This window comes from Pollutimonas bauzanensis, assembly GCF_900129885.1.
Classification (GTDB): domain Bacteria; phylum Pseudomonadota; class Gammaproteobacteria; order Burkholderiales; family Burkholderiaceae_B; genus Pollutimonas; species Pollutimonas bauzanensis.
This window is the reverse complement of sequence record NZ_FQXE01000005.1, coordinates 147959-261869: the sequence shown is the minus strand read 5'-3', so window position 1 is coordinate 261869 and position 113911 is coordinate 147959. Positions and strand designations below refer to the sequence as shown.

The following is a 113911-nucleotide window of genomic DNA, read 5'->3' as shown; positions in this document are numbered from 1 at the left end:
TCCCTTCGCCGCCGCCGAAAGTCATGGTTCCAAGGCAGAGCTCCGAAACGAATAGGCCGGTACGTCCGAATTTTTTATAACGCATGCTATTGACTCCTGTTGTTGCGCTTCTGTGCGCCTGTTGCAGTATGCGATTCCCTGGCCGATTCCCGATGCTCGATCCTGTCTTTCTGTTGCCCGATCCTGCAAAAGTGGGCGCAAGCGGCGGGCGTGCCGGCGGCGCGCGCCGGGCATGCGCCCGGGCATTTCCGGCCATGGCGCTTGACTTTCCAGCCATGGGAAGGTCTATATTCCGTCTCGCTGCCCCGCGGGCCACGGCGGCGGCTGGGCATAATTCTCGACTCAAAGGAAATATCATGGCGAAGACAATCTGGTTTGGCGCTGCGCTTCTGGCGGCGGCGACCGCCACGCAGGCGGCCGCGGCATCGATCACGGTCTATCAGGACCCCGACTGCGGCTGTTGCTCCGGCTGGGTTCAGCATATGCAAGCATCCGGCTTTACCGTGGCCGCTGTCAAGACCCGCGATATGGCGGCGGTCAAGGCCAGGCTGGGCGTGCCCGGCGAACTGGCATCCTGCCACACCGCCATCGTCGACGCTTCGGGGCAGGTCATCGAAGGCCATGTGCCCGCCGCGGCGGTCAACAAGCTGATCGCCGATCCGTCGATAAAAGGGGCGGCCGCGCCGGGCATGCCGGCGAATTCGCCTGGCATGGGGCAAATGGACGGCAAGCTGGTCACGGTGGATTTCAACGGCAAGCCGCTGTCGCGCGACTGATCCGCCGGAGCGCTGGCAGCGCATCCCGGGCGCGGGAACAATAATTGCCGCCACGGCCGGCAGGGCGCAGAGCAGCGCCCCGATGTCCAAGCCAAGGAGGCCGATATGATAGAACCGCGCACGGGGCAGGCGCCCGAGCCGCTGGACCGCGACCAATTCCATCGGGCCTTTTCCCGTTCGTTCGTCGATCCGGCGTTCGACAGCGCCAGGGACGCCGTGGCGCAAGTGGAAGAGATTGCATGGTCCAACTATGTCAATGGGCATAAATCGCCCCTGACTCAAAAGGCCGGACCCGAATTTGCCGATCCCGACTACGATTTGTCCGTGGAGTGGAAGGCCACCCGCGACAGGCTGATCAAAGCCCGGGCGGCGCAGCAAGACGCGGCCACCCGGTCGCGCGTCCTGCTGATTTGCGGCGCCGCCCGCAACGACGGCAGTTGTCCGGGCGAAATCTCGAAAACCTTCCGCTTGACCCAATTGGCCAGGGAAGTCCTGCTTGCCGACGGCATGGACGTGGACCTCCTCGACCTGAGCCTGCTCACCTCCGGCTACGATAAGCATATCCATCCGTGCAAGGCCTGTGTCTCCACGGCGATGCCTTTATGCCACTGGCCATGCAGCTGCTATCCCAACCATGGCCAGCGCCAGACCAGCGACTGGATGGCGGAGATCTACGAAAAATGGACCGCGGCGCACGCCGTCATCATCCTGACCCCGGTGTATTGGTATCAGGCGCCCAGCGTGCTGAAACTGATGATAGACCGCCTGGTCTGCGCCGATGGCGGCAACCCCGACCTGACGACCACATCCGGCAAGGACGCCGCCAAGGCGAAGGCAATCGAAATGGCCGGCTGGGATTATCCCAAGCATCTGGCGGGGCGCGCGTATGGGCTTGTGGTCCACGGCGATGTGGCCGGCACGGAAAGCCTGCGCCGCGGGCTGAGCGACTGGCTGGACTGGATGGGATTGCTCGACGCGGGTTCGATGGCGCGCCTGGATCGCTATATTGGATACTATGATACCTATGCGCAGAGCCACGAAGCGCTGGACCGCGACACAGGCGTGCAGGAGGAAGTGCGCAATGTGGCGCGGGCGGTGGCACGCGCCGTCAGGCTGCTGCGGGCGAACCGCTTGCCGGCGCCCGATGCCAAGCTCAAAAGCCCCAGGCCGAAATAACCCTGGTCCGTCAACACTCATCTATCATTGCCTATGTCTTTCTCCCGATGGAATCATGCGATCGCACTTGTTTTATTGACTGTGTTCCTGGCGCTGTCGGCGGCGCAGGGCGCACATGCCGCCGAACCGGCGGCCGCCCCGGCCGGCGACCGATCCGCCCTGACGCCGGAGCAAGCCAGGCATACACTGGCCATCCTGCGGGATGACGCCAAGCGGGCCGAGCTCGAACAAACGCTCAGCGCCATCGCCCAGGCGACGGAAAGCAGCGCAGCCGCCGAGCCCGCGGCCGCGGCGCAGGAGGAAGAAGCGCCCATCGCATTGACCGAGGACGGCCTGCTGGCCCAGTTGCTCAAGGTGACAGGCCAGCGGCTGGAGGCGGTCGCGGACTGGCTGCGCCTGAGCGGGCGCACCGTGATCGGATTGGGCTCGACGGCGCAATGGTGGCAAACCCATATGGGCGCCGCGGAGCAGCGCAGCGCCGCGCTGCTTGCCTTGTTCAAAGTGATGGCCATACTTGCCGGCGCGCTGCTGGCCGAGTGGCTGCTGCGCCGGCTGCTGGGGCGCGCCCGCGGGCTGCTGCACCGTGGCGCGCCCGCGCAGGCGGCCGCCGCCGAGCCCTCGCCGCGCGCCGCCGACCGCTACCTGAGCCTGTTGCGCCGCTTTCCGTTCGCCCTGGCGCGCGGCGTGCTGGAACTGCTGCCCCTGCTGGCGTTTCTGGCGGTGGCCAGCCTGCTGGCAAGCGCGCTCAGCGGGCGCGGCGGCGCCCTTTACAACGCGACGCTGATCATCATCGAAGCATACGCCACGGCGCGCATCTCGCTTGCCGTATTGCGCCTGATCATCTCGCCGGACCGGCAAAGCCTGCGCCTGCTGCACATTGGAGACGCGGCCGCCATGTATCTATACCGCTGGCTGTCATGGATAATGATCATCGCCGTCTCGGGCACGGCCGCGGCGAATGTGCTGCTTGAAGCGGGGGCAGGCGCGGACACCCATGAGGCGCTTTCCAAGCTGGTTGGACTGCTGGTGCATATCCTGTTGCTGGCCATGGTCTGGCGCAGCCGCAAAGCGACGGCGGCGGCCATCCGGGGCGCTGCGGATCACCGCCTGTCCGGCATAAGAAGGGTCCTGGCCGACATCTGGCCCTACCTGGCCACGGTTTTCATCATTGCCGTGTGGCTGTTGTGGTCGGCCGGAACACAGAACGGCTTTCAGCGCCTGGTCCACTTCTTTGGCTGGTCGGCGGCGGTCCTGATAGGCGCGAGCCTGGTTTCGATTTTCGCATTGGGCGCCATCGACCGCGCATTCATCCGCGACGAGGAAGCTTCGGCGGGGCAGGAGGCGGCGGCGGGCACGCGCAACGCCTATCAATTGCTCATGCACCGCGTCATCTATATCGTGATCGCGCTGCTCACCGCCCTGGCGCTGCTGCAGGTCTGGGGGGTCGATACGCGGGCCTGGTTCCTGGAAGGATCAGTGGGCCGGCGCCTGGCCTCCGCGGCCGGCACCATAGGCGTGACCTGCGTCCTGGCCGTGGCCGCGTGGGAAGCCCTGAATATCATGATAGGCCGCCGCCTCGACCGGTGGCGGCTGGCAGGCGACATGGCGCGGGCCGCGCGCCTGCGCACGCTGGTGCCCATGGTGCGCACCACCCTGTTCGTCATCATTGCCATGATCGTATTATTCACCGCGCTGAGCCAGCTGGGGATCAATATCGCGCCGCTGCTGGCGGGCGCCAGCATCATTGGCGTCGCCCTGGGCTTCGGCTCGCAGAAGCTGGTCCAGGACTTCATCACAGGGATATTCCTGCTGATGGAAAACGCCATGCAGGTCGGCGACTGGGTCACTGTCGCCGGCCTGTCGGGCAGCGTCGAATACCTGTCGATACGCACCGTCCGCCTGCGCGCCGGCGACGGTTCCCTCCATGTCGTGCCATTCAGTTCCGTGTCGACCGTCACGAACACCAATCGCGGCATAGGCAACGCCGCCGTCAAGGTCAGCGTCACGGCGGACTCCAACGTCGACGAAGTGTTCAGCGCCATCAAAAGCGTAGGCGACGGCATGCGCGCCGATCCGAAATTCAAGGATCTCATTCTGGCCGACATCGAAGTGTGGGGAGTGGACCAGGTCGACGGTTCCATGATCACCGTCGCCGGCCAGATACGAACGCTGGACAAAGGCCGCTGGCCTGTGCAGCGCGAATTCAACCGGCGCATCCTGCAATGCTTTCGAGACCGCCAGATCCAGTTCGTCAACCCCAAGGAAACCTGGGTCATTAGCGCCGGCTAGCGCGCTTTCCCTTGCGTGGCAGGAAAGCAATGACCAGCAGGCCGCTGGCGCCGGTACATGCAAAGGCGTAATCATAGCGGCCGCTGACCGCCACGAAGGCGGCGAAGAGGGCGGGCGCCAGCATATTGACCAAGTTGACCAGGATGCTGGATCCCGCCGCGGTCTCCGAAATCAGCTTCGGCGGCGACAGCCGCGCCACCTCCGCGATCTGCACGCCATTCCAGCTCGCCACCGAACAGCCCGCGACAAACGCCAGGACGACAATAATCCACAAGGGCCATGTCGGATCGCTCAGCCCCAGCAGCACCGTCGTCCCTGCCGAGATGAGGGCGGCCACCGACAGCGTGGCGGTAGCCGAATGCATGCGATCGGCGAGCCAGCCCAGCCCGACGCGGCCGATGACGCCGCCAGTCTGCATCACGGCGAACACCGCGCCGGCCAGCCCGAGGGAATAGCCCAGGCCGTCGATCAGGTAGATGACCAGAAAGGTGAACCAGCAGCTTTGCGCGACGGCAAAGAGGCTGCCGACTATGGACATCTTCAGGAGTCCGGTGCCCTGCGTCAGTGAGCGCAAGGGCACGATGAGCGCGCGCAGCGAACTGAGCCGCGGCAGCGGCAAGAACCGCCTGCGGGATACCCCCGGTTCGTCTATGCCGGCGCTCATGCGCCACGTCAATACGGTGGGAAGCACGACCAGGCAGGCCCCGGCGAACAGCGCCCAGCGCCATCCGGCCAGGAGCACGATGGCGGGAATGGCCAGCCCCGCTATCACACCGCCCAGCGGCACTCCCGCCTGCTTGATGGAAAAAATCAGATTGCGCATTTCCGGCGGCGAGAACCGCTGCAGGACTTCGCTGCCGGCGGGGTTGGCCGCGCCATTGCTCAAGCCCATTACAAAACAGGCTATCAGCGCGACGCTAAGGCTGGAATGCAGAAGGAACGCCATGCTGGCGGCCCCGATCAGCAAGGTCAGCTGCAATGCGCGGATCCCTCCCATCAGCCTGAACAGGCCGGAACCCACCATGAGTATGGCCAGGCCGCCCAGCGAGTTGGCCGCCGTCAAATAGCCTATCGAGCTGCCGTCCCAGCCGAATTCGCTGGACAGCGCGGGTGAAATGATGGGGATGAATCGGCTCAGGAATGCCGCCGTGGTCTGGAGAATGAAAATCGCCGCTACGGGTATAAGCCAGCTGGGCGCGGCCTTTGTCATTGGGTATCTCTTATGTCTTTTTTTGCTGGAAGTGCAAAAGCGATTCTACCCTACTGTAAATGTTGTAATCTCTGGAATCGATACTTGCCCGTTCGCCAGCGGTACGCGGCGCGCCGGCGAGAACGCCTCTTTTTCAACCCCTGCCGGAAAACAATATGCTTGAAGCCTTGATTGTAGAGTTCAAAATCAAACCGGAGTTTGTCGAGGATTTCGCCCTGGCCATCCAGAAAAACGCCGCGTCGGCGCTGGAACACGAAGCGGGCTGCCGCTACTTCGACATATGCCGCGACCCCGCCGACGCGTCGCTGTTTTTTCTATATGAGCTCTACGAAAACGAGGACGCGATAGAGGCGCACCGGAACTCCAAGCACTATCAGGAATTCGCCGCGCTGAGCACTGACTGGGTAGCTGGCAAAAGCGTGCGCAAAATGCGGCGCATCGGCGCATCCACACTGGGCTGAGCCCTTGCGCGGCGACGCCTGCCGCCGGGGCCGACTACCTCTTATGAACGCTTTGCTGATTCTTGCCATCATCGTGGCCGCGATAGTGCTGGCGGAATGGATACCGAAGCTGCGCCTGAAGCGCGCCGTCCAGGCGCGCTTTCCCGAGCACTTCGTCGCGATCCTGGAAAAGAATGTTCCCGTGTATCCACGGCTGCCCGCGGAACTGCGCGGGCAATTGCATGGGCTGATCAAGCAGTTTCTCCATCAGAAGAATTTCCACGGCTGCGGCGGGCTGGAGATCACCGACGAGATGAGGGTGACGATAGCCGGCCAGGCCTGTCTGCTGCTGTTGAATCGCAGGACGCGGGTCTATCCGGGTCTGTGGTCGGTGCTGGTCTATCCTGGCGCGTTTATCGCTCCGCGCACGGAACTGGCCCCCGGCGGGGTGGTCATAGACGGCGAGGAGGACCTCTTGGGAGAGTCCTGGGGCGACGGCCGGGTGGTGCTGGCGTGGGATCATGTGCGGCAGGGCGCCGGAGACTTCACGGACGGGCATAATGTGGTGCTGCACGAGTTCGCGCATCAACTGGACGACGAATCCGGCGCCGCCGACGGCGCGCCCATTCTGGGCAGCCAGGCGAATTACCGCGACTGGGCGGCGGTGCTGTCGCGCGAGTTCGCGGCCCTGCGGTCGGACGTCCTGCATCAGGACGAAACCGTGCTCGACGAATACGGCGCGACGGATCCGGCGGAATTCTTCGCGGTGGCGACGGAGACCTTTTTCGAGAAACCAGTGGAACTTGCCGAGCATCATCCGGAATTGTTTGAAGAACTGAAGAAATACTATCGGGTCGACCCGCGGGAGTGGCTACATGGCAGATCCCTATAAACTGCAGCGTTTCATGGATGCGCAAGACCCCGTCTTCGAGCAGGTTCGCGCGGAACTGCGCGCCGGCCGGAAACGCAGCCATTGGATGTGGTTCATCTTCCCGCAAATCGAAGGCCTGGGCCGCAGCGCCATGGCGCGGGAATTCGCGATCGCCTCGCGCCAGGAAGCGGTCGCGTATTCAAGCCATCCGCTGCTCGGCGCGAGGCTGATGGAATGCACCCGACTGGTCAATGCCGTCGAGGGACTGCCGATAACGCAGATCTTCGGCCATACCGACGCCATGAAATTCCGCTCGTGCATGACTTTGTTTGCCAGCGCCTCGCCCGACCGGCAGGTTTTCGACTATGCCCTGCAAAAATACTTCGACGGCCAGCCCGATGCAGCCACGCTCGAACGCCTGGGCGAGCGGGGCGGTTGAACGGCCATGCAGCGCTTTTCCTTTTTTCTTCGCCTTCCCGTCATTCTGGCGCTGAGCCACACCTATGTGGCGATGCGCCTGGCCGCGGCCGCGCCGGCGGGGCCGGGCCGCTGGCTTGCGGCCTCGACGTTGCTGCTGACCTATGTATTGATACTGGGCGGCTTCTTTTCGCGCCGTTCCGTCGGGCGGCCCGCCGGCGACGCGATGGCCTGGATCGGCTTCCTGTTCCTGGGCCTGTTTTCCTGGCTGTTCGTCCTGACCCTGCTGCGCGACATGCTCCTATTGGCGGCGGCTGCCGTCAATGCCGCAGGCGGCGGGCTGACAGGCGCGCCGGCTTACGCCGCGCTGCATTCGGCCAGCGCCATCGCGGTGCCTGTCCTGGGCCTGGCCGCGGTCTTGCTGGGCCTGGTGAACGCCAGGCGGAGGGCGAGGGTGGTCGACATCGAGGTACGGATCGATGATCTGCCCTTGGCCCTGCAGGGCTTGACCATCGTGCAGATCTCCGACCTGCATGTCGGGCCGACGATCAAGCGCGCTTACGTCGCCGCGATCGTCGACGCCGTCAACCGGCTCTCGCCTGACGTCATCGCCCTTACCGGCGACCTGGTCGACGGCAGCGTGGCCCGGCTTGGCGAGCACACCCAGCCGCTGGCAAGGCTACAGGCGCGCCACGGCGTATATGCCGTCACGGGCAACCATGAATACTACTCGGGCGCGGAACAGTGGGTCGCCGAGTTCCGCCGCCTGGGATTGCGGGTGCTCATGAACGAGCATCAGGTGCTGGCGCGGCAGGGCGTCGAATTCGTCGTGGCCGGCGTCACGGATTTCGGCGCGGGAGGGTTCAGCGCCGCGCAGGCGAGCGACCCCGCGCAGGCGTTGAGCGGCGCGCCGGCCAGCGCCGCGGTCAGGATCCTGCTGGCCCATCAGCCCAGGAGCGCGCCGGCCGGCGCCGCCGCGGGTTTCGATCTGCAGTTGTCGGGCCATACCCACGGCGGCCAGTTCTGGCCCTGGCAGTACTTCGTGCCGCTGCAGCAGCCCTTCGTCGCGGGCCTGCACCGGCAGGGCCGCATGCAGGTATATGTCAGCCGCGGCGCGGGCTACTGGGGGCCGCCCATGCGCATCGGCGCGCGCTCGGAAATCAGCCGGATCCGGCTGACAGGCGCGGGCCCGGCCTAGTGTCCTGTCAGACACAAGGCGCAAACCGCGGCGATAGGACACTAGACCACCATGGGTGTCGCGGCGCCGTCCATGGACAGGATCGCGCCCGAGATATAGCCCGCCTGCGGCGATGACAGGAACAGCACCGCGTTGGCGATGTCTTCGGGCGAGGCTATGCGGCCCAGAGGCATCTTGGCCTGCGCCTGCTGCAGCGCGAGTTCGGTGGAGATATTGCGCGCCCGCGCCTCGGCCTCCAGTCCCTGCGCCATGCGGTCGGTCAGCGTGATCGATGGGTTGACCGCGTTGACCCGCACGCCCAGCGGGCCATAGGCGGCGGCCAGGCCGGCGCTGGCCAGCATCAACGCCGCGTTCGCGGCCCCGCCCGAGATATGGGTGGTGCTGGCGACCTTGCCGCCCATGCCCACGATGTTCACGATGGCTCCGCTGCCGCGCTCGCCCATGCGTTTGATCAGGGGGTCGATCACGTTTATGTAGCTGAAGAATTTTGCCTGCATCGAGTTTTGCCAGACCCCGGGCGTGAGTTCGCCAAATGGCGTGCGGCGCGCGGCGCCGGCGGAATTGACCAGGATGTCGATTGCGCCGCCGGCGGCCTGCGCGGCGTCCAGCATGGCAGCGGCGGCGGCCGCGTCGACCAGGTCGGCGCTGTAGCCGACAGCGTCGAAACCCTGGCCGCGCAATTGGGCGATGGCCGAGTCCAGATGCTCCTGGCTGCGTCCAACCAGACTGAGCTTGGCGCCTTCGCGCGCGAAGCCAAGCGCGCACGCCAGGCCGATGCCGCGGCTGCCGCCTGTGATGAGAACGTGTTTGCCAGTTAATTGCAGGTCCATGGGGTGCTTCCTTTCGGTTGGAGGGAGGAGGGTGGCGTCATACAGCGCCGTAGTTTGTCCCGCCGGAGGCGGCGGCGTCAAGCAAGATTGTCGCAGCGGCGCATCCGGGGAGGCCGAACCGCCTTTCATTCATCTTTTATTAACTCCGATTTTGGCACTTGCGAAATCCACCCGGCCGGAGATCGGGCATCATGGCTTGTCGCCTGCCGCGGCAGGCCGTGACCCCATAGCCAGGAGGTGGTGACCATGTTCGTCCTATCCCGCGCACACCTGCAAATCGCCCTGATGATATTGGCACTGGCGGCGCTCGGCCCCCGCGGGGCGGCGGCCAGCGATCCCGCCCTGGTGGCGGCCGCGGAAAAGGAGGGCAGCCTGGTGGTCTATGGCTGCGATCCTCCGCAGACGCCGGTCTATATCGAGGCTTTCAAGAAGCGCTATCCCAAGATCCAGGTTTCCTCGTATCTGGCCGGCTGCTGGCAGATATACAACCGCCACGTGACGGAGCGCAAGGCCAGGAAACAGGCCGCCGACGTTTTTTTCTCGCTGGAAGACGTATTGACCAAGATGCAGGATGAAAAACTGCTTCAGGCATACAGATCTCCCGAGCTCGGCAACTTCCCGCCCGACGCGGCCCCGGCGGACAAGGACTATCTGCGCGTGAAGACACTCATCCTGGGCATAGGAGCCAACAAGTCCTACCTGAACGGCATGCAGCCGCCGCGTGACTGGTTCGACTTCGCCGACCCCAGAAAGGAGTGGCAAGGTCAAATCACCTTCTTCGATCCCCGCACGTCTTCGGCGGCGTTCTCGCTATTGGCCGCGCTCTACCAGAACTTCGGCGAGCAGAAGGCTGTCTCGATCTATCAGGGGCTGGTCAAGTCGGGGGCCGAACTTACGCCGACTACGCCGGCGGGCCTCTCGAAGATGCTGTCCGGCGAGAAGCCGCTGATGTTCTACGTCGTCAACAACCACTACAGCGGGGCCGTCGCCAAAGGGGCGCCGCTGGAATTCATTCCGCCCGCGTCGGGCACGATATCCACGCCGTTCTCCATCGCGGTGCTCGAGGGCGCGCCCCATCCGCAGGCGGCGCGGCTGTTCGTCGATTTCATGATGAGCGATGTCCAGGACATCATTCACAAGGCCAACGAGTACGCCCTGCGCAAGGGCATTCCCGCGCCCGCGGGCATGCCGGATCTGGCCACGGTGAAAGTGCTGCCGCTGGATATCGCCGCGGCGCTCAGGGACCAGCCCAAACTGATCGAAATGTGGCAGCGCGCGACTGGCATCAGGTGAGCCTATCCATGTCGATAGCCGTCGAGCAGCTCAGAAAATCTTTCGGGTCGCAGCAGGTGCTGGATTCCATAAGCGAGAGCTTCGCACAGGGATGCATTTCGGTTTTGCTGGGCGCCAGCGGCTGCGGCAAGACGACTACGCTGCGTTGCATAGCCGGCCTGGAAAGGCCGACAGGAGGGCGCATTGTGATCGACGAATGCACGGTCTACCAGGAGTCGCCGCCGGTGTGGGTGCCGCCCGAACGCCGCCGTGTCGCAATGGTGTTCCAGTCATATGCGATATGGCCGCACATGACGGTGTTCGAGAACGTGGCGCTGCCCTTGGTGGCGGCGGGCATGGGCAAGCCGGCGATCAAGCAGGCCGTGCTCGAAACACTGCATATGGTGGGCCTTGACAGCTATGCCGGGCGCAGCGTCACCGAGCTTTCCGGCGGCCAGCAGCAGCGGGTCGCCCTGTCGCGCTGCATTGTCTCGGAATCCCCCGTCATTCTGATGGATGAGCCTCTGTCCAACCTGGACGCCAGGCTGCGCATCGCCATGCGCGGCGAAGTCCGCGAACTCCAGCGGCGGCTCAAGCGCACCATCCTGTTTGTGACGCACGATCAGGAAGAGGCCATGTCGATCGCCGACACGGTCTACCTTTATCACGATGGCCGGGTCATCCAGAAAGGCGCGCCCAAGGACATCTATGACAATCCGGCCAGCCGGTACGCCGCCGAATTCCTGGGGCGCGCCAATATACTGTCCAACTACGAGTGGACCGAGGGGCCGCGCGGCGCCGCCTACAGGCTCGCCGGCGGCGCCTGCCTGCCCGCGGCGCCGGGCGGGCCGCCAGCGCAGGGCGCCATGCTGTGCATACGGCCGGAAAAATGGCGCCTCGTCAATCCCGAGCGCGCCGCCATCGCCGGGCGCATCGCCAGCACCAGTTTCATCGGCGACCGCACTGAATACTGGATCGATACCGCCTTCGGCCAGATCGCCGCCGTGGAACTCAATGCGGCCGTGCGGCGGCCAGGCGAGGCCGTGGGCCTGGAAGTCGCGGCCCACGACATCCGGATAATCGGAGAATAGGCGTATGTCCGCGCAGCCCGGGCCCGAAGCGTTCAAGCGCAGGCTGCCGATGATGGCCGGCCTTGCCCTGCTGGCTTTCCTCAGCCTCGCGCTGATCGTTGCGCCATTGGCGGCGATCCTGTATCGCGCCGTGGTGAATGTGGACCAGGGCACCTGGCGCTTGAGCGGCCAGTATCTCGCCGAGGTCCTCACCAGGAGCATCTACTGGGAGGCCCTGCTCAATACGCTGCTGGTGTCCGCGGGCGCGGCGCTGGTCGCCACGTCGGCCGGCTCCGTATTCGCGTGGATATTCGCCCGCAGCGACGCCATGGGCCGCGGCGCGCTGGAATGGATCAGCCAATTGCCGATCTTCATTCCGCCCTTTGTCGGGGCCATCGCCTGGTCGCTGCTGGCCGCGCCGCGCAGCGGCATCATCAACCGCCTGCTGGACGGCGCGGGCCTGCCGGGCCAGCTGGATGTCTACACCCGCCTCGGCATGCTGCTGGTCATCGGGCTTTACCTGGCGCCGTATGTGATGATGATAGTCGCCGCCGCCATGCGCAGTATCGATCCGAGCCTGGAAGAGGCCGCGCAGGTTTGCGGCTTGACACAGATGCAGACCGCCCGCCGCATCACGGTGCCCTTGCTCGCGCCCGCCATCCTGTCAGGAGGCGCGCTGGCGTTCACCATCGCCATAGGCCTGTTCGGCACGCCCATCGTGCTTGGCTGGTCGCGCCAGATTCTCATGCTGACCTCGCGCATTTGGATCAGCTCCCAGGAAGTGCCCCCCGGCTACGGCATCATGGCAGTGCTGTCCATCTACTTGCTGCTGCTCTCCAGCCTATCGACCTGGCTGCAGCGCAGCATGCAGAGAGGGCGCCATTACACGACCATCACCGGCAAGGGGTTCCGGCCGCGGCAGGTCGAACTGGGGGCATGGCGCTGGGCGGCCACCGCACTGGCGGTGCTGTATGTGGGGGCCACCATTCTAGGGCCCATCGCGGTGCTGATAGCCGCGGCGCTGGCCAAGTACACCTGGTCGGGCCAGTACGCCCTGGCCAACCTCATCGGATACCTTGCGACCGACGACGTCTGGTTCACGTTGCAGAACAGTCTGCTCATTTCGGTGGCGGCGGCCTCCATCGCGACCGCGGCCGGCATCCTGGTGGCATGGATCATCGTCAGGTCGCGGCTGCGCGGCCGCGGCATCCTGGAATACGTGGTCCTGCTGCCGATATCGGTGCCCGGCATCGCATTCGGGGTGGGCCTGATGCTGGTCTGGGTCAATTTGCCGGTAGCGGTCTACGGCACCATGCTGATCATCATTTTGGCGTTCGTCGGGCGCTTCACCGCCTACGCCGTGCGTTCCGTGTCGGCCAGCCTGATACAGGTCCATCCCGAACTCGAGGAAAGCGCGCGCGTATGCGGCTATGGCCCTTTGCGCACCTTCCGCCGCATTACCTTGCCGTTGATCCTGCCCAGCATCGTCGCGGCGTGGCTCTTGCTCTTCAGTTTCTTCATGACCGAATTATCGATGGTCGTGATCCTCTATACGGCGCAGAGCCGCACGTTTTCGGTGCTGGCATTCGAAGCCTGGAATGTGGGAGATTTTTCCCGGCTGGCCAGCTATTCGTTATTGCAGATGGCCATCGGCTTTCTGTTCATGGCGCTGCTCAAGACCTTGTTCCGCCGCCGGGCCGCGCCCAGGTCGTTGCAGCCGATAGCCACCAATTGAAGAAGTAAAGCAGCGCCATCCGGCCTGCTTCGCCGCCCGTCATCACGAGCACTGTTTAGGAGAGCAGTTATGAAGCCCAAGAACCACCTCATGGATACGATGCGGTCCGGACGCACAGCGCTGGGCGTGTGGGCCAATGACCCCGAGACCGCCGAGTTATGCGCGCACCTCGGCCTGGACTGGATCATGATAGACATGATGTTCACCGGCATGGATTTCCACGATGTCCAGAATATGATCCGCAGCTGCGAAGCGGCCGGCATCACGCCGGTGGTGCGCATGCAGACCAATCCCTGGCACGGCTACGATGCGCGTATCGGCGTGGACTTGTCGCGCCTGCAGGGAATAGGGGCCGAGTATGTGCTGATTTCGCATTCCGGCTTGCAGGAAATCGACGAGGCCCTGGAAATCGCCCGGGACTGGCACCGCCGCGCCCTGTGGATCCATCCTTTCGCGAACCGCGAATGGGAGGCGCGCACCACCGAGATGGCCGAAGGCACCTATATTATTCCGCATATGGAAAGCCAGGGCGCCATCGATGACTTCGACGCCATTCTGGACCATCCGGACCTGAAGATGTTCTTCTTCGCGATGACCGACTTGAGCAAGGTGCTGGGCGGAAACTCGAAGAAACCCGATTTCGACAGCCCGCAGCTATGGCAAATGGTCGACAAGGCGGTCAAGAAGGCGCGCGAGCGCGGCATCATGATAGGCGCCAATACCAGCTATGCCTATACGCTGGAGGAAATGCGCCAGCGCGTGCAACGTTTGCATGACGCCGGCATGAACTTTATCATGGTGCAAGGAGCTCAATTCCTGTTCCAGGTCGCAATGATGGATTTCCTGCCCAAGGTCCGCAAGGATCTCGGGCTGATATAGCGCAATCGCCATGCGGCAGCCTCCCGCGCGGAGCCTGGCAGGGGCGCCGCTGCGGGGGGCATATATACCATGACGATACATTTCGATCTGACCGACATGCAGATGATGATCAATATCGGCGATTCGTTCAGCCTGACCCGGGCCGCCGAGAAATCCAACCTGTCGGTGCCCGCCGTCAGCACGCGGGTCAAGAACCTCGAAGACGATTTCCGCACCCGCCTGTTGTACCGCACCAATCAAGGGGTGACGCTCACGCCTTCGGGCGAGGCGCTGGTGCGCCACGCGCGCGCCCTGATGGCGCAGGTGGAAAAGCTGCAGGGCAATATGCGGGAGTTCGCCAACGGCGTGCGCGGGCGGCTGCGCATCATGGGCAACACCACGGCCATGGCCGAGGCCATGCCTTCGATACTGGGGCGTTTCATGGCATCGCATCCCGATATCGGCATGGAAATACGGGAGGATCTCAGCTATCAGATCGTCAAGGCGGTCGCCGATGACAGCGCCGATATCGGCATCGTGGGAGGGCGCCCGCCGGCCGACGGGCTGCAGTTCCTGCCTTATCGAGAAGACAACCTGGTACTGATCGTGCCCAGCGGCCATGCGCTGGCCGGACAGGCTCCCATAGGCTTCGCCGATACCCTGGAATACGACTACATAGGCTTGTCCGAGTGGAGCGCGATCCATTCTTTCCTGGTGCAGACCGCGTCCGCGCTGGGGCGGCCATTCAAGTTCCGCGCGCAGGTGGGCAACTTCGAAGTGGTGTGCCGCATGATAGAAGCGAACCTTGGCATCGGCGTGGTGCCCAAGTCGCTGGCGCAGCGCTATGCGCGCACCATGGACATCGGCATCATTGGCCTCAAGGACGGCTGGTCGCGGCGCCGCCTGCATATTTGCCTGCGCGACCTGGACGCATTGCCGCTGTTCGCCCGCGACCTGGTCGGCATGTTCCTGGCCGATGCCGCGCTCAATGAGCAGGGCGGCGATTTTCATTGACTGGCTGCGCATCATTGAAAAATCCTGCTTTTCGCCGCGGGGCGTCCTCCGGAGCGGCCGGGGACTGGGTTGGCCGCCACCATAGATACTGACATTCTAGACTTTACATAATACACATTATGCGTATATCCCCATGGATGATGCGCTGGTGCGGCAAGGAACGGCGCTTGCTGGAATTATCGCTCTTAGACCTGGCGATCGGCGGCAAAGCGCCCCACCGCGCACTGACATAAAGGCAATCATGGAAAAACGTCCTGTCCGGATCGGTATCTCCGGCTCTTACGGCGGTCTGAACCTCGGCGATGAAGCCATTCTCGAAAGCATCGTGGCGCAACTGCTTGCGGACACGCCGGCGGAGATCACCGTCTTTTCGCGCAACGCGAAAGATACGGAGAGACGGCATCGCATCCACCGGGCCGTGCCGGTGCGCGAGATTTCCCGAAATGAAGCGACGCAAGAGGTGGCCCGGCTGGATTTGTTGATTCTGGGCGGCGGTGGAATCCTGTTTGACGCGGAAATCGACATCTATCTGCGCGAAGTCCTGCTTGCCAATGAGCTGGGAGTTCCGGTGATGGTATACGGCGTCAGCGCGGGCCCTCTTGTAAGGCAGTCCAGCCGCGAACTGGTGCGCTCGGCGCTGACGCCCGCCGCATTGATTACCGTGCGCGATCGTCAAGGCCATCGGCTTCTGGAGGAAGTGGGCTTGCAGCGCGAGATTCACGTGACTGCCGATCCGGCATTGCTGATGAAGGCGCAACCCCTGCCCGATGATGCCCTGATGCGCGAGGGACTGGACATTCCTCGCCGCCGTATCGGCTTTTCAGTGCGGGAGCCGGGACCGGCCGCGCCGGGAATGAGCGCCGACCATTATCATCATCTGCTGGCCAACGCGGCCGATTTCATGGTGCAGCGCCTCGATGCCGATGTGGTCTTCATACCTCTGGAGCGCGACCATCTGGATTTGCAGCACAGCCACGCCGTGGTGGCGCAAATGCAGTGCGCTCAGCGCGCAACCGTGCTCAAGGGCGAGTACAGCCCGGGCCAGGTGATGACCATCATTGGCGGTTTCGAGTTTTGCGTAGGAATGCGCCTGCATTTCCTTATCTTTTCGGCCTTGCAAGGCGTGCCCTTCGTGGCCCTGCCCTATGCCGCCAAAGTGGCCGGCCTCCTGCAGGATCTGGGCATGGACACGCCGCCCATGGACAATGTCAATTCCGGCAAGCTGCTGGCCATGATAGACCATTGCTGGGACTTTCGCGCCAACATTCAGACTCTTATCCGGGAGCGTCTGCCGGCCCTGCAAGAACGGGCGCGCGAGAACAATCGGCTGCTCGTGTCTTTGCTTGGCCAGTTGCGATCCGGGACCGCCGCGGATGGAAGGAGCTGAAATGCCCATACTGAAGAGGCCTGAACCTATCACCGAGCTGATTCTTCCTCCTCGAACGGCCAAACTGGCCGCCGAGACCGATGTCTTGGTGGTCGGCGGCGGCCCTGCTGGAATCGGCGCCGCGCTTGGAGCGGTCCGCGCCGGCGCCCGCGTGATCCTGGTGGAGCGTTATGGCTTTCTGGGCGGCAATGCGACCGCGGCCCTGGTCATGCCGCTCATGTCCTTTCACACCCAGCGCCCGACTTTCGAGAAGCTGGGCGTGAGCAATCTGCTGCCCAACGATCATGGACCAGGCCATCCGGTAATTGCCGGCGCGCTCAAGGAATTGCTGGAACACCTGGTACAAAGCGGCGGCGCCGTGCCGCCCTCGCTGGAAACAGGCTATGTGGTTCCGTTCGACCCGGAAGTATTCAAATGGGTGGCGCTGGATCTGCTGGACCGGGCGGGTGTGCATATGCTGTTCCATGCTTTCGCAAGCAATGTATTCGGCGACGGCGAGGTCGAAGGCGTCGTATTCGAGACCAAGAGCGGCCCGCTGGTCATCAAGGCAAAGAACGTGGTGGACTGCACCGGTGACGGCGATATTGCGGCCCTTGCCGGCGCCGGTTATGAGGTGGGGCGCGAATCGGACGGGCTGGTGCAACCCATGACGCTGATGTTCCGCATGGCTGATTTTGAACAGGCCGCGTTCCAGGCTTATGTGAAGCAGAACCCGGATCAATGGCGCGGGGTCCACGGCTTATGGGACCTCGTGCAGAAGGCCTCGGCCGATGGCGAGCTCGAGCTGGCGCGGGAAGATGTGCTGTTCTTTGCAACGCCGCACCCGCGCGAAGTAAGCGTAAACTCCACGCGCGTGACGCGCGTGCTCGGCATAGACGTCTGGGATTGGAGCCTGGCGGAATGGGAAAGCCGGCGGCAGTTGAATCAACTGCTGCGCTTCCTGCGCAAGTATGTGCCCGGCTTCGAGAAAAGCTACGCTGTGCAGAGCGGCGTTCATGCGGGCGTGCGGGAGACGAGGCGCATTATCGGGGAATACCGGCTCACCGCGGAAGACCTGCTGAGCGCGCGCAAGTTTCCCGACGTAATCGCACGTGGATCTTATCCCGTCGATATTCACAATCCCGCCGGCAAGGGTACTGTCCTGAAGCGCATCCCGGCCGACGAGGCTTACGACATCCCGCTGCGCGCGCTGATTCCTCAGCGCGTAGAACGGGTCATTGTCGCCGGACGCTGCATCTCGGGGACGCACGAGGCGCATTCCTCGTACCGGGTGATGCCGATAGCCATGGCAACCGGCCAGGCGGCCGGCATCTGCGCAGCTCTCGCTTCCCGCGCCAATATCGTGCCCCGCGACGTGGCCCCGCGCGACGTCCAGCAAGAGCTGGTTCGGCAAGGTGGGGATCTGGGCGATGGTTGGGCGCAATGAACCCGGCTGCCCTCTTTCGGGCTGCCCTCTTTCATTCAGATAATCTATCCGCTGCAAATTTACTTTTGCCATACTTAGTCCTATAATTAGATCATTATGACTAAACAGCTCCTGGACCTCGCTCATCGCTCATCTGCGCCCTTGTACGGGCAAGTGGCAAGCCTGATGCGCACGCGTATCGAACATGGCGAGTGGGCGGTCGGCGCCCAGATGCCCACTGTGGACGACCTTGCCCGCGAGTACGGGGTGGCAAGAATCACCATACGGCAGGCGCTGGACGATCTCGCCGGCCAAAGCCTGATTTCGCGCGGTCGTGGGCGCGGGACCTTCGTCGCCAGAAGTCTCGCCGACGAACGCTGGTACCGGCTGCCCGCGACCTGGAATGATTTGCTGCGCACCGGCGAGGGCCTGACGCGTAAATTGCTCGACTCCGAATCAGCCTCGGGCGCCGGCTTGATCGAGCCCGAGGATGGGCTCATGGCTGAAAGCTACCAGCGCATACGGCGCGTGCACTCGCGCGACGATGTCCCGTATTGCCTGATCGACATATACCTGGCAAGCGATATATTTGAACAGGCGCCACAAGAATTCGAAACGCATCTGATACTCCCCATGCTCGCCGAGCGCTTCAATGAACATCTTGCGTCGGCTTCCCAATCATTGGTCGTCGCTTCCGCCGATATGCGCGCCGCGCTGCACCTCGACATTCCAGTGGGCAGCGCCATTGCCCGGGTACGCCGGGTAGTGCTGGACCATGGCGGACGGGTCATCCATCTGGCGCATATCAGCTATCCATCGCGTTTCGTCCGCCTGGAAATGGATTTGGGCATTAACAACAAACAAGAAGGAGGAGCACTCAATGAGCACACGAAATAAGCCGCCGGCCCGCCTGGCGGCGCCGCGGATATCGCCGCCCGGGCCCTGGCCACGCAGCTAGGCAAAGGCCTGGGCAGTCAGTCGTCGTCAGCAATCGGGGCGGCGCTGCCGGCATGTTAGGCGCGCGCAACCGCGGCCGGCAAATCCGCCGGGACGTCTGCGCAGCGGAGCCATAAGCATTCTTTAGAAGCCATTCACGGCCGCAAGCTCGTCGATACATCTTGCCCGTTCGAACCCGCGGGCCGGGGAAGTGCCGCCGGCGGCGCGGCCAATACACTTGACCAGGATAGACTCATGTCCAAACCACTGAGCGTCGCAGCAGTAGAAACGCTTCTTTTTCGATACCCGGTGCCCGTGCCGGTAAGCAGCGCGATCGGCACAATGACCAGTCGGCCCATGCTGCTCGTGCGCATCGAAGATACGGAAGGCGCGCAGGGCTGGGGAGAAATCTGGTGCAATTTTCCCATCGTGGGCGCGGAACACCGCGCGCATCTGGTCAAAAGCGTGTTCGAGCCCCTGCTTGTCGGGCAAGCGCTGGACGCGCCGGCCAAGCACTTTGAGCGCCTGACGCGCCTGACGCGGCAGCAGATCGTCCAGACGGGAGAGCCGGGCCCATTCGCGCAATGCATTGCCGGCATAGACCAGGCGCTTACCGACTTGGCGGCGCGCCGCCGCCACCAGCCGCTCTGGCGCTTTCTGGGAGGGAAAAGCGCGACGCTGCAAGCCTATGCCAGCGCTCTCGGCCCGGAAGATCCCGGGCCTTCCGCCCAGGAGCACTGGGAGCGCGGGTTCAGGCATTTCAAGCTGAAAGTCGGGCTCGGGCGCGAGCGCGACTTGCGCAATCTCGCCGAACTGCGGGCGGCTCTGCCCGCGCAAGCCGGAATCATGCTCGATGCCAATCAGGCATGGCTGGCGCCGGAAGCGGTCGAAATGATTCATGCCCTGGCTGCGTTCAAGCTCACATGGGTCGAAGAACCCATTTCCGCTGAAGCCCCCTTATCGGAATGGTCCGCCGTCGCAGCGCAATGCGCTGTTCCGCTCGCCGCAGGCGAAAACCTCCGCGGCCGGGACCGTTACGACGAAGCCATCCACAGCAAGGCCTTCGGCTTCATACAGCCCGATATCGGCAAATGGGGCGGCTTCACCGGCGGCCTCGAGGTCGGGAGAAATGCGGTCGCCGCTGGCCTGGCGTTTTGTCCGCATTGGCTCGGCGGCGGCATAGGGCTGCTGGCATCGATGCATCTGCTGGCGGCGGCCGGCGGAAATGGATACGCCGAGATCGATGCCAATCCGAACCCATTGCGAGAGGCTGCCAGCCTGCCGCCCATGGTCAACGGCTGTTGCGCCTTGCCGGAGACACCGGGGCTCGGCCTGGATCCCGCCGACACCCTGGTGCCCTCTCTCGACGAGTACCGGATCCGATGACAGCCGATTCCTTATTTCACTTCGTCTCCATACCCGTTACACCCTCCAAAGGAGCAATCATGCGGTCCTTCAAACAGCAGCATCCCGTCAAGCCCCTCGCCCCGGCAACCAGCCGGTTCATCCAGTTGGCAGCGCTCTGCTTCATGGCGGCGCTGCCCGTTTTCACCAGCGCGGCGGCGCCGAAGTGGCCGGATCGTCCCATCAGGATCATCGTCTCGCAATCGCCGGGCGGAGCGTCCGACATGCAAGCCCGCATGATATCGCAGCCACTCGCCGAAGCGCTGGGCCAACCCGTCGTGATTGAAAACAAGGCCGGCGCGTCCGGCCTGATCGGCGCCGAGCTGGCGGCCAAGGCGGCCCCGGACGGCTACACGATCCTGTTATTCCAGGACGTGAATACCATTTTCCCTTCGATAATAGGCAAATTGCGCCACGATCCCGCGACCAGTTTCGATCCCATCACGCTGGTGGGAACCGGACCGGCCGTGCTTCTGGCGAATTCTTCGTCGCCGATCAACAGCGTCCAGGAACTGGTCGACTATTCGCGGAAGAACCCGGGCAGCCTGTCGTACGCCATCGCCGGCGTAGGCACCACACAGCATCTTGCGCTTGAAGTGTTTCAACAACGCACCGGCACCAAGATGACGGCGATTCCTTACAAAGGCGGCGGCCAGGCGATCGTCGACGTCGTCAGCGGACAGGTTCCATTGGCGGCGCTCGGGGTGCCTCCGATCCTGACTCATGTCAAGGCGGGAACGCTCAAGGTCTTGGCCGTCTCCGGACGCGCGCGCTCGCCCTTCCTGCCCGATGCGCCCACATTCCTGGAGCTCGGCGTCCCCGGCCTGGACGACATCAACCAATGGAACGGCTTTGTGGTGCCCGCCGGCACGCCGCCGGCGATCATCACCCGCCTGCATGATGAAATAGTCCGTATCATGGGCACGCCCGAAATACTCGAGAAAATGAAAACCATAGGCATGGTGCCCACGACTAGCCCCAGTCCCGAAGACTTCAAGAACCTCATCGCGCGCGAGCTCGAGCGTTGGCCAGCCGTGGTAAAGGCGGCTGGAATCCAGCCTCAATAAAGCCTTGCCACCCCCATGGCAAAACGGCGCCGACATGGCGCGCCAATTCATAAAAGGTCAACCATGCATACAGAAAAGTTGCGCGTGGGCGTGAGCAGGGATTTCCTGAACTCCGACGGCAGCCGCAGTTTTGACGAAGAAGCCTGGAACAGGCTGCAGGCCTCCCCCGATGTCGAACTACAGTTCCTCGACCAGGCGGCAAGCATGCCTGTCACCCGGGGGGACGTACAGCAATTCGATGCGCTGCTGATCAAGCGCAATCCGGTCGCTTCCGCCCTCTTCCACGGCGAGGCCGGCGCGCGCTTGCGTCTGATCGCAAGAAATGGCGCGGGCTACGACCACATCGATGTCGACGCCTGCACCCGCGCCGGCGTCATGGTCAGCGTGACCCGCGAGGCAGTCGCTCATTCGGTCGCATCATCCATCTTGGCGCTGATGCTCGCATTTTCCCACCGCATTCCCGCGCGGGACCGGATGACGCGCGCCGGACAATGGAACCAGCGCTGGGCAACGCAAGGAACTGCGCTGAGAGGACGAACGCTCGGCGTCATCGGGCTGGGCAACATTGGGCTGGAAGTCTTTCGCCTCGCCGCGGCTTGGGGAATGCATCATCTGGGCTATACCCCCCGTCCAGATCCCGCAAAATACGAGGGCCTCAATATCCAATTGACCGGGCTCGCAACATTGCTGCAGCGCTCTGATTTCATCGCCTTGTGTTGCCCCCTGACCGACAGCACGCATCACCTCATCGATGCCGCGTCCTTCGGACACATGCGCCCGACCGCTGTTCTCATCAATACGGCGAGAGGCGAAATCGTGGAGGAAACGGCGCTGCTGAGCGCCCTGAGAGAGCGGCGCATCGCCGGCGCAGGCATAGATGTCTACGAGACGGAGCCGCCACGCCGCGATCATCCCTTGTTTTCACTCGACACCGTTATATTGGGTTCCCACAATCTGGCATACAGCGATGAGCTCAATCGCGCGGCGAATCACGCGGTGGCCGACGCCATCAGGGCATACGCCGCAGGCGCCATTCCTCGGGATATCGTCAATCCCCAAGTGCTGGCGCATCCGAATTTCGAGGCGTTGCCGAACTCGCCCTGATCCGCCCCGGATTCCTGGCATACTTGAGCCTGATCGTTCCCGGCGGACTGTCGCCCGACTCTTCTTGACCTGATATTTTGAAAAAATTATGAAAAATTTTTCCGTGAATGAACTTCTGCCTCTGGATGCGCATCAGGCCACCCTGGTGGGGCGTGTCTGGCGCGACGGCCCCCTGCCCGGGCCTTCCGTGATTGCTGTGCGCGATGGAGAGATCTTCGACATCACAGCCCATGCCCCTACCATGGCCGATTTGCTCGATCATCCGGACGCGGTTGCCGTGGCGCGCACGGCGGCCGGTGAATCGCTAGGGCCGGTGTCCTCGCTGCTTGACGCCGGCGGCGCGGCGGCTGCCACGCTGCTCGCGCCTTGCGACGTGCAGGCGATCAAGGCCTGCGGCGTGACATTCGCGGTCAGTCTGCTGGAGCGGGTGATCGAAGAACAGGCCAGGGGCAGCGCCGCCCAGGCATCCGAGATCCGCGGCAGAATCCAGGAGCTGATCGGCGGCGACCTGTCGCGCATCAAGCCGGGCTCGCCAAAGGCGCTGGCCCTGCAGGAAGAGCTCGAACGGCGCGGCGCGTGGTCGCAATACATGGAAGTCGGTATCGGCCCCTATGCCGAGGTCTTCACCAAGTCGCAGCCCATGTCGGCCGTCGGCTTTGGCGCGGAAGTCGGGCTGCTTTCCGAATCCAGCTGGAATAATCCCGAACCCGAAATCGTGCTTGCCGTAAATCAGCATGGCCGCTGTGTCGGCGCCTCGCTGGGCAACGATGTCAATCTGCGCGATATCGAAGGCCGCAGCGCATTATTGCTGGGCAAGGCAAAGGACAATAACGCATCATGCGCGATCGGGCCGTTCATACGCCTGTTCGACGACCATTTCTCCATCGACATAGTGCGCGAAGCGACAGTGACGCTGCTTATCGAAGGCGAAAGCGACGGCTTCGTCCTGGAAGGCATGAGCGACATGCGCGAGATCAGCCGCGATCCATTGGATCTGATACGGCAGACCAGCGGAGCCCATCACCAGTATCCGGATGGCTTCATGCTGTTTCTCGGCACCATGTTCTCCCCGATCAAGGACCGGGGTGTGGAAGGCAGCGGCTTCACGCACAAGCTGGGCGATCGCGTCACCATCGCCAGCGCGTCGCTGGGCGCGTTGATGAATACGGTGCAGCTGTCATCGGCCGCCGCGCCATGGACTTTCGGTGTGCGGGCCTTGTATCGCAACCTGGCTGCGCGCGGGCTGGTCAGCCTACCCTGACCCTGCCCACCATGCCGGCTTCCATGTGGCCAGGGATCAGGCAGGCAAAGTCCACGGTGCCGGCCTTGTCGAATTGCCACACCAGGTCGCCATGCTGGCCGGCGCCAAGGGTGATCATATTCGGCTCGGCATGCTCCAGCCCGGGCGCTTCCCGCATTTCGGCGGCGTGCGCCTTGAGCTCGGCCACAGACCCGATGACCATTTCATGGGGCAGCCTGCCTGCATTCCTGACAAGGAATCGCACGGTCTCCCCTGGCTGGACTTCGATTTCGCTGGGCGTGAAGCGCATGGTGTCGTCCATGAGCAGCTCTATCGTGCGGCTGGCCCTGGACGGATCGCCCGGCTGCCCGGCCGCCGCGGAGGTTTTCGACATCGCGGCCATATCGTGGCCCGACCCGCCGTGAGCGGGCAGGTCATGGCCGCCGCCATGTCCGCCCGCGGCGAACGCGAGGGCCGGCACGGCGCCGAGCATCAATATCGCTAAGGTCTTTTTCATCATGGATCGTCCTGCATAGAAAAGCGGCGTGGATTATGCCGCCATTATATTCTCTTTGCCATGCACGGCCGGGCGGAGGCCTAATCGCTGATCGATGCCCACGGCGGATCGATCAGCGCCAGCTCGGCAAACGGTGCTACGGTTTTCGAGGCTCGCCTGTCCCCGGCGCAAAGGCGCCGATGGCGCAGATATTCCCTTACCTCCCGGTGATCGCCACGGAACTCGACGCGCCCGGCCTTGCTGTCGCGCTGGGACGCATAGATGGGGTCGTAATACTCGCCCAGCAGGCTTGCGATCCAGCCGCGGTGCAATTCAACCGAGCCGCTGCGCCGCTGCTCGGCCAAGGCATGGTCCATGATCGCCGCCAGGCGCTGGTAGCGCTCGCCCCCCAGGCGCTTGACGATATTCGCCAGGCTTTCCCTCAGGCGCGCGGCGAAGGCGGAAAAACCGTCCTCCTCGCCGTGCGCGGCGACGAAGTCGGCGAGGAGATAGACAATATAGTCGCGCAGGATGCGCTCGACGCGCCCCTCGAAGCTGTCCTCGAGCCACACCAGCGGATATTGCTGCATGCCTGAATACAGCGCCAGCGGCAGGGAGCAACTGCCGATCAGGCGGCTTTCGTCCTCGAGCACGAACTGCCGCATGCCTTGGTCGCGTTTCTTCAGCAGGTCTATGGCCAGGCCATGCTCAAAGTCGATCTGCCTGGGCTGTGGGGTAGCATGTTTGCCGAAGCTGGAGCCGCGATGGTGGGCGTGGCCTTCGAGATCGACGGCATGCTCCAGCTGGGCCAGCAATTCAGTCTTGCCGCTGCCCGTGAGCCCGCCCACCAGGACGAAGTCGCACTCGGCCACCGCCGCTGCGACAGTTTGGCCCAGAAAGCCGCGCATGGCCTTGTAGCCGCCCGCGACGCGGGGATAATCGATACCCGCCTCGCTGCTCAGCCATTGCTGGCTGATCTGCGAGCGCAGCCCGCCGCGAAAGCAGTAGAGGTAGCCGGCGGGATGGTCCTGGGCGAAGGCCGCCCAGGCGGCCACGCGCTGCGCCTTGACCCTGCCCGACACCAGCCGGTGGCCGAGCTCGATGGCCGCTTTCTGGCCTTGCGCTTTATAGCAGGTGCCGACTTTCTGCCGTTCGCCGTCATCCATGAGCGGAAGGTTGACCGCAAGCGGGAAGGCTCCTTTGCAGAACTCCACCGGGGCGCGCACATCCATCAATGGGACCGCGCCCAGGAAAATCCGGCGATAGTCGCCGCAGTCATCGCGCATCAGAACAGCTCCACGGCATGGCCGCCCCGGGCCACCAGTTCGCCTATGGGCTCCAGCTGCAGGCCCAGCCCGGCGGCCACGTCGAGAAACCGCGCCACGCCGGCCGGCTCCACGGCGACCAGCAGGCCACCGCTGGTTTGCGGGTCGCAAAGCAGCTGTTTCTGCGCTTCGCTCAGCGGCGCGACGCCCGCGCCATAGCTTTCGAAATTGCGCAGGGTGCCGCCGGGCACGCAGCCTTCGCCGAGGTAGTAATCGACGCTGGCCAGGCGCGGCACCGCGGCATAGTCGAGGCGCGCGGTCAGGCCGCTGCCGTCAGCCATCTCCAGCAGGTGGCCGAGCAGGCCGAAACCGGTGATGTCGGTCATCGCCTTGACCGCCGCGAGCTTGCCGAAGTCGCTGCCGGGCCGGTTGAGGGCGCACATCCAGTCTCGCGCCACGCCCACATCCTGCGGGCGCAGCTTGCCCTGTTTTTCAGCTGTCGTGAGTATGCCTATGCCCAGCGGCTTGGTCAGGTACAGCTCGCAGCCCTCGATGGCGCTATCGTTGCGCTTCAAGAAGCGCCGCTCCACGATACCCGTGACGGCGAGTCCGAAAATGGGCTCGGGCGCATCGATCGAGTGCCCGCCGGCCAGAGGAATGCCCGCCGCGTCGCAGGCCGCCCTGCCGCCCCGGATCACCTCGCGCGCCACTTCCGGCGCCAGCAGGCTGATGGGCCAGCCGAGGATGGCGATGGCCATCAGCGGGTCGCCGCCCATGGCATAGATGTCGCTGATGGCGTTGGTTGCCGCGATTCGTCCGAAATCGAAGGGGTCGTCGACGATGGGCATGAAAAAGTCGGTGGTGGAAAGCACGCCGCGATCATCGTCTATGGCATAGACCGCGGCGTCGTCGCGCGAGGCGTTGCCGACCCACAGCTTCGGGTCCAGGTTCTGCGCCCCGCTGCCGGCGAGGATCACCTCCAATACCTTGGGCGAGATTTTGCAGCCGCAGCCAGCGCCATGGCTGTATTGGGTAAGGCGGATAGCGTCGCTCATGGGGCGGAACCTCGTTCGAATGGTTGATGGAAAGCTGATTTTACAAGGCGCGCGCTATCGCGGATGCAAGATCCAGCAAGGGCTTGCGCAGCCTGGCCACGATCTGCTCGCGCGCCTGCTCGCTGGTCAGGCTGGCATTGAGCGCATAGACGGAATTTTCCGCCAGATGCAATACGCGCGAGCTGTTGCGCATGGAAAAGGCCAGGCCCAGCACCGCCGCCCCCAGCCTGTAGGCGCGCCGCGCCCGGTCATGCTCGAGAAAGCATCCGTCCACCAGCGTCTGTGTCAGGCGGCTTACCGTCGCGCGCGGCAGGCCGGTGAGTTCGGCGATCTCGCCATTGCCGAGCGCTTCCGAGCCCGGCCTGAACGCGCGCAGTATCAGCATGCCCCGCGACAGCGAACGATTAGCGCTTGATTTGCCGGCCATGGTTGTGCAATCCCGGATGCGCCCCGCCCACGCAGGGCGCCATGGCTGATTATACATTTCCATCAGGTGGAAATGGCCTGATGCCTAAGCGGCGCCGGCCCTGTAAGCTTTCTTTCAATGCCAGCGCCGCATGAGCGGCATGACGATTGCCGGCGTGCTTATCCATCATCCGGTGGGGCCTGGCCGGCGTGTTTCGAACTTGCGCATTAACGAAGGAGACGCAGATGATATGCAAGAACCTGTTTGCAGCCAGCACCCTGTGCTTCATGGCTTTGTTCGCCGCGCCCGCCGGCGCGGCTTTCCCGGACCATCCTATCGACATTGTCGTGCCCTTCTCTCCCGGCGGCGGCACTGATCAGATATCCCGCAGCATCGCCGAAGGCATGTCCGAGAGCCTGCAGCAGCCGGTGGTGGTGCTCAACAAGCCAGGCGCGGGCACCATCATCGGAACCGGATACGTGGCGCGCAGCAAGCCCGACGGCTATACCCTGCTGATGGCGACTTTCGCCCACGCGGTGAATCCCGCCCTGCATAAGGACCTGCCCTACTCCACCGACCAGGATTTCGCTCCGGTGGCCCTGGTCGGCACCTCGCCCAATGTGCTCGTGGTCAACAGCAAAAGCCCCTACAAGACGGTGAAGGGCATCGTGGACTATGCCAGGGCCAACCCCGGCAAGCTGACCTTCGGTTCCTACGGCACCGGCACGTCGGCCCACCTGGCCGGCGCGCTGTTCGGGAACCTCGCGGGCATCGAGATGACGCATGTTCCCTATAAAGGCAGCAGCCCGGCCATTACCGATTTGCTGGGAGGACAGATAGATATGGTCTTCAGCACCGCGGCCAGCGTGGCCCAGTATGTCGCCAGCGGGCAATTGCGGGCGGTGGCGGTGACATCGAAAAAGAGAGCGTCAGCCTATGCCGGCGTGCCGACCATCGCCGAGTCGGGGCTGCCCGCCTATGAAGCCGAAAGCTGGTATGGCGTTTTCGCTCCCAAGGGTACGCCGGCCGATGTCATACAGAAACTGAACGCCGCCGTTGCGCAGGCGGTGAAATCGCCGGCGTTCCAGCAGCGCATCGAGCAGGAAGGGCTGGCCCCCTACACCGGGCAGCCGCAGAACCTGCAAACCTATGTCGCCAAGGAAGAGCAGCGCTGGCGCCAGGTCGTGCAGGATGCGCGCATCACACTCGAATGACAGCCCTTATCGCGTGCCGCGTTCCTGAACAGCACATCAAGGCGGGACCGCTGGATGAAGCGCAGGCCAAGCGGCTGTTTGTCCGGTTCGGCATACCGGTGACCCGATCGTAGTCAATACCTCGCCGGAAGCCGAGAGCGCCGCAAAGGAAATCGGCGGACCGGTGGCGTTGAAGCTGCTCTCCCGACAGGTCACGCATAAAAGCGACATAGGCGGCGTGATGCTGAACATGGACAGGCCGTTGAACCAGGCCGAAGCCGCATCCATGCTGCGCTCGCTCAAGTCGTGGCCACTGCTTGACGGCTATCGCGGCAAACCCCTGCGCGACACCGAGGCGATGGCCGCCGTCATCGTCCGCTTTTCCGAAATGGTGCACATCCTGGGCCCGCGTCTGAAAGTGGCGGAAATCAATCCGGTTTTCATCAGGAACCAGGGTGGCGGGGCCATGGCGGCCGATGGCGTGGCCGTTATCGGGGACGGGAACTGATGCGGCCTGAAAGCCAGGCTTCCGGCCGGCTATGCGCCCTTGCCGGCCTGCCCGGGAATTTGGCCAGGCGGCGCCCCTGCGCCATCGCCCGCAGCCAGGGCGGCGCCGACGATGTCCTGCGCTTCAAGCAGGATGCGCTGCAGATGCGCCTCGCCCTTGAAGCTTTCGGCATAGATTTTATAGATATCCTCGGTTCCCGAAGGGCGCGCGGCGAACCAGCCGCTGGCGGCCAGCACCTTTACGCCCCCTATCGGGGCGTCATTGCCCGGGGCGTGGGTCAGGATGGCCAGGATTTTCTCCCCTGCCATTTCCGTGCTGCGAACCTCATGCGCCGACAGCCTGGCCAGCTTGCTTTTCTGCGCCGGGCTCGCGGCCGCTTCAAAGCGCTTGAAGACCGGCTCGCCCAGGTCTCTGGTGAGCGCGGCATAGGCTACGCCGGGGTCGCGCCCGGTACGGGCCGTGATTTCGGCGGCCAGCATGGCGGCCGCCATGCCGTCCTTGTCGGTGGTCCAGGCTTGCCCGTCGATGCGAAGGAAGGAGGCCCCGGCGCTTTCTTCGCCGCCAAAGCCCAGGGTGCCGTCGAACAGGCCGTCGACGAACCACTTGAAGCCCACCGGCACTTCGACCAGCTTGCGGCCCAGCCTGGCGGCGACGCGATCTATCATCTGGCTGCTGACCACGGTCTTGCCCACGCCGGCGGCCGGGCTCCATTGCGGCCTGTGGCTGAACAGGTAATCGATGGCGACGGCGAGATAATGATTGGGCGCAAGCAGTCCCGCGCTCTTGCTGACGATGCCGTGGCGGTCATAATCGGTATCGCAGCCAAAAGCGATATCGTAGCCGTCCTTGAGCTTGATGAGGCGCTGCATCGCATAGGAGGATGATGGATCCATGCGGATCTTGCCATCCCAGTCGACCGACATGAAGCGAAAAGTCGGGTCGACCTCTTCGCTGACCACGCTCAGGTCCACGCGGTAGCGCTCGGCTATCCTCGCCCAGTAATGCACCCCGGCCCCGCCCAGGGGATCGGCGCCCATGCGGATATGGCTGGCGCGGATCACATCCATGTCTATGACATTGCCCAGGTCGTTGACATAGGCGCTCAGGTAGTCATGGCTATGGGTGGTGGCGGCGCGCCGCGCGCGCTTGAAAGGCCAGCGCTGTATGCCCGCCAGGCCGGCTTCAAGCAAGGCGTTGGCGCGCTTTTCTATCCATAGTGTGGCGTCGACATCGGCGGGGCCGCCGTTGCTGGAATTGTATTTATAGCCGCCGCTGTCTGGCGGGTTGTGCGAGGGCGTGATCACGACTCCGTCTGCCAGGCCGGCGGCCCTGCCGCGGTTGTAGGCGAGAATGGCATGCGACACGGCGGGCGTGGGCGTGGTTTCGTCATCGTGCGAGATCATGGTCTCGACGCCGTTTGCCGCGAATACCTCGAGCGCGCTGGTCGACGCCGGAACCGACAGCGCGTGGGTGTCGACACCGACGAATAGCGGCCCGGCGACGCCATGGCGCTTGCGGTAGTCGCAAATGGCTTGCGTAATGGCAAGGACATGCCATTCATTGAAGCTGCCCTCGAACGCGGACCCGCGATGGCCGGAAGTGCCGAAGGCAACGCGCTGCGCCGCCACGGACGCATCCGGCGTATCCGCGTAGTAGCAGGTGATCAGCCTGGGGATATCGATCAGCAGCGAATACGGCGCCGGCTTGCCCGCCAGCGGACTGATATTTACCGCTGCATTTCCGAGGTCCGTCATTCTGCCGCCTGTTCAGTGCGTAAAAGCTTGATTGTCGCACGCCCTTGCCAGCAGGCGGCTGGTTCCCTCCCGGGAAACGGTCCAGAGCGATCCGCGCGGTCTGCTTGATATTTTCTTGATCTTTGCTTGATATTTGCTTGTTGCCTGGCGGGCTACTTTACGCCCATGGCAATTCATCAAGCGGCCGGGCAATGCCAAGAAAGCGGTTCTCGTTTCATGTCAAGCAAGCAGCCCGTTTTCTATGGGGCGGCGGGCTGTCGACCCTGCTGCATTGGGGAACGATGGCGGCGCTGCTGCGCGCGGGCATGGACGCCGTCTGCGCCGCCGCGCTTGGCGCCCTGGCCGGGGCGGCCTGCAACTACCTGCTGCAGTTCCATTTCACCTTCCATTCCAGCGCCCCGCAGCGCGCCGCGCTGCCGGCGTACGGCGCCGTGGCGCTGGCAAGCTGGTGCGCGAACACCGGCCTGTTCTACCTGCTGTACCGCTATGGCGATCTCGGCCAGGCGGCGGCGCAAGTCGTGGCCAGCAGCGCGGTCACTTTAATAAACTTCATTCTGTACAAGAAGGTGGTGTTTCATGAACGCCCTGTCCGACCCCTGGCTTCCTGAGCCGGCCCAGTCTCAAAAGCCGCTCCTGTCGGTAGTCATACCGGTATACAACGAGCGGCCGGTATTGCCCCTGCTTTATGAGCGGCTGCGCGCCGTGCTGGACGCGCTGGACGGCATCAGGCACGAATTGGTACTGGTCGACGATGGCAGCCGCGACGGCAGCGGCGACTATCTTGCCGGGCTGGCCGCCCGGACGCCCCGGGTCAAGGCCGTGCGGCTGAGCCGCAACTTCGGCAAGGAAGCGGCATTGACGGCCGGCCTGGCCCAGGCCCGCGGCGACGCGGTAGTCATCCTGGATGCCGATCTGCAGGATCCGCCTGAATTGATACCGCAAATGCTGGACGCCTGGCGCGCCGGCGCGGACGTGGTCTGCATGCGCCGCCGTTCGAGGGCCGGCGAGACATGGTTCAAGCGCGGCAGCGCGCATCTGTTCTACCGGCTGCTCAATCGCATCAGCGATGTCGATATTCCCGAAGACACAGGGGATTTCCGGCTGCTGAGCCGCCAGGCGGTCGACGCGCTGGAACAGCTGGGCGAGCGCAAGCGCTACATGAAGGGCTTGTTCGCCTGGATCGGCTTGCCGACGCGGGTCATCGAATACGATAGGGCGCCGCGCGCCGCCGGCGCCAGCAAATGGGACTACCTGGGCCTGCTGGGCCTGGCCTTCGAAGGGATTACCTCTTTCTCGGTCGCGCCGCTGCGCCTGACGATGGGCGCGGGCATCGTGACCGCGCTTGCCGGCATTCTGTACGGCCTGTGGATCGTGGCCAAGACCCTGGTCCTGGGCGATCCGGTGCAGGGATACCCGTCCTTGATATCGGTCATGACTTTCCTGGGCGGCATACAGCTGATTTCCATAGGCTTGCTGGGCGAATACGTGGGCAAGACTTACTTCGAGGCCAAGCAGCGGCCGGTCTACCTGATACGCGATGTGGTCCAGGCCCGCGCAAAGAGCAAGCTGCATGCCGCGTCAAATTAAGTTCTACGGCGGGCTGGCCGCCCTGCTATGCCTGCCCCTGCTGGGAATGTGGCTGATCCCGCTGGCCGATACCTCGGAGCCCCGCTATGCCGAAATCGCGCGCCTGATGGCGCAAACCGGCGACTGGATCACGCCATGGTTTGAACCGGGAGTGCCTTTCTGGGGCAAGCCCCCCCTGTCCTTCTGGGTCCAGGCCCTCTCCTTCAGGCTTCTGGGCGTGAACGAATTCGCCGCCCGCCTGCCCTCATGGCTGGCGACGATGGGGACGGTGGGCCTGCTGTACGCCCACGCCCGCGCATACTTCGGCGCGCGCGTGGCGCAATGGGCGGTGGCCGTCTACGGTTCGTGCGCGCTGGTCTATGTGGCGTCCGGCGCCGTGCTGACCGACCCCTTCCTGGCGCTGGGGACGACCTGGTCCATGACCGCGTTCGCCATGGCGGCCCGCAAGCCGACCTTCTACTGGCGCTACGGCTTTTTCCTGGGCCTGGCCATCGGCCTGCTGGCCAAGGGCCCGCTGGCGCTGGTGCTGGTCGCGAGCCCCCTGCTTGCCTGGCTGCCGTGGCGCGGGTCGAACTGGCAGGCGGCGCGCGCCCTGCCATGGGGCCGCGGATCAATGCTGACCTTGGCCATCAGCCTGCCCTGGTATGTGCTGGCCGAACTCAAAACACCGGGGTTCCTGAACTATTTCATCGCCGGCGAACATTTCCTGCGCTTCGTCGACCCCGGCTGGCAAGGCGACCTGTACGGCACCGCGCACAAAAGAGCTTATGGCGCCATCTGGTGGTACTGGCTGCAAGCCGCTTTTCCCTGGGGCGTCGTGGCCCTGGGCATGATCGCGGCCGCCCTCTTCAAGGCCGAGCGCCGGGACGCCATGCGGCGGGCGCTGCGCGACCCGGCGCTGGCCTATCTGCTGGCGTGGTCCCTGTTCGCGCCCCTGTTCTTCACCGTGTCGGGGAATATACTATGGACATATGTATTGCCGGCGCTCGGGGCATTCAGCATTCTGCTGGCTGTCGCCCTGGACGCGCGGCGGGCGCGCGCGCCGGTTTTCTTGCGCCGGGTGCGCTGGCTGGCCTGCCTGGCTCCTGCTACGATATTGCTGCTGACGGTAGTGGTGGCGCTTCAGCCCGCGCGCCTCAAGACCGAACGCGGCCTGGTCCGGTACGCGCAGCAAATGGGCGGGCGCGGTTGCCTGTTTTATGTCGACAGCCGTCCTTTTTCCGCGCGGTTCTATTCGCGCGGAGAAGCTGGGCTGCTAGGCATGGAGCAGTTGCCGGCCAAGCTGGGCGCTTGCGCGCCGGTTTATTTGGCGGTGCCCAGGAACCGCCTGGACCAGGTGGCGAAAATGCTGGCGCGGCCTTTGCGCAAACGGTTCGAAAGCCAACGCTATGTGCTGATCGAAATCGATACCAAACCCTAAAGCTCTATACAATGACCGCCTTCCAGGACCGCATCCGTTTACTGCTAGTCGAAGACCATGTGGCGCTGGCGCAGAACCTGTCGGAGTACTTCAGCGATCAGCGCTACGTGCTGGATTTCGCCTCCGACGGGCTGACCGCCTTGCACCTGATCGCCACCAACGACTACGATGTCATCGTTCTGGACGTGATGCTGCCCGGCCTGTCCGGTTTCGAGGTGTGCCGCCGCCTGCGCAGCGACATCCAGTGCGGCACGCCGGTCATATTGATGACCGCCAAGGATCAGCTGGACGACAAAGAGCAGGGCTTTACCTTGGGCGCCGACGATTACCTGGTCAAGCCTTTCAATCTGCGCGAACTGCAGTTGCGCGTCGAAGCGCTGCATCGCCGGCGCGCCGGCGGCGCCAAGGCGGCGCTGCTGCAGGCGCCCGGCGTCAGCTTCGATCCGGGAACGCTGCAAGTCCATACCGACAATGGCGCGGCGCTGGAACTGTCCGGCACGGCGGCGCGGATTTTCGAAGCCCTGATCAGGGCCTACCCCGATTTTCTTTCGTACGAACAATTGCGCGACCGCGTCTGGGGCGAGCGCGAAGCCGACATGAATACCTTGCGCACCCATGTGTATGCCTTGCGCAAGCAGCTGCAGGACGGCTTCCACCTGTCCATGATCAAGACTCTGCATGGGCGCGGATACCGCCTGATCCCACCGCCCAAGGCCGCGCCATGAAATCGATAGGCCGGCGGATCTATCGCGCCATTCTCGCCATAAGCTTGTCCAGCATGGCCGTCATGGTGGCCACCGTCCTGATCGTCAACGAGGATCTGGAAGACACCATGCTGCAAGTGGAATTCACCGAGGAACGCGATGTTTTCCTGCAGCATCGGCCCGGCCCTGACCTGCTGGTCTGGGAAACCGCCAACCTGGCGGTCGCGCATATACCGCAAGGCGCGGCGATGCCATCCAACATGCCGGCCATTTTCAGCAATCTGCCGGCCAACTTCTCGGGCGAGCTGGAGCGCGATGGCAAAACCTTTCTGGTGCGCGTCGAGCCATCGCCGACGGGCGTCTTTTACATCGCCAAGAACATCACGCACTTCGAAGACCGGGAATCCCTGTTCCAGATAGCGCTGGCCGTCGTCGTGCTGCTCATCCTTGGATTGAGCCTGGTGCTCGCCGCGCTCAGCAGCCGCCGGATCGTGAATCCGCTGCGGCGGCTGTCCGACCAGATCAGCGATATTCCCGTGGGCGCCAGCATGCCGCGCATACCGCTGGATTACCAGGATAGCGAGCTGCATACGATAGCCCTGACCTTCAACCGCTTCCTGGACGAGCTGGAGTCCTTTGTCAAACGCGAGCAATCGCTGCTCAATTTGGCCAGCCATGAGTTGCGCACCCCCATCGCGGTGGTTTCGGGCGCGCTGGACGTACTGGAACAGCGCCGGCAATTGAATGAAAACGACCAGGCCACCTTGGCGCGGATACGCCGCGCCTGTTCCGAAATGGGCGCCAACGTGGACATGCTGCTCAAGCTGGCGCGGCGCGAGCCAGGCGAAGAAAAGCAGCCGCTTGCGCTGGCGCAACTGGTCGAACAGGCCCTGGAAGACCTGGAGGCCAGCCAGGACATGCACGCCAGGGTCACCGTGAGCAGCCGCCAGTCCGCCACGGTGCTGGCGGAACCCACCATCGTCCGCATGCTGCTGCGCAATCTGATACAAAATGCCCTGCAGCACACCACGCGCGGCATCCAGATCCGCCTGCGGCCGGGTTCCATTGAGATCGCCGACGAGGGGCCGGGCATGAGCGCCGGCCAGCAAGCCATCCTGGCCGGGCAAAAACGCATGAACCAGGATGGCGCGCCGCTAAGCGGCCTGGGCCTATATATTGTGACGCTGATGTGCGAGCGCCTGAAGTGGCGCCTGGAGGTGGTGCGCAGCGGCTCCCGGGGAACCGTGATCCGGCTGCACACCGCGCCAGCCTGACGGGAAGGGGCCGGGCTGCGCCGGCCGCCGCCCTAGTGCCCGCCTGTGCCGCCTTCGCGGCTGGCTTCGAACAGGAACCAGGTGCGCCTTTCGGTCTCGTCGATCCAGACTTCGATCAGGCTCGCGCTGGCGATATCGCGATGCTCGTCGCATACGCCGTGCGTCTCGCGCAAGCGGGCGGCGAGCTCCTTGTTGTCCTCGCGCAATTCGGCCAGCATGTCCAGCGGCTCGACATATTCGGCGTCATTGTCCAGCACGCGCTGGTTGCGGCTGATATGGCCTATGGACCGCAGCGTGGTCCCGCCGACCTTGCGCACGCGCTCGGCGATGGGGTCGGTCATGGCGAAAAGCTGGCTGCCCTGCTCGTCGAGCAACAAGTGGTAGTCGCGGAAATGCGGGCCGCTCATGTGCCAGTGGAAATTCTTGGTCTTGAAATACAGCGCGTATACGTCCGCGAGGATGCCATTGAGCGCCGCGGTGATGTCTTTGGTGGCGGCCGAGTCCAGGTCGGTGGGCGTGGCCAAAGAAGCCTTTTGCCTGTTCTTGATTCCCGTCTTTGCAGTGTCGACTGAGTTTTTCATGACTGGATCTTCCTGTATGTGGTGAGAGTAGCCCAAGTGGAATAACGCGCCCCGCTGCGCAAATCATTCTAGAACTCGCCTCATCATCTGGCAAGCGGGCAGGCCCCGTCCGCCTGTGTAAATCTTGCATTGCCGGGCAGGGACGCCGGCCTCCACGGCAGGGCGCGCGGCAGGAATGAAAGTTGCTAAGGCTGCCGTTACCCGCCGTTACCAATCCGGCCTTGGGCGACAAGCTCAACAGCGCCGCGCAGCGGCGCGATCGCGCAATCGAGGAGCCATGCCGCAACTGTTCGAACGCTCTGATGTCTTGCTGATGAAATTGATACTGCTGGTGCCGGCCGGATTGATCGTGCTGACCATATTGGGCATGATCTGGCAGGCCACCTACCCCGTCGCCGAAGGAGTTGCCGTGGACCAGCCGATAGCGTTCAGCCACAAGCATCATGTCGGCGACGATGGCATAGACTGCCGTTACTGCCATACATCGGTCGATACTTCCGCCACGGCCGGCATGCCGTCCACCGGCATCTGCCTGAGCTGCCACGCGCAGCTGTATCGCGATGCGCCCGCGCTGGCGCCTTTGCACGCCAGCCTGCGCGAGGGCAAGCCCATACGCTGGAACCGCGTGTACGACCTGCCCGATTTCGTCTTTTTCAATCACAGCATCCATGTCAACAAGGGCGTCGCCTGCATTACCTGCCATGGGCATGTGGACCGCATGCCCGCCATGCTGCGCCAGGAGCCGCTGGACATGCAGTGGTGCCTGAACTGCCACCGCGAGCCGGCCAAATATGTGGGCCCTCTCGGCCATGTATACGCCATGAGCGCCGCGCCGCGCATCAGCGCCCAGGAGCAGGCACAGTTGTTGCATGCGCTGGGGCTGCAAAGCACGCAGCGCCTGACAGACTGTTCCACCTGCCATCGATAAGCCATGCCACCTCGACGCATTCCTCCCGCCTCCGGACCAGGCTCCCACTCCGGGCAAGAACCGCCCGACGACGGCCGCCGCCGCTTCCTCAAGACCATGGCGGTGTCGGCGGCGCTGGCCGGCGCGGGCTGCGGCAACGAAACGCCCGAAGCCATCGTGCCCTATGTCGACATGCCCGAGGGCACGGTGCCGGGAGAGCCGGTCTTCTACGCCACCACCTTACTGCGCGGCGGCTATGGGATGGGGGTGCTGGTCGAGACGAATATGGGCCGGCCGATCAAGGTCGAGGGCAACCCGGCCCACCCCGCCAGCCTGGGCGCGACCGATGTCTTTTCCCAGGCCGCCATTCTGCAGCTCTGGGACCCGGACCGCTCGCGGACCGTCATGAAAGGCGCGCAGATTTCCACTTGGGACGCTTTTCAGGGCGATGTCCAGCCGCGCCTGCAGGCGCTGGACGCGACGGGCGGCAAGGGTTTGCGGCTGCTGACCGGGTCGCTGACTTCGCCCACGCTGCTGGCCCAGATCGGGCGGTGGCAGCGCCGCTACCCGCAAGCGCGCTGGCACCGCCACGATCCCGCCAGGGACGCGGCCGCCGGCGCCGCGGCGAGCCGCCTGTTCGGCAAGTTCGTCGCCGCCCGCTATCGGCTGGACCAGGCCCGCGTCGTCGTGACGCTGGACTGCGACCTGTTCAGCCTGCTTCCCAATAGTGCGCGCAATGCGCATGATTTCATGCAGCGGCGCCGCGGCAGCCAGGCGCGCAACCGCCTTTATGCGGTCGAGGCGACGCCCACCCTCTGCGGCGCGGTCGCCGACCAGCGCCTGTCCTTGCCGCCGGCCGCCATCGATGGCCTGCTGCGGCGCCTGGCCGAAAAGCTCGGCGTGGCCCCCGGCGACGGCCCAGCGCTTATGCCGCAAGACCATCCGGCGCCCGGCGCGCCGGGCGGCGAACGCTGGATAAGCGCGCTGGCGGCGCAATTGCGGGCGGCGCAAGGCGCATCGCTGCTGGCCCCGGGGCCGGCGTTGTCAATGGCCAGCCATGAGCTTGCCTGGCGGCTGAACCAGCACCTGGGCAATATAGGAAAAACCGTGATTGCCGTGGCCGATCAGGGGCAGCCCGCCGGCCTGGCCGAACTGGTCGACGCCATGTTCAAGGACGAAGTGCAAGTGCTGGCCATGCTGGGAAGCAACCCCGGCTATGACGCGCCTGCGGCGCTGGACTTCAGCGGCGCGCTCGGGCATGTCCCCTGTTCGGTGCACATGGGCCTTTACCGCGACGAGACGGGCCACAGCGCCACCTGGCATCTGCCCCAGGCGCACGACCTGGAAAGCTGGGGGGACGCCTGCAGCCTCGACGGCACGGCGAGCCTGGCGCAGCCTTTGATCGCGCCGCTTTATGGCGGCCTCGCGCCTCATGCCCTGATGGCCTTGCTGGCCGGCGACACCGAGAAGTCGGCTTATGAACACGTGCGCAAAACCTGGCGCGAGCGCTGGCAGGCCGGCGATGACGCTGAATTCGAGATCCGCTGGAGCCTGGCGCTGCGCAATGGCCTGATCGAGGATCCGGGCGCGCTCGCCGCGCTCGCGCCGCCAGTGTGGCCGTCCGCCACGCCCGGCGCATCAGGCAAATCCGGCGCAAACACCGCCGGCATGACAAACGCTACAAGGGCCGAGCCGGCCCTCGAACCGGAGCCGCGGACTCCGGCCAGCGGTCCGGACCTGGATCCGGCCGCCGTGGCTGGGGATGGGGATGGGGCGAGCCCGATATTGACCGCTATTTTCGTCCTCGATGCCTCGGTCGCCGCGGGGGAATTCTCCAACAGCGCCTGGCTGCAGGAGCTGCCCCGGCCGTTCACCAAGATAACGTGGGACAACGCCGCGCAGATAGGTCCGGCGACGGCGCGCCGCCATGGCTTGCAAAATGGCGACATCGTCGCCATTCGCAGCGCCGGCCAGGGCGCCGCGGCAACGATACAGGCTCCAGTCTGGATCACGCCGGGGCAGGCCGAGCTCACACTGGCGCTGCCGCTGGGCTACGGCCGCCGCCATGCCGGCTCGACGGGCAATGGCGTGGGCTTCGACGCCTACCCCTTGCAGGGCGCCGACGCGGCCGGCGGGCCGCTGCGCACCGTTCAGGTCACGATAGCAGCCACCGGGCGCAGGCACTCGTTTGCGCGGACCCAGAATCATATGGAAGCAGAAGGCCGCGAAACCGTGCGCCTGGTCGGCGTCGGCGCCAAGGATGCGCCCGCCGCGAGCCGCGTCGCGCAGCCCTCCCTGTATCCGCCCCGGGACTATCCCGGCTACGCCTGGGGCATGTCGGTCGACCTCGACTCCTGCATAGGCTGCAATGCCTGCACCATCGCCTGCCAGGCCGAAAACAATATTCCCGTGGTCGGCAAGCAGGAGGTCGCCAACGGACGCGAAATGCACTGGATACGCATCGATCTCTATCAGGACGCAGCGGCGGCGCGCACCCTGTTCCAGCCCGTTGCCTGCATGCATTGCGAAAACGCCCCATGCGAAGTGGTGTGCCCGGTGGGCGCCACCATGCACGATCAGGAAGGATTGAATGTGCAGGTCTATAACCGCTGCGTGGGCACGCGCTTCTGCTCCAACAATTGCCCCTACAAAGCGCGGCGCTTCAACTTCTACCAATACGCCGACACTGCCGAAGCGTCCAGCCGCGCCCGGCAGAATCCCGAGGTCACCGTCCGCCGCCGCGGCGTCATGGAAAAATGCACCTATTGCGTGCAGCGCATTTCGCATGCGCGCATCGAGTCGGAAAAGGCCGGCCGCCAGATAGCCGACGGCGAGATCGTCACGGCCTGCGAGGCGGTCTGTCCGACCCAGGCCATTGTCTTCGGCGACATCAATGACCCGGACAGCCGCGTCAGCGCCGCCAAGGCCTCCGGACGCGATTACGCGCTGCTGCACGAACTGAACACCCGTCCGCGGACCACTTATCTGGCGCGCATCATCGATCCGGACGCCGACCTGGAGGCGGACCATGGCTGAGTCCCGGGACGGCGTCGCGGTATCGCCCGGCACCCCGGTGCTGGGGGCCGGCTGGACCGACGCCACCGTCACCGACAAGATAGCCGGGCTGGTCCTGCAGCGCCGCCAGGGCTGGCATGCCGGATGGCGCGAACATTGGCCATGGCGCGTCGCCGTGCTGGTGTCGTTTGGCGGCGTGGTGGTGTTCCTGGGCGCCAGCGCCTGGCTGTTCACCGTCGGCGTCGGCCTGTTCGGGGTCAATATCCCGGTGGCCTGGGGATTCGCGCTGAGCAATTTCGTGTGGTGGATAGGCATAGGCCATGCGGGCACTTTCATTTCGGCCATACTCTTGCTGCTGCGCCAGCGCTGGCGCACCTCCATCAATCGCTTCGCCGAGGCCATGACGCTGTTCGCCGCGGGCATCGCCGGCCTGTTTCCCATCCTGCACCTGGGACGGCCCTGGTTCGCCTATTGGCTGCTGCCCTATCCCAACCGGATGGAGCTCTGGCCGCAATGGCGCAGCCCCCTGGTATGGGATATGTTCGCCATCGCCACCTATCTGCTGGTATCCCTGCTTTTCTGGTACGTCGGGCTGATCCCCGACCTGGCCTCATTGCGCGACAAGGCCACCCGCCGCGCCAGGCGCATCGCCTATGGTCTGTTCGCGCTGGGCTGGCGCGGCGACGCGCGCCATTGGGACCGCTACGAAACCGCCTATCTGCTGCTGGCCGGGCTGGCCACGCCGCTGGTGGTGTCCGTGCATACGGTGGTGTCGCTGGATTTCGCCATAGGCAATACGCCCGGCTATCACTCGACGATCTTTCCGCCTTATTTCGTCGCCGGCGCGCTGTTTTCCGGCTTCGCCATGGTGCTGACGCTGGCCATTCCGCTGCGCCGCTATTTCCGGCTGCACGACTTCATTACCTTGCGGCACCTGTCGCTGGCCGCCAAGGTCATCCTGGCCTGCAGCATGATCGTCGCCTATGGCTATCTCTCGGAAATATTCACGGCCTACTACAGCGGCGACGAATTCGAGATAGCCATGACCACCGATCGCTTCATGGGCGCGTATGCGCCTTTGTACTGGGCTTATATTGCGTGCAATGTCGCGCTGCCGCAATTGCTGTGGTTTGGCAGGGTCAGGCGCAGTGTCGCCGCGCTGTTCGCCATCAGCATTTTCATCAATATCGGCATGTGGCTGGAACGCTTCGTGATCGTCGTGCAGAGTCTGCATCGCGATTTCCTGCCTTCATCGTGGGGGCTGTTCGTTCCGACCTTCTGGGACTGGACTTTCCTGCTGTCTTCGATCGCCATGTTCATATGGCTGTTCCTGATGTTCGTGCGTTTCCTGCCGCTGATTTCCATGACGGAAATGCGCGGCCTGGTGCATGAGACGGCGCGGGAGGCCAGGCCATGAAGCATGGGCTCTACGGCGTCATGGCGCAGTTCCGCAAGCCGGACGAACTGCTGGCCGCCATACAGTCATTGCGCGCCGGCGGCGCGAAGAATCTGGAGGCCTATACGCCTTATCCCGTCGAAGGCCTGTCGCAGGCCCTGGACCTGCCGCGCAATGCCGTGCCGCTGTTCGCGCTGATCGGCGGCGTAATAGGCGGGGTGGGCGGATATTTCATGCAGTGGTATGCGGCGGTGATCGCTTTTCCCCTCGACATAGGCGGCCGGCCCCTGCACAGCTGGCCCATGTTCGTGCCGGTGTCGTTCGAATTGACCATACTGCTCGCGGCCGTGGCCGCCGTCGCCGGCATGCTGGCCGCCAATGGCCTGCCCAGGCTGAACCATCCGGTATTTGCCGCGGAGGGCTTTGATCTCGCCAGCCGCGACCGCTTTTTCCTGTGCCTGCGCGCGGTCGATGATGATTTCGACAGCACCCAGGCGCAAGAACTGTTGCGCCGCCATGGGCCCGTCGCCGTCGTCGAGGTGGCCGCATGAAACGCCGCATGACACGACGCTTGCCGCTGCTTGCCGCGCTATTGATGCCGCTATTGGCGCCGCTGCTGCTCGCCGGCTGCGAACGCAGCCTCAAGAATATGTACGACCAGCCGCGCGACAAGGCTTATAGCGCCAATCCGCTGTTTGCCGATGGCGCCTCGTCGCGCACGCCGCCGGCGGGGACCGTGCCCAACTCGCGCGGCGCGCTGGCCGGCACCAGCAGCGGCCGCCATGGGCAAGACGCGGTAGCCGCGGATGCCCGCGCCGCCGCCGCGGCAAGCCAGCCCTATCCCGTCACCGCGCAATTGCTGCTGCGCGGCCAGGAGCGCTATTCCATCTATTGCCTGCCATGCCACAGCCCGGCCGGCGATGGCGACGGCCGGGTGGTGCGCCGCGGCTTTCCCGCCCCGCCCTCCTTCCACACCGATCGCCTGCGCCAGGCGTCCGACAGGCATATTTTCGAAGTCATCGGCGCCGGCTACGGCGTCATGGCGCCCTATGGCGACCGTATCCGCGCCACCGACCGATGGGCCATCGTCGCCTTTGTCCGCGCGCTTCAGCTCAGCCAGCATGCCTATTTGTCCGATTTGCCGCCGGACGTGCAACGCGGCGCAAGACAGGCGCTGGAAAAAACCGATGGCGGGGCCGCGCCATGACGGCGCTCGAGCAGCCGCGCCTGCGACTGGCCGCCGCCGTGACGGGCGCGCTGGCGCTGGCGGGCTGCGCCGCAGGAGGTTTGATCGACAGCACGGCCTTCTTCGCCGCCTGGCTGGTCGGCTGGTGGGCCTGCGCGGGCGTGGTGCTGGGCGCGCAGGCCAATCTGTGGCTGCACGCCTTGACCGGAGGATCGTGGATAGACCCGCTGCGCCAGCCCCTGCGGCGCGCGGCCGGCGCCATCGCCGCGCTGTCCCTGCTGATGCTGCCACTGTTCCTGGCGATCCATTCCATGTATCCATGGGCCAGCCGCGACTGGGCGCAAGGCCTGAGCCGCCCGGCCTTCAAGACGCTGTGGCTGGAGCCGGGTTTCGTGACGGGGCGCCTGCTGGCCTATGTCGCGCTCTGGAATGCGCTGATCTGGCTTTCCCGGCGCAGACCAGGCCGCGGCGATGCCGGCGGTCCAGGCAAGGGATATAGCGCCTTCGGCATGCTGGCCCTGGGCTACAGCGTCAGCCTGGCGGCGGTCGACCTGGTCATGGCGCTGATGCCCGGCTGGTATTCGAGCGGCTTCGGCCTGCTGGCCATCGCCATGCAGATGAAGGCGGCCTTCGCCCTGGCCGTCTTCCGCGGCGCCCGCCAGGCTACGCCGGGGCAACGGCGCGACCTGGGCAACCTGCTGCTGATGTATGTGCTGATGTGGGGCTATCTGGCCTTTGTCCAGTTCCAGATCATCTGGGCCGGAAACCTGCCGCATGAGATCGCCTGGTATCTGCCCCGCATGGCGCCGCCCTGGCAATGGCTGGGCCTGGCGCTGATCGTGGCCGATTTCTCCCTGCCCCTGTTGCTGCTGCTGTTCCGCGCATTCAAGGAAAACGCCAAGTGTCTCAAAGCCCTGGCGGGGTGGCTATGCCTCATGGGGGCCATGGAATCGGCATGGCTGGTGCTGCCGTCCATAAGCGCCCTGGACCCGAACATCGTCTGGATGTGCCCCCTGACGCTCGTGGGGATGGCGGCCCTGCTGTGGGCCGGCGCCGCCGGTGTTCAGCGGCCGTGCGGGCCAGCCTTGCCGGATATCGGCAGGCAAGGAGCGGGCCATGCCGGAAGCTGACATCAAGCCTGCCCAGCTCAAGGGCGCTTTGAGGCTGATAGCGCTGCTGTTCGGCGTGCTCGCCATCGTCATCGCCGTCGCGGCGGGCCTGGTCCACAGATGGCGATTGCAAGCCGTTGACGACCAGCCCGCCCCGGCCGCGGCGCTGGGCCCGCCGCCCGGTCTCGAAGCCGCCCCGCAGATCTCGCTGGCCGCCTATCTGGCCGAAAAAGACCGGCTGATACACGGCTATGCATGGATAGACAAGGAAAAAGGGCTGGCCCGCATTCCATTGCAGGCCGCCATGCAAGCCATGACGGCCAAGACGGGGCCGGCCGGCCGGCAGGAGCCGCCATGAAGAAACTGCGCCTGCTATTGCTGGCGTGTTGCTGCTGGCCCGCCCTGGCCTGGCCCGCGGCCGGATACACCCAAAAGCTGGGCGCCCAGCTGCCGCTGCAGGCCAGCTTTCGCGATGAAAACGGCGCGCCGCGGCGCCTGGGCGATTTCTTCCAGGGGCGCCCCGTCATTCTGGTGCTGGGCTATTACCATTGCCCGCGGCTGTGCTCGACCGTCATGGACGGCGTGCTGCAAATGGCCCAGTTGCTGGACTTGCCCTACGCCATCGTGGCCATCAGCATAGACCCGCGCGAAACCCCCGCCGCCGCGCTGCGCAAGCGCGCCGCCTACCTGGCCGCGGACGACGGGACGCAGGCGCGCAGCCTGCATTTGCTGACCGGCGGCCCCGCGGCCATCGCCGGCGTCGCGCGGCAAGCCGGTTTCGATTACTCGTATGACCCGGCCAGCGATCAATACACGCATCCGGCCGGCTTTGTCGTCGCCACGCCCGATGGCCTGGTGTCGCGCTATTTTCCCGGCCTGCGCTTCGACGCGCGCGATATACGGCTGGCCTTGATCGAAGCCTCGCGCTATCGCATCGGCAGCCTGTCAGAGCGGCTGGTATTGCTATGCAGCCATTACGATCCGCTCGAGGGGCGCTACAACATTGCCGTAATGGCCTTGCTGCGCATCATCGGCGCGGCGACAATGCTGGCGCTGGCGGGCTGGGTCTGGCTGTTGTCGCGCCGGGCGCGGAGGCGCCGATGAGCGACAACTTCACCCTGCTGGGACCCAGCGCATCCGAAGCCGCCGGACGCAGCGATATCCTCTACCTGGCCCTGGTCGGCTTTTCGACCTTGATAGCGGGCATTTTCCTGGGCGTGATCATCTGGTTCTGTTTCCGCTACCGCAGGAATTCTCCCGCCGACCGCAGCAATGCGCCCAGCCATGGCGGCGGTCTGGAGGCGGCATGGACTATCGCCCCTTTGCTGGTCTTTCTAGGCCTCTTCGCCTGGGCGGCAAAATATTACGCGGAAATGTACCGCCCTCCCGCCGACGCGACGCCGGTTTTCGTGGTCGGCAGGCAGTGGATGTGGAAGATAGAGCACGGCAATGGGCGGCGCGAAATCAATGAATTGCATGTCCCGATCGACACCCCGGTCAAGCTGGTGATGGCCTCGCAGGATGTGATACACAGTTTTTTCGTGCCGGCGTTTCGCCAGAAGCAGGATGTGGTGCCGGGCCGCTACAGCATCCTCTGGTTCAAGGCCAATAAAGAAGGTGTCTACCATCTTTTGTGCGCCGAATATTGCGGCACCGATCATGCCTCCATGATAGGCCGCGTCATGGTGATGCAGCCGCAAGACTATGCCCGCTGGCTGGAAGAAGGGACCAGCCAGCCCGGCATGGCGCAGCGCGGCTTCACGCTGTTCCGCGAACACGGCTGCGCGGGCTGCCACAGCACCGGCTCGACCGTGCATGCGCCCCTGCTCGCCGGCCTGCTGGGGCGCAGCGTTCATCTGGAAGACGGCAGCATCCTGGTGGCCGATGAAACCTATGTGCACGATTCCATCGTCGAGCCGCAGAAGCAGATGGTGGCCGGCTATGCGCCCATCATGCCTTCTTTCAAGGGCCAGCTGAGCGAGGAAGACATCATGGCCATCATCGAATATATCCGCGCCAGCGGCGACCCTCACACGGAAAAACAGCAACCATGACCGCCTTATCGCCCAGCTATCTGCAGGATGGATACACCCTCGCATCGTGGCTGCGCAGCCACGACCACAAGCGCATAGCAATACTCTACGCCGTATCCATCACGATGTTCTTCTTCATCGGCGCGGTGGCCGCCGCGCTGATGCGGCTGGAGCTGCTGACGCCGCAAGCGGACATCGTCGGCGCCGACACCTATAACCGCCTGTTCACGGCGCACGGCGTCATCATGGTCTGGATGTTCCTGATTCCATCGATTCCTTCGGTGTTTGGCAATTTCCTGCTGCCGCTGATGATAGGAACGCGCGACCTGGCATTTCCCCGGCTCAATCTGCTGAGCTGGTACCTGTACGCGGGCGGCGGCCTGTTCATCGTGCTGACCCTCATTCTTGGCGGCGTCGATACGGGCTGGACCTTCTATACTCCTTATTCCACCCTGTTCTCCAACACGAACGTGATACTGACCCTGGCCGGGGTGCTGGTCGTCGGCTTCTCGTCCATCCTGACGGGGCTCAACTTCATCGTCACCGTGCATACCTTGCGCGCGCCGGGCATGGGCTGGTTCCGCATGCCCCTGTTCGTGTGGGCGATCTACGCGACCAGCGTCATCCTGGTGCTGGCCACGCCGGTGCTGGCGATCACCCTGGTCCTGCTGGCGTTCGAGAGGCTGGCGCATGTCGGCCTGTTCAACCCGGCCCTGGGCGGGGACCCCCTGCTGTTCCAGCACTTGTTCTGGTTCTACTCCCACCCGGCGGTCTACATCATGATACTGCCGGCCATGGGAGTGGCCAGCGAAATCATTCCCTGCTTTGCGCGCAAGCGCGTGTTCGGCTACCGCTACATGGCCTATGCCATCATCGGCATCGCCATCATCAGCTTCCTGGTGTGGGGCCACCATATGTTTGTCAGCGGGCAGTCGGTCTATGCCAGCATGGTGTTCTCGGTGTTGAGCTTTCTGGTCGCCGTGCCCTCGGCGATCAAGGTCTTCAACTGGGCGGCCACCCTGTACAAGGGCTCGATATCGTTCACCGCGCCCATGCTGTACGCGCTCGGCTTCGTCATCCTGTTTCTTCAGGGCGGCCTCACCGGCCTGTTCCTGGCCTCGCTGGCGATCGACGTGCATGTCACCGACACCTATTTTGTGGTGGCGCATTTTCATTACATCATGGTGGGCGGCGCGGTGATGGCTTATCTGGGCGCGCTGCACTTCTGGTGGCCGAAGATCACCGGCCGCCTGTATCCGGAGTCCTGGGCGCGGGTGGCGGCGATCGTCATTTTCTGCGGCTTCAACCTGACGTTCTTCCCGCAGTACCTGCTGGGCTATCAAGGCATGCCCCGGCGCTATCACAGCTATCCGCCCGAATTCCAGGTATTGAATGTGCTGTCGTCGGCCGGTGCCGGCATCCTGGCCGTGGGCTACTTCCTGCCGCTATGCTATCTGGCATGGTCGTGCTGGCGCGGCCAGCGGGCGGGCCGCAACCCCTGGCTGGGCGGCGGCCTGGAATGGCAGACCCGGTCGCCGCCGCCGACACACAATTTCGATGCCGAACCCGACGGCGGCAACGACCCCTATGATTATGACCCGCAACACGATCCCCGGCAGGCGCCGCCATGAGCTCTGACGCGGCGCGCATCGAACAGGACCAGCGCAGCCGGCTGGGAATGTGGATCTTCCTGGCTTCCGAAATCATGTTCTTCGGACCGATATTCTTCGCCTATGCGGTCGGACGCTATGAAATGCCGGACGCCTTCGCCCAGGCGGGGCGCAGCACGGACATCGTGTCGGGCAGCATCAATACGGCCATCCTGCTGACCAGCAGCCTGAGCATCGCCCTGGGCCTGGAATTCGCCAGGACCGGCGCGCGCAAAGCGGCATGCCGGGCTTTCGATATTACCGTCCTGCTGGCGCTTTGCTTCCTGTTCTTGAAAGGCAATGAATATCTCCAGGACAGCCATGAGCATCTGATACCGGGGCCGGGCTTCCACCTGGCCCATGGCACGGATCAGCAAGGCGCCGAGCTGTTCTATTTCATTTATTTCGCCAGCACCCTGCTGCACGCGCTGCATCTGGCCATAGGCATCGCGCTGGTGCTGGCCGCGCGGCTGCATTATTCGCGCGTCCCCGGCTGCGCGGCCATGCGCCGCCTGGACGCCACCGGCCTGTACTGGCATTTCGTGGATATCATCTGGATATTCCTGTTCCCCGCGCTGTACCTGATAGGACGCGCTCCATGACGAAACCCGGCAAGCCTGTCGCGCGGGCGCTCAAGGTCTGGATAGCCCTGCTGCTATTGCTGGGCGTCACGGTGGCGTGTTCCTACGTCCCCTTGGGAGCGGGCAATACGCTCGTCAACGCGCTCGCCGCCCTCGCCAAGGCGGGGCTGGTCATCGCATTCTTCATGCACTTGCGCGAGGCGGCGCCGGTGATACGCCTGGTCGCCATCTTTGGCGCGATCACCCTGAGCCTGCTGTTCCTGCTGAGCGGCCTGGATTTCATCACGCGCGCGTCCGGCGACGCGCCGTGGCAAGCCACGCCGCCCAGTCTTTACATGGAACCGGCCAATTAGGAAAACCTTTCCGGCTCGGGCGGGAATTCCCGCGGGGGCAGGTCGATGCCGGGCTCCGGTTCACCCGGGGGCGGCAGATCGTCGGGATTGGGCGTAGGCGGCACGTCATTCGGCTCATGCGGCGGCGGCACATCGTCCGGCTTCGGCGGATCGGTTTCGGGGGGCCTGTCCGGCGGCACGGACGGCGGCATGTCGGGCGGTTCCGCCGGCACGTGGGCGCGCAGCTTGTCTTCGAGTACGGTATGCATGGCTGAAAGGCTCCTCATCTGAACAGGCGGCACGCCGCGCGTGGCGGCATGCCTGCCGGGATCCGACGACAGCAAGTTCCATGCCCTCCCGCGTAAAACCTGGCGCGGCCGCCCTTGCTGCGGCGGCGCGCCCGTCGACAACCGTTCTGGGGAAAAGAAATAAGCTACATGCCGCTGGGATAGGTTTCCGGCAGATCGGGGCCGCCCTGCAAGGGCATGTGCAGCGCATGCAGCGCGCGCGTGCGGTCCACGAACAGGAAGGCGTCATAGCGCCGGGCGAGCTGGGTGGGGACATAGTTGCCCCACCGCTCCGCGCCGGGGTTGTAGACGACGCCTATGGCGCGGTGGTCGATGGCGCGGTCCAAGCCCGCTATCCCGCCGTCGGCCCGCGGTTCGAACACCAGCAGCATGTCGCCGCCGCCCGCCGCGGCGCTGGCTGTCCCGGACGCCGGGATGCCCGCCCGGTGCAGAAGATCCTCCAGGCTGCCCGCCCGCGCATCCGGCATGCGCATTTTCTGCATGGGCGCCCCCCAATGGGAGCCGGCCAGCACCGTGCCGCCATGGGTGCCGAACCCCGCCAGGAACACCTCGCCGGCCTGGCGATGGCTTTCACGCAGCAATTGCCCGACATTCACCATGCCGTGCGCCGCCATGTCCGTATAGCGGGCGTCGCCCACGTGGGTATTGTGCTCCCATACGATGGCCCTGGCCCGGGGCCCATGATGGCTCATCAGCCTCTCCAGCGTATCCACCATATGGCGGTCCCGCACATTCCATGACATCGACCCGCCGCGCACCATCGCCCGGTAATAGCGCTCGGCCCCCGTGGCGATCAGCGCATTCTGCTCGGCGTTGTAGTAGGCCTCGCGGCCGTCTTTGCAATACGCCGGCGCCCTGGCCCGCAGGGCCTGCAGCACGGCCACCGCCTCGTCCTCGCACGAGGCGGGCACCAGCGCCGTCGCCCGCGCATAGGCCTGGACGTCTTCGCCATAAGGCTCGAAGCAGAGGTAGGCAGCGCGCGCCTCGCGGGCGAACGCCGGGTCGACGCCTTCCAGGTATTCCACCACGGCCGCCATCGAGTCCCACAAGGAATACACATCGAGGCCGTAGAACCCTACCCGCGCCGCGGCCGGCAGCCCCCGGTTGTGCTCGCGCAGCCATTCGGCCAGCGCGGCGACTTCGCGATTGGCCCACATCCAGGTCGGCCAACGGTCGAAAGCGTGCAGGACCTGCTCGGCGCTGTCGCCCGAATCGGGCATATCCTTCACATAGCGGTTCAGCCGATAACAGTCCGGCCAATCGCCTTCGACGGCGATGAATGAGCACTGTTTTTCGACAATCAGGCGCTTGGTGATTTCGGCGCGCCACGTATAGAACTCGTGCGTCCCATGCGACGCCTCGCCCAGCAGTATGTAGCGCGCCTCGCCAATAGCCCCGATCAGGGGATCGAGATCCCCCGGCGCCTTGAGCGGCAAGGCCGCCAGGCGCAGGCGATCGACTAGCATTTCCTCATCGCGGCTGGGCATGCTGGAAATTCTATCAGGCGGCGCGCCCGCGAGGGCGGCGCCTTTGGAAACATATCATTTCCGGGGCCGGACCGCGGCGGCGAGCCGGCTCGCCGGGCACACGATGTGCTGCATGCGCCTTGCGCCCAGCGGCCCAGCGCCGCGGAACTCTCTGAAAAGGAAGCCATCCATGACCCCGGAAAAAGACCATCCCAGCACGGACGCCAGCGGCACCGCGCAAAAGCAGCGCACTATTCAGCAAGAACAGGATAGGCGCGACGAGGAAAAGAAGCCAGGCCAGGGCGCGGCGCCGGGCAAGGCAGCGCAGACCGGCGCGCGCGCGCATCCCGAGCCGCCGATGCCCGCCCAGCACCTGGAAAAGCCCGGCCTGGAAGAAGACCTGGAACTGGCGCCGCAGTTCGAGGCGCCCGCCTACAAAGGCAGCGGCAAGCTGGAAGGATTGTCGGCCATCATCACCGGGGGCGATTCGGGCATAGGCCGCGCCGTCGGCGTGCTCTTCGCCCGGGAAGGAGCGGACGTTGCCGTGGTTTATCTGAATGAACACAGCGACGCGCAGGAAACCTGCCGGCATATCGAGGCGGAAGGCCGGCGCTGCATATTGATCGCCGGCGACGTGAAAGACCCCGGCTTCTGCCGGGCTGCGGTCGAGCAAACGGTGCAGGCCTTCGGCAAGCTCGATATCCTGGTCAACAACGCCGCCTTCCAGGAACACGCCGAATCCCTGCTCGACATTACCGAAGAGCGCCTGGATGAAACGCTGCGAACCAATATATATGGCTATTTCCATATGGCGCGCGCAGCCCTGCCCCACTTGAAGGAAGGCGCGGCCATAGTCAACACCGGCTCGGTGACCGGCTTGCAGGGCAGCGCCAAACTGCTGGACTATTCGGCCACCAAGGGCGCCATCCATGCGTTCACCATGTCGCTGGCGGCCAATCTGGCCGACAAAGGCATACGCGTCAACGCCGTGGCGCCGGGGCCGGTATGGACGCCGCTGAATCCGGCGGACCAGCCGGCCGAGAAGGTCAAGTCGTTCGGCAGCAAGACGGCGCTGGGGCGGCCGGCCCAGCCCGAGGAGATATCGCCGGCCTATGTGTTCCTGGCCTCGGCGGCATGCTCGAGCTACATCACCGGCATCGTGCTGCCCATTACCGGCAGCCCGGGAAGTTAAGCGCGGGTCTCGCCCTTTCCCGGCACCACGCCGTGCTCCACGGCGAATATGGCGGCCTGTACGCGGCTGGAGAGTTCCAGTTTCTTCAGTATGCTCTGCACATGGATTTTCACCGTGCTTTCGGAGACATCCAGTGAGCGGGCGATCATCTTGTTGCTTTCGCCGCGCGCCAGGCAGGCAAGCGTGTCTTTCTCGCGCGGGGTGAGCTTGTCCAGCCCGGCCGGCGCCGCGGCGGGCGGCGCGGCGCCTTCGCCGCGCAATTGCGCCACCAGCTTGGCCGTCATTGTTTCGGCGATGACGGGTTCTCCCGCCGCGGCCCGCCGGATCGCGCGCACCAGGAAGTCGGCATCGATATTCTTGACGAGATAACCGCGCGCGCCGGCCTGCAGGGCGGCCGTCAGGTCCTCGGCGTCCTCCGATACCGTCAGCATGATCACTGCGGCGGCCGGGCATTCCTGCAGTATCAGCTGCAGCGTCTCCAGCCCCGAAATGCCCGGCATGTTCAAGTCCAGGAGGATCACGTCGGGCAGCAGCTGGCGGGCCCGCTTGACCCCTTCCAGCCCTTCGGCCGCCTCGCCGACCACGACGAAATCGGCATGGCGCTGCAGCAGGGAGCGGATGCCGCTGCGAAACAGCTTGTGGTCATCGACCAGCAGCACGCTGATCGGGGAAGTCGGTTTATCCATGGGGTTTCCTGGTTTCCGGAAAATCACGCCGCCAGGCGCCTGTTGCTGGGCAGGTGCAGCACCACGGTGGTGCCCGCGCCCGGCCTGGAAGCGATATCGAATCGCGCGTGCAGGCGCTGGGCCCGCTCGCGCATGATATCGAGGCCCACATGGCTGGCGCCCTTCTGCTTGACGGTTTCGACATCGAAGCCTATGCCATTGTCGTGGATGGTCAAGGAAAAATCCTGGCGGTCGGCCAGGCTGATGGCGACGTGGTTGGCCATGGCGTGCTTGCGTATATTGGACAGCGCCTCCTGCACGATGAACAGGATCTGCAGCTGCTGCTCGCTGGGAAACGGCGCGCCATCGACATCGGCCAGGAACTCCGTGGTGATGCCCGTCAGGTCGCGGAACTTGCCGACCGTGGCCTCCAGGGAGCGCACCAGGTCCCCCTCCACCAGGCGGCTGCGGAAATTCAACAACAATTCGCGCACGTCCTCGTAGCTTTCCTTTACGCCGGCCTGCAGCGCCGGCACGATCTGGACCGCTTCCTCGAAATTCCCCTTGTGCAGGGAATCCTCCAGCAGCTGTACCTGGATGTTCAGGAAGGTCAGCCCCTGGGCGATACTGTCGTGCAGCCCCTGGGCCACCATATTGCGTTCCTCGGAGATGGCCATTTCGCGCTCGCGCGCGGCCAGGCGCAGGTTTTCTATGGCCACGCCTAGCAACTGCCCGAGGGTGGCCAGCAAGTCCCCCTCATGCCTGCTGAAGCTTCTCGCCTGGCGGAAATGCAAATTGAAAAAGCCGAGCTGCTGGTCGCGGGCGTAGATGGGAAACAGGGATACGGTGCAAAAGCCTTCGCGCTGGCAAAGCAGGGGCGGGATCGCGTCCATGGCGCGCAGATTGTGCACCGCCGACGTGCCTTGCAGGGCGGCGCGGCCACACAGGCAGGAGCCCAGCTTCAGATTGTGGCCGGCTTCCACCATGGCGTCGGAAATCCCTTTGTGCACCACCATGTGCAGGTTGCCGCGCAGCGGCTCCAGCACGCGCACCAGGCCGCCGTCGGCCCGGAAAAACTGGCAGATGCGGTCCAGGAAGCCCTCGCAAATGGCCTCCACGGGGCGCGGCACTTGCAGAAAGGCGGCGATATCGTAGAGCAGCGCCAGCTCCCGGTTCTGGTCGGCCAGCGCCGCGGTCTTCTGCTGGACGCGGCTTTCCAGGCTGTTGTACAAACCCTCGAGGCGGTCGGCCATGAGATTGAAGCCTTCGCTCATGCGCCCGAACTCGTCCCGGCTCTCGACCGGCAGGCGCACGCTGAAATCCTTTTGCGTCATGCGCCGCATGCCCTCGTGCAGGCGCGTGACCGGCTGGATGATCAGCAGGAACATCAGGTAGATGACGACGACGGTGCCGACGAGCGCGAATGCCACCAGCACCAATTGCGAGGAGCGCAGCCAGACCGTGCGTTTTTCGCTGTCTTTTTCTATCAGGTTGACGAGATCATCCACCTGCGCCACGTAGCCATCCACCTGCGGGTGGTACTGCTCCCAGCTGGCGCGCCGCAGGGCGCCCTGCTGTCCCAGCATCGTATTGACCAGCGGCAGCAGCCCTTGATGCCATTGCCGCGACACTTCCTCGAATTTGTCATGAATTTCGGCTTCCGGCGGCAGGAACAAGGGGCGCTGCGGGTCGCCCTTCTTGATCAGGGCAAACTTGGCTTCCACCGCGCGCAGCTCCCTGTCCACGCGTATGCGGGCTTCCTCCTGGGCCGGCGCGGTGTCCACCCAGTTGGCCAGGGCCATGGACAGGCGGTAGCTCTGCATGCGCAGGCTGCCCGTTTCATTGATGGCGGCCGAACTGCCCTCCAGTTGCCAGGACAGGAACAGCGTGACGCCTATGGTCATCAGGGCCAGCGCCAGAAACCCCAGCAACAAGCTGACGATCTTGGTGGAAAGTTGCCGCCACGCATGCAGGAAGGTAGGAAGAATCATGTATAGCAGCTTACGCCATTTTCAGCAGGTGTATACCCGTTCAGGATTCCTCGCCGACAGGCGCCTGGGCGCGGACTTTCGCCGGCGCGTCCGGCGGACAGACCAAAGGCAGGAATTCCTGTTGTCTGGAAGAATACGCCAATAACGCGCCGCTTCCAATATCGAAATACCAGCCATGCAGTATCAAGCGCCCTTCCTGCACCCGCTGCTTGAGCCAGGGATAGGTCAGCAGATTGTCGAGGGAATGCAGAATGCTCGCCATTTCGCAGGCCTTGTGCCTGGCCTCGGAGGAGGCATGCGCCATTTCGCGCAGCACCTTGTCGCGCACCGGCTTGGCAATGCGCATCCAGCGTTCGACGAAGCTGGTCTCGGCCGCGATTTCCGGCGGAGCCAGCAATGCCCGGATGCCGCCGCAGCGCGCGTGCCCCAGCACGATGATGCGCTTGACCTCGAGGATGCAGACGGCGAACTCTATGGCGGAACTGACGCCCGGCGAGGCGTCGTCGGTGCAGGGAGGCACCAGATTGGCGATATTGCGCACCACGAACAGCTCGCCCGGCTTGCTGCCCGTCAGCAGCATGGGGTCGACGCGCGAATCGCAGCAGCCTATCACCAGCGTGGTCGGGCTCTGGGACTCGCGCAGGCTGTCGAACAGCGTGTGATGGTCGCAAAAATACTGCTGCTGGAAGCGGTGATAGCCGCAAACCAGTTTTTCAATGTCATTCATGGCCTGCCGCCTTCAATATTGCCTTCGATGAGGCGCCGGCCTATTGCACCAGCGGCGTATCCGCTGCTTCCAGCGTGACTCCCTGCAGGTCGGCCCGGCCGACCAGGATCTTCAGGTACTGGTGCACGGCGCGCTGCCACGACTGCGTGCCCAGCCGGTCGGAGATCTGCGCGCGCACCAGATCAAAAGGCAGCAGCGTGCCCTCGACGCGGCGCGTCGCTTGCACGATATGCAGGCCGAAACGGGTCTCCAGCAGGCCCTTGCCCATTTCGCCTTCGGCCAGGCGGAACACGAAATCCTCGAATTCGGGGACGGTCTGGCCGCGCACCAGGGGCCCCAGCTTGCCGCCATCCCGGCCGGATGGGCAGTTGGAGTACTTGTGGGCCAGTTCCCCGAAGCGCTCGGGACGGGCGCGCAGCTCCGCTAGTATGGCCTCGCCGGTCTCGCGCAGCAGGTCCAGGGGGACGGACGGCGTGACCTGGAACAGGATATGGCGCGCTTCGACCAGTTCCCCCTGGGTGAACAGGGCCGGCTGGTTGCGGTAGAAGGTCAGGCAGGCCGACTCGTCGGGCTGGGGCACCCGCAGCTCGCGCGCCAGCAGGGCTTCGATCCGCGCATCGTCGCTCTCGGCGGCGATGCCCAGGCGTTCGGCCTCCTGCAGCAGCAAGGTGCGCAGGACCAGCTCGTCGAGCGCCTGCTTGATCGGGTGCTTGGCCTGCCGGTGGCGCGGCAGCTCGCGTTCGATGGCCGAGTCGGTGATTTCGACGCCGTTGACTGAAATGCTCATGATGATCTCCTGTACGCCAGGCTCAGCGCGGGCGCACCAGTTGGAAAGCGCGGCCCAGATAGGTGACGGCGCCGAAGCCGCTCCAGACATGCACCAGGCGCGTGAAGGGAAAGATCACGAACAGGGACATGCCCATGAACAGGTGCAGCTTGAATACCAGGGGCGCATCGACGATGAAGGAAGCCGCGTCGCCGCGCAGGGTGACGATATGCTGGGCCCAGGTCATCAACAGCACCATCATGTGCCCGTCCATATGGCCGGCGGAAACAAAGATGGACGACAAGCCCAGCAGCAGCGTGGCCAGTATCCACAGCACGACTACCTTGTCCTTGAGCGTGGTGACGGCCCGGATGCGCGGATTGGAGAAGCGGCGCACCAGCAGGATCAGCAGGCCGACCAGGCACAGCCCGCCCATGATGCCGCCGGCCACCATCGCCACCAGCTGCTTGACGCTATGCTCCACGCCCAGGGCGTCCCAGAACCATACAGGCGTCAGCAGGCCGGCCATGTGGCCGAAGAACAGGCCCAGGATGCCGACGTGGAACAGGATATTGCCGGTACGCAGGCTGCCGGCGTACAGGACCTGGCTGGAGTCGGATTTCCAGGTGTACTGTTCACGGTCGAAGCGCACCAGGCTGCCCAGCAGGAAGACGGCCAGCGCAATATAGGGGTAGATGCCGAAGACGAATTGGTGTAGATATTCCATGATGCGCACTCCTATCCTTTGGGGTAGAACTTGACGGTTTGCACGGCGGGGACGCGCACCGCCAGCAAGGGCTCGACGCCATCGGCGCCGGGGCCGAAGGTTTCCAGCGCCTCATCCATGTCGCGCACCGGCGGCTCGGCCAGCTCTTCGGCGGCGACCGGGCTCAGTTGCTGCAGCACATCGAAAACTCCCGAATAGGGGCTGCCGTTGGCGGCCAGCTTGCGCCCTATGTGGGCCAGCACGTGCACGGCATCGGCCAGCAGCCGCTGCGCCTGCGCGGGCTCCACCTGCGCCAGGAATTCCAGGAACAGGGGCACGAAATCGGGCAAATCGGTGCCCGTCATTTCCAGGCCGTGTTTCCTGTATTCCTGCATCAGGTCCACCATGGCCTGCCCGCGGTCGCGCGATTCGCCGTGGATATGCTCGAACAGATGCAGCGAATGCGAGGGGTTGCGATCGAAGGTGGAGACATAGCGCTCCTGCAATGCGATCAGCTCGCCATGCGCCAGGGCGTCCAGCAAGGGCCGCAGCGGCGCGTACAGCTGCGGGGAGTTCAGCAGCTCGGCTTCGAGTTCAGGCAGGCTGTCGAGCAATTCCGGCTCGGGATAAAGCAGCAGCGTGGATAATATATGGAAGTGTTGCATGAGGTTTCCTAGTCTAGACCAGCTCTTCTGTGCGTTTCTTGCGGGACTTGGGCATGGACACGAAGATCTCCGAGCCATGCTTTTTCTTGCCGAACAGCGATGGCTCGCTGACGCCGTCCGAGCAGCCATTGCCGAAAGTGAAGCCGCAGGAGCCCTTCTCGTTGAAGCTGTCTTCGACCATTTCCTTGTGGCTGCTGGGAATGACGAAGCGGTCCTCGTAGTTGGCGAGCGCCAGGATGCGGTACATATCGTCGACCTCGGCCACGCTCAGGCCGACCTGCTGCAGCACCGCCAGGTTTTCCACCTTGTCGACGATCTTGCTGCGCATATAGGCCCGCATCGCCAGCATGCGGTCCAGCGCGGTGACGACCGGCGCTTCCTTGCCGGCCGTCAGCAGGTTGGCCAGGTAGCGCACGGGTATGCGCAAGCTGCGGGTGTCCGGGATGATGCCGTTCAGGCCCAATTTCCCGGATTCGGCCGCCGCCTGGATGGGCGACAGCGGCGGGATATACCAGACCATGGGCAAGGTGCGGTATTCCGGATGCAGCGGAAAAGCGATTTTCCATTCCTTCGCCATTTTGTACACGGGCGACTTGCGGGCCGCTTCCAGCCAGGAATCGGGTATGCCCTGGCGGCGGGCCTCCTCGATCACTTCGGGAGCGTGCGGGTCCAGGAATACATCGAGCTGCGCTTCGTAGAGGTCCTGCACGTCGGCCACCGATGCCGCCGCCTCGATTTTGTCGGCGTCGTACAGCAGGACGCCGAGGTAGCGGATGCGTCCCACGCAGGTTTCCGAGCACACCGTGGGCTGGCCGGCTTCGATGCGCGGATAGCAGAAGGTGCATTTTTCCGCCTTGCCGGAAGACCAGTTGTAGTAGATCTTCTTGTAGGGGCAGCCTGAAATGCACATGCGCCAGCCGCGGCATTTGTCCTGGTCTATCAGCACGATACCGTCGTCGGCGCGCTTGTAGACCGAGCCCGAGGGGCAGGACGCGACGCAGGCCGGATTCAGGCAATGCTCGCACAGGCGCGGAAGATACATCATGAAGGTGTTCTCGAACGTGCCGTACATTTCCTTCTGCATGTTGTCGAACAGTTTGTCCTTGCTGCGCGCGGCGAATTCGCCGCCGAGGTCGTCCTCCCAGTTGGGACCCCAGATGATCTTGTCCATGACCTTGCCCGTGATGACCGAGATCGGACGCGCCGTGGGCGGCGTTTCCGACAGCGGCGCATTCTGCAGCCGCTCATAGTCGTAGGTGAAGGGCTCGTAGTACTCGTCGATCTGCGGCAGATTCGGGTTGGCGAAGATATTGGCAAGAATCTTCAGGCGGCCGCCCTGGCGCGGTTCTATCTTGCCGGCGGCGTTGCGGCGCCAGCCGCCATTCCATTTATCCTGGTTTTCCCATTCTTTCGGATAGCCTATGCCCGGCTTGGTCTCTACATTGTTGAACCAAGCATATTCCACGCCGTCGCGGCTGGTCCACACATTTTTACAGGTGACTGAACATGTGTGGCAGCCGATGCACTTGTCCAGGTTCAGCACCATGCCGATTTGCGCCCTGATTTTCATTTCTTCTCCTTATGCCTCGACTTTCAACGGGCCTTCCAGCCATTCCACATTCTTCATTTTGCGCACCAGCACGAATTCGTCGCGATTGGAGCCGACGGTGCCGTAGTAATTGAAGCCATACGACAGCTGCGCATAGCCGCCTATCATGTGGGTCGGCTTGAGGACTGTGCGGGTCACCGAGTTGTGGATGCCGCCGCGCTTGCCGGAGATCTCGGCGCCGGGCATGTTGATGATTTTCTCCTGGGCGTGGTACATCAGAATCATGCCTTCGGGCACGCGCTGGCTGACCACCGCCCGAACCGCCAGCGTGCCGTTGACATTGAAGACTTCGAGCCAGTCGTTGTCGACGATCCCGGCCGACTTCGCGTCGGTTTCCGAGAGCCACACGTGCGGGCCGCCGCGCGACAGGGTCAGCATGCGCAGGTTGTCCGAATACGTGGAATGGATGCCCCATTTCTGGTGCGGCGTGATCCAGTTCAGGGCGATTTCCTTGTTGCCATTGGGCTGGGCGCCCAGCATCGAGGCCGTGGTCTTGGTATCGATGGCCGGCTTGTACACGCACAGGCCTTCGCCGAAATCGCGCATCCACAGGTGGTCCTGGTAGAACTGCTGGCGCCCGGTAAGGGTGCGCCACGGGATGAGCTCATGGACGTTGGTATAGCACGCGTTGTAGCTGACCTCTTCGCTTTCCAGGCCCGACCAGGTGGGCGACGAAATGATCTTGCGCGGCTGCGCCTGCACGTCGCGAAAGCGAATGGATTCGTGTTCCTTGGGCAGGGCCAGATGGGTGTGTTCGCGCCCGGTTATCTTGGACAGCGCGGCCCAGGCCTTGACGGCCACGTGGCCGTTGGTCTCGGGCGCCAGGGACAGGATCATTTCCGCGGCGTCGATCGCGGTGTCCAGGCGCGGCTGGCCTTTCGATACGCCCTCTTCGGTGACCACCTGGTTGACGCCGCGCAAGACGTCCACTTCGTGTCCGGTTTTCCAGGCTATGCCCTTGCCGCCATTGCCTATGCTTTCCAGCAGCGGCCCGACCGATGTGAATTTCTTGTAGATGTCGCGGTAATCCCGCTCCACGACGGTCATGGCCGGCATGGTCTTGCCCGGCACGGGCTCGCACTCGCCGGCGCGCCAGTCCTTGGGATCGAAGGGCTGGCCCAGTTCCCCCGGCGTGTCGTGCATCAGCGGCGTCAGGATCAGGTCCTGCTGGACGCCCAGGTAGTCCCCGCCTATTTCAGAGAATTTCTTGGCCAGGCCTTTGTAGATTTCCCAGTCCGACTTCGATTGCCACAGCGGCTGCACGGCCTCCGACAGCGGATGGATGAAGGGATGCATGTCGGAGGTGTTCAGGTCGTCCTTCTCGTACCAGGTGGCGGTAGGCAGCACGACGTCGCCATACAGGCAGGTGGTGGACATGCGGAAGTCGAGCACCACCAGCAGATCGAGCTTGCCTTCGGCCGCCGGGCGCATCTTGACGTCCCTGGGCTTGACGCAATGCGCCTCGTCGCCCAGCACCGCATTCTGGGTGCCCAGCAGGTACTTCAGGAAATACTCGTGCCCCTTGCCCGAGCTGCCCAGGATGTTCGAGCGCCAGACAAACATATTGCGCGGGAAATTGGCCGGGTTGTCAGGATCGTCGCAGGAAAAATTCAGCTTGCCCGCCTTGATCTGCCCGACGGCATACTGCGCGGCATCCTGGCCGGCTTCCCGGGCGGCGCGGGTCACGTCCAGCGGGTTGGTTTCCAGCTGCGGCGCCGAGGGCAGCCAGCCCATGCGCTCGGACTTGGCGTTGTAGTCGATCAGCGCCAGGTCGGCCATGCTGCCGTTGGCCGAGGGCGAGAGGATTTCGGCCGCATGCAGCTTTTCGTGGCGCCACTGGCTGGTGTGCGCATAGAAGAACGAGGTGCCGTTCATCTGGCGCATCGGGCGGTTCCAGTCCAGCCCGAAGGCCAGCGGCGTCCAGCCGGTTTGCGGCCGCAGTTTTTCCTGGCCGACATAATGCGCCCAGCCGCCGCCGGACTGGCCGACGCAGCCGCACATCATCAGCATATTGATGATGCCGCGGTAGGTCATGTCCATGTGATACCAGTGGTTCAGGCCGGCGCCGACGATCACCATGCTCTTGCCGCGGGTCTTGTCGGCGTTATCGGCGAACTGGCGGGCCACGGTGATCACATCGGCCGGCTTGACGCCGGTATGCTTTTCCTGCCAGGCCGGCGTGTACGGCACATCGTCGGCGAAATCCCGGGCGACATTGCCGCCGCCCAGGCCGCGGTCTACGCCGTAGTTGGCCAGCGTCAAGTCGTATACCGTGGCGACCAGGGCGGTGGCGCCGTCGGCCAGTTGCACGCGCTTGACCGGCACATGGCGCAGCAGCATGTCGCTGGCGTCCTTTCCGCCGAAATAGGCGAAGCCCACCGGCAGCACTTCATCGCAGCTATCGATTAGCGACAGGCGCGGATCTATGGGCCGGTCCCCCGTGCCGGTCTTCATTTCCAGGTTCCACTTGCCGGCTTCCCCCCAGCGAAAGCCGATGGAGCCCGCCGGCGCGCAGATGTCTCCCGAGGCCTCGTCTATGAGCAGGGTCTTCCATTCGGGATTGTTGGTTTCGTCCAGGTTGTTGGCCAGATGCGAGGCGCGCAGGAAGTATTCCGGCACCAGCGCGCCGTTCTTCTGCTTCAGCAGCACCAGCATGGGGAAATCGGTGTATTGCTTGGCGTACTCGCGGAAGTACGCCGATGCGCCGGTCGCGTGGTATTCCTTGAGGATCACGTGACCCATGGCCATCGCCAGCGCCGCGTCGGTGCCCTGCTTGGGCGCCAGCCAGATATCGGCGAACTTGACCATTTCGCCGAAGTCCGGGGATACGGCCACGGTCTTGGTGCCCTTGTAGCGCACTTCGGTATAGAAATGCGCGTCCGGCGTGCGCGTCATGGGCACATTCGAGCCCCACACCAGCAGGTAGCTGGAGTTGTACCAGTCGGCCGATTCCGGCACGTCGGTCTGTTCGCCCCAGACTTGCGGGCTGGCGGGGGGCAGGTCGCAATACCAGTCGTAGAAACTCAGCGCCACGCCGCCGATAAGGCTCAGGTAGCGGGTGCCCGAGGCATAGCTGACCATGGACATGGCGGGAATCGGCGAGAAGCCGATGATGCGGTCGGGGCCGAATTTCTTGACCGTGTAGGCGTTGGCGGCGGCCATGATCTCGTATGCTTCATCCCAGGTGGCGCGCACGAAGCCGCCCAGCCCGCGTATCGACTTGTACTGCTTGGCGCGCACCGGATCCTGGCTGATGTATTCCCAGGCGGCGACCGGGTCCATGGTCTGGCGCGCCTGGCGCCACATGTCCATGAGGCGGCCGCGCACCATGGGGTATTTCACCCGCTGGGCCGAATAGACGTACCAGGAATAGCTGGCGCCGCGCGGACAGCCGCGCGGCTCGTGGTTGGGCAGATCGGGACGGGTGCGCGGGTAATCGGTCTGCTGCGTTTCCCAGGTGATCAGGCCGCTCTTTACATAGACCTTCCAACTGCATGACCCCGTACAGTTCACGCCGTGGGTGGAACGCACGATCTTGTCGTGCTGCCAGCGCTGCCGGTAGGCATTTTCCCAGGTACGGTCTTCTTTGACGACGGCGCCGTGTCCGTTGGAAAAGGTCTCCGTGGTCTTGCTGAAGAATTTCAAACGGTCTAGAAAGTGACTCATGGTGTCTCCAAACTGGCGCCCGGACCGCGGGCGCCGGTGATTAAAACGGCTTAAGGACGATCAGCAAGGCATATCGGCGTTCTTGCGGGAATAGAACCACCAGGTGATGGCGACGCAGGTAACGTAGAAGCCGATAAAGCACCACAGCGCGGCGTGGGGCCCGCCCGTCAGCGCTATCGAGGTGCCGTAGCTCTTGGGTATGAAAAAGGCGCCGAAAGCCGCGATCGCCGACGTGAAGCCCAGCACCGCGGCGCCTTCCTTGTTGGCATCGACGATGGCCGCCGCCTCGGCGGCCGGGCCCTTGCCGGCGGCTGCGCGCAGCCTCTCGGTCATGAAAATGACCGGGATCATGCGGAAGGTGGACGCATTGCCGACGCCGGTGCCGGCGAATAGCAGCATGAACATCCAGAAAAAGCCCCAGAAGTTGCCCGCGCCGCCATCGCCCGGCAGGAAGGCGATGGCGCCGAACACGGCGGCGATCATGACGATGAAGGTCCAGAAAGTGACCACCGCCCCGCCCAGCTTGTCGGAAACCCAGCCGCCGATCACACGGGTCAGCGCGCCCACCAGCGGGCCGAGATAGGCGTAGTCCAGGGCGACCAGATCGGGAAACTGCGTCCTGATGAGCAGGGGAAAGCCGGCCGAGTAGCCGATGAAGGAGCCGAAAGTGCCGATATAAAGCCAGCACATCAGCCAGTTATGCTTGCGCTTGAATATCACCGCCTGGTCGGCGAAAGACGCCTTGGCCGAGGCGATATCGTTCATGCCGAACCAGGCGGCCACGGTCGTGAGCAGTATGAAGGGCACCCAGATGAAACCGGCATTCTGCAGCCAGAGGCTCTTGGTGACGGCCCCCCGGGTCCAGACCTGCGGTTCGCCGCCGAGCGCGCCGAAGATGCCGGCGGTGATCACCAGCGGCACCAGGAACTGGACCACCGATACGCCCAGGTTGCCCAGGCCGGCGTTCATGCCCAGCGCATAGCCTTTTTCCGCCTTCGGGTAGAAAAAGCTGATATTGGCCATGGACGAGGCGAAATTGCCGCCTCCGAAACCGCACAGCAGGGCCAGGATCAGCATGGTCGGATAGCTGGTTTCGGGATTCTGCACGGCCAGCCCTATGCCTATGGCGGGAATCAGCAGGGAGGCGGTGGAAATCGTGGTCCACTTGCGCCCGCCGAAGATGGGCACCATGAAGGAATAGAAAAGGCGCAGCGCCGCGCCCGACAGGCCGGGCAAGGCGGTCAGCCAGAACAGCTGGTTGGTGCTGTACTGGAAGCCTATGCTCGGCAAGTTCACGACCACGGCGCTCCATACCATCCAGACCGCGAAGGCCAGCAGCAGCGCCGGGATGGATATCCACAAATTGCGCCTGGCGACCGATTTTCCTTTGCTGAGCCAGAAGTGTTTTTCTTCGGGCTCCCATTGATGAAGTACATGAGTGCTCATCTGTTTCTCCTGATTGCGGCGCCCGCGCGGACCTGCCGCGCGGGGCGGGTTTTGCTCAGGCCTCTATCGCCAAGGCTTTGCGCTGGGGTTTGAAAGAAAAATGCATCCATATCAAGGACACGCATACGGTGCCGTACATCAGCATGAAGGAACTGGAACGCACGCCGGTCAGGTCGACCAGGGCGCCGAACATGATGGGGAGCACGAACCCGGCCAGGCCGCCAGCCAGGCCCACCACGCCGGAAACCGCGCCGATGTTGTCGGTGAAATCGTCGCCGATGAACTTGAACACGGATGCCTTGCCTATGGCCACCGCGATCCCGACGATGAACATCAGCGCGGTGAAGAACCAGGGCGAGAGGCCGATATGCACGGCCACATCGCCGCCCACGGTCTTGATGATCATGCTGGTTTGCGGGTAGGACAGCAGGAAGAAGCAGACCCAGCACACCCACATCACGGCCCAGGTGACCTTATAGGCGCCGTATTTGTCGGATATCCAGCCGCCTATCGCCCGCAGCACGCCGCCGGGCAGGGAAAAGCAGGCGGCCAGCAGCGCCGCCAGCTGCAGGTCGAAGCCGTATTCGCTGACGTAGTATTTGGTCATCCACAGCGCCAGGCCGACATAGCCGCCGAACACCACCGAGTAATACTGGCAATAGCGCCAGACCCGCGGGTCCTTCAGCACCTTGATCTGTTCGGCCAGCGTGACTTTCTCTGGCTGGTGCGAGCGGTCGGTGTAGGAGAAAACCCAGAAAATCAGCGCCGTGGCCAGCATGGCGACGGCGTAGACTTTGGGCAGCATCTGCCAGCCGTAGGCGGCGATGATGGCCGGCGCCACGAATTTGGTCAGCGCCGAGCCCGAATTGCCGGCGCCGAAGACTCCCATGGCCAGGCCGCGCCGCTCCTGTTCGTACCAGCGCGCAACATAAGGCGTGCCGACCGAGAACGAGCCGCCGGCCAGGCCGACGAACAGGCTAAGGACCAGGAAATGCCAGAATTCGGTCGCATAGGCGAGCAAATAGATGGGCACCACGCAGACCACCATCAGCCAGAAGAACACTACGCGGCCGCCGTAGCGGTCGGTCCAGATGCCCAGGGGCACGCGCACCAATGAACCGGTCAGCACCGGCATGGCCGCCAGCAGGCCGAATTCGGTCTCGTTCAGGCCCAGTTGAGTCTTGAGCGGAACGCCCAATACCGCGAACATCATCCAGATGGCGAAGCAAATGGTGAAGGCGAATGTGCTGCTGACCAGCACGGAGAGCTGCTTGTTGTTAGTTGCCACGATAGCCTCTATAGACGGGGAACAATCCTATGCCACAAGCTTAGGCGCCGCGGGCGCCGGAGGCCATTCGTCTAAGAGTCATTCGCCGGAGGCAGTGTGACTAGGCGGCTAGGCATAAATGGCTAGTCGCGGGGTTGCGGCCATAGGCCTAAAGGGTGAGGAGGCGGCCGGCGAGCAGCTGCGCCAGATAGTCGCCGAAGCCGCCGCTGGCCCGGGCGTCGCGGCGGGCGCTGGTGCGCACCCTGGGCCTGGCGCTCCAGGCTATCTGGATATTGGCCCGCAGCAGCGCGTCGACCAGGGCCTGGTCTTCGCTGCAGGCCAGGGGCGGAAACCCGCCGGCCTGCCGGTAGGCCCAGGCGCTCACGCCCAGGTTGGCGCCATGCACATGCCGGTGCCCGTCGGCATCCCGGTATGCCGCCTCGAAGCCCTCGCGCAGCAGCTGCGCGTCCGGGCCGTAGAGGTGCCAGTCCTCGACCGTGACCGTGCCGCAGACCGCATGCGCCTTCAGCGAAAGCTGCGCCTGTATCCACCTGCGCGACACGCGCGTGTCGGCGTCGGTGAAGGCCAGCCAGCGCGCGCCGGCGGACAATAAATGCATGGCGCCCAGCGCGCGGGCGATGCCCACGTTGCGGGCGCGGCACTCCAGGACGGTCACCGGGTAGCGGCCGGCGATGCGCAAGGAACTATCGTCGCAGCAATCCAGGACCACGGCGATGGCCACGCTCTCGCCGCGCAGCGCCGGATGCGCGGCCGCAGCGAGCACCGACTCCAGGCAAGGCGCCATGCGCTCTTCTTCATTGTGGACCGGGATGCATACGCCTATCATGCCGCCATCCCCGCGCCGCCGCGGATGGCGCCCTTGCGCCAGACCTCCAGCAGGAAATCCGCCTCGGAATGCCGCGCCAGGCGCCCGAGCGGGGCGCGCGCCTGGAAGGCCGCATGGATAGCGGCATTGCTTTGCAGCCGGTCATGGAACGGGTGGCGCCAATGGCAGGCCGCCAGGTCGCCGCCCGCCGCCAGCGACGCCTCGCACAGCGCGGCCAGTTTCGCCAGCCCGGCCGCATCGAGGTAATAAGCCAGCTCGCTGATTATGATCAGGTCGAATTTGCCGGCGGCGTCCGGGGGCCACTCGCCGGGCATGGCGCGGCGCTCGATCCGCACATTCCCGCTTGCGGCTAGCCTGCCGCGCGCCAGCGACACCGCCGCGGCCGAATAATCGCAGGCGAGCACCTCGGCGCTGCGATCGGCCAGGCATAGCGTCAGGTCGCCGGCGCCGCAGCCCGGCTCGAAGGCGCGCCGATAATGCTGGCGCGGCAAGGCCGCCATCAGGAGCGCGCGCTTGCGCTGCTCGTACCAGGAGCTGCGGACTTTCCACGGGTCGGGATCGGCGTGGTAGAGCTTGTCGAAGTAGCCGGCATTCATGGCTTCACAGCTCCCATAGCGTCTGCGGCGCCTCTAGCACCTGCCTGCCATGGATGGCCTGATCATGTTCCGCATGGCTTTGCCGGACGAAAACCGGCAGGTCCGCCATCAGCCGCGCGTAGGCCGCATCGCGGCATAAGGGGCCCGCGCCCAATCCCCGGGACGCGCGCTCCATCACATCATGCGCCGCCGCCTCGACCGCCAGGCGCGCGCGAAACACCTGCAGCTTGCAGGAGTCCAGGGGATGGGCGTCGATCTCCCCCGCCGCCTGCCGCAAGACCTGCGCGGCGCCCCAGACGGCCGCGTCCACCGCGCCCAGATGCGCGAGGCGATAAGGGTCGCCATGCCGGCTGCCATGGCGCAGGTAGCCGGCGATGCGCGCCATGGCGCCATACCAGCAGGCCGCTATGCCCGCCGCCCCGTGCCAGAAGCCCGGCCGGCCGGTGTATTCGCCGGCAAGCCCGACCAGCGTCCCTTGCGCATCATCGAAAAGCACATCCACGCTGCCCGAGTCGCGCATTCCCACGGCCTGCCAGCCCTCCTGGGTAACGCTGACGCCGGGCTGGTCCATCGCGACGGCCAGCAGGCATTGCCGGTCTTGCCCGTCGCGCGCGCTGACCAGCGCATGCGTCACGGCCTGCGCGCCGGAACACCACGATTTGCGCCCGCCGACGCGGACCCTCTGGCCGGCTTTGCACAGAGGCGGCGTGGGCATGTCGAAAATCCGCAGTTGCGCGTCTGGCATCTCCGCGCACCATACCGCCCATATTGAATCCGTGGAAAAAGGCGCGCCGCCCAGCTCGGCCAGGATGGCCAGCGCATCGGTATGGCCTTCGTACAGCTTGGCCAGGGTAAGGTCGTGCGCCGCCACCTGCGCCAGGGCGCGCCACCGGTCCAGGGTATGGCCGGCTCCCGGCAAAGGCAGGCGGTCCAGGCCAGCGTCGACAAGGCGGCGCAATACCGGACCGGGATCGCCGGCGGGCGAGTCCGCCAGCACGTCGCCCAGCCCGTGGCCCGTCGATTCCCCCGCGCTGCCGGCCGCGCGCTTCGGCATTCTTTCGCCTCTCATACCAGAGTCCTATTTGGCTAATTCGAATACTCACCTTCGGCGCCTGGGCGCGCCATACAAACAGGACACTAGACGGCTGGCGGATCCGTCTCGCGGGCGAAATGCCTGTGCCTGCCCAATTCCTTTATGAATTCGGCCACCGTGCCGCCGTCGGCCTTGTCCGCCGTAAGCAGTCCCGGCTGATCTTGCGCATCCGCGGCGATGCCGGCCGCCTCGAGCAATGCCGTGGCGCCGCCTAGCGCCAGTATGGTCTTGCAGTGGCGGAACTGGTCCTGCATGAATTCCCGCGCCCTGCCGTCGGACACCAGGGTGGCGATGGCCTCGCTGCCGTCGGGCACCGCCACGCCGTCGAACAAGACGCCGGGCTGATTCTCGATCGAGGCATCGGCATCCACCCATTTGCCGTCCGAGGTCTCGAACGGCCCAATGCGCGGCCCCACCAGCCGCACTACGGCGCCGGCCGCCTGCAAGGCGTCGGCCAGGGTCCATACCGAGGGGCCGTCTATGCCGTCGGCCACCAGAATCGCGATCTTGCGCGTCCGTATGCCACCATCGCCCGGCCGCGCCGTCAGCGACAGCGCCGGCGACACCGTCACTTCCGGCTTGGGAGGATCGGGCATGGCCCTGGGCATGGCCGGCGGCAGTTCCATGCCCAGGCCTTGCGCCACGGTGGCCGCAAGCTCTTCGGAAGCGTTGCGCAGCATCGACACGATGCGCTGGCGGATGGCTGGCACGGTGACCTTGCTCAGCTCGAAGCGGAAGGCGTCCGCGATATGCTTTTTCTCGCTGTCGGTCTGGCTGGCATAGAACAAAGTGGCCTGGGCATAGTGCTCGGCGAATTTCTCCGGCTTGCCGCGCACTTCGTCCTGCACGACAGGCTCGGGAAAGGACACGAAGCCCGCCGTGCCTGCCTGGAACGGACAGCCGCCCGCCAGGGAATTGGGCTCGTAGGCAACCTTGCCCCGGTGTATGGCCTGGCGGTGCATGCCGTCGCGCTGGTTGTTCTGCACCGGGGCCAGCGGGGCGTTGATCGGCAATTCATGGAAGTTCGGCCCGCCAAGCCGGGTGATCTGCGTATCGATATAAGAATGGATGCGCCCCGCCAGCAAGGGGTCATTGGTGAAATCGATGCCGGGCACGACATGCGCGGCACAGAACGCCACCTGCTCGGTCTCGGCGAAAAAATTGTCCGGATTGCGGTTGAGCACCAGGCGCCCCACCGGCACGACCGGCACCAGTTCTTCGGGCACTATCTTGGTGGCATCCAGCACGTCGAAGCTGAAGGCGTCGGCCTGTTCCTCGGTAAAGGTCTGTATGCCCAGCTCCCATTCGGGATAATCCCCCGCTTCGATGGCTTCCCAGAGATCGCGGCGGTTGAAATCGGGATCGGCGCCGGATATCTTGACCGCTTCGTCCCACACCAGGGAATGGGTGCCCAGCACCGGATTCCAGTGGAATTTGACGAAGACGGACTGGCCCCGCTCATTCACCAGGCGGAAGGTATGCACGCCAAACCCCTGCATCATGCGAAAGCTGCGCGGAATCGCCCGGTCCGACATCTGCCACATCAGCATGTGGGTGGATTCCGGCGTCAGCGACACGAAATCCCAGTAGGTGTCGTGGGCCGAGGCGGCCTGCGGCATGGCGTGATGCGGCTCGGGCTTGACCGCATGCACCAGGTCGGGGAATTTCATGGCGTCCTGGATGAAGAAAACCGGCATGTTGTTGCCGACCAGGTCCCAATTGCCCTCGTCCGTGTAGAATTTGACCGCGAAGCCGCGCACATCGCGCGCGGTATCTTTCGAGCCGCGCTCGCCCGCCACCGTGGAAAAGCGCAGGAATACCGGCGTGATCTTGCCTTTTTCGGCGAACAGCGAAGCGCGCGTGAGATCTGTGAGCGGTTCATAGCATTCGAAATAGCCATGCGCCCCCGAGCCCCTCGCGTGGACTACCCGCTCGGGGATGCGCTCATGGTCGAAATGGGTGATTTTTTCGCGCAGAATGAAATCCTTGAGCAGCGCGGGGCCGCGCAAGCCGGCTTTCAAGGAGTTCTGATTGTCCGAAATCTTGACGCCCTGGTTGGTGGTCAGGGGCTGGTCTTGCGCGTCGGCCCGCACGCGTTGCAGCGAACCTATCGTCGCATTGACGCCGGCGGCCGCCTCTTCGCCATACTTTTCGGTCCGGTTCTTCTCCGACAGGGTGCTGCCGGTGGCCTCGCGCGAAGGCGCCTGCACCACCGCCCCGGGCTGCGGAGCCAGCGCGTTCTCGTAGCCATGCTCGGCCGCCTTGGTGGGGTTGTAGGGCATTGCGGCCGACATGTCGCCCACATCGGCGGCCTTGGCGACGGCGGCCTTTTCCTTCTCCTTTTTCGCGGGGCGCGGCGGCGCGGTGGCGGGCCCGCTGTCGGTATTGCCAAAAGCGCTGTCCACCGCGACCGGCTTGCGCGGCGGGGGTTGCTGAGGTTTCTTGGGCGTTGCCATGGATGTCTCCTTGTCGTTGGGGCTCTCGCTCGGTAGCGTGCGAGGTCTCCTTCAGCAAACGGCATGCCAGGCCCGCGCGCCCCTGGATGCCCGCGGCCCGGATCAACATTTGCTTACAACGCCCCCGCCCTTATCACGCGAAAATCAGCGGCGGGGAGCACCGGACCGGGCGATACCGCGACCCGGACACGACCCGCGAGGAGCTTATATTCATGCAAGCTGGCAGCCTGATGTTGTTGGCATTGGTCTATCTGACGGCCGGCGTCGTGTCGGTGCCCATAGCCAAGCGGCTGGGCCTGGGCTCGGTATTGGGCTATCTGATGGCCGGCGCCGTCATCGGCCCCTTCGCCCTGCATCTGGTGGGGGATCAGACCGGCGTCATGCACTTTGCCGAATTCGGCGTCGTCATCATGCTGTTTCTTATCGGGCTGGAAGTGCGCCCCGCCATGCTATGGAAGCTGCGCGGAGTATTCTTCGGCCTGGGCGGCAGCCAGGTGCTGGCCACGGGCCTCGCCCTGGCGGGCGCCGGCCTGGCCTGCGGGCTGGACTGGCGCAGCGCCGTCGCGCTGGGCTTCATCCTGGCGCTGTCATCGACCGCCATCGTGCTGCAGACCTTCGAGGAAAAAGGCCTGATGCACACCGCCGCCGGCTCGGCGGCTTTCGGCATCCTGCTGTTCCAGGATGTTTCCACCATACCGATGTTCGCCGCCCTGCCGCTGCTCACCATGGGCAGCGGCGCCGCGCCGGCGCCCGAACATGGCATACTGGCGGGCTTTCCCGCCTGGATGCAGGCCCTGGCCATTCTTGCCGCGGTGATGCTGATCATCGTCGCGGGCCGCTATCTGACCCGCCCGGCCTTCCGCTTTATCGCCGCGACGCGCTCGCGCGAGATTTTCACCGCCTCGGCGCTGTTGCTGGTGATCGCCGTGGCCCTGTTGATGGAAGCCGTCGGCCTTTCGCCCGCGCTGGGCGCCTTCCTGGCCGGCGTGGTGCTGGCCGACAGCGAATTCAGGCGCGAACTGGAAGGCGATATCGAACCCTTCCGCGGGCTGCTGCTGGGCTTGTTTTTTATATCGATAGGCGCCAGCATAGACCTGAGGCTGGCCCTTGCGCAGCCCCTGCTGCTCGCCGCGTTCGTCATCGGCCTGATGGCCATCAAGACGGTAGTCATCTATATCGTCGCCCGCGTGTTCCATGTGGAAGGCCGCGCGGCGGTGCTCACCGCCGTGGCGCTCGCCCAGGGCGGTGAATTCGCCTTCGTGCTGCTGGGCATCGCCGCGGCCTCGGGCATCATCCCGGCCGGGATTTCGGCGCTGACGACCGCCACCGTGGCGATCTCCATGGCGCTCACGCCGCTCACGCTGCTCGGCTACAAGCGCTGGTGTTCGCGCGGCCTGTCGTCCGCGCCCGAACCGGGCAACGATGCCTTCGACCAGCGCCCCGACGCCATCGTCGCCGGATTCGGGCGCTTTGGCCAGATCGCCGCCCGGCTGCTGATCGTCAATGGCTTCAAGACATCGACCCTCGATTCCAGCGCCGAGCAGGTGGAGCTGGTGCGCCGCTTCGGCCGGCGGGTGTACTACGGCGACGCCACCCGGCTGGACTTGCTGCGGGCCGCCGGCGCCGCCGATGCGCGGCTGTTGATCGTCGCCATCGACGACAGGGACCAGGCCGAAAAACTGGTCGAGATAGCCGCGCGGCACTTCCCCAACCTGAAAATCTTCGCCCGGGCCTACGACAGGCGCCACGCCTACCGCCTGCTGGACAAAGGCGCCCATGTGGTCGAACGCGAAACCTTCGAGGCGGGCCTCACTTTGGGCGCCGAGGCGCTCAAGGCCCTGGGTTTCAGGGACAGCCAGGCGGCGCGCGCGGCGCGGCTGTTCCGCCGCCATGATGAAAACATGTTCCAGTCGCTGGCCCAGGTCTGGGGCGACGAGGAACGCTTCATTGTCGCCAGCAGGGAAAGCAGCGAACGCATGAATGAGCTGCTGGCGGCCGACATGCAAAGCATGCTGCGCGAACCCGACGCCGAGCAGCGATAGCCCCGGGGGGGCGCCCTCAGGACATGGGGTTGGGCGCCGGGACCGGGCTATCGGGCAGGGGAATGAATTCCGCGTTGTCCAGGCCAGGCAGGGGAATGCGCCCGGCCACCCAGTCGGCCTTGGCCTGCTCGATGCGCTCCTTGCGCGAGGAAACGAAATTCCACCAGATATGGCGCGGGCCGAGCGCTTCGCCGCCCAGCAGCATCAGGCGGCTGGCCTGCAGGGCCCTGAGCGTAGGCGCGGCGCCGGGCGCGAACACCAGCATCTGGCCGGAATGATAGCTCAGGCCCTCGACTTCAATGCCGCCCAGGGCCACATACACCGCCCGCTCGGCATAGCCGTCGGGCAGCGCCATGCGCGCGCCGGCCTGCAATTCGGCGTGCACGTAGAACAGCGGTGAGTGCACTTTCGCCGGGCTGCGCACGCCAAAGGCGCTGCCCGCGATCACGCGCAGGCTCAGGCCGGCGTCGACGACGGCGGGCAGGATGTCGGCCGCGTAATGGTCGAAAGCGGGAGCGTCTTCCTCGTTCGATTCGGGCACGGCCACCCAGGCCTGGATGCCGTCGATGCGGCCGCCCTGCGCGCGCATGCCATCGAAGCGCTCGGAATGCGAGATGCCGGCGCCGGCGGTCATCCAGTTCAATGCGCCCGGCAGTATCACCTGCTCCACGCCCAGGCTGTCGCGATGCGTCATCTGGCCATCGAACAGATAAGTGACGGTCGACAGGCCTATATGCGGATGCGGCCGCACGTCGGCTCCCCCGGGTATGGGTGCGGGAAACTCGAATGGCCCCATGCGGTCAAAGAAAATGAAGGGGCCCACCATGCGTCGCTTGCGGAAAGGCAGCACGCGCCCCACTTCGAATCCACCCAGATCGTGGCAGCGTGTTTCAATGACGAGGTCCAGCATAGTCGGTCTCCGGAATCGAAGGCCATGGGCCTTCCAGGGGTCTCAGGCCCGTGCCTTGCTGAATGGGCCAACGGGCCGACAGGCGTGCTATCGGCCTTGCGTGAAACGATAACACCACAATCGACAGGCAGGAAGCGAACCATGAGCAAACGCCACCATACCGATGAAACGCCGCCCTTGACGCAAACTCCGGCCTGGAAAGCGCTCCAGGCGCATCACCAGGCGGTGCGCGGGCTGCACCTGCGCGAGCTGTTCGCCGATGATCCGACGCGCGGGGAACGCTTCGCCGCGCAGGCCTGCGGCTTCTACCTCGACTATTCCAAGAACCGCATCACCACCGAAACCATACAGCTGCTCATACAACTGGCCAGCGCCTGCCATTTGCGCGAACGGATCGAAGCCATGTTCACAGGGCAGAAGATCAATGTCACCGAGCAGCGCGCGGTGCTGCACACCGCCCTGCGCGCGCCTGAAGGCGAACGAATCCTGGTCGATGGCAAGGACGTCGTGCCCGAAGTGCACGCCATGCTGGCCAGGATGGCCGATTTCACGCGCCAGGTCCAGGGCGGGCAATGGCGCGGCCATACCGGGCTGCCCATACGCAATATCGTCAATATCGGCATAGGCGGCTCGGACCTCGGCCCCGTCATGGCTTACGAGGCGCTGCGCCACTACAGCCAGCGCAAGCTGAACCTGCGCTTCATATCCAACGTCGACGCCACGGACTTTGCCGAGGCGACGCGCGGCTGCCGGCCGGAGGAAACCCTGTTCATCGTCTGCTCCAAGACGTTCAAGACACTCGAAACATTGACCAACGCCCGGACGGCGCGCGACTGGATACTGCGCGAAATGGGCGGCGAACGGGCCATCTCGCGGCATTTCGTCGCCGTCTCGACCAACGCCGAAGGCGTGGCGGCGTTCGGCATCGACGCCCGGCACATGTTCGGCCTGTGGGACTGGGATGGCGGCCGCTATTCGATGGATTCGGCCATAGGACTGTCCACCATGCTGGCCATCGGCCCCGAGCACTTCCATGCCATGCTGGGCGGCTTTCGCGCCATGGACCAGCATTTCCGCAGCGCGCCGTTCGAATACAACCTGCCGGTCCTGATGGGGCTGCTGAGCATCTGGTACAACAATTTCTTCGACGCCCAGACCGCGGCGGTGCTGCCTTACGACCAATACCTCAAGCGTTTTCCCGCTTATCTGCAGCAACTGACGATGGAAAGCAATGGCAAACACGTTACGCTGGACGGGGCCGAAGTGGATTACCAGACCGGACCCGTCTACTGGGGCGAGCCGGGCACCAACGGCCAGCACTCTTTCTATCAGCTCATTCATCAAGGCACCCGCCTGATTCCTTGCGACTTCATCGGCTTCTGCCAGCCCTTGAACCCCATGGGCCGCCACCACGACCTGCTGATGGCCAACCTGTTCGCCCAGACCGAGGCGCTGGCTTTCGGCAAGACGCGGCAGGAGGTCCTGGCCGAGGGAACGCCGGCCTGGCTGGCGCCGCAGCGCATGTTCGAAGGAAACCGGCCCACCAACACCCTGCTTGCGCAGCGGCTGACGCCGGAAGCCCTGGGCAGCCTGGTGGCCCTTTATGAACACAGCGTGTTCACGCAAGGCGCCATCTGGCAAATCGACTCCTTCGACCAGTGGGGCGTAGAGCTGGGCAAGACGCTCGCGGAGCGGACCATCCCCGAGCTGGAAAGCGTCCAGGAGCCTGCGCTGGAACACGACAGCTCGACCAACGCCCTGATCCGCCGCTATCGCCAGTACCGCCGCCAGGCCGGGGCGTCCTGACGCGGCCCGCCTGCCCTTGAGGCGGGCCGTATTCCGGTATGATGACTGGCTATGCTTCCTGTAAACGCCACTATTTTCCTCGACGAGCGCGAAATCGAATTCACCATGATCCGCGCCCAGGGCGCGGGCGGCCAGAACGTGAACAAGGTGTCCAGCGCGGTCCATCTGCGTTTCGATATCGACCGCTCGTCCCTGCCCGAGGAATGCAAGGCCTCTTTGCATGCGCTGTCGGACCGGCGCCTGTCCAAGGATGGGGTCATCGTGATCAAGGCGCAATCGTTCCGCAGCCAGGAAAAAAACCGCGCCGACGCGATAGAGCGCCTTTTGGCATTGATACGCGGGGCCTTGCAGGAGCGCGCGCTGCGCAAGCCCACGCGCCCTACCCGTGCCTCGCAGCGGCGGCGGGTGCAGCGCAAGACCCTGCATGGCGAAGTCAAGCGCCTGCGGGCGAAAGTCGGCGATTTCCATGGCTGAGGGCGTGGCCGCGGCGGAGGATGATGCGGCCGTCCTGGCGGCCACCAGACATTGGCTGGTGCGCGCCGTCATCGGGCTCAATCTGTGCCCCTTCGCCAAGAGCGTCTATATGAAGGAGCAGATCCGCTACGTGGTCAGCCGGGCGCAATCCGACCAGGAGGTGCTCGATGAACTCGCGGCGGAATTGCTTTACCTGGCCGGCGCCGATCCGGCGCTGGTCGATACCAGCCTGCTGATCCTGCCCCGGGCCCTGCCCGACTTTGCGGACTATAACGACTTGCTGCCGCGCGCCCAGCGCGCCGTCAAGCGCGCGCGCCTGAACGGCGTGCTGCAGATAGCCGGCTTCCATCCGCGCTATCAATTCAGCGGCAGCGCCCCCGATGACATCGAAAACCACAGCAACCGGTCGCCGTATCCTATACTGCATTTGCTGCGCGAGGACAGCATAGCGCGCGGCGTGCAGGCGTTTCCCGACGCGGCCGCCATCTACGAGCGCAACCAGCAGACGCTGCGCCGCCTCGGCCATGAAGGCTGGCGCCAGTGGATGGACGCGCCGGCCGGCAACTGAAGCGCCTGCGGCCCGGCCCGCAACTTGCTGCTGAGCAGCGCCCTTTCCGACCGCTACTGGGAGTCCGAGTTCCATGACTATCGCACAAGACGACCAACGTCAGCCCGCCGCCGCGGCGGTGCTGGACCCCGAAGAACTGCGCAGGATGGACGCGTACTGGCGCGCCTGCAATTATCTTTGCGCCGGAATGATATACCTGCGCGACAATCCCCTGCTCAAAGAGCCCCTGCGTCCCGAACACATCAAGAACCGGCTGCTTGGCCACTGGGGGTCCGATCCGGGCCAGACATTCACGTGGGTGCATTTGAATCGCGTCATCCGCAAATACGACCTGGACATGATCTATATTTCCGGGCCGGGGCATGGCGCGCCGGCGGTGATCTCGAATTGCTACCTGGAGGGCGGCTACTCGGAAATCTATCCGGAAAAAAGCCAGGATGAAACCGGCATGCTCGGGCTCTTCCGGGCTTTCTCCTTCCCCGGCCAGCTCGGGAGCCACTGCACGCCCGAAGTGCCCGGCTCCATACACGAAGGCGGCGAACTGGGCTATAGCGTATCGCATGCCTTCGGAGCCGCATTCGACAACCCCGGATTGATAGTCAGCGTGGTCGTCGGCGACGGCGAAGCCGAAACGGGCCCGCTGGCGACATCATGGCATTCCAACAAATTCCTGAACCCGATACGCGACGGCGCGGTGCTGCCCATCCTGCACTTGAACGGCTACAAGATCGCCAACCCCACGCTGCTGGCGCGCATAGAGCCCGAAGAGCTCGAATACCTGTTCAAGGGATACGGCTGGACGCCTTATGTGGTCGAAGGCGACGACCCGCCATTGATGCATGAGCAGATGGCCGCGGCGCTGGAATCCTGCTTGCGCGACATCCGCGCGATCCAGCGGGAGGCGCGCAACACGGGCGAACCGGGCCGGCCGCGCTGGCCGATGATCATTCTGCGATCGCCCAAGGGATGGACCGGGCCCAAGCAGGTCGATGGACACAAGGTGGAGGATTTCTGGCGTTCCCATCAGGTGCCGGTGAGCGATGCGCAAACCAATCCCGAACATCTGCGGGTCGTCGAGCAGTGGCTGCGCAGCTACCGGCCCGAGGAACTCTTCGACCGGCGCGGCACGCTGCTGGCCGAACTGCGCGAGCTCGCCCCTGGCGGCGAGCGGCGCATGAGCGCCAACCCGCATGCCAACGGCGGCCGGCTGCGTAAGCCGCTGGATCTGCCTGACTTCCGCCGGTACGCGGTGCCGGTGGACAGCCCCGCGACCACAAAGGCGTCGCCGACCGAAACGCTGGGCCGATACCTGTGCGACGTCATGCGGCAGAACATGCAGAACTTCCGCCTGTTCAGTCCCGACGAGAACGCCTCGAACCGGCTGCAGGATGTGTATCGCGCCAGTCCCAAGACCTGGCTGGCGCGCATCAAGCCGGAGGACGCCGACGGCACGCAGATCGCCCCGGACGGCCGGGTCATGGAAATGCTCAGCGAACATACGCTCGAGGGATGGCTGGAAGGCTATATCCTGACGGGCCGCCACGGCCTGTTCAATACCTACGAGGCGTTTGTCCACATCATCGACTCCATGTACAACCAGCATGCCAAATGGCTGGAGAAATCCAAGCTGGAGACCCGTTGGCGCCTTCCGGTGTCATCGCTCAACATCCTGATTTCGTCGGTCGTATGGCGCCAGGACCACAATGGCTTTACCCACCAGGACCCCGGTTTCCTCGACCTGGTCAGCAACAAAAGCGCGGAAATCACCCGCATCTACCTGCCGCCGGACGCGAACTGCCTGCTCAGCGTCGCGGACCACTGCCTGCGCAGCACCGACTATGTGAATGTGATCGTGGCCGACAAGCAGCCCCATCTCGCCTACCTGGACATGCAGGACGCCATCGTCCATTGCGCCAAGGGCATAGGCATCTGGCCCTGGGTCGGCAACGATGCGGGATGCGAGCCGGACGTCGTCATGGCGAGCGCCGGCGACATCCTGACGCAGGAGGCGCTGGCGGCGGTGGCGATTCTGCGCGAGCATCTTCCAGATTTGAAGATCCGCTACGTCAATGTGGTCGACCTGTACCGGCTCCAGCCCGACACCGAGCATCCGCACGGCTTGTCGGATGCCGATTTCGACTCGCTCTTCACCAAAGACAAGCCGGTCATTTTCAATTTCCACGGCTATCCCTGGCTGATCCACAAGTTCACCTACCGCAGGACCAATCACAGCAACATCCATGTGCGCGGCTATAAGGAAAAAGGCAATATCGACACCCCGCTGGAACTGGCGATCCAGAACCAGGTCGACCGCTACAACCTGGCGATCGACGTCATCAACCGCGTTCCCAGGCTCCAGGATAGCGCGGCGCACCTCAAGGAATGGCTCAAGCGGCAAATCATAGAAAGCGTCGCCTATGCCTACAGCGAAGGCATGGACAGGCCCGAAATCCGCGACTGGCAATGGCCGCAATTCCCCGGTTCAATCGATGCGCAAGGGCAGGACTGAATAGCCGCCGGCCGGATAAACGGCGTTGACCGGCGGTTTTCCAGGCAGCAGGGCGATATTGGCGGATTTCCCGAGCAGTTCTTCGATGATGGTGCGCAATTCCAGGCGCGCCAGCGGCGCGCCCGGACAGGCATGTATCCCGGCCCCGTAGAGCAGGTTCTGCGCGGGATCGCGGTCCAGCCGGACTTCGTCCGGGTCGCCGAAAATCGTTTCATCGCGATTGGCCGATGCCCAGATAATGGAGATGCGCTCGCCCGCCGCGAGTTCGCGCCCGCCGATGGTCACCGGCCTGGTGCTCACCCGGCGGTTGGCGATGAGCGGCGCCCGCCTGCGCAATATTTCATCGATGGCCGCCGGCAGCAGCGCTGGCTGCTCGCGCAAGCGCCGCTGCAGTTGCGGGTCGGCGGCCAGGCTGTGGGCGACTATGCCCACGCAGGAGGCCATGGTGCTCAGCTCACCCACGGTCCAGTTGCGCAGGATGCTCACGATTTCGTCATCGCCGAGCGCCCTGCCCGCCGCCTTTTCAGCCAGCAGGCCGGTGGTGATATCGGCCGGCGCCTGCGCGCCGGCCCCGCGGCGCATCGCCAGCATTTCCCTGATATAGCCGTCGAATTCGAAGGCTATGGCGGCCATCGCCTCCCTGTCGCGTTCCAGCGTGGCGCGGTGATTCTTCTTTATCCAGAGACGCAGCGGTTCATGCAGCGCCTTGGGCCAGCCGAGATAGGCGCTCTGCATTTCAAGCGCAAAGGCTTGCGCAAAGTCGGCCATCAGTTCGACCTCGCCTCCGCGCGGCAGCGCGTCCACCAGGTCCACGGCGATCCGCCGGCATAGCGGCGCAAAGGCCTGCATGCGTTCCGGGGTGAAATAGGCATCGATGATGCGGCGGTACTCGGCATGCAGAGGCGGATCCATGCCATTGGGCACCGAGAGATGGCTGGATACGGCGCTGCTGAATGTAGCCGGGTCCTGCAGCACCTGCATCACGTCGGCGTGGCGAAACAGCGACCAGCCCAGGTATTCGCTGTGAGCGACCGGACATTTGCGGCGCATCTGGTCGTAAACGGCGATCTGGTCCTCGAGCGCGGCGCCTGCCCTGGGATCCCAATCGGATTCCGGCTTTTCGGGTATAACATTTTTCACGGGAACTTGACCCTGGATTTACATTGACAACGGCAATGACTTGCCCCCCTTTCATAGCTACGGGTCAATATAAACCTTCCAGCCATCAAGCATGCCGGCGCCCGCCGAGCAAAACATGATTCTCGTCAATAATTGCCCAGGTCGGCATTGATAATCATTCCCGGCCGCCCTATGCCGCCCGGGAACGCCGCTACTGCAGCTTGGTGATCTTGGAGCCCTCCACATTCAGGTTCGCCATCAGGCCCTGGTTGGTCATGACGATGACGCTCACCGGCTTGGTGGCGGTGTTCAGGTCCACCATTCCATTGGCGCCCACCTTGATGAGGGCCACCGAGGCATCGACGCCGGCGGTCCATCCTTTGCTGCTGGTGAATTTGTCGAGCGCTTGCTGGGTCATGAACAGGAAGATGATGGCCTTGGACTGCGCCCCGATCTGCAGCCCGAAGGACCCCGTGACCGTGCTGTAATAATCGACGGTCTTGCCGTTGACGCGCAAGGCCCCTTCGCCATATTCGCCGCCGACGACGAAACCGGCGGCCAGGACGGACGGGAAGACCAATACGCCGCGCGCTTTGTTGACCAGCTCGTGCGAGCCGGAGACCGTGCTGTAAAGCCTGTCCAGCGTGGCATTCACGCTATCGTCTATTTCCCGCTTCTTGTCGGCGCCCTTGGGGCTGCTCGACAGCGGCGTCGTGCTGCAGCCTGACAGCAGCAGCATCGCGGCCCCCAGCGACATGGCCGATCTGGCCAGAAATTCGCGTTTTTGCATAGTCTTCTCCTGAGACAACATTCAAGTAAATCGGTCAGAGCGCGGCGGGCAGTGACGGCCCGGCCGGCCCCTATCCCCTAGTGCAACAAGGCAATCAGAATAATGATGGGAATGGGCACTCCGAGGAAAAATAAAAGTAATGAACGCATATCCACCTCCTGTTTTCTTGTGATTGGCCGCCGGCGCGCGCCGGCGGTGCTCGTGCTCAAAATCGATTACCAGCTGTCGCCGGCAGCCCCCACCACATCGCGCTGACGGCCTCCGTAGACGGCGGCGAGGCTGGCGAAAAAGGCGCCGCACAGCAGCGCCACGAAGGTCCACAAGGCGGTCTGCGCGGCGGCCTTGCGGGCCGCATCGGCCGCTTCCCTGGCCGATGCCTGGAGGTCCTGCATGGTTTTGGCGGTTTTCCCGAACACATCGGTGACGCGTTGCTCCGCCTCGGCCTGGCTCAGGCCGCTGCGCTGCGCCACCAGCTTGCTTAAATAGGTCTTGTCTTCAGGCTCAAGGCTGCCGCTGCGCAAGCTGCTGAGGAAAATCGTCGCGGCTTCGCCGCGGGCGTCGCCCTCTTCCCCGCCGGGCGCGGCATCGGAGCGAAACAGCGTATCGATGAAATAATCCAGCTGGCCCTCGGCGGCCTGCCCGTCGCCCGCGGCGCTGGCCATGCCTGCCGTTGCGGCCGTCGCCGCGCCCGCGGCCGCGCTGCCCGCCATCTTCGCCCCGCCGCCGATTATCCCGGTCAGCGCGGACCCCAGAAAAGCCGCGGTGACCAGGGTGGCGACAGCCCAGCTGAGCATGCCGTGGGCGGTGTCGCGGAAATAGACTTCATCGCGATTCACATCGGCCCATTTGACCCGCAGCCGTCCGGCCAGGTATCCGCCCATGGCGGAGGCGATGATTTGCGTGAAGGCCAGCCAGACTATCGTCGAGATGCCGATGGCGGCGGCGCTGGCGCCGCTGGAGGACCATGGCGAGACGGCCGACAGCCCCAGGCCCACCCCGAGTATCAGCAAAATGAGAGAGAGCGCCGCGGCCGCGGCCGCTCCTGCGAAGATCGCCGCCCACGAAGTGCCGGAAGTATTCATGTCGGGATCCGGAGATCCGCCCGACTCGTACGACGCCAGCCCTATGATTTGTTCTTCTTGCATGAATGACTCCCCAATTAAATCGTTTTTGAACGGGGCGGGCGCCCTGTCGCGCGCCGGATGGCCGCGCCGCCCGCCGGCGTTCCAGCTGACAGCAAGCCGCGTGCCCACGGCCAGGCGCGGCGCGGCCGCCTGTGCCTGTTCATTCAACCTTTCTTCAGGGTTGTGACGCTTGGCATCCGCCTTCGGACCGCGAGGCCGGGAAAACCGCGTCGTTGCTGGTTTCAACCGCCTGTCATGTTACGGACGATTGCATTTGGCCCTGGGGCCGGGGCGCCGGGCGCAGAACCAAGCCGGCCCGCGCCGCTCTTATAGCCAGAGTCCGGTATTTGTGCCGCTCTGCCCTCCAGGCGCACAGGCCTCTGGAGAACTGTTCTGGGAGTCTTTTGACATGAGCAAACCATCACGCATTGCGCTTGCATTATCTTCGTCAGTATTGTGCCTGGGCGTAGCCCTTGCCCCGGCGGCTTTCGCCGCAGGCAGCGCCGCGGCCACCAAAACCACGCACCATAAGAAGTCAGACAAGGCGGGCGCCAAGAAGCCGGCTGCCGCGCCAACGGTAAAAACGCAAAAATAAGGAGTCAATAACCGCGCCCGCGCGCCACGACCCCGCTCAGCGGCTCGCCGCGCAGGTAGCGGTTGATGTTGCCGGCCACCTGCGCAATGGATGCTTCGCGCAGGCTGGCCGCCGCGACATGCGGGGTTATCGTGACGCGCGGGTGCTGCCAGAAGGGATGCTCTTGCGGCAAAGGCTCCTGGCAGAAAACATCCAGCGTCGCGCCTTCCAGCCGGCCGGATTCAAGCAGCGCCAGCAGGTCGGCTTCCACCAGATGCTCGCCGCGCCCGACGTTGACCACATGCGCGCCAGGCAGCAACTGCTGCAAGGTATCGCGGCACAGGATGCCGCGGGTCTCATCGGTGAGCGGCAGGGTATTGATCAATACCCTGCTGCGGGCCAGGAATGACGGCAGTTGCCCCCGGCCGGCGAATTTTTCCACGCCGGGCAAATCCTTGCCGCTGCGCGACCATCCCGCCACGGGATAATCCAGCCCCGCCAGAGTCTGCGCGACACGGGCGCCCATCACGCCCATGCCCATCACCCCTACAGGCCAGTCCTTTCTTTGGATATCCGGCAAGGGTTTCCACAGACGCTTTTCCTGCTGGCTTTCATAGTCGCCGAACCGGCGCGATGCGCGCAGCAGCGCGTACGCGGCATATTCGGCCATTTGCACGGCCATGCCGGCGTCCTCCAGGCGCACCACCCGCAAGGCCTCCGTAAAGCCCGGCAGCTTGAACAAGGCATCGACCCCCGCGCCCAGATTAAAGACCGCGCGCAAATCCGTTTCGCGCAGGAATATGTCCGCGGGCGGGTTCCATACCACGGCCAGTTGCGCGCCGATGGACGGGCCGGCATCCACCCAGTTGTGGATCTCGGCTTGCGGAACCAGGGCTTGCAAGGGCGCGATCCAGGACTGCGGGTCGGAATCATGGGCGGAGGCGAAAAGAATCTTCACGGGCGGGCCGATAAAAAAGTGGGAGGCTGTCTTTGATGTATGGTATATGAAAATCTCCACTCTTTGCCAGGAACGCCCATGCCCGCCTTCTCTTCCGCCCAAAGCCGCGATATCAATTACCACTTGCATCCCTACACCAATGCCGTCGCGCACCAGAAAATCGGGCCGCGCATCATCGAGCGCGGCGTAGGCATCTATGTGTACGACGAGCAGGGCAACAAATATCTGGAGGCCATGGCGGGCCTGTGGAGCGTGGCGGTCGGCTTCGGCGAACCGCGCCTGGGCGAGGCTGCCGCCAGGCAAATGCGCAAGCTGCCGTACTACCATACCTTCACGCACAAGTCGCACGCACCTTCCATCGAGCTGGCCGAAAAACTCGTGGGGTACACGCAAGGCCGCATGTCCAGGGCGTTTTTCACCAATTCCGGCTCCGAGGCCAACGATACCGTGGTCAAGCTGGTGTGGTACTACAACAATGCGCTGGGGCGCGCGCAGAAGAAAAAAATCATCGCCCGCCAGCGCGGCTACCACGGCGTAACGGTCGCTTCAGCCAGCCTGACCGGCCTGGCGGCGAACCATCGCGACTTCGATCTGCCCCTGCCGCAGATGAAGCATACAAGCTGCCCCCATTTCTACCGGCAGGGCCGGCCGGGCGAAACCGAAGAGGATTTCGCCACGCGCATGGCGTCCGACCTGGAAGCGCTCATTCTCGAAGAAGGCCCCGAAACCGTCGCCGCATTCATCGGCGAACCCGTCATGGGCGCGGGCGGCGTCATCATCCCGCCGCGCACTTATTGGTCAAAAATCCAGGCCGTGTGCCGCAAATACGATCTGCTGATCATTGCCGACGAAGTCATCACCGGCTTCGGCCGGCTTGGCACCCGCTTCGGCTCCGAAGCCTTCGGCATAGAACCCGACATCATGGTGCTGTCCAAGCAGATCACCTCTTCCTACCAGCCCCTGGCCGCGGTCCTGCTCAGCCCCGAAGTAACCGCGGTCATCGCCGATCACAGCGCCGCCTTGGGCACTTTCGGCCACGGCTACACGACCAGCGGACACCCGGTGGCGGCCGCCGTGGCGATCGAAAACCTGAACATCATCGACGAACGCGGCCTGGTGGAGAACGCCGCCGCAACCGGCGCCATCATGCAAGCCGCCCTGCTCGAACTGGCCGGCCACCCGCTGGTGGGCGAGGTGCGCGGCATGGGCCTGATCGCCGGCGTTGAACTGGTGGCCGACAAGGAAAGCCGGCGGCCCTTCGACCCCTTGGGCGCAACCGGCGCCGCCATCTATGAGCGCGCCCAGGAAAACGGCCTGATCGTGCGCGGCATTCAAGACACCATCGCCTTCTGCCCGCCATTGATCATCACGCCCGATCAGGTCGCGGACATGGTGGCGCTCTTTCGCAAAACACTCGATGAAGTCCACGCCTCCATGCCGGGCTGAAGCGGCGCGGGCGAACACCGCCGACAGCCAATTCCCGGATGCGCTGGTCGCCCGCGACACCGCCGCGGCCCGGCAGGCATTGCAGGAAGACATCCTGGACAGCTTCGGATCCCTGCGGGAAAGCTGAATGTCTCCATGGGCATGGCGTTTGCTATGACACCAAGGTACGCCGGCGCGCGCAAGCGACAGCAAGCGCTCGCCGGCGCCCCAAAATCATTCAGGAGATGTCCATGAAAAAATTCAATCCGGTATTCGGCGCCTTGGCGCTAAGTTTCTGCGCGGCCGCGTTCTCGGTCCAGGCCCAGACCGCCGGCGGTGGCGCGGTAATGAGCAAAGACCAGATCAGCGCCAAATACGACGCCGACATGAAGCGCTGCGACAGCATGAAGGGCAATGACAAGGATGTATGCCAGAAACAGGCCAAGGCAGACCGGGTCAGCCAGAAGGCGGACGCCAAGCAGGCGAAAGACAGCGCCGAGAGCCGCCACGATGCCAACAAAGACAAGATGGACGCGCAATACAAGGTAGCCAAAGAAAAATGCGACGCCATGTCGGGCGACGCCAAGGACCAGTGCATGGCGAACGCCAAGACGCGCTACAACAAATAAGCCGCCGGGGCCTGCGCCCCGTTCCCCATCGGACCTTTAAACAGGCCCGCCCGAACCGGCGGGCCTTCTGCGGAGCATTTCATGAAAGCGCTTACCTACCATGGCGTCAAGGACGTGCGTGTGGAGACAGTGGCCGACCCCGTTCTCGTAGCGGCCGATGATATCCTGCTGCGCGTCACCGCCACCGCGATATGCGGATCGGACCTCCATTTGTACCGCGGCAAGATTCCGCAGATGCAGGCTGGCGATATCATCGGCCATGAATTCATGGGCGTGGTGGAGGACGCGGGTTCCCAGGTCAGCAGCGTGGCGCGCGGCGATCGCATTGTCGTGCCTTTCGTGATCGCTTGCGGACAATGCTATTTCTGCGCCTTGAATTTGTTCGCCGCCTGCGAAACCACCAATGAAGGGCGCGGCGCCATCCTGAACAGGAAAAACATACGCTCCGGCGCCGCCCTGTTCGGCTACAGCCATCTCTACGGCGGCGTGCCGGGCGGCCAGGCTGAATACGTAAGAGTGCCCAAGGCCAATGTCGGCCCCTTCAAGGTGCCGGGTTCCCTGGCCGATGAACGCGTTCTCTTCCTTAGCGACATTCTTCCGACCGGCTACCAGGCCGTGCTCAATGCCGGGGTGGGACCGGGCTCGACGCTCGCCATCTTCGGCGCCGGCCCCGTCGGCCTGATGGCCGCAGCCTGCGCGCGCATGCTGGGCGTGGAAACGATATACATGGTCGACCACCATGACTACCGTCTGCAATTCGCGGCCGCCACCTATGGCGTGATTCCGATCAACTTCGATGAGGGCGATGACGCCGCCGAGACGATCATCGCGCAGACGTCCCGCCGCGGCGTCGATGCCGTGATCGATGCGGTGGGCTTCGAGGCCAAGGGCAGCCCCGCCGAAACCGTGCTGACCACCTTGAAGATCGAAGGCAGCAGCGGCAAAGCCTTGCGCCAGTGCATAGCGGCGGTGCGCCGCGGAGGAGTCATCAGTGTGCCCGGCGTCTATGCCGGCTTCATCCATGCCTTCCTGTTCGGCGACATTTTCGAAAAAGGGCTTATCATAAAGACCGGGCAGACGCATGTGCAGCGTTATCTGCCGGACCTTCTGCGTTTCATCGAAGAAGGCAGGCTGCATCCCGATGTCATCATTTCACACCGCCTGGCGCTGTCGCAGGCGCCCGCGGCCTACCACATGTTCGATCAACAGCACGACGGCTGCCGGAAAGTTGTATTGACACCATGAGCGAGGTGGTGAAAACTCTAGCCTGCGTGTGCCGTTAAGGTTTTTCGGAAATCTCGATGAAATACATAGACTACTATAAAGTCCTAGGCGTCGAACGCGATGCGACGCTGGCCGATATAAAAAAGGCCTATCGCAAGCTGGCTCACAAATATCATCCCGATGTCTCCAAAGGCACCGGCGCCGAAGAAAAATTCAAAGACATCTCCGTCGCCTACGCCACCTTGAAAGATCCCGAAAAACGCGCCGCGTATGACGAACTCGGCCGCCATCCGCAAGGCGAGGAATTCGTCCCGCCGCATCAATGGCAAGAGCATTTCCATGAAAGCGCGGCCGATTTCGCCGACGTGGATCTGGCCGACCTGCTGGCGGCATTCGCGGCGGCTCAGCAATCCGAACGCCGCGGGCGCGCACAGCCTTCCATGCGCGGCCCCGACTACGAAGTCCCGGTTTCCGTGACGCTGGAACAAATCTATAACGGCGCGGAAACCGAAATCACCGTATCCGTGCCGGAATACGACAGCCACGGCCTGCTGCACCGGGTTCCCAAAACCTTCCGGGTGCGCATACCCAAGGGCGCGTCGGACGGCCAGCGCCTGCGCCTGCCCGAGAAGGGCGGCGCCGGCCTGCGCGGCGGCAAGCCCGGCGATCTTTATATCGTCATGAATATCCAGCCGCACAGATTCTACCGGGTCAGCGGCAACGACCTGTACATCGATCTGCCGCTGGCGCCCTGGGAAGCGGCGTTGGGAGCCACGGTCCAGATACCAACGCTGGGCGGCCCGGTGGAAATGACGATTCCGCCGGGCACCGTCGCCGGGCGCAAGCTGCGGCTGGGCAAGCGCGGCCTGCCGGCCGGCAGCGGCGCCCAGGGGGACCTGTACGCGGTCGTGCACATCGCCGTGCCCAAGACCCTGAACGCCCGCGAGCGCGAGCTGTTTTCGCAGCTCGCCGCCGCATCCAGCTTCAATCCCCGCGCGCAACTCAACGCAGGAGCAACGCCATGACCGTGCATATCACTGAAAGCATATGGCTCAACGCGTCCGACATTTGCTCGTTCGAACATCTGGCGCAGGTGTCCGGGCTCGGCGACGACAATCTGCGCGACCTGGTCGAGGCCGGGGTCATCGAGCCATCCAACCAGGATCCGGACAATTATTTCTTTCCCGTAAGCTGCATTGTCATGGCGCGGGCCGCGCGCCGATTGCGCGACGACTTCGAACTCGACCCGCAAGGCTTGGCCCTGGCGGTGAATCTGCTGCGGCGCATCGACAGGCTCGAGGCCGAGCTGCACGGACTGCGCGCCAAGCTCGCGGGCGGCCGCCAAGGCCGAGACTAGCCCTTTCATACCGCAGGCCATGTCCGGCCTGTTCGCAACCCGTACCGGAGCACACCCATGAGCCAATATCAGATCGCAGTCATCGTAGGCAGCCTGCGCAAGGAATCCTTCAACCGCAAACTCGCCAACGCCCTGGCCAGGCTGGGCCCGCAGGATTTTTCATTCAAGCAGCTCGAAATCGGCGACTTGCCTCCCTATAACCAGGACGACGACGCCAACCAGGCGGCGCCCGTGCAGCGGCTCAAAAGCGAAATCTCGGCCTCGCAAGGCCTGCTGTTCGTCACCCCGGAATACAACCGCTCCATTCCGGGCGTATTGAAAAACGCCATCGACAACGCCTCGCGCCCCTATGGGCAAAGCGCCTGGGCGGGCAAACCCGCCGGAGTCATAGGCGCATCGATAGGCGCCGTGGGCACCGCCCTGGCGCAACAGCATTTGCGCAATATCCTTGCCTATCTGGACGTCCCCACCCTGGGCCAGCCCGAAGCCTTCATCCACGTCAAGGAGGGCCTGTTCGACGACAGCGGCGATATCGGCGCTGGCAGCAAGGAATTTCTGCAGGGCTGGATGGACCGCTACGTGGCCTGGGTCAAAAAGCACGCCTGAACAGGCCGGCGCCCGCACCGGGGCATGGTCAGATCTGCTCGAAGCGGTCGAAACGGCGCTCGGTCAGTTCCTCGCGGCTGTTGACTTCGCGAACGCGCGCGCCTGGCGGCCCAACGTGCAGCCATGACAGCATGCGGTCTATCTGGTCGTGCGGGCCTTGCAGCAATGCCTCGACCGAGCCGTCGCCGGCATTGCGCACCCAGCCCGTGATGCCCATCATGTGGGCGTGGCGCACGGTGGCAACGCGAAAGCCCACACCCTGCACCCGGCCGGTGATCTGCACGGCGAGGGTTTCGACGCGGTTGTCGCGGGCAAGCTTCTTCATAGGCTGGCCTCGCTGGCCGGCTCCGGATGCGCGCGCTTCTGCGCCGGCGCCTGGACGCGGTGCAAGTTGAGCGCCGTATTGATGATCCCCACATGGCTGAACGCTTGCGGGAAATTCCCGAGCATGCGGCGCTCCCGCGGGTCGTATTGCTCGGCCAGCAGGCCGACATCGTTGCACAATCCCGCCAGGCGTTCGAACAGGGCGTGGGCATCGTCGTCGCGCCCGAGCAGCACGTACACGTCGGCAAGCCAGAAAGAACATACAAGGAAAGTGCCTTCGCCCGGCGGCAAGCCATCCACTTGCGCTTCGCTGTCGTAGCGCAATAGCAGGCCGTCGCGCATCAGGCGCTTTTCAATGGCGGAGATGGTGCCGAGCACGCGGGGGTCGTCGGGCGGCAGAAAGCCCGTCAGGGCGATTTGCAGGAGGCTGGCATCCACGCCGGTGGAGCCGTAATGCTGCACGAAACTGCCCAGGGCGGGATCATAGGCCTTGCTGCAGACTTCCGCATGGATTTCATCGGCGATGCGCCGGCAATTGTCCGAAAACTCGCGCCCATTCTTCATGGCGCCGGCCACGATGGCAATCCGGTCGAAGGCCACCCAGGCCATGACTTTGGAATGGGTGAAATGCTGCTTTTCCGCGCGGATTTCCCAGATGCCTTCGTCGGGCTCGCGCCAGGCCTTTTCCAGGAACGGCACGATCACCTCGGCAATCGCTTCGATGCGCGGATGCGGCGGCAGATGCCCCTCGATGGCCTGCGCCATGGCGTCGGCCACCTCGCCGAACACGTCCAGCTGAGTCTGGGTGGCCGCCGCGTTGCCTATGCGCACGGGCTGCGAACCTTCGTAGCCGCTGAGCCATGGCAGTTCGTATTCGGGCAGGCGCCGTTCCCCGCCCAGGCCGTACATGATCTGCATTTGATCGGGGTTGCCGGCCACGGACCGCGTCAGCCAGTCGCGCCAGGCCCGCGCCTCCTCGAAGTAACCCAGGCTCATGAAAGCCAGCAGCGTCATGGTGGCATCGCGCAGCCAGCAGTAGCGGTAGTCCCAATTGCGCTGCCCGCCCAGCTTCTCGGGCAATGAGGTGGTGGCCGCCGCGACGATGCCGCCGGTGGGCAGATAGGTCAGCGCCTTGAGCGTCAGCAGCGACCTTTTCACCAGGCCCGTCCACGGGCCGACGTCGGGGCAGCGGCAGGAAAACTCGTGCCAGAAGTATTCGGTTTCCGCCAGGGCGGCTTCGGCGTCGAAGGGCTCGGACACCGGCTCGTGCGAGGGCTGGTGCGACAGCGTGAAGACCTGCCGCTCGCCCTCGGCAATGGTGAAACTGGAGCAGGTGCGCGTGCCCTGCCCCTCCAGGGGCACGGCGCAGCGCAGCACCAGCAGTTCGGGCCCGGCCACGGCGGTCAGCGTCTGGGTGGAATGGGTCTCCACCCAGGGGATGGTCCGGCCGTAATCAAAGCGGATGAGCAAGTCCATGTCGAAATGGACCGTGCCTTTCACCCCCACCACAATGCGCACCAGGCTGGAATGCGTGAAGGTGGAGGGCATGAAGTCGATAAGCGTGGCCACACCCTCGTCGGTCGTGAACGTGGTTTCGAGTATCAGCGTGCCGTCCCGGTAGCTGCGCCGGATGTTCCGCGCCGGCCCGGACGGCGCCATTTTCCAGCGGCCGTTTTCCGGCGTCCCGAGCATGGCGGCAAAGCACGCTCCCGAGTCGAAACGCGGAAAACACAGCCAGTCGATAGAGCCCTCATTGGACACCAGCGCGGCTGTTCGGCAATTTCCAAGCAAGGCGTAATCTTCGATCCTGGCTGTCATAGTCATCCATAAAAGCGGCCGAGGGGCGTTTTTGCCTCGGTGCGGCCCGGCGGTAAAAAAATCGCGCCCTGCGCGGCAGGGCATCCAGACTGGCGAGCAAAGGCAGCACAATTCTTGATTTAAATCATGACGCCGTTTACTCTGTCTTCTAATATAAAGCAGCTGCCCCTGTTACGCCACCCGTGCGGACAGGTGATTTTTGCAGGCAACCTTCACGAGGCCCCCATGAGAACCATACTTGTACCGGTAGACGGATCCGAATCCTCCAGCCGCGCAGTCCGAGCCGCCATCAAGGCTGTCAATGAATTCGGCGGTGCCACCCTGCACCTGCTCACCGTACATCCTCCCATCGTTTCGGGCAACGTCAAGCGCTTCTTTTCCGTCGAAGCCATCAACGACTACTACCAGGACGAAGGCCGCAACGCCCTGCTCCCCGCCAAGGCCATACTGGACGAAGCCGGCATCGCCTATACGGAAGAAATCGCCGTGGGTCCCGTGGCCCAGACCATCGCCGATTACGCCAAGAAGAAAGAGTGCGACATGATCATCATGGGCACCCGGGGGCTGGGCGCGGTGGCCGGCTTTGTGCTGGGCTCGGTAACCACCAAGGTGCTGGGCCTGGTCGACATACCGGTGGCGCTCATCAAGTAAACATCAACGCCGCAATGGCCCGCGGCCATCGCGGCAATTTCTAGGCCCGGGCCGGGTCGTGCCAGCCGCCGTAATCGGCAATCAGCGCATCCGCCTCCACGGGGCCCCAGCTGCCCCGGGCATAAGGCAGGGCCGGGTGATGCTCGCCGAGCACCGGCTCCAGCGCCGTCCAGGCCGCCTCTATCGCTTTCTCGCTGGTGAACAAGGCCCGGTCGCCCGCCATCGCGTCGGCCAGCAGGCGTTCGTATGGCATTTCCTCGAAGGCATCGGCGTCCAGCAAATACAATTCGCGCTGCTCGCCGACGAACTCCTTGCCCGCCCGCTTGACCCGGGCCGCCAGCGCCACCGCCGAGCTGGGCGACAGGCGAAAACGAATATAGTTGGCGCGCCCGTCGGCCGGCTGCGAATCGGCAAACAGTTGTTGCGGCGGCGCCTTCAACTGCACCAGCACTTCGACGGCGTTTTCGGCAAGACACTTGCCCGAGCGCAGGAACCACGGCACGCCCGACCAGCGCCAGGAATCGATGAACAGGCGCAAGGCGCAATAGGTTTCCACATCCGAGCCGCTGTCGACGTGCGGCTCCTGGCGATAGCCCTGGTACTGCCCCCTGACGAGGTCCTCGGCCCGCAGCGGCCGCATGGCCTGGAACACTTTGGCCTTTTCCGAATGCACGGCGGCATAGCCGCGGTAAGCCGGAGGCTCCATGGCCAGCAGGGCCACCACCTGGAACAGATGGTTCTGGACGACGTCGCGCAGGCAACCCGCGCTTTCGTAGAAAGCCCCCCGGTTCTCTATGCCGAAAGTCTCGGAAAGCGTGATCTGCACACTCTCCACGTGGTCGCGGTTCCAGATGGGCTCGAGAAAGGAATTGGCAAAGCGGAAATAAAGAATGTTCATGATCGCTTCTTTGCCCAGGAAGTGATCGATCCGGAAAATCGCGTCCTCGGGGAAAACCGAACAAGCCACCTGGTTGAGCTGCTGCGCCGAAGCCAGGTCGCGCCCGAAGGGCTTTTCGACGATGACGCGCGCATCCGCCGCCAGGCCGGCCGCGGCCAGGCCCTTGATGACAGTCGCGAACAGCGAGGGCGGAATGGCAAGATAATGGGCCGGGCGCAGCGCCGGGCCCAGGGCCTGCTTGAGCCTGGCGAAAGTGCCGGGGTCGTTGTAATCGCCGCTGACATACTGGACCAGGGCCAGCAGGCGCTCCAGAGCGGGGGCATCGTCGGCCTGCCCGGATAGCCGGATGCTGCGCTCGATGCGCTCGCGCAATTGCGCCCCGCTCATCGCCGAGGAGGCCACGCCCACCACCGGCGTCTTGAGCATCCCCTTCCTTGCCATGGCATACAGCGCCGGGAATATCTTCTTCTGGGCCAGGTCGCCCGTCATGCCGAACAGCACCAAAGCATCCGAAGCCATGGGCGCGCCAATGGCCGGGTTCATGCCAGAGGCCCTCCTTCGGGTTTTTCGACATGGCCGCCGAACTGGTGCCTCATGGCCGACAGTACGCGGTTCGCATAATCGGCGTTGCCGCGCGACTCGAAACGCGAGAACAGCGCGGCGCTCAAAACAGGGGTCGGCACGCCCTGGTCGACAGCCGCCGCCAGCGCCCAGCGCCCCTCGCCCGAATCCGATACGCGGCCGGCATAGTCGGCCAGCGCCGGATTGCCTTGCAGCGCCCCGGCGGTGAGGTCGAGCAGCCATGAGCCGATGACGCTGCCGCGCCGCCACAATTCGGTGATTTCGGGCAGGTCCAGGTCGTATTGATAGTGTTCCGGATGGCGCAAAGGCGTGGTCTCGGCGTCGGACTCGCGTTCATGCTTGCCGATATTGGCCTTGTGCAGGATATTCAGGCCCTCGGCGTAGGCGGCCATGATGCCGTATTCGATACCGTTGTGCACCATTTTGACGAAATGGCCGGCGCCATGCGGACCGCAGTGCAGATAGCCCTGGTCGGCAGTCGTCGGCTTGCGGCCTGACGTCGCGGAGACGCTGCCGGCGCCCGGGGCCAGGGCGGCGAACACAGGCTCCAGGCGCTGGAATGTGCCGGCTTCGCCGCCTATCATCAGGCAATAGCCGCGGTCCAGCCCCGCCACCCCGCCGCTGGTGCCGACATCGAGGTAGTGTATGCCTTGCGGCGCCAACTGCGCCGCGCGGCGGATATCGTCATGGTAGGACGAATTCCCGCCGTCGATCACGATATCGCCCTCCTGCAGCAGCGGCGCCAGCTGGCCGAGCACCTTGTCGACCACGGCCGCCGGCACCATCAGCCAGATGGCGCGCGGCAGGGACAGCGCGGCCACGAAGTCTTCGAGCGTCGCGCAGGCTGTGGCGCCAAGCCCGGACAGCGGCCTGGCCGCATCGGCGTGGCTGTCGTACACCACGCAGTCCTGGCCATTCTGCAGCAGGCGCTGCACCATATTGCTGCCCATGCGGCCCAAACCCACCATCCCTATCTGCATCGCGTCTCTCCAAAAGAAGCTTAAAGCTAAGCCATAACGTTCTAGAGTACTCCGTATTGCGCTCAGCCCTTCTTGCCCATCAGCGATGACAGCAGATCCACCGGTATCGGGAAAACCAGCGTGGAGCTTTTGTCGCCGGCCACCTGCGTCAGGGTCTGCAGATAGCGCAACTGCATGGCCGAAGGCTGGGCGGCCAGTATTTCGGCGGCCTCCATCAAGGCCTGCGCCGCCTGCTTTTCCCCTTCGGCATGGATGACCTTGGCGCGGCGCTCGCGCTCGGCCTCCGCCTGGCGGGCGATGGCGCGCACCATGTTTTCATTCAGGTCGATATGCTTGATTTCGACATTCGTCACCTTGATGCCCCAGGAGTCGGTCTGGGCGTCGAGGATCTGCTGTATGTCCAGATTGAGCTTTTCGCGTTCGGACAGCATTTCGTCCAGTTCGTGCTTGCCCAGCACCGCGCGCAAGGTGGTCTGGGCAAGCTGGCTGGTCGCTTCCAGGTAGCGTTCGACCTGGATGATCGCCTTGTCGGGCGCCACCACCCGGAAATACAGCACGGCATTGACCTTCACTGACACGTTGTCGCGCGAAATGACATCCTGGCTGGGCACGTCCATGGTCACCACGCGCAAGTCCACGCGCACCATCTGCTGCACGACGGGAACGACGAAAATCAGCCCCGGCCCCTTTACCTTGGTGAAGCGTCCCAGGGTGAAAATGACCCCGCGCTGGTATTCGCGCAAAATCTTGATGGCGTTGAACACCACCATCAGCAAAACGATGACGACGACGCTCAAGGCGATATTGAAGCTGTAGAACATGGTTTTCCCCTTTGTTAATGTCGAATCGCGGCGGCCGGGCCGGCGCGGGTCACTTGCAAAGTCAGGCCGTCCATGGCCACCACCCTGACCCTGTCCCCCGGCGACAAGGGTTCATTGCAGCGCACCCGCCAGCTTTCGCCGTGCAGCTCGGCATATACCATGCCGTCGACCGCGCTGGTCACCACCCCTTCCATGCCCGGCATTTCTTCGCGGCCGCTGACCACCTTGCTCTTGTGCGCGCGTGCCGCCATCGCGCCTATCAGCATGATCAGGGCGGCGCTGGCGACGGCCAGGCCGATCACGAAAGGAATGGACAGGTCGAACTCCGGTATGCCGGTGTCGGTCAGGAACAGGCCGCCCAGCACAAAGGCGATAATCCCCCCTATTCCAAGCACCCCGAAGCTGGGCAGAAAGGCTTCGCCTATCATCATGGCGGCGCCGGCGGCGATGAGCGCCACCCCCGCCCAGTTGACCGGCAGCATCTGGAAAGCGTAGAGCCCCAGCAGCAGGCAGATGAGCCCCGCCACGCCCGGCAAGGCGATGCCCGGGCTGGTGAGCTCGAAGAACAGGCCGTAGATGCCCACCATCATCAATATCAGCGCGATTTGCGGATTGGCCAGCAAGGCCAGGACCTGGTTGCGCCAATCGGGCACCAGATGGACGATGGTGGCATCGGCGGTTTCCAGGCGGACGGTCTTGCCGCTGTCCAGCTTGACCGTCCTGCCGTCCACCTTCTGCAGCAACTCCTGCACATTGGCCGCGACGAGGTCGATCGCGCCGGCCTTCAGCGCCTCCTGGGCCGACAGGCTGCTGGCCTCGAGCACCGCCTTTTCCGCGAAATCCGCATTGCGCCCGCGCAGCTGCGCCAGGCTGCGGATATACGCGGCGGCATCGTTGGTGACTTTATGGCTCATGGTGTCGCCGGCGGTTTTCTTGTCCGCTTGCGCGTCGGGCTTGTCGCCCGCGCCCGAACCCGGCATGCCTATGGAAACCGGCGAGGCCGCGCCCAGGTTGCTGGCTGGCGTCATCGCGGCGATGTGGCTGGCGTACAGGATGAATGTGCCGGCGCTGGCCGCGCGGGCGCCTCCCGGGCTCACGAAAGTGGCCACCGGAACCGGCGAAGCGAGTATCTGGCGGATGATGGAGCGCATGGAGGTATCCAGGCCGCCCGGCGTGTCCAGCTCGATGACGGCCAGCATGGCGTCCTCCTGCGCGGCCTGCGCCAGGCCGCGGGCGATGAAGTCCGACGTGGCGGGGCTGATGATACCATCCACCTGAAGCACTACGGCTTTGGGCGCCGCGGCCATGGCCGGGCTGGGCGCCGGCCCCGCAAAAGCCAGGATGCCCAGCAGCATGCCGCAAGCAATCAATCCAGTCCTGCTCATGTCGGCCTCCTTGAAGAGGAACAAGCCCGTGATGCGTTTCAGTATAGGCTGTTTATTTCCGCCGCCAAGATCAAGGCATGATTATGTTCGGCGTCTTTGGCGGCGTACACGAGGGTGATGGGCTTGCCGTCCGCCGCGGCGATCAGCTCGCGCATGCGCTGCCGCTGTTCGGGCGCGTGCAGCTCCGATCGATAGCTTGCGCGGAAATGATCCCAGTTTGCGACTTTATGCCCGAACCAGGCGCGCAAGGGCGGGCTGGGAGCGAGATCCTTGTTCCACTCGTCGAATTCGAGATCCTGCTTGGCCACGCCGCGCGGCCACAGCCTGTCCACAAAAACGCGGTAGCCGTCGCCAGGCTCGGCCGCGTCGTAAGCCCGCTTTATCCGGACATGCGGCGGCTTTGCCTTGCTGCGGGCCGCCGGCGATCTGGCATGAGAAGTCATGGTGGCAATCCCCCTGTAACGCGGGCGTGATCCGCACGCCCGCCCGGCTACGCCATATCGACGGCCGCCCTAGCCTGGATGGGTCATATCGATAGGCACTATCCAGGCATCATACTGCTCGGCGGTGACATGCCCAAGGGCCAGGGCCGCCGCGCGCAAGGTGGTTTGCTCTTTTTGCGCCTTCTTGGCAATGGCGGCCGCCTTGTCGTAGCCGATATGGCGATTCAGCGCCGTCACCAGCATCAGGTTCTTTTCAAGATTCTCGGCGATGCGTTCGCGGTTCGGTTCGATGCCCACGGCGCAATGATCATTGAACGCCAGGCAGGCATCGCTGAGCAGCTCTATGCTTTCCAGCACATTGTGGACCATGACGGGCTTGTAGACATTGAGCTGGAAGTTGCCCTGCGTGCCGGCGAATGCCGTCGCCGCGTCGTTGCCGAACACCTGCACGCAGACCATGGTCATGGCCTCGCACTGGGTCGGGTTCACCTTGCCCGGCATGATGGACGACCCCGGCTCATTGTCGGGTATGGCCAGTTCGCCTATGCCGCAGCGCGGTCCGCTGGCCAGCCAGCGCACATCGTTGGCCATTTTCATCAGCGCGCCCGCCAGCGTGCGCAGCGAGGCGGACAAATTGACCAGCGCATCATGCGCCGACAAGGCGAAGAACTTGTTGTCCGCCGAACGGAACGGCAGGCCGGTGATCTGCGCAATGCGGCCGGCCGCCGTATCGCCGAAGCGCGGATGGGAATTCAGGCCCGTGCCCACCGCCGTCCCGCCTATGGCCAGGTCATAGATGCCGGGCAGATCCGACTGGATGCCGTCCAGCGCGAAGTCGATTTGCGCCACCCAGCCGCCGATTTCCTGGCCCAGCGTGATCGGGGTGGCGTCCTGCAAGTGCGTGCGGCCCGTCTTGACGATGCCGTCGAATTGTTCGGCCTTGCCCGCCAGGGTATGGCGCAGCTTGCCTACCGAGGGGAAGAGCTTGCGGGCCAGCTCCTGGGCCACGGCGATATGCATGGCCGTGGGAAAGGTGTCGTTGGAAGACTGGCCGCGATTGACGTGGTCATTGGGATGCACCGGCTTCTTGCTGCCGCGTTCGCCGCCCGCCAGTTCTATGGCGCGATTGGCGATGACTTCGTTGGCGTTCATGTTGGACTGCGTGCCCGAGCCCGTCTGGAAGACCACCAGCGGAAATTCGTCATCGAGCCTGCCGTCTATGACCTCGTCGGCCGCCTTGACGACCAGGTCGGCGATATCGGCGGGCAGCTCGCCCAGCTCGGCATTGGCCTGGGCCGCGGCTTTCTTCAGTATGCCCAGGGCGGCAATGATGGGCGGCTGCCATTTGAAACGCGCGACCCCTATCGGGAAATTCTCGATCGAGCGCTGGGTCTGCGCCCCCCAGTATCGTGAAGCCGGGACGTCGATTTCGCCCATGGAATCGGTTTCTTTGCGGGTTGCCGCCATCATGCACTCCTTATGCTGAATTGATTGAAAGCTTGGTATCTACAGACTTTCAACTATACCCTTCCCGCCGTGCCGGCAGCAAACCCTGAAAGCGTTCCGACCATACGCCGGCGACATCCAGCATCCGGTTGGCAAAGCCCCATTCATTGTCGAACCAGACAAACAGGTTCGCGAAGCCGTCGCCATTGGTGCGCGTCTGGCTGCCGTCGATAATCGCCGAATGGGGGTTGTGGTTGAAATCCACCGACGCGTGGGGATTGTTGGAATAGGCAAGCAGGCCGGGATAGCGGTTGGTGGACTCCATCAGCAGCGCATTGAGTTCCGGCGCGGCGATGTCGCGCCCTAGCTTGACCATCAAGTCTATCGCCGATACGTTCAATATGGGCACGCGTATGGCCTTGGCCTGGACCTTGCCGGCCAATTGCGGCAGAAGCCGCTCCACGCCTTGCGCCAGGCCGGTGGCCACGGGAACGATGGACTGCATGGCCGAGCGCGTGCGGCGCAAATCCGCATGATGGTAGCCGTCAAGAAGAGGCTGGTCGTTCATGACCGAATGCAGTGTCGTCAGGAAAGCATGATCGATGCCGTAAGCGTCGTCCAGGGCCGAGAGCACCGGCACGATGGCATTCGTGGTGCAGGAGGCGTTCGACACGATGCTTTCCCCGCCCGACAGTCCCTCGTGGTTGATGCCGAAGACCACCGTGAAATCGACATCCTGGGCGCTTCTGCCCGGCTGCGACACCAGCACCCGCGGACAGCCGGCATCGATGAAACGCTGGATCTCATCGCGGGCGCCGTATTGGCCCGAGCATTCAAGCAATATGTCGATGCCCAGGCTGCGCCAATCCACCTCTTCGGGGGTGCGCGCATGGCTGACCCGGATATCCTTGCCGTTGACGACCAGGCAGTCGGCGCCCTGCTCCACCTTGCCGGGAAACACGCCGTGGGTGGAATCGAACTGCGACAGATAGGCCATGGTCGCCAGGTCGGCGGGCTCGTTGATGGCTACGATCTGGAAACGGTCTTTCAGGGGAGACTCGTAAAGCGCCCGCAAAACACAACGGCCAATGCGGCCATAGCCGTTGATGGCAAGACGAATGGGACGGCTCATGGAAATGCGCTCTTCAAAAATCAATAACTGTACTACGTTCTGCCGGCCCGGCGCCGCGCCCGGCGGCGCGCGGCGCTTCAGAAGGCGACGGAAAATCCGCCGTCCACGACCAGGATGTGGCCGTTGACGTAGGAAGCGCTGGGCGAAGCCAGGAAAACCGCGGCGCCGGCGATTTCGTCCGGCCGCCCCCAGCGGGCCAGCGGATTGCGGCCTATGACTATCGGGCCCCTGACGGGATCGGCGGCCAGGCTGGCATTGGTTTCAGTGGCGAAAGTGCCGGGGGCGATGCCGTTGCTGGTAATGCCGCAAGGGCCATATTCGACCGCCAGGGCGCGTATCATGCCGCTCAAGCCCTGCTTGGCGATCGGGTAGACGGCATCGCCGGGGCGGGCCAGCTCGCCGGCTATCGAGGTCAGGGTAATGATGCGGCCGTGGATGCCCTTGCCGGCCATGGCGCCCGCGGCCAGCCGGGACAATTGAACGGCCGCGACCAGGTCCACCTTGATGAGTTCGAGGATTTCGTCGAGCGACGCCTGGGCCAGGGACTTGCGGATGCGGATTCCGACATTGTTGACCAGGATATCCGGGGTGCCGACGTCCTCGCACAAACGGCCGAACGCCGCTTCCTGCTCCGGCAAATGGCTTATGTCCTGCGCATAGGCGTGCGCGCCATAGCCTTGCGCGGCCAGCCCGCCCACCACCTGCTCGACCTTGTCGGCGCGGCGTCCATTGATGACGACCCGCGCGCCGCTGGCGGCATAGGCCTGGGCGATGGCCAGCCCCAGCCCCTGCGTCGAACCGGTGATCAGGGCGAGCTTGCCCCGCAAGGAGAAGTCAGGCGCGGCGCAGGCACTCATCGGCGTTCCATTTCCAGCGCGGCGGGCGCCGCCACGCTGGACTGGCGGCCGGCCAGCCACACCCGGGTGCAGTCCCCCGCCCGCTGGCGCAGGTATTCAGGCGCCCTGCTGCACGCCTGCTCCAGCGTGAGGGGGCCGGGCGCCAGGCTGAAGGCGGCCGTGATGCCCGCCGCGTAAAGGGCTTCGTAGCCCTCGCCCAGGGACCCTACGATGGCGATGACCGGAATGCCGCGCTGGCGCGCGTATTTGGCCACGCCCGCCGGCGTCTTGCCCAGCAAGGTCTGCGCGTCCATGCGGCCCTCGCCGGTGAACACCAGATCGGCGCCGTCCATGGCGCCGGCCAGGCCGGAGAGTTCGGCGATGAGTTCGACGCCCGGCCTGAAACTGGCGTCAAAGCAGGTCTTGACCGCAAAGCCCAGGCCGCCGGCGGCGCCCATGCCGGGAAGGTTTTGTTCGTCCTTGTGCAGCTGTTGCGCGCAGACTTGGGCGAAATGCGCCAGCGCGGCGTCCAGCACGGCCACGTCGTCGGCGGATGCGCCTTTTTGCGGTCCGAAGATCGCCGAAGCGCCGCGCGGGCCGCACAGAGGGTTGTCCACATCGACGGCGATTTCAAAGCTTGCATGTTTCAGGCGCGCGTCCAGGCCGTCGAGCGAGATCCGGGCCAATTGCCTCAACGCCGCGCCGCCCAGGGGCAGTTCGGCGCCCGCGGCATCCAGCAGGCTCGCGCCCAGCGCCTGCAGCAGCCCGGCGCCCGCGTCGTTGCTGGCGCTGCCGCCCAGGCCCAGCACAATGTGATGGGCGCCGGCGTCCAGCGCCTGCCGTATCAGCTGGCCCACACCGTAGCTGGTCGCCTGCAATGGCCTGCGCTGCGCCGCCGGGATCTGCTCCAGCCCGGCCGCGGCCGCCATTTCTATGAAGGCCCTGCCATCGCCCAGCCAGGCCCAGCTGGCCTCGCAGGCTTGGTCATTGGCATTTTGCACGCGGGCCTGGCGCCGCTCGCCGCCGGTGGCGGCAAGCACCGCGTCCAGCGAACCTTCGCCGCCATCGGCCATGGGCACGCAGGCGACATCAGCCTCGGGCATGGCGTCGCGCACGCCGCGGGCGATCGCCTGCGCCACGCCATCCGCGCTCAAACTTTCCTTGAAGGAATCAGGGGCAATCACGACACGCATATTGATACAACCTCGAAAACGCTTGAATGTTGAAACCGCCGGCGGCCCGCCGGCACAAAACTTTCCGCAGCCGCCGATTACGCCGTTGTGGGCGGGGCCACGACATTGCGCGGCGAGCCCTGCTTATAGGCTTCGATATTGTCGATGAGCTGGTCCGCCAGCGCCTGCACCGCTACGTCGCTGGCCCAGGCCACATGCGGCGTGAGGATGAAATTGGGCATATCCAGAAGCTGTATCAGGAGATTCTGGTTATCGGGCGGTTCGGGCGTCGCCACGTCGAAACCCGCGCCGCCGATCTGGCCATTGCGCAGGGCCTGGGCCAGCGCCGGCTCGTTGACCAGGCCGCCGCGGGCGGTATTGATCAGTATCGGCTTGCGCTTCATCAGCGCAAATTCCGCCGCGTCGATCAGGTCGCGTGTTTGTTCGTTGAGCGGGCAGTGCAGCGTAATGACATCGCTTTCGGCAAGCATCTGCTCGAAGGGCGTATACAGGCTGCCGGGCTTCTTGGCCCCTTTGCGCGCGGCGAACAGAACGCGCATGCCCAGGGCGCGGCCAATGGCGGCCACGGCCTGGCCCAGCGTGCCTTCGCCCACTATGCCCAGCGTCGAGCCGGCCAGGTCCTTGATGGGATAATCGAAATAACAGAACTGCTGGGCGTCGTACCAGCGCCCCGCCTTGACCGACTCCCTATACGCCACGATGCTGCGGCGCAGGGCGAATATCAGCGCGAAGACGTGCTCGGGCACGGTATGCACCGCATAACCGCGTATGTTGGACACCACGATGCCCTTGGCGGCGCATGCCGCCAGATCGACATTGTCGGTGCCGGTGGCCGCCACCGCCACCATCTTCAGCTGGCGGGCCTGTTCCAGGGCTTCCGGGCGCAGGGGCACCTTGTTGGTGATGACGATATCGGCATCGGCGATGCGTTCCGCCACCTGGTCGCGGCTGGTGCGCCCATAGACTTTGAGTTCGTGCTGGAACGACAGGGGCCGCAATACCGTTTGCGGAGAAATGGTTTCCCGGTCCAGAAAAACAACTTGCAGGGGGCGCTCGGCCATAAGACATCCTTTTTCGAATAGGCAATGGCCGACGCAGCGGCCTATCCTATATAGTAATAGATTCAATAGCAGCCCACGCCACAGGATTTCCATACATGTTTATAGACAGACTGGCCCGCCTTCTTCCAGACACCGGCTCCCTGATCGCCGCCGCCCCGGCGGTAGGCCATGCGCCCAGAATTTACCCAGTGCAGGACTTTTTCCGCAATCCCGATCGCGGCTTCTTCCGCCTGGCCGACGACGGGTCCATGCTGGGCTTCATGGAGCCCAGCAGCGTCAATGGGCTGGCGCCGCGCATGAATGTATTTGTGCAAACATTGCAAGGCAGCACTCCCGTCGGGCAGCCGCGCCGGCTGACGCAGGAAAGCGACCGCGATATCAGCCAGTACTTCTGGAAAGGCTCCAGCACCATCATCTACGAAAAAGACTTCAACGGCGACGAGAACTTCCATGTGCTGGCCGTCGATGCCGCAAGCGGGAAACTTACCGATCTGACGCCGTTTCAAGGCGTGCGCGCCAGCATCGAGGACGATCTGCAGGACGACCCCGACCATGTCCTGGTCAGCCACAACCAGCGCAACCCCGAAGTCTTCGACGTCTACCGCGCCAACATTCATACCGGGTCGCTGACCCTGGTTGCCGAGAACCCGGGCAATATCGTGGGCTGGCAAACCGACCATCAGGGCCGGGTGCGCGCCGGCGTGGCCAGCGATGGGCTGCACAGCACCCTGCTGTATCGGGACAGCGAGTCCGAGGACTTCCGGCCTATCATCACCACCGACTTCCGCAGCGTCGTAAGCCCCGAATTCTTCACTTTCGACAACCGGAAATTCTACGCGCTGAGCAACCGCGGGCGCGATTGCCTGGCCCTGGTCATCATCGACCCGGCGCAGCCAGACCTTGAGCAACTGGTCTTCGAGGCGCAAGGCGTCGACCTGGACGGGGCGGGCTATTCGCGCCTGCGCCAGGTGCTGACCGTAGCGGTGTACCAGACCGACAAGATCAAGTACCAATTCTTCGACGACGTCAGCGCGCAACGCCTGGCGCGCGTCTCGGAAAAGCTCCCGGGCTACGAGATTTCCCTGCAAAGCGGCACGCGCGACGAAAGCAAATTCATCGTCGCTTCCTATAGCGACCGCACACCCGGCAGCCGCTATATCTATGACGCCCTCGCCAATACGCTGGACAAGCTGGCCGATATCAACCCGGCGCTGCCCGAACAGGATATGGCGCCGATGCGGCCGATCCAGTACCTGTCGCGCGACGGGCTGACCATACACGGCTACCTCACCCTGCCCGTGGGCCGCAGCCCCAGGAACCTGCCGTGCATCGTCAACCCCCATGGCGGGCCATGGCTGCGCGACGGCTGGGGCTTCAACCCTGAAGCCCAGTTCCTGGCCAACCGCGGCTATGCCGTCCTGCAAATGAATTTCCGCGGCTCCACCGGCTACGGGCGAAAATTCTGGGAAGCCGGCTTCGGCCAATGGGGCCTGGGCATGCAGGACGACATCACCGACGGCGTCCATTGGCTGATCGGGCAAGGCATCGCCGACCCCGGCCGCATCGCCATCTATGGCGGCAGCTACGGCGGCTACGCGACCCTGGCCGGCATTGCCTATACACCGGACCTGTATGCGGCGGCGGTGGATTACGTGGGGGTTTCGAACCTGCTCACGTTCATGAACACCATTCCGCCATACTGGAAGCCCATGCTCACGAAGATGCACAGCATGGTGGGGGACCCCGCCGCCGACCATGAACGCCTGGTGGCCACGTCCCCGGCCTTGAACGCCGGCGAGATCAGAACGCCTTTGTTCATTGCGCAAGGCGCCCACGACCCGCGCGTCAATAAAGATGAAAGCGACCAGATGGTGGCGGCGCTGCGCTCGCGCGGCGTGGCCGTGGAATACATGGTCAAGGACAACGAAGGCCACGGCTTCCATAACGATGAAAACAAATTCGAATTCTACGAAAGCATGGAGGCCTTCCTCAGGCGGCACCTGAACCCCTGACGGCGTCCAGGCCGCGCTCAAGGCGCAGGCTGATCCTGGGCAGAGGGCCGGTCAGGCGCCCAGGTAGGCCTGGCGCACCTGGTCATTGACCAGCAAATTGGCGCCGGTATCGGCCAGGACGACTTTGCCGGTTTCCAGCACATAGCCGCGATCGGCCACCTGCAAGGCCTTGTTGGCGTTCTGCTCGACCAGGAACACCGTGACGCCCTGCTCGCGTATCGTGCGGATGATATCGAAAATCTGCGTGATGATGAGCGGGGCCAGGCCCAGCGTGGGCTCATCCAGCAGCAGCAATTTCGGCTTGGTCATCAGGGCCCGCCCGATGGCCAGCATCTGCTGTTCGCCGCCGGACATGGTTCCGGCGCGCTGGTTGGCGCGTTCCTTCAGGCGTGGGAACAAGGTATATACATGGGCGAGGCCCTCCTCGATCTCGCGCGAGCCCAGGAAAAAGCCGCCCATCTTCAGGTTTTCGGCCACGGTAAGGTCGGGAAAAACGCGCCGCCCTTCCGGCGAGATCGCGATGCCGCGGCGCATGATGGTGTGGGTCTGGGCCTGGGTGATGTCCTCGCCCTCGAAGGACACCGTGCCGCTGCGCGCGCGCGGCGACCCGCAGACGGTCATGAGCAGCGTGGTCTTGCCCGCGCCATTGGCGCCGATCAGGGTGACGATCTCGCCCTTGTTGACCTCGACCGAAACATCGTTGAGCGCCTGGATTGCACCATAGTATGTATGTACGTTTTGGAGCTTGAGCACTTATTCTTCCCCCAGATAAGCTTTGATGACGCGAGGGTCGACCCGGACTTCGGCCGGCAGCCCTGTGGTGATGGGCTTGCCGTGCTCCATGACCATGATGCGGTCCGATACGCCCATGACCAGGCTCATATCGTGTTCGATCAGCAATACCGCCACGTCGAACTCTTTGCGCAACTGGTCGATCAGCTTCTGCAGATCGCGTTTTTCCTGCGGGTTGAGGCCGGCGGCGGGCTCGTCCAGCATCAGCAGGCGCGGCTTGGTAATCATGCAGCGCGCGATTTCCAGGCGGCGCTGGTGGCCGTAGGCGAGGTTGCCCGCTTCGCGGTTGGCGTACTGCCGGATATCCATGAAATCGAGCCAGTCGCCGGCGCGCTGCAGGGCCTCGTCTTCCGACTTGCGGTAGGACGGCAGCTTGAGCAGCCCTTGCAACAGGCCCGTCTGGATATGGGTATGCTGCGCCACCAGCAGGTTTTCCAGCACCGTAAGGTGCTTGAACAGGCGCACGTTCTGGAAAGTGCGCACCAGGCCCTGCTGGGCGACTTTATGGCTGGGCAGGCCATTGATGGTCTTGCCATCCATCAGGATGGAGCCCGATGAAGGCTTGTAGAAGCCGCCGACGCAGTTGAACACTGTCGTCTTGCCGGCGCCGTTGGGGCCGATGATGGCGAAGACTTCATCGCGCATGACCTCGAACGCGACCTGATCGACGGCCAGCAGGCCGCCGAAGCGCATGGTGAGGTCGGACACCTTAAGCAATACCTCGCTCATGCTTTCAGCTCCACGTGCGGACGCTTGACGGGCAGCAGTCCTTGCGGGCGCCACATCATCATCAAGACCATGACCAATCCAAAAATCAACATCCGGTACTCGGCGAATTCACGCGCGATTTCCGGCACGACAGTCAGCACGATGGCCGCCAGGATGACGCCGACCTGCGAACCCATGCCGCCGAGCACGACTATGGCCAGGATCAGGGCCGATTCCATGAAGGTGAAGGACTCGGGGTTGACCAGCCCCTGGCGCGCGGCGAAGAACGCCCCGCCCAGCCCCGCGAACATGGCTCCCATGGTGAAGGCCGACAGCTTGATGCGCGTGGGGTTCAGCCCCAGCGAACGGCAGGCGATTTCATCCTCGCGCAGGGCTTCCCAGGCGCGGCCTATGGGCATGCGTATCACCCGGTTGGACACGAACAGGGCCAGCAAAGCCAGGCACAGCGCCATCAGGTAGAGGAACACGATGATGTCCTGATTGGAGAAGTCCCAGCCTACCAGTTGATGGAAGGTCGTCTGGCCTTCGGCCGCCCGCCTGGCCATGGGAAAGCCGAATACCGTGGGCTTGGGAATGCCGGAAATGCCGTCCGGGCCGCCGGTGAAAGAGTACAGGTTGATGAGCAGCAGGCGTATGATTTCGCCAAAGCCCAGGGTGACGATGGCCAGGTAGTCGCCGCGCAGGCGCAGCACCGGAAAGCCCAGCACGAAGCCGAATAGCGCCGACATGGCGCCCGCCAGGGGCAAGGCCTGCCAGAAGCCCCAGCCCGCCCAGTGATAGAGCAAGGCGTAGGTATAGGCGCCCACGGCGTAGAAACCCACGAAGCCCAAGTCCAGCAGGCCGGCGAAGCCCACCACGATATTCAGGCCCAGACCCAGCATGATGTAGATCAGCACGAGCGTGGCGATGTCCACCTGCGCGCGGCCGGTGAAGAAGGGGAAAATGACGGCGATGGCCACCAGCAGCAGTATCATTCCGCGCCTGGCGGAATCGGACAGCACCGGCAGGGCCCGCTTGACGGCTTTTTTTGCGAACAGGCGGGCAAAGAAAGGACGGACGAGGAGCTGGAACACGAACACAATGGCCACGCCGGCCGCGATGACGTCCCATTCTGGTTCCAGGTGGGTCTGCATGCCCTGGCGGACGATTTGCAGACCGAAGACGGGCGCGATGATGACGCCGGCCATGAAGGCGGCGATAAGCGCGTTTTTGACATTGTTACCCATTACACTTTTTCCACTTCGGGTTTGCCAAGCAGGCCGGTCGGGCGGAACAGCAGGATGAACACCAACAGGCCGAAGGCGACGATATCCTTGTACTGCGACGAGATATAGGCGGCGGCGAAGGTTTCGGCCAGGCCCAGCAGTACGCCGCCCAGCATGGCGCCCGGGATGCTGCCTATCCCGCCCAGCACCGCCGCGGTAAAGGCCTTGATGCCCGCCAGGAAGCCGATGAAGGGATTGAGCTTGCCTATGGCCAGGGCGATCAGCACCCCGCCCACCGCCGCCAGCATGGCGCCTATGATGAAGGTAAACGAGATAATGCGGTTGGTGTCTATGCCCAGCAGATTGGCCATGTGCAGGTCCTGCGAGCATGCGCGCGACGCGCGGCCCATGCGGGAATACTTGATGAACAAGGTCAGCGCGATCATGAGCAATACCGTCACCACGATGATCATGATGCGGGAATACGGCGCCGTAATGACGAAATCGCTGCCCAGCTGGAACTGCACCGAGCCGGTCACCAGCGCCGGCACCGCCATGTCGCGGGCGCCCTGGCCTATGGCTACCCAGTTCTGCAGGAAGATGGACATGCCGATGGCGGAGATCAGCGGCACCAGGCGCGGGCCGCCGCGCAGCGGCGCATAAGCCACTTTTTCGATCGCATAGCCGTATACGCCGGTGACCAGCACGGCGATGACCAGCATGATCAGAATGATCATGGGCAAAGGCAGGCCGCTGTTGACGCCGATGGCCGAAAGGGTGACCAGGCCCACATAGGCCCCGATCATGTAAATCTCACCGTGCGCGAAGTTGATCATGCCGATGATGCCATAGACCATTGTGTAGCCGATGGCGATGAGCGCGTAGATGGCGCCTAGCGACAAGCCGTTGAAGAGCTGTTGCGTAAGTTGGGGTATGAGCTCAGACATAAAGCGGGTATTCCGGTGCGTCAGCCTGGGACGTGGCACACAGCAAGCTGACCGAGGAAAAAAGAAATGCTCCAGCCTGCGAAGGCTGGAGCACGCAGTGCTGCGATTAGAACTTGAGCTGCTCCATGTTGCCGGCCTTGTCCCATTTGAAGACGGCGAATTCGAACTTCTTCAGGTCGCCCTTGGCATCGTATTCGACTTTGCCGATGGCGGTGTTGAACGCATTGGCGTGCATGTAGTCGGCGACTTTGACAGGATCGGCGCCCACGGCGTTGATGCTGTCGGCCAGGATCTGCACGGCCGCGTAGGCAGGCATGGTGAAGGCGCCGTCCGGGCTGCGCTTGGCCGTCTTGAAATTCTCGAGGACTTTCTCATTGCCGGGCAGCTTGGTGAAGTCGGCCGGCAATGTAACCAGCAGGCCTTCGATGGCCGGACCGGCAATGGCCAGGAGATCCTTGTTGGCCACGCCTTCAGGGCCCATGAACTGCGTCTTGAGGCCTTGTTCGCGCGCCTGGCGCAGCAGCAGCCCGAGTTCGGCATGGTAGCCGCCGAAATAGATCAGGTCGGGATTGAGCGATTTGAGCTTGGTGATGACCGCCGAGTAGTCGCTGTCGCCGACATTGATGCCTTCGAACAGGCCGACATTGATTTTGTCTTTGGCCAGGGTATCGCGCACCTGGCTGGCGATGCCCGAGCCATAGGTCTGCTTGTCGTGCAGAATGGCGACGGTCTTGGGCTTGAGCTCCTTGGCGATGTAGCCGGCGGCGAAAGGACCCTGCTGGTCGTCACGGCCGATGGTGCGGAAGAAAAAATGCGGCTTGATGGTGTCGGTCACCAGCGGCGAGGTGGCCCCCGGGGTAATGGCGACGATGCCTTCCTGTTCGTATACGTTCACGGCGGGAACGGTGGTGCCCGAGCAGGCATGAGCCACGGCGAACTTCGCGCCCGAATTGATGACCCGGTTGGCGGCCGGCACGGCCTGCTTGGGCTCGCAGCCATCATCGATCAGCAAAGGCTCGAGCTTTTGGCCCTTGACGCCGCCCGCGGCGTTGATCGCTTCGATAGCGGTGAGCGCGCCGGCCTGGATCTGATCGCCGTACTGGGTGGCGGGGCCGGTCATGGGTTGAGGGATGCCTATTTTGATGGTATCGGCGGCAGAGGCGCCGCCTGCAAATGCCATGGCGCTAATGGCCACCACCAAGGGTGATACGCTTTTTAGGAACTTCATGCCTACAGATCTCCGGTTAAGCCTGCCGCAACCGAATTCATGTTACGAACTCGAATACTCTGTTACGGCGAGCCATGATGTTTAGCTTCCGCCTCGAACGGCTAGCGTATTCTGACCACACACTGACTTGCTGTCACTACGGATAAGCCCTTACAGCGGCTATTTAGTTGCGCGCGCGCACGCGCATCTGCCATCCCGTCACGCGGGCGCAAGGCATCGGCGCGGCGCGGATCATAGCGAAGACTCGACCGACAGTTCGGCGGCGCGGTCCGCGGCGGCCTGCATGGCCGCCTGGACGATGTCGAAGAACTGCCTGTCTTCGAACACGGCCAGGGCCGCGGCGGTCGTGCCGCCCGTGGAGGTGACGCGTTCGCGCAGGACGGCAAGGCTCTCGTGCGACAAGGCCGCCAGTTGCGTGGCGCCGTTCAGCGTGGCCAGGGCCAGGGTGCGCGCCTGGTCTTCGGAAAGGCCTTGCCTGACCCCTCCCTGTATCAGGGCGTCGATGAACAGGAACACATAAGCCGGGCCGCTGCCCGACAAAGAGGTCACCACATCGATTTCGTGGTCGCTGCCTACCCACACCACTTCGCCGACGGCGCGCATCAATTGCTGCGCCACCATCTTGTCGTCCTCGGAGACCCCCTGCCCGGCCATCAGGCCGCTGGCGCCCGCGCCGATAAGCGCGGGCGTATTGGGCATGCAGCGGATCAGGCGGGTCCAGGGCTGCCCGGGAGCGCCCAGCCATTCGCCCAGGGTGGCGCTCGAGATGCCCGCGGCGATGCTGATTACCAGCGTGTCGTCGCGCAGATAGGGGCGGCAGCTCTGCACTGCCTGCTTCATGTACTGGGGCTTGACGGCGAAAATCCAGACGCGCCTGGTGGCCAGCGTTTCATCCGGCCGCTGCGCGACAGAAGTGCCCTGCTGCTTCCAGCGTTCCAGTACGGGGGCGTTGGTATCGACGACATGCACATCGTGAGCGCCGCAGCGCTTGCCGATCAGGCCCGCCCCCAAGGCGGTGGCCATATTGCCGCCGCCGATGAATGCAATAGTGAGTTCTTTAGTCATAGGGTCAGTATTGTACGATTTTCATCATTTTATCGCGGGTATATTTGAATTGACCGCCGGCCTTGATTGTCGTTACAGTCACGCCAATGTCATGAACGTGTCATAGACTACCAAACGAACTTGGTCACAGGCATCAGCAGACCGGGCAACTTCAGGAGAAAACCTCATGCGAACAAAGCTTTTTGCATTATCCCTTGCCGGCGTCATCGCCGGCCTGGGAACCGCCAATGCCGCCACCGACATCAATTTCTGGCATTCGATGGAAGGCGCTTTGGGCGACCGCGTCAATTCGCTGGTCGGCGAATTCAATAAAAGCCAGTCCGACTACGTCGTTCACGCCATCTACAAAGGCACGTACGGCGAATCCATGAACGCGGGCATTGCCGCCTTCCGCTCCGGCAACGCGCCGGACATCCTGCAGGTGTTCGAAGTCGGCACTGCCACCATGATGTACGCCAAGGGCGCCATCCAGCCCATCCAGGAAATGTCCGAAAAAGCCGGCGACCCGATCGATCCGGCCGACTTCCTGGGCGCCGTGGCCAGCTATTACTCCTCGCCCGACGGCAAGCTGGTGTCCATGCCTTTCAACAGCTCGACACCGGTCTTCTACTACAACAAGGACGCCTTCAAGAAGGCCGGCCTCGACCCGGAAAAACCACCCAAGACCTGGGAAGAAGTTGCCGAAGTCGGCAAAAAGGTGCGCGCGGCGGGCCTGGAATGCGGCTATACGACCTCCTGGCCCTCATGGATCCAGCTTGAAACCTTCGGCGCCTGGCACAACACGCCCTACGCTTCCAAGGACAACGGCTTCGGCGGGCTGGATGCGCGCCTGGAAGTCTCCCAGCCGCTGTTCTTGCGCCACATGACCTTCCTGGCCAAGATGGCCAAGGAAGGCACCTTCACCTACGGCGGCCGCGGCGATGCGCCGAACTCGCTTTTCACCGGCGGCAAGTGCGCCATGTTCACGGGCTCCAGCGGCAACCGCGCCAATATCATCAAGACCGGCAATTTCGCGTTCGGCACATCCACGCTGCCCTATTACTCGGACGTCAAGGGCGCTCCCCAGAACTCCATCATCGGCGGCGCGTCCCTGTGGGTATTCACCAAGAAATCGCCCGAAGTCTACAAAGGCGTGACCAAGTTCTTCAAGTTCCTGTCCAGTCCGGAAAAAGCCGCCGAGTGGCACCAGGGCACCGGCTATGTGCCGGTCACCAAGGCGGGCTACGACCTGACCCAGAAGTCGGGCTTCTACGACAAGAACCCGGGCTCCGACGTGGCCGTCAAGCAGCTTGACGCGACGACCACCGAGAACTCGCGCGGCGTGCGCCTGGGCTATCTGCCGCAAATCCGCGACATCGAGGACGGCGAAATGGAAAAGATCTTCTCCGGCTCGGTCACGCCTGAAGCCGGCCTGGCCAATATGGTCAAGCGCGGCAACGAACTGCTGGAGCGCTTCGAAAAAAGCGTCAAGTAGGCCGCTATAGCATCGCCGCCGTGAGCGGCGCCCTTGCAGGCGGGGCGCCCCTCACGGTTTTCGCTTATGCGACAATGGCGTCCTTTTTTCCAACCCCAGCCAGCGGCCCGGATCCCTTTCCGGCCTGCGGCGGCAATAAAAGATTCTCCTCCCATGGAAAAGCGCGTTGTTTTCAGCCATAAAACGCTACCGTATCTGCTGCTGGCGCCGCAATTGGCCATCACGATTGTGTTCTTCTTTCTGCCCGCCGGCCAGGCCGTGTGGCAGTCGTTCCGCTTGGAGGACCCCTTCGGGCTGTCCTCGCAATTCGTGGGGCTGAGCAACTTCGCCGAGCTGTTCGCCAACGAGGACTATGTCAGTTCATTCAAGGTCACCGCGGTATTTTCCGTGCTGGTCGCCGTGCTGGGGCTGACGGTTTCGCTCTTGCTGGCGGTCATCGCCAACCGGGTGGTCAGGGGCGCCGGCGTCTACAAGACGCTGCTGATCTGGCCTTACGCCGTGGCGACCGCGGTGGCGGGCGTGCTGTGGCTCTTCCTGTTCTCGCCTTCGGTAGGCATACTGGCGGTATACCTGACGCGCGCCGGCGTCGGCTGGAACCCGCGGCTCGATGGCAACGATGCCATGATCCTGGTGGTGCTGGCCTCGGTCTGGAAGCAGATCTCCTACAATTTCCTGTTTTTCCTGGCGGGCTTGCAATCCATCCCCCGCTCGCTGATCGAAGCGGCCGCCATAGACGGGGCCAGCCCCCTGCGCCGCTTCTGGACCATTGTTTTCCCGCTGCTGTCGCCCACCACCTTCTTTTTGCTTGTGGTCAACGTGATCTACGCCTTCTTCGACACCTTCGCCGTGATCGACATCATGACGCAGGGCGGACCCGGCAGCAGCACGTCGATACTCGTGTACAAGGTCTATAACGCGGGCTTCAAGGGGCTGGATATAGGCTCTTCGGCCGCCCAGTCGGTGATCCTGATGGCTATCGTGGTGCTGCTGACCGTCGTGCAATTCCGCTATGTCGACCGCAAGGTCAATTACTGATACACCCCGTCCACCTCTGGCAAGGCCATACATGATTGAACGCCGTCCCTACCTGGATATCCTGTCCCACATCATCCTGATCATCGGGGTGGCCATCATCGCCTTCCCGCTTTATGTCACGGTGGTCGCCTCGACGCAAACCGCCCAGGAAGTCGCCCAGGCGCCGATGTCGCTGCTGCCCGGCAGCCATTTCCTGGAAAACTACAGCGCGGTGCTGTTCGGCGGCGCCCCCAATACCCCGCCCGTGGCGCGCATGATGTGGGTCAGCACGGTCATGGCCCTGGTCATCGCGGTAGGCAAGATCGCCATTTCCATGCTGTCGGCTTTCGCCGTGGTGTATTTCCGCTTCCGTTTCCGCATGTTCTTTTTCTGGATGATCTTCGTCACGCTGATGCTGCCCGTCGAAGTCCGCATCGTCCCGACCTACAAGGTCGTGTCCGACCTGGGCATGCTCAACAGCTATGCCGGCCTGACCCTGCCGCTGATCGCCTCGGCCACGGCCACTTTCCTGTTCCGCCAGTTCTTCCTTACGGTGCCCGACGAATTGATCGAAGCCGCCCGCATAGACGGCGCCGGCCCCTTGCGGTTTTTCAAGGATGTCCTGCTGCCCCTGTCGCGCACCAGCATCGCGGCCTTGTTCGTCATCCAGTTCATTTACGGCTGGAATCAGTATCTGTGGCCGCTCATCATGACGACGCAGGAAAACATGTATCCGGTGGTCATCGGCATCAAGCGCATGATCGCGGGCGGCGACAGCGTCACCGAATGGAACCTGGTGATGGCCACCGCCCTGCTGGCCATGATCCCGCCCGCGGCCGTGGTCATTCTCATGCAAAAATGGTTTGTGAAAGGCCTGGTCGACGCCGAAAAATAAGCGCCCCGCACTACGCATTCAATATTAATTCCGCCCGCCGGCGCACCGATTTGGAATCAAGCACATGGCTACACTCAGTTTTCGCAACGTAACCAAGACCTACCCAGGGGATATTGCCGTGATACACGGCATCAACATGGACGTTGCGGACGGCGAGTTCATTGTTATTGTCGGTCCTTCGGGCTGCGGCAAGTCGACCCTGATGCGCATGGTGGCGGGGCTCGAAAGCATCACCAGCGGAGAAATCAGCATAGACGGCAAGGTCGTCAACAAGCTGGAGCCGGCGGAGCGCGATATCGCCATGGTGTTTCAGAACTATGCGCTCTATCCGCACATGACGGTCTTCGAGAACATGGCCTATGGCCTGAAGATACGCAAGTTCGACAAGCAGGAAATCCAGAGCCGTGTCGACAAGGCGGCCAAGATTCTGGAACTGTCGCTGCTGCTCGACCGGCGCCCCCGCCAGTTGTCGGGCGGCCAGCGCCAGCGCGTCGCCATGGGCCGCGCCATCGTGCGCGATCCCAAGGTATTCCTGTTTGACGAGCCTTTGTCCAATCTGGATGCCAAGCTGCGTGTGCAAATGCGCCTGGAAATCCAGAAGCTGCATCACCGCCTGGGGACCACCAGCCTGTATGTGACGCACGACCAGGTGGAGGCCATGACGCTGGCGCAGCGCATGGTGGTGATGAACAAGGGGGTATCGGAACAGATAGGCACGCCGATCGAGGTGTTCGAGAAGCCGGCCTCGATTTTTGTGGCGAGCTTTATCGGTTCGCCGCCGATGAACCTGATTCCGGTGCAGATCGACGACATGCGCCAGGTCAAGGACGAACGCGGCGCAGCGCTGCAGATCGACGCGGATTTGGTCCCGGCCGCCTTGGCGAACCGGAAGGTGATCATGGGGATGCGTCCGGAGCATATGGCGCTGCATGCGCCGGGGCTGCCGCTGGATGTCGAGATGGTGGAGATTCTTGGGTCGGAGCAGTTGATACACGGCCGCCATGGCGATACGCCTGTGGTGCTGCGCTGCCCGGTGGGTTTGACGAAGGATTTTCCTTTGCGCTTGGGGGAAACGGTACAGGCGGGGTCGGACGGCGTCCATGCGCTGCATTGGTTCGATGCGGCAACGGGCAAACGGATAGAGGATTAGTTCCTTTGCTGGTTTCTTGACACGCCGCTGCCGCGGGTGGTGAAAGTATCCTTTACACGCCCTTGTTGCGGTGGTGGAAGTGTTCTTTACACGCCGCTG

105 protein-coding genes (1 of these 105 only partly in view) are annotated in these 113911 nt (G+C 64.0%); 57 read left to right on the top strand and 48 right to left on the bottom strand.

Annotated elements, in window-relative coordinates:
* Positions 1-85, bottom strand: the 5' end (the start) of a protein-coding gene (locus tag BUB23_RS11720; protein ID WP_073103300.1) for an aldo/keto reductase. Its footprint begins 950 nt before the window's first position; the window shows 85 of its 1035 coding nt (coding positions 1-85); it begins with the start codon at positions 83-85; its stop codon lies beyond the left edge, outside the window.
* Between the two features lie 271 nt (positions 86-356).
* Here BUB23_RS11720 and BUB23_RS11715 point away from each other — a divergent pair, with 271 nt between their 5' ends.
* From BUB23_RS11715 to BUB23_RS11705, 3 genes are all read left to right on the top strand, one after another.
* Positions 357-776 (top strand): DUF411 domain-containing protein, encoded by a 420-nt coding sequence (locus tag BUB23_RS11715; RefSeq protein WP_073103299.1) that lies wholly within the window; start codon positions 357-359, stop codon positions 774-776.
* Positions 777-881: 105 nt separating this feature from the next.
* On the top strand, positions 882-1952 hold the full coding sequence (locus tag BUB23_RS11710; protein ID WP_073103298.1) for a flavodoxin family protein: 1071 nt from the start codon (positions 882-884) through the stop codon (positions 1950-1952).
* Positions 1953-1985: 33 nt separating this feature from the next.
* Entirely contained in the window at positions 1986-4241 is a 2256-nt protein-coding gene (locus BUB23_RS11705) for a mechanosensitive ion channel family protein (RefSeq protein WP_084135978.1), read from the top strand.
* Here BUB23_RS11705 and BUB23_RS11700 read toward each other — a convergent pair.
* On the bottom strand, positions 4228-5451 hold the full coding sequence (locus BUB23_RS11700; protein WP_073103296.1) for an MFS transporter: 1224 nt from the start codon (positions 5449-5451) through the stop codon (positions 4228-4230). The genes BUB23_RS11705 and BUB23_RS11700 overlap by 14 nt on opposite strands.
* A 155-nt stretch (positions 5452-5606) precedes the next feature.
* Between BUB23_RS11700 and BUB23_RS11695 the strand changes: the two genes are divergently transcribed.
* Genes BUB23_RS11695 through BUB23_RS11680 form a run of 4 tightly spaced genes read left to right on the top strand, consistent with a single transcriptional unit; the run spans position 5607 to position 8377 of the window.
* Positions 5607-5912: a putative quinol monooxygenase gene (locus BUB23_RS11695; protein WP_073103295.1), complete on the top strand. Its 306-nt coding sequence runs from the start codon at positions 5607-5609 to the stop codon at positions 5910-5912.
* A gap of 43 nt (positions 5913-5955) precedes the next feature.
* Positions 5956-6783 (top strand): M90 family metallopeptidase, encoded by an 828-nt coding sequence (locus tag BUB23_RS11690; protein WP_073103294.1) that lies wholly within the window; start codon positions 5956-5958, stop codon positions 6781-6783.
* Positions 6767-7201 (top strand): DUF1810 domain-containing protein, encoded by a 435-nt coding sequence (locus tag BUB23_RS11685; protein WP_073103293.1) that lies wholly within the window; start codon positions 6767-6769, stop codon positions 7199-7201. Before BUB23_RS11690 ends, BUB23_RS11685 begins: the two co-directional genes overlap by 17 nt.
* A gap of 6 nt (positions 7202-7207) precedes the next feature.
* Positions 7208-8377 (top strand): metallophosphoesterase, encoded by a 1170-nt coding sequence (locus tag BUB23_RS11680; RefSeq protein WP_073103292.1) that lies wholly within the window; start codon positions 7208-7210, stop codon positions 8375-8377.
* A gap of 41 nt (positions 8378-8418) precedes the next feature.
* On the opposite strand, the gene BUB23_RS11675 is transcribed toward BUB23_RS11680, so the two are convergent.
* Complete coding sequence (locus tag BUB23_RS11675; RefSeq protein WP_073103291.1) at positions 8419-9207, bottom strand: SDR family NAD(P)-dependent oxidoreductase; 789 nt, start codon at positions 9205-9207, stop codon at positions 8419-8421.
* A gap of 246 nt (positions 9208-9453) precedes the next feature.
* Here BUB23_RS11675 and BUB23_RS11670 point away from each other — a divergent pair, with 246 nt between their 5' ends.
* The 12 genes from BUB23_RS11670 (at position 9454) to BUB23_RS11615 (ending at position 23720) form a co-directional block, all read left to right on the top strand.
* Positions 9454-10500 (top strand): ABC transporter substrate-binding protein, encoded by a 1047-nt coding sequence (locus BUB23_RS11670; RefSeq protein ID WP_073103290.1) that lies wholly within the window; start codon positions 9454-9456, stop codon positions 10498-10500.
* An 8-nt stretch (positions 10501-10508) separates the two neighbouring features.
* Positions 10509-11570 (top strand): ABC transporter ATP-binding protein, encoded by a 1062-nt coding sequence (locus BUB23_RS11665; RefSeq protein ID WP_073103289.1) that lies wholly within the window; start codon positions 10509-10511, stop codon positions 11568-11570.
* A 4-nt stretch (positions 11571-11574) separates the two neighbouring features.
* On the top strand, positions 11575-13284 hold the full coding sequence (locus BUB23_RS11660) for an ABC transporter permease (RefSeq protein ID WP_073103288.1): 1710 nt from the start codon (positions 11575-11577) through the stop codon (positions 13282-13284).
* 69 nt (positions 13285-13353) lie between these two features.
* Positions 13354-14163, top strand: a complete 810-nt coding sequence (locus BUB23_RS11655; protein WP_073103287.1) for an aldolase/citrate lyase family protein — start codon at positions 13354-13356, stop codon at positions 14161-14163.
* 69 nt (positions 14164-14232) lie between these two features.
* Positions 14233-15156 (top strand): LysR family transcriptional regulator, encoded by a 924-nt coding sequence (locus BUB23_RS11650; RefSeq protein ID WP_073103286.1) that lies wholly within the window; start codon positions 14233-14235, stop codon positions 15154-15156.
* Positions 15157-15397: 241 nt separating this feature from the next.
* Positions 15398-16543: a polysaccharide pyruvyl transferase family protein gene (locus BUB23_RS11645; RefSeq protein ID WP_073103285.1), complete on the top strand. Its 1146-nt coding sequence runs from the start codon at positions 15398-15400 to the stop codon at positions 16541-16543.
* 1 nt (position 16544) lies between these two features.
* Positions 16545-17969: an FAD-dependent oxidoreductase gene (locus tag BUB23_RS11640; protein ID WP_073103284.1), complete on the top strand. Its 1425-nt coding sequence runs from the start codon at positions 16545-16547 to the stop codon at positions 17967-17969.
* A 96-nt stretch (positions 17970-18065) separates the two neighbouring features.
* Positions 18066-18845, top strand: coding sequence for a GntR family transcriptional regulator (locus BUB23_RS11635; protein WP_084135977.1), 780 nt, complete (start codon positions 18066-18068; stop codon positions 18843-18845).
* Positions 18846-19139: 294 nt separating this feature from the next.
* Entirely contained in the window at positions 19140-20270 is a 1131-nt protein-coding gene (locus tag BUB23_RS11630) for a mandelate racemase/muconate lactonizing enzyme family protein (protein WP_073103283.1), read from the top strand.
* Positions 20271-20329: 59 nt separating this feature from the next.
* Entirely contained in the window at positions 20330-21355 is a 1026-nt protein-coding gene (locus tag BUB23_RS11625) for a Bug family tripartite tricarboxylate transporter substrate binding protein (RefSeq protein ID WP_178372306.1), read from the top strand.
* Between the two features lie 63 nt (positions 21356-21418).
* Complete coding sequence (locus BUB23_RS11620; RefSeq protein WP_073103282.1) at positions 21419-22459, top strand: 2-hydroxyacid dehydrogenase; 1041 nt, start codon at positions 21419-21421, stop codon at positions 22457-22459.
* A gap of 88 nt (positions 22460-22547) precedes the next feature.
* On the top strand, positions 22548-23720 hold the full coding sequence (locus BUB23_RS11615) for a fumarylacetoacetate hydrolase family protein (protein ID WP_073103281.1): 1173 nt from the start codon (positions 22548-22550) through the stop codon (positions 23718-23720).
* On the opposite strand, the gene BUB23_RS11610 is transcribed toward BUB23_RS11615, so the two are convergent.
* The 4 genes from BUB23_RS11610 to BUB23_RS11595 all read right to left on the bottom strand — a co-directional run bounded on the left by BUB23_RS11610 (position 23707) and on the right by BUB23_RS11595 (position 26942).
* Positions 23707-24219 (bottom strand): cupredoxin domain-containing protein, encoded by a 513-nt coding sequence (locus BUB23_RS11610; RefSeq protein ID WP_342743837.1) that lies wholly within the window; start codon positions 24217-24219, stop codon positions 23707-23709. The two genes, BUB23_RS11615 and BUB23_RS11610, sit on opposite strands and share 14 nt — an antisense overlap.
* A 77-nt stretch (positions 24220-24296) precedes the next feature.
* Complete coding sequence (gene mnmH / locus BUB23_RS11605; protein ID WP_084135974.1) at positions 24297-25481, bottom strand: tRNA 2-selenouridine(34) synthase MnmH; 1185 nt, start codon at positions 25479-25481, stop codon at positions 24297-24299.
* Positions 25481-26515 carry a selenide, water dikinase SelD gene (gene selD, locus BUB23_RS11600; protein ID WP_073103280.1) on the bottom strand — a complete coding sequence of 345 codons (1035 nt, stop codon included), beginning with the start codon at positions 26513-26515 and terminating at the stop codon, positions 25481-25483. Before selD ends, mnmH begins: the two co-directional genes overlap by 1 nt.
* Positions 26516-26555: 40 nt before the next feature.
* Entirely contained in the window at positions 26556-26942 is a 387-nt protein-coding gene (locus BUB23_RS11595) for a helix-turn-helix domain-containing protein (RefSeq protein WP_084135973.1), read from the bottom strand.
* A gap of 224 nt (positions 26943-27166) precedes the next feature.
* Between BUB23_RS11595 and BUB23_RS11590 the strand changes: the two genes are divergently transcribed.
* Together BUB23_RS11590 and BUB23_RS11585 are read left to right on the top strand one after the other, a co-directional pair.
* Positions 27167-28135, top strand: a complete 969-nt coding sequence (locus BUB23_RS11590; protein ID WP_073103279.1) for a tripartite tricarboxylate transporter substrate binding protein — start codon at positions 27167-27169, stop codon at positions 28133-28135.
* A gap of 163 nt (positions 28136-28298) precedes the next feature.
* Positions 28299-28622, top strand: a complete 324-nt coding sequence (locus tag BUB23_RS11585; protein ID WP_073103278.1) for an acetate--CoA ligase family protein — start codon at positions 28299-28301, stop codon at positions 28620-28622.
* A gap of 29 nt (positions 28623-28651) precedes the next feature.
* On the opposite strand, the gene pgm is transcribed toward BUB23_RS11585, so the two are convergent.
* Positions 28652-30376 (bottom strand): phosphoglucomutase (alpha-D-glucose-1,6-bisphosphate-dependent), encoded by a 1725-nt coding sequence (gene pgm / locus BUB23_RS11580; protein ID WP_073103277.1) that lies wholly within the window; start codon positions 30374-30376, stop codon positions 28652-28654.
* Between the two features lie 191 nt (positions 30377-30567).
* Between pgm and BUB23_RS11575 the strand changes: the two genes are divergently transcribed.
* From BUB23_RS11575 to BUB23_RS11555, 5 genes are read left to right on the top strand one after another with little or no spacing between them, the layout of a single operon-like run.
* The gene (locus tag BUB23_RS11575) at positions 30568-30984 is read left to right on the top strand and encodes a GtrA family protein (protein ID WP_073103276.1); all 417 of its coding nucleotides are present in this window, start codon (positions 30568-30570) and stop codon (positions 30982-30984) included.
* Positions 30953-31963: a glycosyltransferase family 2 protein gene (locus BUB23_RS11570; protein ID WP_073103275.1), complete on the top strand. Its 1011-nt coding sequence runs from the start codon at positions 30953-30955 to the stop codon at positions 31961-31963. Before BUB23_RS11575 ends, BUB23_RS11570 begins: the two co-directional genes overlap by 32 nt.
* On the top strand, positions 31947-33383 hold the full coding sequence (locus BUB23_RS11565; protein WP_073103274.1) for an ArnT family glycosyltransferase: 1437 nt from the start codon (positions 31947-31949) through the stop codon (positions 33381-33383). The genes BUB23_RS11570 and BUB23_RS11565 overlap by 17 nt, the downstream gene beginning before the upstream one ends.
* Positions 33384-33394: 11 nt before the next feature.
* Positions 33395-34108 (top strand): response regulator transcription factor, encoded by a 714-nt coding sequence (locus BUB23_RS11560; RefSeq protein WP_073103273.1) that lies wholly within the window; start codon positions 33395-33397, stop codon positions 34106-34108.
* The gene (locus BUB23_RS11555) at positions 34105-35361 is read left to right on the top strand and encodes a HAMP domain-containing sensor histidine kinase (RefSeq protein ID WP_073103272.1); all 1257 of its coding nucleotides are present in this window, start codon (positions 34105-34107) and stop codon (positions 35359-35361) included. The genes BUB23_RS11560 and BUB23_RS11555 overlap by 4 nt, the downstream gene beginning before the upstream one ends.
* Before the next feature lie 32 nt (positions 35362-35393).
* Here BUB23_RS11555 and BUB23_RS11550 read toward each other — a convergent pair whose 3' ends face one another.
* Positions 35394-35942: a Dps family protein gene (locus BUB23_RS11550; RefSeq protein ID WP_073103271.1), complete on the bottom strand. Its 549-nt coding sequence runs from the start codon at positions 35940-35942 to the stop codon at positions 35394-35396.
* 277 nt (positions 35943-36219) lie between these two features.
* Between BUB23_RS11550 and BUB23_RS11545 the strand changes: the two genes are divergently transcribed.
* From BUB23_RS11545 to BUB23_RS11490, 12 genes are read left to right on the top strand one after another with little or no spacing between them, the layout of a single operon-like run.
* Complete coding sequence (locus BUB23_RS11545) at positions 36220-36870, top strand: cytochrome c3 family protein (protein ID WP_073103270.1); 651 nt, start codon at positions 36220-36222, stop codon at positions 36868-36870.
* A gap of 3 nt (positions 36871-36873) precedes the next feature.
* The gene (locus BUB23_RS11540) at positions 36874-39885 is read left to right on the top strand and encodes a 4Fe-4S dicluster domain-containing protein (protein ID WP_245801241.1); all 3012 of its coding nucleotides are present in this window, start codon (positions 36874-36876) and stop codon (positions 39883-39885) included.
* On the top strand, positions 39878-41281 hold the full coding sequence (nrfD, locus tag BUB23_RS11535) for an NrfD/PsrC family molybdoenzyme membrane anchor subunit (protein WP_073103268.1): 1404 nt from the start codon (positions 39878-39880) through the stop codon (positions 41279-41281). Before BUB23_RS11540 ends, nrfD begins: the two co-directional genes overlap by 8 nt.
* Positions 41278-41811 carry a DUF3341 domain-containing protein gene (locus BUB23_RS11530; protein WP_143160956.1) on the top strand — a complete coding sequence of 178 codons (534 nt, stop codon included), beginning with the start codon at positions 41278-41280 and terminating at the stop codon, positions 41809-41811. Before nrfD ends, BUB23_RS11530 begins: the two co-directional genes overlap by 4 nt.
* Before the next feature lie 8 nt (positions 41812-41819).
* Complete coding sequence (locus tag BUB23_RS11525) at positions 41820-42467, top strand: c-type cytochrome (RefSeq protein ID WP_084135972.1); 648 nt, start codon at positions 41820-41822, stop codon at positions 42465-42467.
* A complete protein-coding gene (locus BUB23_RS11520; RefSeq protein WP_073103266.1) occupies positions 42464-43576 on the top strand; it encodes a hypothetical protein in 1113 nt (370 codons plus the stop codon). The genes BUB23_RS11525 and BUB23_RS11520 overlap by 4 nt, the downstream gene beginning before the upstream one ends.
* Complete coding sequence (locus BUB23_RS11515; RefSeq protein WP_073103265.1) at positions 43563-43913, top strand: hypothetical protein; 351 nt, start codon at positions 43563-43565, stop codon at positions 43911-43913. The genes BUB23_RS11520 and BUB23_RS11515 overlap by 14 nt, the downstream gene beginning before the upstream one ends.
* A complete protein-coding gene (locus tag BUB23_RS11510; RefSeq protein WP_073103264.1) occupies positions 43910-44659 on the top strand; it encodes an SCO family protein in 750 nt (249 codons plus the stop codon). Before BUB23_RS11515 ends, BUB23_RS11510 begins: the two co-directional genes overlap by 4 nt.
* Positions 44656-45609, top strand: a complete 954-nt coding sequence (coxB, locus tag BUB23_RS11505) for a cytochrome c oxidase subunit II (protein WP_073103263.1) — start codon at positions 44656-44658, stop codon at positions 45607-45609. Before BUB23_RS11510 ends, coxB begins: the two co-directional genes overlap by 4 nt.
* Positions 45606-47219 carry a cytochrome c oxidase subunit I gene (gene ctaD, locus BUB23_RS11500; RefSeq protein ID WP_073103262.1) on the top strand — a complete coding sequence of 538 codons (1614 nt, stop codon included), beginning with the start codon at positions 45606-45608 and terminating at the stop codon, positions 47217-47219. The genes coxB and ctaD overlap by 4 nt, the downstream gene beginning before the upstream one ends.
* A complete protein-coding gene (locus BUB23_RS11495; RefSeq protein ID WP_073103261.1) occupies positions 47216-47839 on the top strand; it encodes a cytochrome c oxidase subunit 3 in 624 nt (207 codons plus the stop codon). The genes ctaD and BUB23_RS11495 overlap by 4 nt, the downstream gene beginning before the upstream one ends.
* Positions 47836-48171, top strand: coding sequence for a cytochrome C oxidase subunit IV family protein (locus BUB23_RS11490; protein ID WP_073103260.1), 336 nt, complete (start codon positions 47836-47838; stop codon positions 48169-48171). Before BUB23_RS11495 ends, BUB23_RS11490 begins: the two co-directional genes overlap by 4 nt.
* On the opposite strand, the gene BUB23_RS11485 is transcribed toward BUB23_RS11490, so the two are convergent.
* Together BUB23_RS11485 and BUB23_RS11480 are read right to left on the bottom strand one after the other, a co-directional pair.
* Positions 48168-48419, bottom strand: coding sequence for a hypothetical protein (locus BUB23_RS11485; protein ID WP_073103259.1), 252 nt, complete (start codon positions 48417-48419; stop codon positions 48168-48170). The genes BUB23_RS11490 and BUB23_RS11485 overlap by 4 nt on opposite strands.
* 164 nt (positions 48420-48583) lie before the next feature.
* A complete protein-coding gene (locus tag BUB23_RS11480; protein ID WP_218598956.1) occupies positions 48584-49945 on the bottom strand; it encodes an erythromycin esterase family protein in 1362 nt (453 codons plus the stop codon).
* 169 nt (positions 49946-50114) lie between these two features.
* On the opposite strand from BUB23_RS11480, the gene BUB23_RS11475 reads away from it, so the two are divergent.
* The gene (locus BUB23_RS11475; RefSeq protein ID WP_073103258.1) at positions 50115-51116 is read left to right on the top strand and encodes an SDR family oxidoreductase; all 1002 of its coding nucleotides are present in this window, start codon (positions 50115-50117) and stop codon (positions 51114-51116) included.
* Here BUB23_RS11475 and BUB23_RS11470 read toward each other — a convergent pair.
* The 14 genes from BUB23_RS11470 to BUB23_RS11405 form a co-directional block, all read right to left on the bottom strand.
* Positions 51113-51802, bottom strand: coding sequence for a response regulator (locus BUB23_RS11470; RefSeq protein ID WP_073103257.1), 690 nt, complete (start codon positions 51800-51802; stop codon positions 51113-51115). The two genes, BUB23_RS11475 and BUB23_RS11470, sit on opposite strands and share 4 nt — an antisense overlap.
* A 23-nt stretch (positions 51803-51825) precedes the next feature.
* Positions 51826-53772, bottom strand: coding sequence for a type IV pili methyl-accepting chemotaxis transducer N-terminal domain-containing protein (locus BUB23_RS11465; protein WP_073103256.1), 1947 nt, complete (start codon positions 53770-53772; stop codon positions 51826-51828).
* A 40-nt stretch (positions 53773-53812) separates the two neighbouring features.
* On the bottom strand, positions 53813-54499 hold the full coding sequence (locus tag BUB23_RS11460) for a carbonic anhydrase (protein ID WP_073103255.1): 687 nt from the start codon (positions 54497-54499) through the stop codon (positions 53813-53815).
* A gap of 40 nt (positions 54500-54539) precedes the next feature.
* On the bottom strand, positions 54540-55286 hold the full coding sequence (locus BUB23_RS11455; protein WP_073103254.1) for a peptidylprolyl isomerase: 747 nt from the start codon (positions 55284-55286) through the stop codon (positions 54540-54542).
* Positions 55287-55308: 22 nt separating this feature from the next.
* Positions 55309-55992, bottom strand: coding sequence for a respiratory nitrate reductase subunit gamma (narI, locus tag BUB23_RS11450; RefSeq protein WP_073103414.1), 684 nt, complete (start codon positions 55990-55992; stop codon positions 55309-55311).
* Between the two features lie 11 nt (positions 55993-56003).
* Positions 56004-56636 carry a nitrate reductase molybdenum cofactor assembly chaperone gene (narJ, locus tag BUB23_RS11445; RefSeq protein ID WP_073103253.1) on the bottom strand — a complete coding sequence of 211 codons (633 nt, stop codon included), beginning with the start codon at positions 56634-56636 and terminating at the stop codon, positions 56004-56006.
* A gap of 13 nt (positions 56637-56649) precedes the next feature.
* Entirely contained in the window at positions 56650-58206 is a 1557-nt protein-coding gene (gene narH / locus BUB23_RS11440; RefSeq protein WP_073103252.1) for a nitrate reductase subunit beta, read from the bottom strand.
* 9 nt (positions 58207-58215) lie between these two features.
* Positions 58216-61911, bottom strand: coding sequence for a nitrate reductase subunit alpha (locus BUB23_RS11435; protein WP_073103251.1), 3696 nt, complete (start codon positions 61909-61911; stop codon positions 58216-58218).
* A gap of 60 nt (positions 61912-61971) precedes the next feature.
* Positions 61972-63357: a NarK family nitrate/nitrite MFS transporter gene (locus tag BUB23_RS11430; RefSeq protein WP_073103250.1), complete on the bottom strand. Its 1386-nt coding sequence runs from the start codon at positions 63355-63357 to the stop codon at positions 61972-61974.
* Positions 63358-63412: 55 nt separating this feature from the next.
* Positions 63413-64645: an MFS transporter gene (locus tag BUB23_RS11425; RefSeq protein WP_281255555.1), complete on the bottom strand. Its 1233-nt coding sequence runs from the start codon at positions 64643-64645 to the stop codon at positions 63413-63415.
* A gap of 148 nt (positions 64646-64793) precedes the next feature.
* A complete protein-coding gene (locus BUB23_RS11420) occupies positions 64794-65471 on the bottom strand; it encodes a glycosyltransferase family 2 protein (RefSeq protein WP_073103248.1) in 678 nt (225 codons plus the stop codon).
* Complete coding sequence (locus BUB23_RS11415; protein ID WP_073103247.1) at positions 65468-66067, bottom strand: class I SAM-dependent methyltransferase; 600 nt, start codon at positions 66065-66067, stop codon at positions 65468-65470. The genes BUB23_RS11420 and BUB23_RS11415 overlap by 4 nt, the downstream gene beginning before the upstream one ends.
* 4 nt (positions 66068-66071) lie before the next feature.
* Positions 66072-67121: an acyl-CoA dehydrogenase family protein gene (locus BUB23_RS11410; protein ID WP_073103246.1), complete on the bottom strand. Its 1050-nt coding sequence runs from the start codon at positions 67119-67121 to the stop codon at positions 66072-66074.
* Positions 67122-67204: 83 nt separating this feature from the next.
* Complete coding sequence (locus BUB23_RS11405) at positions 67205-69616, bottom strand: catalase (RefSeq protein WP_073103245.1); 2412 nt, start codon at positions 69614-69616, stop codon at positions 67205-67207.
* Between the two features lie 212 nt (positions 69617-69828).
* On the opposite strand from BUB23_RS11405, the gene BUB23_RS11400 reads away from it, so the two are divergent.
* Positions 69829-71658 carry a monovalent cation:proton antiporter-2 (CPA2) family protein gene (locus BUB23_RS11400; RefSeq protein ID WP_073103244.1) on the top strand — a complete coding sequence of 610 codons (1830 nt, stop codon included), beginning with the start codon at positions 69829-69831 and terminating at the stop codon, positions 71656-71658.
* A gap of 16 nt (positions 71659-71674) precedes the next feature.
* On the opposite strand, the gene BUB23_RS11395 is transcribed toward BUB23_RS11400, so the two are convergent.
* Positions 71675-72568, bottom strand: coding sequence for a pirin family protein (locus tag BUB23_RS11395; RefSeq protein WP_073103243.1), 894 nt, complete (start codon positions 72566-72568; stop codon positions 71675-71677).
* Between the two features lie 141 nt (positions 72569-72709).
* Between BUB23_RS11395 and pgi the strand changes: the two genes are divergently transcribed.
* The 4 genes from pgi (at position 72710) to BUB23_RS11375 (ending at position 77925) form a co-directional block, all read left to right on the top strand.
* Positions 72710-74374, top strand: coding sequence for a glucose-6-phosphate isomerase (gene pgi, locus BUB23_RS11390; protein ID WP_073103242.1), 1665 nt, complete (start codon positions 72710-72712; stop codon positions 74372-74374).
* 51 nt (positions 74375-74425) lie between these two features.
* Positions 74426-74848 (top strand): alternative ribosome rescue aminoacyl-tRNA hydrolase ArfB, encoded by a 423-nt coding sequence (gene arfB, locus BUB23_RS11385; protein ID WP_073103241.1) that lies wholly within the window; start codon positions 74426-74428, stop codon positions 74846-74848.
* Positions 74841-75416 carry a DUF1415 domain-containing protein gene (locus BUB23_RS11380; RefSeq protein WP_073103240.1) on the top strand — a complete coding sequence of 192 codons (576 nt, stop codon included), beginning with the start codon at positions 74841-74843 and terminating at the stop codon, positions 75414-75416. Before arfB ends, BUB23_RS11380 begins: the two co-directional genes overlap by 8 nt.
* A 73-nt stretch (positions 75417-75489) precedes the next feature.
* On the top strand, positions 75490-77925 hold the full coding sequence (locus BUB23_RS11375) for a phosphoketolase family protein (protein ID WP_073103239.1): 2436 nt from the start codon (positions 75490-75492) through the stop codon (positions 77923-77925).
* On the opposite strand, the gene BUB23_RS11370 is transcribed toward BUB23_RS11375, so the two are convergent.
* The 4 genes from BUB23_RS11370 to BUB23_RS11350 all read right to left on the bottom strand — a co-directional run bounded on the left by BUB23_RS11370 (position 77899) and on the right by BUB23_RS11350 (position 82490).
* Positions 77899-79065, bottom strand: a complete 1167-nt coding sequence (locus BUB23_RS11370; RefSeq protein ID WP_245801240.1) for a cytochrome P450 — start codon at positions 79063-79065, stop codon at positions 77899-77901. The two genes, BUB23_RS11375 and BUB23_RS11370, sit on opposite strands and share 27 nt — an antisense overlap.
* Positions 79066-79255: 190 nt before the next feature.
* A complete protein-coding gene (locus tag BUB23_RS11365; protein ID WP_073103238.1) occupies positions 79256-79834 on the bottom strand; it encodes a BPSL1445 family SYLF domain-containing lipoprotein in 579 nt (192 codons plus the stop codon).
* A gap of 215 nt (positions 79835-80049) precedes the next feature.
* A complete protein-coding gene (locus BUB23_RS11360) occupies positions 80050-80979 on the bottom strand; it encodes a hypothetical protein (protein WP_245801239.1) in 930 nt (309 codons plus the stop codon).
* Positions 80980-81557: 578 nt separating this feature from the next.
* Entirely contained in the window at positions 81558-82490 is a 933-nt protein-coding gene (locus tag BUB23_RS11350; protein ID WP_073103411.1) for a 2-hydroxyacid dehydrogenase, read from the bottom strand.
* Positions 82491-82568: 78 nt separating this feature from the next.
* On the opposite strand from BUB23_RS11350, the gene BUB23_RS11345 reads away from it, so the two are divergent.
* The 7 genes from BUB23_RS11345 (at position 82569) to BUB23_RS11320 (ending at position 87731) form a co-directional block, all read left to right on the top strand.
* Complete coding sequence (locus BUB23_RS11345; protein WP_073103236.1) at positions 82569-83936, top strand: aspartate aminotransferase family protein; 1368 nt, start codon at positions 82569-82571, stop codon at positions 83934-83936.
* Positions 83908-84063 (top strand): hypothetical protein, encoded by a 156-nt coding sequence (locus tag BUB23_RS27030; RefSeq protein WP_178372305.1) that lies wholly within the window; start codon positions 83908-83910, stop codon positions 84061-84063. The genes BUB23_RS11345 and BUB23_RS27030 overlap by 29 nt, the downstream gene beginning before the upstream one ends.
* A 103-nt stretch (positions 84064-84166) precedes the next feature.
* The gene (locus BUB23_RS11340) at positions 84167-84544 is read left to right on the top strand and encodes a hypothetical protein (protein WP_073103235.1); all 378 of its coding nucleotides are present in this window, start codon (positions 84167-84169) and stop codon (positions 84542-84544) included.
* 81 nt (positions 84545-84625) lie between these two features.
* Positions 84626-85789, top strand: a complete 1164-nt coding sequence (locus BUB23_RS11335) for a zinc-dependent alcohol dehydrogenase (RefSeq protein ID WP_073103234.1) — start codon at positions 84626-84628, stop codon at positions 85787-85789.
* Positions 85790-85845: 56 nt separating this feature from the next.
* Positions 85846-86793, top strand: a complete 948-nt coding sequence (locus BUB23_RS11330; RefSeq protein ID WP_073103233.1) for a DnaJ C-terminal domain-containing protein — start codon at positions 85846-85848, stop codon at positions 86791-86793.
* Positions 86790-87125, top strand: coding sequence for a chaperone modulator CbpM (locus BUB23_RS11325; protein ID WP_073103232.1), 336 nt, complete (start codon positions 86790-86792; stop codon positions 87123-87125). The genes BUB23_RS11330 and BUB23_RS11325 overlap by 4 nt, the downstream gene beginning before the upstream one ends.
* 57 nt (positions 87126-87182) lie before the next feature.
* On the top strand, positions 87183-87731 hold the full coding sequence (locus BUB23_RS11320; RefSeq protein ID WP_073103231.1) for an NADPH-dependent FMN reductase: 549 nt from the start codon (positions 87183-87185) through the stop codon (positions 87729-87731).
* A gap of 28 nt (positions 87732-87759) precedes the next feature.
* On the opposite strand, the gene BUB23_RS11315 is transcribed toward BUB23_RS11320, so the two are convergent.
* Complete coding sequence (locus BUB23_RS11315; RefSeq protein WP_073103230.1) at positions 87760-88056, bottom strand: acylphosphatase; 297 nt, start codon at positions 88054-88056, stop codon at positions 87760-87762.
* Positions 88053-89873, bottom strand: coding sequence for a glycoside hydrolase family 15 protein (locus BUB23_RS11310; RefSeq protein ID WP_073103229.1), 1821 nt, complete (start codon positions 89871-89873; stop codon positions 88053-88055). Before BUB23_RS11310 ends, BUB23_RS11315 begins: the two co-directional genes overlap by 4 nt.
* Before the next feature lie 225 nt (positions 89874-90098).
* On the opposite strand from BUB23_RS11310, the gene BUB23_RS11305 reads away from it, so the two are divergent.
* A complete protein-coding gene (locus BUB23_RS11305; protein ID WP_073103228.1) occupies positions 90099-90524 on the top strand; it encodes a universal stress protein in 426 nt (141 codons plus the stop codon).
* Between the two features lie 40 nt (positions 90525-90564).
* Here the strand turns inward: BUB23_RS11305 and zwf are convergent, their stop codons facing one another.
* The 10 genes from zwf to BUB23_RS11255 all read right to left on the bottom strand — a co-directional run bounded on the left by zwf (position 90565) and on the right by BUB23_RS11255 (position 101301).
* Entirely contained in the window at positions 90565-91965 is a 1401-nt protein-coding gene (zwf, locus tag BUB23_RS11300; RefSeq protein ID WP_073103227.1) for a glucose-6-phosphate dehydrogenase, read from the bottom strand.
* Positions 91962-92984: a phosphogluconate dehydrogenase (NAD(+)-dependent, decarboxylating) gene (gene gnd / locus BUB23_RS11295; RefSeq protein ID WP_073103226.1), complete on the bottom strand. Its 1023-nt coding sequence runs from the start codon at positions 92982-92984 to the stop codon at positions 91962-91964. Before gnd ends, zwf begins: the two co-directional genes overlap by 4 nt.
* Positions 92985-93046: 62 nt before the next feature.
* Positions 93047-93754 carry a slipin family protein gene (locus tag BUB23_RS11290; RefSeq protein WP_425439541.1) on the bottom strand — a complete coding sequence of 236 codons (708 nt, stop codon included), beginning with the start codon at positions 93752-93754 and terminating at the stop codon, positions 93047-93049.
* A 65-nt stretch (positions 93755-93819) separates the two neighbouring features.
* Positions 93820-95190: an NfeD family protein gene (locus BUB23_RS11285; RefSeq protein WP_073103410.1), complete on the bottom strand. Its 1371-nt coding sequence runs from the start codon at positions 95188-95190 to the stop codon at positions 93820-93822.
* Between the two features lie 38 nt (positions 95191-95228).
* Positions 95229-95633 (bottom strand): DUF488 domain-containing protein, encoded by a 405-nt coding sequence (locus BUB23_RS11280; protein WP_073103224.1) that lies wholly within the window; start codon positions 95631-95633, stop codon positions 95229-95231.
* A 69-nt stretch (positions 95634-95702) separates the two neighbouring features.
* Positions 95703-97100 (bottom strand): class II fumarate hydratase, encoded by a 1398-nt coding sequence (gene fumC, locus BUB23_RS11275; RefSeq protein WP_073103223.1) that lies wholly within the window; start codon positions 97098-97100, stop codon positions 95703-95705.
* Between the two features lie 49 nt (positions 97101-97149).
* The gene (locus BUB23_RS11270; RefSeq protein ID WP_073103409.1) at positions 97150-98211 is read right to left on the bottom strand and encodes a type I glyceraldehyde-3-phosphate dehydrogenase; all 1062 of its coding nucleotides are present in this window, start codon (positions 98209-98211) and stop codon (positions 97150-97152) included.
* A gap of 77 nt (positions 98212-98288) precedes the next feature.
* Positions 98289-99068, bottom strand: coding sequence for an SDR family oxidoreductase (locus BUB23_RS11265; RefSeq protein ID WP_073103222.1), 780 nt, complete (start codon positions 99066-99068; stop codon positions 98289-98291).
* Positions 99065-100240 carry a glycerate kinase gene (locus BUB23_RS11260; protein ID WP_073103221.1) on the bottom strand — a complete coding sequence of 392 codons (1176 nt, stop codon included), beginning with the start codon at positions 100238-100240 and terminating at the stop codon, positions 99065-99067. Before BUB23_RS11260 ends, BUB23_RS11265 begins: the two co-directional genes overlap by 4 nt.
* A 77-nt stretch (positions 100241-100317) precedes the next feature.
* Positions 100318-101301, bottom strand: a complete 984-nt coding sequence (locus tag BUB23_RS11255; protein ID WP_178372304.1) for a D-2-hydroxyacid dehydrogenase — start codon at positions 101299-101301, stop codon at positions 100318-100320.
* 95 nt (positions 101302-101396) lie between these two features.
* Between BUB23_RS11255 and BUB23_RS11250 the strand changes: the two genes are divergently transcribed.
* Positions 101397-103313 carry an alpha/beta hydrolase family protein gene (locus BUB23_RS11250; RefSeq protein ID WP_084135970.1) on the top strand — a complete coding sequence of 639 codons (1917 nt, stop codon included), beginning with the start codon at positions 101397-101399 and terminating at the stop codon, positions 103311-103313.
* A gap of 51 nt (positions 103314-103364) precedes the next feature.
* Here BUB23_RS11250 and BUB23_RS11245 read toward each other — a convergent pair whose 3' ends face one another.
* From BUB23_RS11245 to proC, 6 genes are all read right to left on the bottom strand, one after another.
* Positions 103365-104066 carry an ABC transporter ATP-binding protein gene (locus BUB23_RS11245; protein ID WP_073103220.1) on the bottom strand — a complete coding sequence of 234 codons (702 nt, stop codon included), beginning with the start codon at positions 104064-104066 and terminating at the stop codon, positions 103365-103367.
* Positions 104067-104834 carry a high-affinity branched-chain amino acid ABC transporter ATP-binding protein LivG gene (gene livG / locus BUB23_RS11240; protein ID WP_073103219.1) on the bottom strand — a complete coding sequence of 256 codons (768 nt, stop codon included), beginning with the start codon at positions 104832-104834 and terminating at the stop codon, positions 104067-104069. It lies immediately after the preceding gene.
* Entirely contained in the window at positions 104831-106060 is a 1230-nt protein-coding gene (locus BUB23_RS11235; RefSeq protein ID WP_073103218.1) for a high-affinity branched-chain amino acid ABC transporter permease LivM, read from the bottom strand. Before BUB23_RS11235 ends, livG begins: the two co-directional genes overlap by 4 nt.
* Positions 106060-106986 carry a high-affinity branched-chain amino acid ABC transporter permease LivH gene (gene livH, locus BUB23_RS11230; RefSeq protein ID WP_073103217.1) on the bottom strand — a complete coding sequence of 309 codons (927 nt, stop codon included), beginning with the start codon at positions 106984-106986 and terminating at the stop codon, positions 106060-106062. Before livH ends, BUB23_RS11235 begins: the two co-directional genes overlap by 1 nt.
* A 106-nt stretch (positions 106987-107092) precedes the next feature.
* Entirely contained in the window at positions 107093-108214 is a 1122-nt protein-coding gene (locus tag BUB23_RS11225) for a high-affinity branched-chain amino acid ABC transporter substrate-binding protein (RefSeq protein WP_073103216.1), read from the bottom strand.
* Positions 108215-108445: 231 nt separating this feature from the next.
* Entirely contained in the window at positions 108446-109279 is an 834-nt protein-coding gene (proC, locus tag BUB23_RS11220; RefSeq protein WP_073103215.1) for a pyrroline-5-carboxylate reductase, read from the bottom strand.
* Between the two features lie 166 nt (positions 109280-109445).
* Between proC and ugpB the strand changes: the two genes are divergently transcribed.
* From ugpB to BUB23_RS11200, 4 genes are all read left to right on the top strand, one after another.
* Positions 109446-110753 carry a sn-glycerol-3-phosphate ABC transporter substrate-binding protein UgpB gene (gene ugpB, locus BUB23_RS11215; protein ID WP_073103214.1) on the top strand — a complete coding sequence of 436 codons (1308 nt, stop codon included), beginning with the start codon at positions 109446-109448 and terminating at the stop codon, positions 110751-110753.
* Positions 110754-110906: 153 nt separating this feature from the next.
* Positions 110907-111788: a sn-glycerol-3-phosphate ABC transporter permease UgpA gene (gene ugpA, locus BUB23_RS11210; protein ID WP_073103213.1), complete on the top strand. Its 882-nt coding sequence runs from the start codon at positions 110907-110909 to the stop codon at positions 111786-111788.
* Between the two features lie 31 nt (positions 111789-111819).
* Entirely contained in the window at positions 111820-112662 is an 843-nt protein-coding gene (ugpE, locus tag BUB23_RS11205; protein WP_073103212.1) for a sn-glycerol-3-phosphate ABC transporter permease UgpE, read from the top strand.
* A gap of 64 nt (positions 112663-112726) precedes the next feature.
* Positions 112727-113812, top strand: coding sequence for a sn-glycerol-3-phosphate import ATP-binding protein UgpC (locus BUB23_RS11200; protein ID WP_073103211.1), 1086 nt, complete (start codon positions 112727-112729; stop codon positions 113810-113812).
* Positions 113813-113911: the final 99 nt, after the last annotated feature.

What these genes read in the sequence shown, in the direction of transcription:
- BUB23_RS11715 (WP_073103299.1), top strand. Translation starts at nt 357, where the DNA reads ATGGCGAAGACAATCTGGTTTGGCGCTGCGCTTCTGGCGGCGGCGACC.
- BUB23_RS11710 (WP_073103298.1), top strand. Translation starts at nt 882, where the DNA reads ATGATAGAACCGCGCACGGGGCAGGCGCCCGAGCCGCTGGACCGCGAC.
- BUB23_RS11705 (WP_084135978.1), top strand. Translation starts at nt 1,986, where the DNA reads ATGTCTTTCTCCCGATGGAATCATGCGATCGCACTTGTTTTATTGACT.
- BUB23_RS11700 (WP_073103296.1), bottom strand. Translation starts at nt 5,451, where the DNA reads ATGACAAAGGCCGCGCCCAGCTGGCTTATACCCGTAGCGGCGATTTTC.
- BUB23_RS11695 (WP_073103295.1), top strand. Translation starts at nt 5,607, where the DNA reads ATGCTTGAAGCCTTGATTGTAGAGTTCAAAATCAAACCGGAGTTTGTC.
- BUB23_RS11690 (WP_073103294.1), top strand. Translation starts at nt 5,956, where the DNA reads ATGAACGCTTTGCTGATTCTTGCCATCATCGTGGCCGCGATAGTGCTG.
- BUB23_RS11685 (WP_073103293.1), top strand. Translation starts at nt 6,767, where the DNA reads ATGGCAGATCCCTATAAACTGCAGCGTTTCATGGATGCGCAAGACCCC.
- BUB23_RS11680 (WP_073103292.1), top strand. Translation starts at nt 7,208, where the DNA reads ATGCAGCGCTTTTCCTTTTTTCTTCGCCTTCCCGTCATTCTGGCGCTG.
- BUB23_RS11675 (WP_073103291.1), bottom strand. Translation starts at nt 9,207, where the DNA reads ATGGACCTGCAATTAACTGGCAAACACGTTCTCATCACAGGCGGCAGC.
- BUB23_RS11670 (WP_073103290.1), top strand. Translation starts at nt 9,454, where the DNA reads ATGTTCGTCCTATCCCGCGCACACCTGCAAATCGCCCTGATGATATTG.
- BUB23_RS11665 (WP_073103289.1), top strand. Translation starts at nt 10,509, where the DNA reads ATGTCGATAGCCGTCGAGCAGCTCAGAAAATCTTTCGGGTCGCAGCAG.
- BUB23_RS11660 (WP_073103288.1), top strand. Translation starts at nt 11,575, where the DNA reads ATGTCCGCGCAGCCCGGGCCCGAAGCGTTCAAGCGCAGGCTGCCGATG.
- BUB23_RS11655 (WP_073103287.1), top strand. Translation starts at nt 13,354, where the DNA reads ATGAAGCCCAAGAACCACCTCATGGATACGATGCGGTCCGGACGCACA.
- BUB23_RS11650 (WP_073103286.1), top strand. Translation starts at nt 14,233, where the DNA reads ATGACGATACATTTCGATCTGACCGACATGCAGATGATGATCAATATC.
- BUB23_RS11645 (WP_073103285.1), top strand. Translation starts at nt 15,398, where the DNA reads ATGGAAAAACGTCCTGTCCGGATCGGTATCTCCGGCTCTTACGGCGGT.
- BUB23_RS11640 (WP_073103284.1), top strand. Translation starts at nt 16,545, where the DNA reads ATGCCCATACTGAAGAGGCCTGAACCTATCACCGAGCTGATTCTTCCT.
- BUB23_RS11635 (WP_084135977.1), top strand. Translation starts at nt 18,066, where the DNA reads ATGACTAAACAGCTCCTGGACCTCGCTCATCGCTCATCTGCGCCCTTG.
- BUB23_RS11630 (WP_073103283.1), top strand. Translation starts at nt 19,140, where the DNA reads ATGTCCAAACCACTGAGCGTCGCAGCAGTAGAAACGCTTCTTTTTCGA.
- BUB23_RS11625 (WP_178372306.1), top strand. Translation starts at nt 20,330, where the DNA reads ATGCGGTCCTTCAAACAGCAGCATCCCGTCAAGCCCCTCGCCCCGGCA.
- BUB23_RS11620 (WP_073103282.1), top strand. Translation starts at nt 21,419, where the DNA reads ATGCATACAGAAAAGTTGCGCGTGGGCGTGAGCAGGGATTTCCTGAAC.
- BUB23_RS11615 (WP_073103281.1), top strand. Translation starts at nt 22,548, where the DNA reads ATGAAAAATTTTTCCGTGAATGAACTTCTGCCTCTGGATGCGCATCAG.
- BUB23_RS11610 (WP_342743837.1), bottom strand. Translation starts at nt 24,219, where the DNA reads ATGATGAAAAAGACCTTAGCGATATTGATGCTCGGCGCCGTGCCGGCC.
- mnmH (WP_084135974.1), bottom strand. Translation starts at nt 25,481, where the DNA reads ATGCGCGATGACTGCGGCGACTATCGCCGGATTTTCCTGGGCGCGGTC.
- selD (WP_073103280.1), bottom strand. Translation starts at nt 26,515, where the DNA reads ATGAGCGACGCTATCCGCCTTACCCAATACAGCCATGGCGCTGGCTGC.
- BUB23_RS11595 (WP_084135973.1), bottom strand. Translation starts at nt 26,942, where the DNA reads ATGGCCGGCAAATCAAGCGCTAATCGTTCGCTGTCGCGGGGCATGCTG.
- BUB23_RS11590 (WP_073103279.1), top strand. Translation starts at nt 27,167, where the DNA reads ATGATATGCAAGAACCTGTTTGCAGCCAGCACCCTGTGCTTCATGGCT.
- pgm (WP_073103277.1), bottom strand. Translation starts at nt 30,376, where the DNA reads ATGACGGACCTCGGAAATGCAGCGGTAAATATCAGTCCGCTGGCGGGC.
- BUB23_RS11575 (WP_073103276.1), top strand. Translation starts at nt 30,568, where the DNA reads ATGCCAAGAAAGCGGTTCTCGTTTCATGTCAAGCAAGCAGCCCGTTTT.
- BUB23_RS11570 (WP_073103275.1), top strand. Translation starts at nt 30,953, where the DNA reads ATGAACGCCCTGTCCGACCCCTGGCTTCCTGAGCCGGCCCAGTCTCAA.
- BUB23_RS11565 (WP_073103274.1), top strand. Translation starts at nt 31,947, where the DNA reads ATGCCGCGTCAAATTAAGTTCTACGGCGGGCTGGCCGCCCTGCTATGC.
- BUB23_RS11560 (WP_073103273.1), top strand. Translation starts at nt 33,395, where the DNA reads ATGACCGCCTTCCAGGACCGCATCCGTTTACTGCTAGTCGAAGACCAT.
- BUB23_RS11555 (WP_073103272.1), top strand. Translation starts at nt 34,105, where the DNA reads ATGAAATCGATAGGCCGGCGGATCTATCGCGCCATTCTCGCCATAAGC.
- BUB23_RS11550 (WP_073103271.1), bottom strand. Translation starts at nt 35,942, where the DNA reads ATGAAAAACTCAGTCGACACTGCAAAGACGGGAATCAAGAACAGGCAA.
- BUB23_RS11545 (WP_073103270.1), top strand. Translation starts at nt 36,220, where the DNA reads ATGCCGCAACTGTTCGAACGCTCTGATGTCTTGCTGATGAAATTGATA.
- BUB23_RS11540 (WP_245801241.1), top strand. Translation starts at nt 36,874, where the DNA reads ATGCCACCTCGACGCATTCCTCCCGCCTCCGGACCAGGCTCCCACTCC.
- nrfD (WP_073103268.1), top strand. Translation starts at nt 39,878, where the DNA reads ATGGCTGAGTCCCGGGACGGCGTCGCGGTATCGCCCGGCACCCCGGTG.
- BUB23_RS11530 (WP_143160956.1), top strand. Translation starts at nt 41,278, where the DNA reads ATGAAGCATGGGCTCTACGGCGTCATGGCGCAGTTCCGCAAGCCGGAC.
- BUB23_RS11525 (WP_084135972.1), top strand. Translation starts at nt 41,820, where the DNA reads ATGACACGACGCTTGCCGCTGCTTGCCGCGCTATTGATGCCGCTATTG.
- BUB23_RS11520 (WP_073103266.1), top strand. Translation starts at nt 42,464, where the DNA reads ATGACGGCGCTCGAGCAGCCGCGCCTGCGACTGGCCGCCGCCGTGACG.
- BUB23_RS11515 (WP_073103265.1), top strand. Translation starts at nt 43,563, where the DNA reads ATGCCGGAAGCTGACATCAAGCCTGCCCAGCTCAAGGGCGCTTTGAGG.
- BUB23_RS11510 (WP_073103264.1), top strand. Translation starts at nt 43,910, where the DNA reads ATGAAGAAACTGCGCCTGCTATTGCTGGCGTGTTGCTGCTGGCCCGCC.
- coxB (WP_073103263.1), top strand. Translation starts at nt 44,656, where the DNA reads ATGAGCGACAACTTCACCCTGCTGGGACCCAGCGCATCCGAAGCCGCC.
- ctaD (WP_073103262.1), top strand. Translation starts at nt 45,606, where the DNA reads ATGACCGCCTTATCGCCCAGCTATCTGCAGGATGGATACACCCTCGCA.
- BUB23_RS11495 (WP_073103261.1), top strand. Translation starts at nt 47,216, where the DNA reads ATGAGCTCTGACGCGGCGCGCATCGAACAGGACCAGCGCAGCCGGCTG.
- BUB23_RS11490 (WP_073103260.1), top strand. Translation starts at nt 47,836, where the DNA reads ATGACGAAACCCGGCAAGCCTGTCGCGCGGGCGCTCAAGGTCTGGATA.
- BUB23_RS11485 (WP_073103259.1), bottom strand. Translation starts at nt 48,419, where the DNA reads ATGCATACCGTACTCGAAGACAAGCTGCGCGCCCACGTGCCGGCGGAA.
- BUB23_RS11480 (WP_218598956.1), bottom strand. Translation starts at nt 49,945, where the DNA reads ATGCCCAGCCGCGATGAGGAAATGCTAGTCGATCGCCTGCGCCTGGCG.
- BUB23_RS11475 (WP_073103258.1), top strand. Translation starts at nt 50,115, where the DNA reads ATGACCCCGGAAAAAGACCATCCCAGCACGGACGCCAGCGGCACCGCG.
- BUB23_RS11470 (WP_073103257.1), bottom strand. Translation starts at nt 51,802, where the DNA reads ATGGATAAACCGACTTCCCCGATCAGCGTGCTGCTGGTCGATGACCAC.
- BUB23_RS11465 (WP_073103256.1), bottom strand. Translation starts at nt 53,772, where the DNA reads ATGATTCTTCCTACCTTCCTGCATGCGTGGCGGCAACTTTCCACCAAG.
- BUB23_RS11460 (WP_073103255.1), bottom strand. Translation starts at nt 54,499, where the DNA reads ATGAATGACATTGAAAAACTGGTTTGCGGCTATCACCGCTTCCAGCAG.
- BUB23_RS11455 (WP_073103254.1), bottom strand. Translation starts at nt 55,286, where the DNA reads ATGAGCATTTCAGTCAACGGCGTCGAAATCACCGACTCGGCCATCGAA.
- narI (WP_073103414.1), bottom strand. Translation starts at nt 55,992, where the DNA reads ATGGAATATCTACACCAATTCGTCTTCGGCATCTACCCCTATATTGCG.
- narJ (WP_073103253.1), bottom strand. Translation starts at nt 56,636, where the DNA reads ATGCAACACTTCCATATATTATCCACGCTGCTGCTTTATCCCGAGCCG.
- narH (WP_073103252.1), bottom strand. Translation starts at nt 58,206, where the DNA reads ATGAAAATCAGGGCGCAAATCGGCATGGTGCTGAACCTGGACAAGTGC.
- BUB23_RS11435 (WP_073103251.1), bottom strand. Translation starts at nt 61,911, where the DNA reads ATGAGTCACTTTCTAGACCGTTTGAAATTCTTCAGCAAGACCACGGAG.
- BUB23_RS11430 (WP_073103250.1), bottom strand. Translation starts at nt 63,357, where the DNA reads ATGAGCACTCATGTACTTCATCAATGGGAGCCCGAAGAAAAACACTTC.
- BUB23_RS11420 (WP_073103248.1), bottom strand. Translation starts at nt 65,471, where the DNA reads ATGATAGGCGTATGCATCCCGGTCCACAATGAAGAAGAGCGCATGGCG.
- BUB23_RS11415 (WP_073103247.1), bottom strand. Translation starts at nt 66,067, where the DNA reads ATGAATGCCGGCTACTTCGACAAGCTCTACCACGCCGATCCCGACCCG.
- BUB23_RS11410 (WP_073103246.1), bottom strand. Translation starts at nt 67,121, where the DNA reads ATGCCGAAGCGCGCGGCCGGCAGCGCGGGGGAATCGACGGGCCACGGG.
- BUB23_RS11405 (WP_073103245.1), bottom strand. Translation starts at nt 69,616, where the DNA reads ATGGCAACGCCCAAGAAACCTCAGCAACCCCCGCCGCGCAAGCCGGTC.
- BUB23_RS11400 (WP_073103244.1), top strand. Translation starts at nt 69,829, where the DNA reads ATGCAAGCTGGCAGCCTGATGTTGTTGGCATTGGTCTATCTGACGGCC.
- BUB23_RS11395 (WP_073103243.1), bottom strand. Translation starts at nt 72,568, where the DNA reads ATGCTGGACCTCGTCATTGAAACACGCTGCCACGATCTGGGTGGATTC.
- pgi (WP_073103242.1), top strand. Translation starts at nt 72,710, where the DNA reads ATGAGCAAACGCCACCATACCGATGAAACGCCGCCCTTGACGCAAACT.
- arfB (WP_073103241.1), top strand. Translation starts at nt 74,426, where the DNA reads ATGCTTCCTGTAAACGCCACTATTTTCCTCGACGAGCGCGAAATCGAA.
- BUB23_RS11380 (WP_073103240.1), top strand. Translation starts at nt 74,841, where the DNA reads ATGGCTGAGGGCGTGGCCGCGGCGGAGGATGATGCGGCCGTCCTGGCG.
- BUB23_RS11375 (WP_073103239.1), top strand. Translation starts at nt 75,490, where the DNA reads ATGACTATCGCACAAGACGACCAACGTCAGCCCGCCGCCGCGGCGGTG.
- BUB23_RS11365 (WP_073103238.1), bottom strand. Translation starts at nt 79,834, where the DNA reads ATGCAAAAACGCGAATTTCTGGCCAGATCGGCCATGTCGCTGGGGGCC.
- BUB23_RS11360 (WP_245801239.1), bottom strand. Translation starts at nt 80,979, where the DNA reads ATGCAAGAAGAACAAATCATAGGGCTGGCGTCGTACGAGTCGGGCGGA.
- BUB23_RS11345 (WP_073103236.1), top strand. Translation starts at nt 82,569, where the DNA reads ATGCCCGCCTTCTCTTCCGCCCAAAGCCGCGATATCAATTACCACTTG.
- BUB23_RS27030 (WP_178372305.1), top strand. Translation starts at nt 83,908, where the DNA reads ATGAAGTCCACGCCTCCATGCCGGGCTGAAGCGGCGCGGGCGAACACC.
- BUB23_RS11340 (WP_073103235.1), top strand. Translation starts at nt 84,167, where the DNA reads ATGAAAAAATTCAATCCGGTATTCGGCGCCTTGGCGCTAAGTTTCTGC.
- BUB23_RS11335 (WP_073103234.1), top strand. Translation starts at nt 84,626, where the DNA reads ATGAAAGCGCTTACCTACCATGGCGTCAAGGACGTGCGTGTGGAGACA.
- BUB23_RS11330 (WP_073103233.1), top strand. Translation starts at nt 85,846, where the DNA reads ATGAAATACATAGACTACTATAAAGTCCTAGGCGTCGAACGCGATGCG.
- BUB23_RS11325 (WP_073103232.1), top strand. Translation starts at nt 86,790, where the DNA reads ATGACCGTGCATATCACTGAAAGCATATGGCTCAACGCGTCCGACATT.
- BUB23_RS11320 (WP_073103231.1), top strand. Translation starts at nt 87,183, where the DNA reads ATGAGCCAATATCAGATCGCAGTCATCGTAGGCAGCCTGCGCAAGGAA.
- BUB23_RS11315 (WP_073103230.1), bottom strand. Translation starts at nt 88,056, where the DNA reads ATGAAGAAGCTTGCCCGCGACAACCGCGTCGAAACCCTCGCCGTGCAG.
- BUB23_RS11310 (WP_073103229.1), bottom strand. Translation starts at nt 89,873, where the DNA reads ATGACAGCCAGGATCGAAGATTACGCCTTGCTTGGAAATTGCCGAACA.
- BUB23_RS11305 (WP_073103228.1), top strand. Translation starts at nt 90,099, where the DNA reads ATGAGAACCATACTTGTACCGGTAGACGGATCCGAATCCTCCAGCCGC.
- zwf (WP_073103227.1), bottom strand. Translation starts at nt 91,965, where the DNA reads ATGAACCCGGCCATTGGCGCGCCCATGGCTTCGGATGCTTTGGTGCTG.
- gnd (WP_073103226.1), bottom strand. Translation starts at nt 92,984, where the DNA reads ATGCAGATAGGGATGGTGGGTTTGGGCCGCATGGGCAGCAATATGGTG.
- BUB23_RS11290 (WP_425439541.1), bottom strand. Translation starts at nt 93,754, where the DNA reads ATGGTGGTGTTCAACGCCATCAAGATTTTGCGCGAATACCAGCGCGGG.
- BUB23_RS11285 (WP_073103410.1), bottom strand. Translation starts at nt 95,190, where the DNA reads ATGAGCAGGACTGGATTGATTGCTTGCGGCATGCTGCTGGGCATCCTG.
- BUB23_RS11280 (WP_073103224.1), bottom strand. Translation starts at nt 95,633, where the DNA reads ATGACTTCTCATGCCAGATCGCCGGCGGCCCGCAGCAAGGCAAAGCCG.
- fumC (WP_073103223.1), bottom strand. Translation starts at nt 97,100, where the DNA reads ATGGCGGCAACCCGCAAAGAAACCGATTCCATGGGCGAAATCGACGTC.
- BUB23_RS11270 (WP_073103409.1), bottom strand. Translation starts at nt 98,211, where the DNA reads ATGAGCCGTCCCATTCGTCTTGCCATCAACGGCTATGGCCGCATTGGC.
- BUB23_RS11265 (WP_073103222.1), bottom strand. Translation starts at nt 99,068, where the DNA reads ATGAGTGCCTGCGCCGCGCCTGACTTCTCCTTGCGGGGCAAGCTCGCC.
- BUB23_RS11260 (WP_073103221.1), bottom strand. Translation starts at nt 100,240, where the DNA reads ATGCGTGTCGTGATTGCCCCTGATTCCTTCAAGGAAAGTTTGAGCGCG.
- BUB23_RS11255 (WP_178372304.1), bottom strand. Translation starts at nt 101,301, where the DNA reads ATGGCCGAGCGCCCCCTGCAAGTTGTTTTTCTGGACCGGGAAACCATT.
- BUB23_RS11250 (WP_084135970.1), top strand. Translation starts at nt 101,397, where the DNA reads ATGTTTATAGACAGACTGGCCCGCCTTCTTCCAGACACCGGCTCCCTG.
- livG (WP_073103219.1), bottom strand. Translation starts at nt 104,834, where the DNA reads ATGAGCGAGGTATTGCTTAAGGTGTCCGACCTCACCATGCGCTTCGGC.
- BUB23_RS11235 (WP_073103218.1), bottom strand. Translation starts at nt 106,060, where the DNA reads ATGGGTAACAATGTCAAAAACGCGCTTATCGCCGCCTTCATGGCCGGC.
- livH (WP_073103217.1), bottom strand. Translation starts at nt 106,986, where the DNA reads ATGTCTGAGCTCATACCCCAACTTACGCAACAGCTCTTCAACGGCTTG.
- BUB23_RS11225 (WP_073103216.1), bottom strand. Translation starts at nt 108,214, where the DNA reads ATGAAGTTCCTAAAAAGCGTATCACCCTTGGTGGTGGCCATTAGCGCC.
- proC (WP_073103215.1), bottom strand. Translation starts at nt 109,279, where the DNA reads ATGACTAAAGAACTCACTATTGCATTCATCGGCGGCGGCAATATGGCC.
- ugpB (WP_073103214.1), top strand. Translation starts at nt 109,446, where the DNA reads ATGCGAACAAAGCTTTTTGCATTATCCCTTGCCGGCGTCATCGCCGGC.
- ugpA (WP_073103213.1), top strand. Translation starts at nt 110,907, where the DNA reads ATGGAAAAGCGCGTTGTTTTCAGCCATAAAACGCTACCGTATCTGCTG.
- ugpE (WP_073103212.1), top strand. Translation starts at nt 111,820, where the DNA reads ATGATTGAACGCCGTCCCTACCTGGATATCCTGTCCCACATCATCCTG.
- BUB23_RS11200 (WP_073103211.1), top strand. Translation starts at nt 112,727, where the DNA reads ATGGCTACACTCAGTTTTCGCAACGTAACCAAGACCTACCCAGGGGAT.